The organism is Chryseobacterium tongliaonense (assembly GCF_041224435.1).
Lineage (GTDB): Bacteria > Bacteroidota > Bacteroidia > Flavobacteriales > Weeksellaceae > Chryseobacterium > Chryseobacterium tongliaoense.
Genome location: NZ_JBGFFD010000005.1, coordinates 230,686 through 327,429, shown reverse-complemented (window position 1 = coordinate 327,429; position 96,744 = coordinate 230,686). Strand labels below are relative to the sequence as shown.

Annotated in this window: 95 protein-coding genes and 1 pseudogene; 62 read left to right on the top strand and 34 right to left on the bottom strand. The window is 37.2% G+C overall.

What is annotated here, in order from left to right:
* Positions 1 to 33: 33 nt before the first annotated feature.
* Positions 34 to 330: an IS3 family transposase gene (locus AB8P06_RS13195; RefSeq protein WP_369842411.1), complete on the bottom strand. Its 297-nt coding sequence runs from the start codon at positions 328 to 330 to the stop codon at positions 34 to 36.
* Positions 324 to 590 carry a transposase gene (locus AB8P06_RS13190; RefSeq protein WP_369842409.1) on the bottom strand — a complete coding sequence of 89 codons (267 nt, stop codon included), beginning with the start codon at positions 588 to 590 and terminating at the stop codon, positions 324 to 326. The genes AB8P06_RS13195 and AB8P06_RS13190 overlap by 7 nt, the downstream gene beginning before the upstream one ends.
* A gap of 239 nt (positions 591 to 829) precedes the next feature.
* Between AB8P06_RS13190 and AB8P06_RS13185 the strand changes: the two genes are divergently transcribed.
* The 5 genes from AB8P06_RS13185 to AB8P06_RS13165 all read left to right on the top strand — a co-directional run bounded on the left by AB8P06_RS13185 (position 830) and on the right by AB8P06_RS13165 (position 7,095).
* Positions 830 to 3,847, top strand: a complete 3,018-nt coding sequence (locus tag AB8P06_RS13185) for a sensor histidine kinase (RefSeq protein WP_369842408.1) — start codon at positions 830 to 832, stop codon at positions 3,845 to 3,847.
* A complete protein-coding gene (locus tag AB8P06_RS13180; protein WP_111955917.1) occupies positions 3,822 to 4,436 on the top strand; it encodes a response regulator transcription factor in 615 nt (204 codons plus the stop codon). The genes AB8P06_RS13185 and AB8P06_RS13180 overlap by 26 nt, the downstream gene beginning before the upstream one ends.
* A gap of 414 nt (positions 4,437 to 4,850) precedes the next feature.
* Positions 4,851 to 5,597 (top strand): phage tail-like protein, encoded by a 747-nt coding sequence (locus AB8P06_RS13175; protein WP_111955919.1) that lies wholly within the window; start codon positions 4,851 to 4,853, stop codon positions 5,595 to 5,597.
* Between the two features lie 22 nt (positions 5,598 to 5,619).
* Positions 5,620 to 6,354 carry a phage tail-like protein gene (locus AB8P06_RS13170; RefSeq protein WP_502064275.1) on the top strand — a complete coding sequence of 245 codons (735 nt, stop codon included), beginning with the start codon at positions 5,620 to 5,622 and terminating at the stop codon, positions 6,352 to 6,354.
* 15 nt (positions 6,355 to 6,369) lie between these two features.
* Positions 6,370 to 7,095, top strand: a complete 726-nt coding sequence (locus tag AB8P06_RS13165) for a phage tail-like protein (protein ID WP_369842405.1) — start codon at positions 6,370 to 6,372, stop codon at positions 7,093 to 7,095.
* Positions 7,096 to 7,430: 335 nt separating this feature from the next.
* Here the strand turns inward: AB8P06_RS13165 and AB8P06_RS13160 are convergent.
* Positions 7,431 to 7,667, bottom strand: a pseudogene (locus tag AB8P06_RS13160) (IS3 family transposase); the annotation flags it as partial.
* Between the two features lie 111 nt (positions 7,668 to 7,778).
* On the opposite strand from AB8P06_RS13160, the gene AB8P06_RS13155 reads away from it, so the two are divergent.
* The 13 genes from AB8P06_RS13155 to AB8P06_RS13095 all read left to right on the top strand — a co-directional run bounded on the left by AB8P06_RS13155 (position 7,779) and on the right by AB8P06_RS13095 (position 19,056).
* Positions 7,779 to 8,705: a helix-turn-helix domain-containing protein gene (locus AB8P06_RS13155; protein ID WP_369842404.1), complete on the top strand. Its 927-nt coding sequence runs from the start codon at positions 7,779 to 7,781 to the stop codon at positions 8,703 to 8,705.
* A gap of 450 nt (positions 8,706 to 9,155) precedes the next feature.
* Positions 9,156 to 9,929 (top strand): SDR family NAD(P)-dependent oxidoreductase, encoded by a 774-nt coding sequence (locus tag AB8P06_RS13150; protein WP_369842403.1) that lies wholly within the window; start codon positions 9,156 to 9,158, stop codon positions 9,927 to 9,929.
* Positions 9,930 to 10,138: 209 nt separating this feature from the next.
* Entirely contained in the window at positions 10,139 to 10,858 is a 720-nt protein-coding gene (locus AB8P06_RS13145) for an SDR family oxidoreductase (protein ID WP_369842401.1), read from the top strand.
* A gap of 27 nt (positions 10,859 to 10,885) precedes the next feature.
* Positions 10,886 to 11,638 carry an SDR family oxidoreductase gene (locus tag AB8P06_RS13140; RefSeq protein ID WP_369842399.1) on the top strand — a complete coding sequence of 251 codons (753 nt, stop codon included), beginning with the start codon at positions 10,886 to 10,888 and terminating at the stop codon, positions 11,636 to 11,638.
* A 5-nt stretch (positions 11,639 to 11,643) separates the two neighbouring features.
* On the top strand, positions 11,644 to 12,063 hold the full coding sequence (locus AB8P06_RS13135) for a hypothetical protein (RefSeq protein WP_369842398.1): 420 nt from the start codon (positions 11,644 to 11,646) through the stop codon (positions 12,061 to 12,063).
* A gap of 53 nt (positions 12,064 to 12,116) precedes the next feature.
* Positions 12,117 to 12,839, top strand: a complete 723-nt coding sequence (locus AB8P06_RS13130; protein WP_369842396.1) for an SDR family oxidoreductase — start codon at positions 12,117 to 12,119, stop codon at positions 12,837 to 12,839.
* 160 nt (positions 12,840 to 12,999) lie between these two features.
* Positions 13,000 to 14,103: an alkene reductase gene (locus AB8P06_RS13125; RefSeq protein ID WP_369842395.1), complete on the top strand. Its 1,104-nt coding sequence runs from the start codon at positions 13,000 to 13,002 to the stop codon at positions 14,101 to 14,103.
* Between the two features lie 11 nt (positions 14,104 to 14,114).
* Positions 14,115 to 14,855, top strand: coding sequence for an SDR family NAD(P)-dependent oxidoreductase (locus tag AB8P06_RS13120; protein ID WP_369842393.1), 741 nt, complete (start codon positions 14,115 to 14,117; stop codon positions 14,853 to 14,855).
* A 119-nt stretch (positions 14,856 to 14,974) separates the two neighbouring features.
* A complete protein-coding gene (locus tag AB8P06_RS13115; protein WP_369842392.1) occupies positions 14,975 to 15,358 on the top strand; it encodes a winged helix-turn-helix transcriptional regulator in 384 nt (127 codons plus the stop codon).
* Positions 15,359 to 15,814: 456 nt separating this feature from the next.
* Positions 15,815 to 16,414, top strand: a complete 600-nt coding sequence (locus AB8P06_RS13110) for a MarR family winged helix-turn-helix transcriptional regulator (protein ID WP_369842390.1) — start codon at positions 15,815 to 15,817, stop codon at positions 16,412 to 16,414.
* 42 nt (positions 16,415 to 16,456) lie between these two features.
* Complete coding sequence (locus tag AB8P06_RS13105; protein ID WP_369842388.1) at positions 16,457 to 17,299, top strand: arylamine N-acetyltransferase family protein; 843 nt, start codon at positions 16,457 to 16,459, stop codon at positions 17,297 to 17,299.
* Between the two features lie 34 nt (positions 17,300 to 17,333).
* Positions 17,334 to 18,461 (top strand): serine hydrolase domain-containing protein, encoded by a 1,128-nt coding sequence (locus AB8P06_RS13100; RefSeq protein WP_369842387.1) that lies wholly within the window; start codon positions 17,334 to 17,336, stop codon positions 18,459 to 18,461.
* Positions 18,462 to 18,483: 22 nt separating this feature from the next.
* Positions 18,484 to 19,056, top strand: a complete 573-nt coding sequence (locus tag AB8P06_RS13095) for a Crp/Fnr family transcriptional regulator (protein ID WP_369842385.1) — start codon at positions 18,484 to 18,486, stop codon at positions 19,054 to 19,056.
* A 208-nt stretch (positions 19,057 to 19,264) separates the two neighbouring features.
* Here the strand turns inward: AB8P06_RS13095 and AB8P06_RS13090 are convergent, their stop codons facing one another.
* From AB8P06_RS13090 to AB8P06_RS13075, 4 genes are all read right to left on the bottom strand, one after another.
* Entirely contained in the window at positions 19,265 to 19,480 is a 216-nt protein-coding gene (locus AB8P06_RS13090; RefSeq protein ID WP_369842383.1) for a hypothetical protein, read from the bottom strand.
* 151 nt (positions 19,481 to 19,631) lie between these two features.
* Positions 19,632 to 19,988, bottom strand: coding sequence for a response regulator (locus AB8P06_RS13085; protein WP_369842382.1), 357 nt, complete (start codon positions 19,986 to 19,988; stop codon positions 19,632 to 19,634).
* Positions 19,989 to 20,749: 761 nt separating this feature from the next.
* Positions 20,750 to 20,860, bottom strand: coding sequence for a Wadjet anti-phage system protein JetD domain-containing protein (locus tag AB8P06_RS13080; RefSeq protein WP_369842418.1), 111 nt, complete (start codon positions 20,858 to 20,860; stop codon positions 20,750 to 20,752).
* Between the two features lie 265 nt (positions 20,861 to 21,125).
* On the bottom strand, positions 21,126 to 21,611 hold the full coding sequence (locus tag AB8P06_RS13075; RefSeq protein ID WP_369842380.1) for an RteC domain-containing protein: 486 nt from the start codon (positions 21,609 to 21,611) through the stop codon (positions 21,126 to 21,128).
* A 1-nt stretch (position 21,612) separates the two neighbouring features.
* Between AB8P06_RS13075 and AB8P06_RS13070 the strand changes: the two genes are divergently transcribed.
* On the top strand, positions 21,613 to 22,044 hold the full coding sequence (locus AB8P06_RS13070) for a hypothetical protein (protein ID WP_369842378.1): 432 nt from the start codon (positions 21,613 to 21,615) through the stop codon (positions 22,042 to 22,044).
* Positions 22,045 to 22,356: 312 nt separating this feature from the next.
* Here AB8P06_RS13070 and AB8P06_RS13065 read toward each other — a convergent pair whose 3' ends face one another.
* Positions 22,357 to 23,091 carry an SDR family NAD(P)-dependent oxidoreductase gene (locus AB8P06_RS13065; RefSeq protein WP_369842377.1) on the bottom strand — a complete coding sequence of 245 codons (735 nt, stop codon included), beginning with the start codon at positions 23,089 to 23,091 and terminating at the stop codon, positions 22,357 to 22,359.
* A gap of 163 nt (positions 23,092 to 23,254) precedes the next feature.
* On the opposite strand from AB8P06_RS13065, the gene AB8P06_RS13060 reads away from it, so the two are divergent.
* Positions 23,255 to 23,611 (top strand): winged helix-turn-helix transcriptional regulator, encoded by a 357-nt coding sequence (locus AB8P06_RS13060; protein ID WP_369842376.1) that lies wholly within the window; start codon positions 23,255 to 23,257, stop codon positions 23,609 to 23,611.
* Positions 23,612 to 23,728: 117 nt separating this feature from the next.
* Here AB8P06_RS13060 and AB8P06_RS13055 read toward each other — a convergent pair whose 3' ends face one another.
* A complete protein-coding gene (locus AB8P06_RS13055) occupies positions 23,729 to 25,333 on the bottom strand; it encodes a helix-turn-helix domain-containing protein (protein WP_369842375.1) in 1,605 nt (534 codons plus the stop codon).
* A 563-nt stretch (positions 25,334 to 25,896) separates the two neighbouring features.
* Here AB8P06_RS13055 and AB8P06_RS13050 point away from each other — a divergent pair.
* The 9 genes from AB8P06_RS13050 (at position 25,897) to AB8P06_RS13010 (ending at position 35,624) form a co-directional block, all read left to right on the top strand.
* Entirely contained in the window at positions 25,897 to 27,249 is a 1,353-nt protein-coding gene (locus tag AB8P06_RS13050; protein ID WP_369842373.1) for a phage tail-like protein, read from the top strand.
* A 124-nt stretch (positions 27,250 to 27,373) separates the two neighbouring features.
* Positions 27,374 to 28,381: an aldo/keto reductase gene (locus tag AB8P06_RS13045; RefSeq protein ID WP_369842371.1), complete on the top strand. Its 1,008-nt coding sequence runs from the start codon at positions 27,374 to 27,376 to the stop codon at positions 28,379 to 28,381.
* Between the two features lie 178 nt (positions 28,382 to 28,559).
* Positions 28,560 to 29,456, top strand: a complete 897-nt coding sequence (locus AB8P06_RS13040; RefSeq protein WP_369842370.1) for a helix-turn-helix domain-containing protein — start codon at positions 28,560 to 28,562, stop codon at positions 29,454 to 29,456.
* A 298-nt stretch (positions 29,457 to 29,754) separates the two neighbouring features.
* A complete protein-coding gene (locus AB8P06_RS13035; protein ID WP_369842368.1) occupies positions 29,755 to 30,207 on the top strand; it encodes an Hsp20/alpha crystallin family protein in 453 nt (150 codons plus the stop codon).
* A 213-nt stretch (positions 30,208 to 30,420) separates the two neighbouring features.
* The gene (locus AB8P06_RS13030) at positions 30,421 to 30,804 is read left to right on the top strand and encodes a low affinity iron permease family protein (protein WP_369842366.1); all 384 of its coding nucleotides are present in this window, start codon (positions 30,421 to 30,423) and stop codon (positions 30,802 to 30,804) included.
* Between the two features lie 156 nt (positions 30,805 to 30,960).
* The gene (locus AB8P06_RS13025) at positions 30,961 to 31,773 is read left to right on the top strand and encodes a class I SAM-dependent methyltransferase (protein ID WP_369842364.1); all 813 of its coding nucleotides are present in this window, start codon (positions 30,961 to 30,963) and stop codon (positions 31,771 to 31,773) included.
* A 28-nt stretch (positions 31,774 to 31,801) separates the two neighbouring features.
* Positions 31,802 to 33,025: a serine hydrolase domain-containing protein gene (locus tag AB8P06_RS13020; RefSeq protein ID WP_369842363.1), complete on the top strand. Its 1,224-nt coding sequence runs from the start codon at positions 31,802 to 31,804 to the stop codon at positions 33,023 to 33,025.
* A gap of 550 nt (positions 33,026 to 33,575) precedes the next feature.
* Positions 33,576 to 34,871: a hypothetical protein gene (locus AB8P06_RS13015; protein WP_369842361.1), complete on the top strand. Its 1,296-nt coding sequence runs from the start codon at positions 33,576 to 33,578 to the stop codon at positions 34,869 to 34,871.
* A gap of 567 nt (positions 34,872 to 35,438) precedes the next feature.
* The gene (locus AB8P06_RS13010; RefSeq protein WP_369842359.1) at positions 35,439 to 35,624 is read left to right on the top strand and encodes a hypothetical protein; all 186 of its coding nucleotides are present in this window, start codon (positions 35,439 to 35,441) and stop codon (positions 35,622 to 35,624) included.
* Here the strand turns inward: AB8P06_RS13010 and AB8P06_RS13005 are convergent.
* From AB8P06_RS13005 to chrA, 8 genes are all read right to left on the bottom strand, one after another.
* Positions 35,599 to 36,387, bottom strand: coding sequence for a PhzF family phenazine biosynthesis protein (locus AB8P06_RS13005; protein ID WP_369842357.1), 789 nt, complete (start codon positions 36,385 to 36,387; stop codon positions 35,599 to 35,601). The genes AB8P06_RS13010 and AB8P06_RS13005 overlap by 26 nt on opposite strands.
* Before the next feature lie 76 nt (positions 36,388 to 36,463).
* Positions 36,464 to 37,144, bottom strand: a complete 681-nt coding sequence (locus tag AB8P06_RS13000; RefSeq protein WP_369842355.1) for a DUF1826 domain-containing protein — start codon at positions 37,142 to 37,144, stop codon at positions 36,464 to 36,466.
* Between the two features lie 116 nt (positions 37,145 to 37,260).
* Positions 37,261 to 38,967: a hypothetical protein gene (locus tag AB8P06_RS12995; protein ID WP_369842354.1), complete on the bottom strand. Its 1,707-nt coding sequence runs from the start codon at positions 38,965 to 38,967 to the stop codon at positions 37,261 to 37,263.
* Between the two features lie 317 nt (positions 38,968 to 39,284).
* Positions 39,285 to 39,608, bottom strand: a complete 324-nt coding sequence (locus AB8P06_RS12990; protein ID WP_369842352.1) for a helix-turn-helix domain-containing protein — start codon at positions 39,606 to 39,608, stop codon at positions 39,285 to 39,287.
* Between the two features lie 99 nt (positions 39,609 to 39,707).
* Positions 39,708 to 40,127: a helix-turn-helix domain-containing protein gene (locus AB8P06_RS12985; protein ID WP_369842351.1), complete on the bottom strand. Its 420-nt coding sequence runs from the start codon at positions 40,125 to 40,127 to the stop codon at positions 39,708 to 39,710.
* 357 nt (positions 40,128 to 40,484) lie between these two features.
* Positions 40,485 to 42,359 carry a phage tail-like protein gene (locus tag AB8P06_RS12980; RefSeq protein ID WP_369842349.1) on the bottom strand — a complete coding sequence of 625 codons (1,875 nt, stop codon included), beginning with the start codon at positions 42,357 to 42,359 and terminating at the stop codon, positions 40,485 to 40,487.
* Between the two features lie 1,134 nt (positions 42,360 to 43,493).
* Positions 43,494 to 43,664, bottom strand: a complete 171-nt coding sequence (locus AB8P06_RS12975) for a hypothetical protein (protein ID WP_369842347.1) — start codon at positions 43,662 to 43,664, stop codon at positions 43,494 to 43,496.
* A 189-nt stretch (positions 43,665 to 43,853) separates the two neighbouring features.
* Complete coding sequence (chrA, locus tag AB8P06_RS12970; protein WP_369842345.1) at positions 43,854 to 44,978, bottom strand: chromate efflux transporter; 1,125 nt, start codon at positions 44,976 to 44,978, stop codon at positions 43,854 to 43,856.
* A gap of 109 nt (positions 44,979 to 45,087) precedes the next feature.
* Between chrA and AB8P06_RS12965 the strand changes: the two genes are divergently transcribed.
* The gene (locus tag AB8P06_RS12965; protein WP_369842343.1) at positions 45,088 to 47,961 is read left to right on the top strand and encodes a glycosyl hydrolase; all 2,874 of its coding nucleotides are present in this window, start codon (positions 45,088 to 45,090) and stop codon (positions 47,959 to 47,961) included.
* Between the two features lie 76 nt (positions 47,962 to 48,037).
* Here AB8P06_RS12965 and AB8P06_RS12960 read toward each other — a convergent pair whose 3' ends face one another.
* The 3 genes from AB8P06_RS12960 to AB8P06_RS12950 form a co-directional block, all read right to left on the bottom strand.
* A complete protein-coding gene (locus AB8P06_RS12960) occupies positions 48,038 to 49,801 on the bottom strand; it encodes a flavin monoamine oxidase family protein (RefSeq protein WP_369842342.1) in 1,764 nt (587 codons plus the stop codon).
* Positions 49,802 to 49,814: 13 nt separating this feature from the next.
* Positions 49,815 to 51,002, bottom strand: coding sequence for an FAD-dependent oxidoreductase (locus AB8P06_RS12955; RefSeq protein ID WP_369842340.1), 1,188 nt, complete (start codon positions 51,000 to 51,002; stop codon positions 49,815 to 49,817).
* A gap of 176 nt (positions 51,003 to 51,178) precedes the next feature.
* Positions 51,179 to 51,589 (bottom strand): hypothetical protein, encoded by a 411-nt coding sequence (locus AB8P06_RS12950; RefSeq protein WP_369842338.1) that lies wholly within the window; start codon positions 51,587 to 51,589, stop codon positions 51,179 to 51,181.
* A gap of 207 nt (positions 51,590 to 51,796) precedes the next feature.
* Here AB8P06_RS12950 and AB8P06_RS12945 point away from each other — a divergent pair, with 207 nt between their 5' ends.
* From AB8P06_RS12945 to AB8P06_RS12935, 3 genes are all read left to right on the top strand, one after another.
* Entirely contained in the window at positions 51,797 to 52,381 is a 585-nt protein-coding gene (locus tag AB8P06_RS12945) for a Crp/Fnr family transcriptional regulator (protein WP_369842337.1), read from the top strand.
* Between the two features lie 59 nt (positions 52,382 to 52,440).
* Complete coding sequence (locus tag AB8P06_RS12940) at positions 52,441 to 53,364, top strand: NAD-dependent epimerase/dehydratase family protein (RefSeq protein ID WP_369842336.1); 924 nt, start codon at positions 52,441 to 52,443, stop codon at positions 53,362 to 53,364.
* 132 nt (positions 53,365 to 53,496) lie between these two features.
* Positions 53,497 to 54,765, top strand: coding sequence for an aspartyl protease family protein (locus AB8P06_RS12935; RefSeq protein WP_369842334.1), 1,269 nt, complete (start codon positions 53,497 to 53,499; stop codon positions 54,763 to 54,765).
* Positions 54,766 to 54,836: 71 nt separating this feature from the next.
* Here AB8P06_RS12935 and AB8P06_RS12930 read toward each other — a convergent pair whose 3' ends face one another.
* Entirely contained in the window at positions 54,837 to 55,535 is a 699-nt protein-coding gene (locus tag AB8P06_RS12930) for a LytR/AlgR family response regulator transcription factor (protein ID WP_369842333.1), read from the bottom strand.
* Complete coding sequence (locus tag AB8P06_RS12925) at positions 55,532 to 57,199, bottom strand: histidine kinase (protein WP_369842332.1); 1,668 nt, start codon at positions 57,197 to 57,199, stop codon at positions 55,532 to 55,534. Before AB8P06_RS12925 ends, AB8P06_RS12930 begins: the two co-directional genes overlap by 4 nt.
* Positions 57,200 to 57,309: 110 nt before the next feature.
* On the opposite strand from AB8P06_RS12925, the gene AB8P06_RS12920 reads away from it, so the two are divergent.
* Positions 57,310 to 59,685: a TonB-dependent receptor gene (locus AB8P06_RS12920; protein ID WP_369842331.1), complete on the top strand. Its 2,376-nt coding sequence runs from the start codon at positions 57,310 to 57,312 to the stop codon at positions 59,683 to 59,685.
* Between the two features lie 85 nt (positions 59,686 to 59,770).
* On the opposite strand, the gene AB8P06_RS12915 is transcribed toward AB8P06_RS12920, so the two are convergent.
* Together AB8P06_RS12915 and AB8P06_RS12910 are read right to left on the bottom strand one after the other, a co-directional pair.
* On the bottom strand, positions 59,771 to 60,403 hold the full coding sequence (locus AB8P06_RS12915; protein WP_369842329.1) for a helix-turn-helix transcriptional regulator: 633 nt from the start codon (positions 60,401 to 60,403) through the stop codon (positions 59,771 to 59,773).
* A 228-nt stretch (positions 60,404 to 60,631) separates the two neighbouring features.
* Positions 60,632 to 61,237 (bottom strand): tetratricopeptide repeat protein, encoded by a 606-nt coding sequence (locus tag AB8P06_RS12910; protein ID WP_369842326.1) that lies wholly within the window; start codon positions 61,235 to 61,237, stop codon positions 60,632 to 60,634.
* Between the two features lie 504 nt (positions 61,238 to 61,741).
* Here AB8P06_RS12910 and AB8P06_RS12905 point away from each other — a divergent pair.
* The 14 genes from AB8P06_RS12905 (at position 61,742) to AB8P06_RS12840 (ending at position 72,831) form a co-directional block, all read left to right on the top strand.
* Complete coding sequence (locus AB8P06_RS12905) at positions 61,742 to 64,735, top strand: reprolysin-like metallopeptidase (RefSeq protein ID WP_369842325.1); 2,994 nt, start codon at positions 61,742 to 61,744, stop codon at positions 64,733 to 64,735.
* 202 nt (positions 64,736 to 64,937) lie between these two features.
* Positions 64,938 to 66,083 (top strand): CE1 family esterase, encoded by a 1,146-nt coding sequence (locus AB8P06_RS12900; RefSeq protein ID WP_369842323.1) that lies wholly within the window; start codon positions 64,938 to 64,940, stop codon positions 66,081 to 66,083.
* A 133-nt stretch (positions 66,084 to 66,216) separates the two neighbouring features.
* Positions 66,217 to 67,443, top strand: a complete 1,227-nt coding sequence (locus AB8P06_RS12895) for a T9SS type A sorting domain-containing protein (RefSeq protein ID WP_369842321.1) — start codon at positions 66,217 to 66,219, stop codon at positions 67,441 to 67,443.
* 545 nt (positions 67,444 to 67,988) lie between these two features.
* Positions 67,989 to 68,204, top strand: coding sequence for a RebB family R body protein (locus AB8P06_RS12890; protein ID WP_007846106.1), 216 nt, complete (start codon positions 67,989 to 67,991; stop codon positions 68,202 to 68,204).
* Between the two features lie 17 nt (positions 68,205 to 68,221).
* A complete protein-coding gene (locus AB8P06_RS12885) occupies positions 68,222 to 68,707 on the top strand; it encodes a hypothetical protein (RefSeq protein ID WP_369842319.1) in 486 nt (161 codons plus the stop codon).
* 41 nt (positions 68,708 to 68,748) lie between these two features.
* The gene (locus AB8P06_RS12880; protein WP_369842318.1) at positions 68,749 to 68,961 is read left to right on the top strand and encodes a hypothetical protein; all 213 of its coding nucleotides are present in this window, start codon (positions 68,749 to 68,751) and stop codon (positions 68,959 to 68,961) included.
* The gene (locus AB8P06_RS12875) at positions 68,939 to 69,751 is read left to right on the top strand and encodes a hypothetical protein (RefSeq protein ID WP_369842317.1); all 813 of its coding nucleotides are present in this window, start codon (positions 68,939 to 68,941) and stop codon (positions 69,749 to 69,751) included. Before AB8P06_RS12880 ends, AB8P06_RS12875 begins: the two co-directional genes overlap by 23 nt.
* A gap of 52 nt (positions 69,752 to 69,803) precedes the next feature.
* On the top strand, positions 69,804 to 70,211 hold the full coding sequence (locus tag AB8P06_RS12870; protein ID WP_369842316.1) for a hypothetical protein: 408 nt from the start codon (positions 69,804 to 69,806) through the stop codon (positions 70,209 to 70,211).
* A gap of 26 nt (positions 70,212 to 70,237) precedes the next feature.
* On the top strand, positions 70,238 to 70,483 hold the full coding sequence (locus AB8P06_RS12865) for a RebB family R body protein (RefSeq protein WP_369842315.1): 246 nt from the start codon (positions 70,238 to 70,240) through the stop codon (positions 70,481 to 70,483).
* Positions 70,484 to 70,813: 330 nt separating this feature from the next.
* A complete protein-coding gene (locus AB8P06_RS12860; RefSeq protein WP_007846097.1) occupies positions 70,814 to 71,080 on the top strand; it encodes a RebB family R body protein in 267 nt (88 codons plus the stop codon).
* Between the two features lie 100 nt (positions 71,081 to 71,180).
* Entirely contained in the window at positions 71,181 to 71,447 is a 267-nt protein-coding gene (locus AB8P06_RS12855; protein ID WP_007846095.1) for a RebB family R body protein, read from the top strand.
* A gap of 83 nt (positions 71,448 to 71,530) precedes the next feature.
* Positions 71,531 to 71,797, top strand: a complete 267-nt coding sequence (locus AB8P06_RS12850; protein WP_369842314.1) for a RebB family R body protein — start codon at positions 71,531 to 71,533, stop codon at positions 71,795 to 71,797.
* A gap of 102 nt (positions 71,798 to 71,899) precedes the next feature.
* Entirely contained in the window at positions 71,900 to 72,166 is a 267-nt protein-coding gene (locus AB8P06_RS12845) for a RebB family R body protein (RefSeq protein ID WP_369842313.1), read from the top strand.
* Between the two features lie 92 nt (positions 72,167 to 72,258).
* The gene (locus AB8P06_RS12840; RefSeq protein WP_369842312.1) at positions 72,259 to 72,831 is read left to right on the top strand and encodes a hypothetical protein; all 573 of its coding nucleotides are present in this window, start codon (positions 72,259 to 72,261) and stop codon (positions 72,829 to 72,831) included.
* A 1-nt stretch (position 72,832) separates the two neighbouring features.
* On the opposite strand, the gene AB8P06_RS12835 is transcribed toward AB8P06_RS12840, so the two are convergent.
* From AB8P06_RS12835 to AB8P06_RS12820, 4 genes are read right to left on the bottom strand one after another with little or no spacing between them, the layout of a single operon-like run.
* A complete protein-coding gene (locus AB8P06_RS12835; RefSeq protein ID WP_369842311.1) occupies positions 72,833 to 73,513 on the bottom strand; it encodes a response regulator transcription factor in 681 nt (226 codons plus the stop codon).
* Positions 73,514 to 73,521: 8 nt separating this feature from the next.
* Positions 73,522 to 74,274, bottom strand: a complete 753-nt coding sequence (locus AB8P06_RS12830) for a sensor histidine kinase (protein WP_369842309.1) — start codon at positions 74,272 to 74,274, stop codon at positions 73,522 to 73,524.
* Positions 74,244 to 74,888 carry a hypothetical protein gene (locus tag AB8P06_RS12825; RefSeq protein WP_369842308.1) on the bottom strand — a complete coding sequence of 215 codons (645 nt, stop codon included), beginning with the start codon at positions 74,886 to 74,888 and terminating at the stop codon, positions 74,244 to 74,246. Before AB8P06_RS12825 ends, AB8P06_RS12830 begins: the two co-directional genes overlap by 31 nt.
* Positions 74,875 to 75,588 (bottom strand): hypothetical protein, encoded by a 714-nt coding sequence (locus AB8P06_RS12820; protein ID WP_369842306.1) that lies wholly within the window; start codon positions 75,586 to 75,588, stop codon positions 74,875 to 74,877. The genes AB8P06_RS12825 and AB8P06_RS12820 overlap by 14 nt, the downstream gene beginning before the upstream one ends.
* A gap of 211 nt (positions 75,589 to 75,799) precedes the next feature.
* Here AB8P06_RS12820 and AB8P06_RS12815 point away from each other — a divergent pair, with 211 nt between their 5' ends.
* The 6 genes from AB8P06_RS12815 to AB8P06_RS12790 all read left to right on the top strand — a co-directional run bounded on the left by AB8P06_RS12815 (position 75,800) and on the right by AB8P06_RS12790 (position 82,286).
* Complete coding sequence (locus tag AB8P06_RS12815) at positions 75,800 to 76,666, top strand: AraC family transcriptional regulator (protein WP_369842305.1); 867 nt, start codon at positions 75,800 to 75,802, stop codon at positions 76,664 to 76,666.
* 87 nt (positions 76,667 to 76,753) lie between these two features.
* Entirely contained in the window at positions 76,754 to 77,476 is a 723-nt protein-coding gene (locus AB8P06_RS12810) for a siderophore-interacting protein (protein WP_369842304.1), read from the top strand.
* Between the two features lie 91 nt (positions 77,477 to 77,567).
* Entirely contained in the window at positions 77,568 to 77,927 is a 360-nt protein-coding gene (locus AB8P06_RS12805; protein ID WP_369842302.1) for a helix-turn-helix domain-containing protein, read from the top strand.
* 593 nt (positions 77,928 to 78,520) lie between these two features.
* Positions 78,521 to 79,516 (top strand): hypothetical protein, encoded by a 996-nt coding sequence (locus tag AB8P06_RS12800; RefSeq protein ID WP_369842300.1) that lies wholly within the window; start codon positions 78,521 to 78,523, stop codon positions 79,514 to 79,516.
* The gene (locus AB8P06_RS12795) at positions 79,492 to 80,841 is read left to right on the top strand and encodes an McrB family protein (protein ID WP_369842299.1); all 1,350 of its coding nucleotides are present in this window, start codon (positions 79,492 to 79,494) and stop codon (positions 80,839 to 80,841) included. Before AB8P06_RS12800 ends, AB8P06_RS12795 begins: the two co-directional genes overlap by 25 nt.
* The gene (locus AB8P06_RS12790) at positions 80,841 to 82,286 is read left to right on the top strand and encodes a 5-methylcytosine restriction system specificity protein McrC (RefSeq protein ID WP_369842297.1); all 1,446 of its coding nucleotides are present in this window, start codon (positions 80,841 to 80,843) and stop codon (positions 82,284 to 82,286) included. Before AB8P06_RS12795 ends, AB8P06_RS12790 begins: the two co-directional genes overlap by 1 nt.
* Before the next feature lie 7 nt (positions 82,287 to 82,293).
* On the opposite strand, the gene AB8P06_RS12785 is transcribed toward AB8P06_RS12790, so the two are convergent.
* The gene (locus AB8P06_RS12785) at positions 82,294 to 82,761 is read right to left on the bottom strand and encodes a hypothetical protein (RefSeq protein ID WP_369842295.1); all 468 of its coding nucleotides are present in this window, start codon (positions 82,759 to 82,761) and stop codon (positions 82,294 to 82,296) included.
* Between the two features lie 233 nt (positions 82,762 to 82,994).
* On the opposite strand from AB8P06_RS12785, the gene AB8P06_RS12780 reads away from it, so the two are divergent.
* Positions 82,995 to 83,201: a hypothetical protein gene (locus AB8P06_RS12780; RefSeq protein ID WP_369842294.1), complete on the top strand. Its 207-nt coding sequence runs from the start codon at positions 82,995 to 82,997 to the stop codon at positions 83,199 to 83,201.
* A gap of 53 nt (positions 83,202 to 83,254) precedes the next feature.
* Positions 83,255 to 84,040, top strand: coding sequence for a GLPGLI family protein (locus tag AB8P06_RS12775; protein WP_369842292.1), 786 nt, complete (start codon positions 83,255 to 83,257; stop codon positions 84,038 to 84,040).
* A gap of 80 nt (positions 84,041 to 84,120) precedes the next feature.
* Here the strand turns inward: AB8P06_RS12775 and AB8P06_RS12770 are convergent, their stop codons facing one another.
* Positions 84,121 to 85,293: a T9SS type A sorting domain-containing protein gene (locus AB8P06_RS12770; protein ID WP_369842290.1), complete on the bottom strand. Its 1,173-nt coding sequence runs from the start codon at positions 85,291 to 85,293 to the stop codon at positions 84,121 to 84,123.
* 363 nt (positions 85,294 to 85,656) lie between these two features.
* On the opposite strand from AB8P06_RS12770, the gene AB8P06_RS12765 reads away from it, so the two are divergent.
* The 3 genes from AB8P06_RS12765 to AB8P06_RS12755 are packed head-to-tail and all read left to right on the top strand — an operon-like array spanning position 85,657 to position 89,240.
* Positions 85,657 to 86,685 (top strand): hypothetical protein, encoded by a 1,029-nt coding sequence (locus AB8P06_RS12765; protein ID WP_369842289.1) that lies wholly within the window; start codon positions 85,657 to 85,659, stop codon positions 86,683 to 86,685.
* Between the two features lie 3 nt (positions 86,686 to 86,688).
* Complete coding sequence (locus tag AB8P06_RS12760) at positions 86,689 to 87,633, top strand: hypothetical protein (RefSeq protein ID WP_369842288.1); 945 nt, start codon at positions 86,689 to 86,691, stop codon at positions 87,631 to 87,633.
* Entirely contained in the window at positions 87,633 to 89,240 is a 1,608-nt protein-coding gene (locus AB8P06_RS12755; protein ID WP_369842286.1) for a coiled-coil domain-containing protein, read from the top strand. Before AB8P06_RS12760 ends, AB8P06_RS12755 begins: the two co-directional genes overlap by 1 nt.
* Before the next feature lie 57 nt (positions 89,241 to 89,297).
* On the opposite strand, the gene AB8P06_RS12750 is transcribed toward AB8P06_RS12755, so the two are convergent.
* The 3 genes from AB8P06_RS12750 to AB8P06_RS12740 all read right to left on the bottom strand — a co-directional run bounded on the left by AB8P06_RS12750 (position 89,298) and on the right by AB8P06_RS12740 (position 91,395).
* On the bottom strand, positions 89,298 to 89,882 hold the full coding sequence (locus AB8P06_RS12750) for a hypothetical protein (RefSeq protein ID WP_369842284.1): 585 nt from the start codon (positions 89,880 to 89,882) through the stop codon (positions 89,298 to 89,300).
* Positions 89,883 to 90,025: 143 nt separating this feature from the next.
* A complete protein-coding gene (locus tag AB8P06_RS12745; protein ID WP_369842283.1) occupies positions 90,026 to 90,793 on the bottom strand; it encodes a methyltransferase domain-containing protein in 768 nt (255 codons plus the stop codon).
* Between the two features lie 131 nt (positions 90,794 to 90,924).
* Positions 90,925 to 91,395 carry an Lrp/AsnC family transcriptional regulator gene (locus AB8P06_RS12740; protein WP_369842281.1) on the bottom strand — a complete coding sequence of 157 codons (471 nt, stop codon included), beginning with the start codon at positions 91,393 to 91,395 and terminating at the stop codon, positions 90,925 to 90,927.
* 144 nt (positions 91,396 to 91,539) lie between these two features.
* Here AB8P06_RS12740 and AB8P06_RS12735 point away from each other — a divergent pair, with 144 nt between their 5' ends.
* The 3 genes from AB8P06_RS12735 to AB8P06_RS12725 all read left to right on the top strand — a co-directional run bounded on the left by AB8P06_RS12735 (position 91,540) and on the right by AB8P06_RS12725 (position 94,230).
* A complete protein-coding gene (locus AB8P06_RS12735; RefSeq protein ID WP_369842280.1) occupies positions 91,540 to 92,934 on the top strand; it encodes an MFS transporter in 1,395 nt (464 codons plus the stop codon).
* A 357-nt stretch (positions 92,935 to 93,291) separates the two neighbouring features.
* Positions 93,292 to 93,609: a TolC family protein gene (locus AB8P06_RS12730; protein ID WP_369842279.1), complete on the top strand. Its 318-nt coding sequence runs from the start codon at positions 93,292 to 93,294 to the stop codon at positions 93,607 to 93,609.
* A 60-nt stretch (positions 93,610 to 93,669) separates the two neighbouring features.
* The gene (locus AB8P06_RS12725; protein WP_369842278.1) at positions 93,670 to 94,230 is read left to right on the top strand and encodes a DUF2652 domain-containing protein; all 561 of its coding nucleotides are present in this window, start codon (positions 93,670 to 93,672) and stop codon (positions 94,228 to 94,230) included.
* Positions 94,231 to 94,459: 229 nt separating this feature from the next.
* Here the strand turns inward: AB8P06_RS12725 and AB8P06_RS12720 are convergent, their stop codons facing one another.
* The gene (locus tag AB8P06_RS12720; RefSeq protein ID WP_369842276.1) at positions 94,460 to 96,721 is read right to left on the bottom strand and encodes a glycoside hydrolase family 3 C-terminal domain-containing protein; all 2,262 of its coding nucleotides are present in this window, start codon (positions 96,719 to 96,721) and stop codon (positions 94,460 to 94,462) included.
* Positions 96,722 to 96,744: the final 23 nt, after the last annotated feature.

Genomic DNA, 96,744 nt, shown 5'->3' with positions numbered 1-96,744 from the left:
TAATTTTTTCTGATCTTTTTCATACTCTTAAAGTTAAAGAGTATAAGAATTGTGTCCTAACAAAGGTAGCAACTCCACTCTGTGGACACGTTTATGATTCCAAATATACCCCAAGTTCCGAAGTTTATGATACAGCTTCCAAAAACCGTAACCTGGATGTTCTTGTGAAAGTTTTGTTAGAGCCTCAATTAATTCATCATCATTTTTTCTGCTTTTATAACGGTAGCTGCGCCTACTGATACCTATTGTTAAACAACTTTTCCGTTCGCTTAAATGGTATTTTTCGCGAATAAAGTTGACAATTTCACGCCGTCCAGAAGGCTTTACCACTTTTTTGACAGAACATCTTTTAAAGCTTCAATTTCTAAGCATCGTTCGGCATAGAGTTTTTTAAGCTTGGAATTTTCGGATTCCAGCTCACGCAGCTTTTGAATATCCGAACTTTCCATACCAGAATATTTACTCTTCCATCGATAAAAAGTACCTTGTGTAATGCTATGTTCACGGCAGATTTCCAACACACTTTTTCCAAGTTCCTGTTCCTTCAAAATCCCAAAAACCTGACTCTCTGAATATTTACTCTTTTTCATATTTAAATTTAAAGTTTTTTAAATCAAAAACTATATCTTTAAATGGTTACATTTTCAGGGAAGTTTACATTACCGTCCAGCTGCCTGTCATGAACCAGTTTTTGTCTTTTTACAAAGATATTTGTTGTGTAGCACTTTCCTGAAAATTTATCCTGCGACTTTGTCTTGTTGTATGTAGAACATATTCTACAAAATTGTACTGTATAATAGACTAATTTTGCAGAATTACCAATTGTACTATGAGAATATCTATATTGATTATTTTTTTGTTTCATTTTCAGCAATCATATGGTCAATATGTTTCTTCATGGTATAATACAGAGAATGGCCTTCCACAGAATAGTGTCAAAGCTATTGTAAAAGATAAGTATGGTTTTATATGGCTGTCTACAGACAATGGAATAGTGCAATATGATGGCTCGGTATTTACAATACATAATAAATTAGCAGTTACCAACTTACATTTTGAAAATTTCTATGGAAATGTGTTGAATGACAGTATTGTAATTTATAACAATAATGACGAGAATAAAATTCTTATAAGAAAAAGAAAAGTCCATTCTATTACAAAAAGCACTTTCACAAGAACATTTACTAAGGAGAAGTTTAATTTTTTAAAAAGGATATCGAAAAATTCTCCGGAATCCAAATACGGCTCTAATACCAAATACTATATAAAGACCAGCTCCGGAAAATATAGTTTTTATAATAACAGGATTATATATACCGATGAAAAAAATAGGCAGACAAAAGTTCCAATCGTTACTACCGATTTATCTACCATATTTCTTAATGAAGAAGATACTCTTTTTCTCGCCGATCCAAAAAACAGAAAAACTTACCGAGTTGATAAGGGAAAGCTAACAACTCTTACGAAGGCAACTCTTTTTAATGATCCTGAAACGAAAATATACTGGCAGCAGATTACCGGTCAGACTTTCATCATCAATAATGATAACATTTATCTTTTGCAGGGCTATAAGAATGATGAGTTGCAATTAAAATTTTTGATAACCTATAAGAATTTTGGAAATCAATTCTTTAATTCTATATTTTATGATAAAGATTTTAAAAGATTATATCTGGGAAGCGTAACCAAAGGATTAAACATTGTACAGCTGACCCAATTTTTCACAGCTCAGAAAAAAATTCATTTTGTGGATGAAGTAAGCAGTTCTTCCATACCATTTAATGAAAATACAATTATAGACCCCTATGGATATGAAGTTAATAAGCATGGGCTCGTAAAGAATCATCATTTCGGTGTTAATGACAAGCATTTTATGTTTTACGATGATTCAGGGAATATTTTGTACAAGAATGACGATTATGTGGTTAGAAGATATAAATCCACCCAATATACTACCACTCATAGCATTCATTTTCCGGGCTTAAAAGTTTTTTTTAAAAGTGCAGACCAGTTTGCCGTTTCTACAACAGATCTTACCCATTCCTATCTACATCTATTTGAAGACGAACAATTAAAGACTATAAATATTACGTTGGAGTTTACTGGATTTGTGAATTCATTTCTGCAATATAACAACGACGAATTTTTGATTGGATGTAGCGACGGTTTGTACTTAGGACGGCTAAAACAGAAAATTGCTGCCCAAGTAGCTAAAGAGATAAATGTAAAAAATATTATCAGAACCTCGGACGGACAGATATGGATAACCACCAACAAAGATGGTTTCTTCTTGTTTAGAGATAAGAAGCTTTTCAAAATGCCTTTAGACCAGAATTCATATTTAAATTCCGCACACTATATTTTGGGGGATACGCATGGATATTACTGGATATCTTCCAATAACGGGTTGTTCAGGGTTGCTAAAAAACAGCTTTTAAAATATTCTGAAAACAATAAGACTCCTGTGTTTTATTACCGTTTTACGAAAAATGATGGCTTATTAACCACTGAATTTAACGGTGGTTCTATGCCTGATGCCTATTCCTTGAAAAATGGTGAATTTGTATTTCCCTCAATGGAAGGATTTGTATTTTTTGATCCGAAGGATATCAAAGCGTATTATCCCGATAAAAAAAGAATATATGTTGAAAGAGTGAGAATTAATGATTCAGATATTACTTATTTTTCAAAGGATCTTATTTTAGAGAATAATTATAAGCATGCAGATATTTTTATTGATATTCCTTACTATTCAAATTCTTATAACTTAAGAGTTGAGGCAAAGATAGAAGGGCAGGATCCTGACTGGCAGCAAATTGAAATTAAAAACGAAAGAAAATATACGATAAGCAATCTAATCCCGGGTAATTATACTCTGCAATTAAGGGTTCAGGTTTCTCCGGAGGGCAGTTATGCATACAGAACCGTAAAAATTAAAATCAAACCACTTTTTTACCAAACTACAGCTTTTAAATTAGCAGTTACTATTTTATTTTTATTCATATTTATAGTAATCATCTACACAAGAACTAAATTTTTACAGATAAGAAATCGATTGCTCAAAAAAAAAGTATCTAATATTAAAATAGCACTTAAAGAAAGTACGCAACATCTTGAAGCCGTAAAAAATGATATGCAGAAAGAATCGGAGTATCAGAAAAAGCTGATAGAAGCTATCAGCCATGACATTAGTACTCCTGTTAAGTTTATTGCTATGATGTCTCAAAAATTAATCGATGTCCGTGAAGTTGATCTTCAGAAAGAATATTTCGACAGCATTCATCAATCTTCGGAAGAGCTGTATAATTTTACCATGCATCTTAAGGAATACAGTGATTTATTTGGAACTTACGATGTATACGAAAAGGATGAATATCCTATTAGTGAGATATTAATGGCCAAACAAAAACTATTTAATGAAGTTAGTAAATCACAAAATAGCAGAATTGAAATTATTGGAAAGGGCAACATTTATTGTCAGTTTAATAAAAGTATCCTATCGTGTATTGTCCATAATCTGGTTGATAATGCTGTAAAAAATACATCTGGGGGCATCATTTATATTATTGCTGAAGATAATCAGGAGAAGATCACTCTGAAAATAGCAGATACTGGCAAAGGGATGTCGCAGGAGCAATTAACTTATTACAATGGATTGTACCAAATGTCAATGAATGAGGATATTATAAAATTTAGAAATTACGGTCTTGGTCTACATATGGTTATTTATCTTGTAAAAAAAATGTATGCGGATATATCATTTTACAAAAATTATCCTGGTGGAACTGCTGTTGAAGTCAATATTTACAAAAATAAAATGAATGGAAAAAAGAATTTTAATAGCTGATGATCATTCTGTAGTAAGGGCCGGAACAGCCCTGATTTTAAGATCGGCATATCCCGGGCTTACAATAGATTCAGCAGAAAACTATGGACGTGTAAAAGAATTTCTCAAAACTAATCATTATGATCTTCTCCTTTTAGATATTGATATGCCGGGAACAAAATATACCGAAATGATTTCTGAGCTAAAAAATACTCAGAAAGACCTTAAGATTTTAATATTTTCCGCTTATGATCAAAATATTGCCATACAGTATATTCGCAAAGGAGCGGATGGCTATTTAAATAAGTTGGGAACAGAAGAGGATATAAAAAACGCTATAAAAACTATTTTAGAAACCGGATATTTCTACCCGTCTGAGCTTATTCCTTTTATCATAAAGAATTTTGATGGGGGGAATAGTATAAAAAAACTTTCTCCCCGTGAATATCAGGTATTTGAACTATTGGCTAAGGGAAATGGAAATTTAGAAATTTCGAACCATTTGGGTCTACGAATAAATACAATAAGCACCTTTAAAAAGAGAATTTTTCAAAAATTAAAAATTAACAATATAGCAGAACTCATAGAATTATATAAAAATTTACATTAGATGCAGCCTATTTGTGAGTTCACAACAATTTAAAACCCTTATTATCTGTCAAAATAGAATCTATAATTTATATTATAGATTTTTGTTTTTCCAGCCTGTATTGAGATACATAAAGCTCTGCCTGTTTGTAGATTTAGTTCTATAAATAAGCAGAACAAGCTGTATGTGTTATATTTCAACACGCCGTATAAATCAAATACCTTTACGATATAAAAATTGTAACCGGAATCTTTACAGTACGAAGCCTCTTTAAAAAAACAGATCTTTACAGCTTTAAAATGAAGTACTTTCTAATGATGGAGAGGGGATTTATTATGATGATTCCTATAATCTAAGATCAAATATAATTAAGAAAATAAATATTTAGACACTAAAACGAAGTAATGATAAAAGTATTAACCAATCCCATGAACGATGAAAAAAATTAAGCACTATTGTTATGTCTTTGCTCTCATAACAGGAATTGCCGCGCAGGGTCAGGTAGGAGTTGGCACAGCTACTCCTGATCCTTCTTCCTTGCTGGATTTAAATGCTTCCAACAAAGGATTGCTTTTGCCGAGGGTAGCACTAACCTCTACAGCAGATATTATAACGGTTCCTAATCCTGCAAAAGGACTGCTTGTGTATGCCACTCAAAATTCTGGAACAGGCATTACGGCAATACAGAAAGATACGCTGTATAAGTTTGACGGTACCCAATGGAAGCCTCTTACGACACGAGAGAAATTTATCTCCAATGAATTACCTAAGATTGTTGCTGTAGGAAGAAAAACAACCACAGAGCCCTGTACTGGAGTTGTCACCAGACCGTTTAGCCTCAATCAAAGAAGCAGCAACTTAACTGCCGCAGGAGGCCTCACCGCTCCTCAGAATGGATATTATATGTTTTCGGTGAGAATAGTTCAATTAATGCCGCCAGTTCCCAGCCAGCCTTTTAGTCAAAGTCCATATATCAAAGCCCCAGGTCTGGCTACCTATTCTTATTTGTATAGAGGGGCGGGACTTTCGGCCCAGCCTGCCTCCATATTGGGAGTTATTTATTTAACACAGGGAACTATCACTTCAGGCTTCGAATGGCACCTAGGAAATAATACCTGTACTGCCGATGGTAGAATTCAAGGCCAGGAAGTGACTTGGGAGTATTTGGGAAATCCTTTATAAACTTAAATTTGATACTATAAAAATGAGAAAAATATATTTTTCAGTACTTTTTTCCTTCCTTTTAACCGGACAGTTAATGAGCCAGATTGGTATAGGTACTGCTGCTCCTGCACAATCATCAATTTTGGAAATGTCCTCCGCGAAAAAGGGCTTTTTAATCACTCGGGTCCCTTTAACTTCAAAGACTGATATAACCACGATTCCCAATCCTTCAATGGGCATGTTGACCTTAGCATCGCAAAACTCCGGTACTGGTGAAAACGCAGTATATGAAGGGCGGTTATATAAGTTCAATGGAACAGGCTGGGATGAAATGGTGGAAGATGGAGAAATAGCTTCGGGTAGTTTATTTCCCGAGCTGGTAGCTGTCGGAAATAAAACTATTAATACTACAACCTGTACAGGTGCTGTTATGGGAAATTTCCAGTTGACAGCTCTAAAGAATATAAAAACAACCATTAACGCTAATGGCTCAATAGTGGCCAATAAAACGGGCTACTACATCTGGAGTGTCAGTATCAGGCAGTTCATGCTGCAATCAGCCTACAGTCCTTTTCTGCTTCCGGGGATGCTTAACTATGCATTCAGAGATGGAAACACAACAACAAGGGCGTGGCAAACAACGGTATTTACAGGATCTGTTTATCTACGCCAGGGAGACATCTCAGAACCTTTTCAATGGCATTTAGGTGGAACATGTGTAGCTGCTGATCGGATAGGAGAACAGCAGGTCGTTTGGCAATATATAGGAGAATAGATAATATAGATTACAATGAAAAAAAAGATATTTTGTTTACTAATAGGTTTGGTAACAATTACCATTAAAAGCCAAGTGGGAATAGGAACGGCCACTCCAGATCCATCTTCGATATTGGAATTATCCTCATCAGATAAGGCATTGATACTCCCAAGGGTTTTTTTGACATCTACGACAGATATTACCACAGTAACCAATCCGGTCAAAGGGTTGTTGGTATACAACCTTTCAGACTCAGGCACCGGAACGAGTAGGGTATATAAGGATTTAATTTATTTATATGATGGGGTTTTATGGCAGGCATTAATGGATTATAAATTAGCGACTAATACGATCAATTTGCCTGTATTATATTCAAGGGGCCGAAAAACGACCGTTACAACCTGTACAGGATCAAGCGGTGGAAATTTTACTCTCGATGTGAGAGATAATAATATGGGGGTGTCCGGAACAATTACTGCTGATAAAAAGGGGTTTTATAAATTTACAGCACGTATTGTTCAGTATTTTCAATTGGAATTCCTCCCACTCTTGAGTACACCTTCTGGGACATTCAGTTATAATTTTCGGGGAACCGCAGGGTATCAGGATAGAAAAGTAACGACTTCCGGAGTAGTCTATTTAGCACAAGGTGACACCAGTTCGGCCTTTTTCTGGGGATTAGGGGGATTCAATGTATGCAACGCTACCCACAGAATTAAAGAACAGGAGGTGATCTGGACCTATCTGGGAGATTTATAGTGTATATAGAAAACAGGTAGTTCCTATAGCCTACAAAAGCCTGTGGAGTTAATATTGAATAAGGTTATTGCGATTGCCAAGTTAAAATTATTACTAGTGGTAGTAAATGCAATAATAGTAATGTTGAAAGGGCATCGAGGTTCGCTATGACTCTTTCCAAATAGTTTAAGGAGACGTTTATTTATTAACGTCTCCATTTTTTTGTATTCTGTGCCTTGATTTTCTGATCCATAAAGAATGTAAAAGTTCGGGTCACAAATTTTTATGGGCATAAAAAAAGGAGACAACTATTAAATGAACTTGCAACTATTTTTGAGACAAAATTTATATACTCTTTACGCTACATTTTTAGATTGATTAGACATTAAATTTTGATACTCTTTTATGGTTAAATTTCCTAAAGCCGAATGCCTTCTATGAGTGTTGTAAAATGTTTCTATATATTCAAACACAGAGTTTTTAGCATGATCTCTAGTTTCATATTTATTTTGATAGACAAGTTCGGTTTTCAGAGTTTTGAAAAAGCTCTCAGTTACAGCATTGTCATAACAATTTCCTTTTCCGCTCATGCTTCGGGTAATGTTTTTTCCGACTATTGATGTAAATTCTGTACACGCATATGCATTCATCAATTTAAATTTCATTTTACTAAATTTGAAAATCCAAATTGAATTCTAATAAACGTGGAATCAACAGATAAAATCGAATCTAATTCTCTATTTCAGCTTTATAAAGCATTGGAACTTCCTGTGGATCTGTTCGATGTTACAGAGGGCTTCACTATATTCAATTTGAATGCAATTCCCTTCAAACTACCTTATCAATCCACTTCTTACCGCCCTAATTTTTTCTCTTTTTTATTCGTGAAGGATGGAAGCGGACGATATACTATTGATGAGCAGACTTTTGAAGTTGAACCCCATTCCATTTATTTTACCAACCCAAGTAATTACCGCACATTTAGCTGGACACAGATAGAAGATATTTTATTAATAACTTTTGACGAAACCTTTTTGAAAAAGTACATCGGAGAAGATGTTTACACCGATTTCCCATTTCTTCTTACTGAAATTGTTCGCCCAAAAGTGGTAACAGATAGCTTTTTTAATGAAGTTGGTGCTATAAATATCCAGATATTAGATGAATACAGAAAAAATACATCTAGCAAATACAAAATTATCGGTCATTTATTGGCGATACTTCTTTTCAAGATCAAAGAGCATATCTGGATAGATTATAATCCGATATATGAAGGGAATCGCAGTTCCCAGATTGTTATATCTTTTAAAAGAATTTTAGAGCATCATTATCGTGATCTAAGTTCAGGGAAAGCGGATATGGTTTTTCGTGTCCAAGATTATGCCGATGCCCTCAACCTGCATCCCAATTATCTTAGCAGTGTTATCAAAAGCAAAACAGGGAAAAATTTAACTGCCTGGATTGCCGAGAAAACACTGACAGAAGCAAAATCATTATTACAAAATGCAAATATTCCTATTAAGGAAATTACCTACAGATTAGGATTTACAGAAACTGCCCATTTCAGCAACTTTTTTAAAAAGTATGAAGGAGTATCTCCAATAGTGTATAGAAAATCTCATCATTCATAATTTTTGCATTAAGTATTTTGATAATAAGATATAGATCGATATTAAAAATAGAGCTATATATTATATTTCGAAGGTATATTAGATGCCTCACTTTCCCACATTATTGAAAACGATAATACAATTTTAATATAACTGAATAAAATTGCAATACACCTGTTTAATGGGATTTATATTCAATAATCTTTCAGTTATTATAGAAAAATCCCGGTTAAAACCATCGCATTTTTCATTCCTAATATTCATTATTCCCAGTTCTTTAAATTTTGCAATATATGCTTTAATATTCGCAACATTCGGAGGCAACACTCTTTATACCTTTGAATCAGAAAATTACGTATAAATACAAATTCGGTTGCCCATACTCACTAGATCTTTAATTAGATGGATGAAGGAAAAAGTCTCAATAGCGAAATGAGCAGCCAATTAAGCGCCAAATAAAAATTAGAAAAAATGGGACGAATATTCATTACAGGATCTTCAGACGGCCTTGGCATGATGGCCGCAAAGTTATTGATCCAACAAGGACATCAGGTAGTGCTTCATGCGAGAAATGAGGACAGAGCCGAGGAAGCACATGAAGCCAACCCCAAAGCAGAAACGGTGCTGACTGGTAATCTCGCCAGCATTTCGGAGACAATTGATCTTGCCAAAGAAGTAAACAAACTTGGAAAGTTTGATGCTATTATCCATAATGCTGCAGTTGGTTACAGAGAGCCACGAAAAATTATGACTATAGACGGCTTACCGCACGTATTTGCCATAAATAGCCTTTCGCCATACATCCTCACCGCCCTTATTGAAAAACCACAAAGACTTATTTATATGAGCAGCGGGCTTCATCGTGATGGAGATAGCAGTTTGAACGACCTTTTGTGGGAACAAAGGAACTGGAACGGCTTTCAAGCTTACGCAGATTCTAAATTGCACAATGTCCTTCTTGCTTTTGCTGTTGCCGGAAGATGGAAAGATGTCGCTTCGAATGCATTAGAACCAGGCTGGGTAGCGACTAAAATGGGTGGAGCCGGGGCTCCCGATAGCCTTGCAGATGCACCACTAACACAGGTTTGGCTTGCTTCTTCAATAGATGCTATGGCACTAAAATCAGGAGGATATTATTATCATAAAAAGCCACAAGCTGTACATCATGATGCTAGAAATACGGGAATACAGGAGATGTTCATCGATAAATGTGCCGAAATCTCGGGTATAGAACTACCTGAATAAGAGATACTCGCCTCTGTGTTGGAATTCTTTAAAATTTGCAACTCATGCTTTAATATTCGTAACAAGGCAGCGCACTGCCGATTGTACCTTTGACTTAAGGAAATAGAAATCTTACCAACAAAAAACTGGACTGCCATTAATCCTACTAAAAGGGAGCAGGAAGGTTTGATCAAACAAAAAAAAATAAAATGAAAAATTTAGCAGAAAAAGTGGCAGTAATAACTGGTTCATCAAAAGGAATCGGAGCTGCCATTGCACTAAGATTGGCACAGGAAGGTGCCAGCGTAATCGTCAATTACAGCGGCAACCAGGCCGCAGCAGATGAGACTGTATACCGCATTACTTCAAGCGGTGGGCAGGCCATTGCTATCAAAGCCGATGTGAGCCGCAAAGAAGAAGTTATACGTCTATTTGATGAAAGCATTGCGCATTTTGGAAAAGTAGATATATGGATAAACAACGCTGGGGTGATGCTCAACGCACTGATCAAGGACCTTTCAGAAGAACAGTTGGAAAAACAGCTGGATATTAATGTGAAAGGTGTCTTCTACTCTCTTCAACAGGCAGCAACCAAACTTTCTGATAATGGAAGTATAATTAACCTTTCTTCAACGGTGACCCGAACTTTATTTCCGACCTATGGAGTATATGCAGCCACTAAAGCTGCTGTAGAACAGATGAGCCGCATATTTGCTAAGGAAATTGGTGCAAGGGGTATTAATGTCAACTGCGTACTGCCCGGTCCCACAGGAACTGATTTATTCCTTAATGGAAAATCAGAAGAACAGATCAAACAGCTTGGTTCATCCAATGCATTTGGTCGTCTGGGAACCCCGGAGGATATAGCTGAGGTCGTTGCATTTCTTGCATCTGACCAGGCAAAATGGATCTCAGGACAGAACATTGGTGCAAATGGCGGAATAGCCTAAACATATGAATAAATCAAATCTAAAAAAATGAATACGTTAGAAAATAAAGTAGCCTTGATTACAGGCTCCGGAAGAGGCTTGGGTAAAGCCATTGCAGAGCGTTATGCCGCATTAGGCGCAAACATCGTACTGAATTACTCAAAAGATAAATCGTCCACTGCTCAGGTAGAAAGCAATATCAGAGCTATGGGAGTAAAAGTGATCTCGATCCAGGCTGACGTCAGTAAAGTTGCAGATATCAAACGTCTCTTTGAAGAAGCTAAAAAAGTGTTTGGTAAAATTGATATTGCGGTGGCAAATGCTGGGATAGAAATGGTGGAAACGCCTGTAACGCAATTTACGGAAGAACAGTTTGACCGTCTGTTTTCAATCAATACCAAGGGGGCTTATTTCACCATGCAGCAGGCTGCATTACATGTCGAAGATAATGGGCGTATTATCTACATTGCGTCCAGTACTACAGCGTTTCCTGTACCGGGAATGGCGGTATATGGGGGAAGTAAAACAACCCCTAGATATTTGGTTGACGTATTATCAAAAGAGATCGGACACCGCGGGGTAACTGTCAATTCGATTATACCATTCGCCGTGGACCACTCGGGTATTTTTGCAGAAGAAGGCAGTTACCCGGACCTGAGGAAATCACTACTGGACAGCTGTCCGATGGGCAGGCTTGCAGAGGTGGAAGATGTTGCCAATGCAGCAGAATTTTTTGCAGGCGGCCTATCCTCATTCGTTAACGGCCAGCACCTATTGGTCAATGGTGGAGCAAATCAATAGGGCAAATGAAAATCTTCAGGTCTTTATTGCCGTTCCTGCTGCTGTGTAGTATTAATGCATGTGGGCAGATTGGTAATCATAACCACAAAACAATCAATAAGATGGAATACAATAAGATTAACAACCAGAAAGTCCTTGCTGCCATCGAAGACTGGCAGAAAGGTGACAGTGCAAAATGGCTTTCACATTTTAGTAACAATGCCACACTTTTAGACGATGGCCATCCCAGGGATATTATTAAATTTTCAACAGAAGCAATCGGAAAAGAGCGTTTTACCTCAATAGATAAGGTTGAAAACAGTGGTATGGATATTTATGGGAAATTCCATAGTGATACCTGGGGCGATTTTAAAACCTACTTCAAATTCAGGATGGGTGCAGACGGAAAGTTTGACCAGTTGCTTATCGGACAAGCAAACTATTAGTATAGCCGGATAAATTTCCGGAGGATATAATTTTAACATAAAAAAATTTCAAGATGAAAACATTAGAAAACAAAAGGGTAATTATTCTTGGCGGCAGCTCTGGGCTTGGATTGGCAACAGCGCAGGCAGCAGCAGCTGACGGTGCTGAAGTAATCATTGTTTCAAGCAATCAGCAGCGCATCGATAAGGCACTAGCAACCTTACCCGACAACAGTAAAGGATTTGCTGTGAGTCTGGATAAAGAAGAAAATATAAAGTCTTTTTTCAACAATATCGGCAACTTTGATCACCTGGTCTACACCGCTGGAGAAAACATTTCCATGAGCATGGTGGAAGATACGGAGATAGAAAAATCCAAAGATTTCTTCACTATCCGGTTCTGGGGTGCCTTTGCAGCCATTAAATATGGTCGCCCCTATATTAATGAAGGTGGAAGTATCAATCTGATGAGCGGTAATTTCGGACAGCGTCCTGCTGCGGGATATAGCTTGGGCGCGACGATCTGCGGGGCAATGGATGCCTTTACACGGGCGATGGCCGTTGAGCTTGCTCCCATCCGAATCAACAACATTGCCGCAGGTATTATAGATACAAACCTATGGGGTAATTTGAACAAAGAGGATAAAGAAAACTTCTTCAGTCATCTGGAAAAAACCCTTTTGCTGAAAAGAGTTGGCCAGCCAACGGATATAGCAGATGCATTTGTATACCTTATGAAACAGGAATATACTACAGGACAATCAATAGTCATTGACGGAGGAGCCGTATTGGTGTAGCAAAAACAATATTATAATACCTGCATACGATAAAAAGTGTCTGAGCGGTATGTTTTTAATAACGTAAATGATAGGGACAAAAAAGACTATATAGGTTAATAAAGTCTCTTATTGCATAATGGATATATAGCATGCAATTTTGCATCTTAAAATTCATAAAATGAAAGCAATAGATTTGTTTACACCTTTGGATAAGGAAGATTTTTCTTTGGCAAACCGCATTGTAATGTCATCATTGACACGCGGTAGAACTACGAATGCACAATTGGCGCCTACAGAACTTCATGCGGAATATTATGCCCAGAGAGCTTCCGCCGGCCTGATACTTACAGAAAGTGCATGGGTAAGTCAAGATGCAATGGGCTTTATTAATATCCCCGGTATTTACACACAGGAGCAAATAGACGGATGGAAAAAGGTGACCGAAGCGGTACATTTGAACGGTGGGAAAATTTTTCTACAGTTGGCACATAGCGGATCAGTATCACATGCTGATTTCTTTGACGGAAGGCTGCCTAAGGGCCCATCTGCAATCAATCCACAGGAAAAATCCTTTACACCTCACGGATTTAAAGATACGGAAACACCTGAGGAATTATCCAAAAATAATATAGCCAGGATTATTGACAGCTATAAGATAGCAGCTGAAAACGCCTTATCAGCAGGGTTTGATGGTATCGAAATTCATGCACAACTTTTTACCCTGATCCCTCAGTTCCTCAGCAGAGCTACCAATCATAGAAATGACGAGTATGGCGGAGGTATAGAGAACCGGTCTAGGATACTGTTTGAAATTTTGGAAGCAGTGATAACCATAATGGGAGCGGACAGGGTTGGAGTAAAATTCACACCCTCTGCTTACAATCCCGGGATTATTCGCCCTGATGCCGATACACTCGAGGATTACAAGTATCTGTTGACAAGGTTGAACAGATTTGGACTTGCTTACCTTCATATTGTGGGTCCTTCAGTTGATCTTTCCGATACTCCTTTAGCAGAAATCAAGGATGATTATTTCGGATTTTTCAGACTGTACTATAATGGGACACTCATAGCGAACCTAGGCTTCAATAAATATACTGCAAACGAGATCTTGCAGACAAGAAAAGCGGACCTGGTATCATTTGGTACAGCATTCATAGCCAATCCTGATCTTGTTGGCCGTTTCAAAAATGACTGGACATTGGCCGAGGCAGATGCCGATACCTATTACACGGGAGGAGAAAAAGGTTATACGGATTACCCTTTGTATCAGTTAAAATAAAATAAGATAAGATGGAAAATAATGAAAAAATAGTCCTGGTGATCGGAGGAAGCCGTGGTATTGGAGCGGGAATAGTCTGGCGGTTAGCGGCCAAGGGGTTTGTGGTTTATTTTACCTATACAAAAGGAAAGGTGGCTGCCGAAGAACTAGAGACACTTGTTTCGGCAAACGGTAGGAAAGCCTATTCTTTACAAGCGGATGCCACAGATCAAAATGCGATGAAAGGTATTCGTGATCATCTTGTAAAGTCTTTCGGAAAGATAGATGCTATTGTCAATAATGCAGGAGTTTTCGAGACAGGAACTTTAGGTGAGCTACAGAAAGATTCCGCTGTTCTTGACAGAATGTGGGAGGTCAATGTACTTTCGATGGTCAGGAATATGGATGCTTTTACCGGTGACATATCTGAGGGTGGCCGTATCGTATTAATTGGTTCCGGCGCTGCAGATCGAGTTGGAAGTGGTGGAGTTGGAGATTATGCTGCCGGGAAAGCTGCGTTGGCTGCATATACAAGAGCATGGGCACGCGATTTGGCCAACCGCAATATAACGGTAAATATTGTTCAGCCAGGATTGATCCAAACTGATTTGGTACCAAAAGATAGGGAGGTCGTTCAAAAAATGTCTCAGCCTATTCCTTTAAAACGTTTGGGTACCCCGGATGAGATTGGCAATGTGGTGGCATTTTTGGTTAGTGAAGAAGCGTCCTATGTTACGGGTGCCATTATCAACGTAGATGGAGGATTGGGGTAATCCTGTTTGATATATACAATCATAACATTAAGCAATAAAAAAAGATTTTGAGGAATGTATGTATTAGGGATAAATTTGTCCCTATCAAGGGTTATGTGTTAATTCTTAAATTTGTGATTATGAATTACGAACGAAAAATACCTGTGCCAACAGAATGTGGATTACATCTTACCAAGGAAATCCTAGGTGGAAAATGGAAAATGTCGTTGATCTATGCAATAACTTCCAGTATAAAAAGGCCTTCGCAAATAGAAAAAGCTTTTCCGGCACTTACAAAAAGAGTTTTGAGCAGGCAGCTTAAGGAGCTGGAACTTCATGGTATTATCAAAAAGAAGATTTTTGAGCAAGTACCGCCTAAAGTAGAATATTCATTGACAGAATTGGGAGAGTCTTTACTACCCATTATTGATATGATGGATAGCTGGGGGAACGAGCACCGTCCTTTTCTTGAAAAGGTGATCAATGAAACAAATCCGGTTATCACTATTGATAATGAAGCATAGTCTGCTGATTTTAGACTACTGGAGAGAAGTAAAATAAAGCCTCACCAACAGCAAAGGAAATGTACAAAATAGGCAGATGAAATCGAACAGCATCCCTGGAAGAGTAGCTAATAAAGAGGCAGCTGGAGGAATCATTGTATAAACTGCGTCAGCCCCGGTAAATTTAGAGGTAAGGGGATCAACGTCGTTTACAGAACCGATGGCAGCAATCGCACCTAAATCTATAATGTTTTTTAATTCTCTCGGCATTGCTGTGATGAGAGTCACCTAGTGCCCGGGGCAATTAAAACAGGGTGAGCGGCTAACTAATGTGGTCTATTGAGCCTGTTAGTGTAATTTTCGTAAGTTTTATTTATATCATGTATGATGTTATATAATGAAAATTATAACAAAACAAATTTAAAATAGGCATATGTGATATAAATATTATATATTTGCATCATTAATGATGTAAATATGAATAAGGTTGTTAAATTAGTAAATGATTGGGCGAAATTCGAGGAAGTTCACCCTGATGGGGAAATGGTTGATTTTTGCCGGTATATTTTAATTAAAGACCGGGAAGGGAATAACGGTTATACGACTCAAGACAAACTGGACCCACAAGACCTTTATAGTAAATTTTCAAAACTTGTTGGGCGGATTGCAAAAATACACATGAACTTGTCTTTGGCCATACTCAAGGAATATAATATTAATAGTTTTGAAGATTTCCCCTTTCTACATTCCATAGCTATGTTGGGAAACCCAAGAAAAACTGATGTTATTACTGCTAATTATATTGAGCTCTCGTCAGGTTTGCTAATCATTGATCGTTTAAAAAAGAATGGATGGATAATCGAAAATAATAATGAAACCGATAAGCGTTCCAAAAGAATTTCATTATCTACAAAAGGGAAAAAGGTATTTAAGGAAGTACAGGTTCGGATGAGCGAATTCAATCAGCAGTGCTTCGGCGCTATCTCTGATGACGATATCAGTTTATGCATGCGTTTGATGTCTCCTATTGAAAAAACTTTATCAACTTCTTGGACCACAAGAAAAACCGAAAAATAAAGAGGTAAGTTAAATTGACTTAATTTAAAGAAAAATGGTTGTATGAACGATTTTGAAATAGAAAAGTATTTAAACAGAATAGGCCCGTCGTTAAACAAGAACATGACGACAATGGACAAGTTAAAGATGTTGCACCTGCATCATCCTTATCAGATTACATTCGAGAATATAGATTCATTTACCGATACTGTACCCTCCTTAGACTTAAATGTAATTAGTTTAAAAGTGTTGGAAAACAAAAGAGGGGGATATTGCTATGAACAAAACCTCTTATTTCTAGCGGTTTTACAAGAAATAGGAATTAAGCCCAAAATTCATTTAGCCCGAGTTTTATGGAATAATCAAAACAATCAGGAAACACCCCGTACGCATATGCTGCTGACTGCGAACGTAGAGGGAAACCCATTTTTAATTGATGTTGGTTTTGGATCGATGACATTGACCGCTCCTATGCAACTAAATATCACCGAGGCGCAACAAACACCTAACGGGATCTTTCGAATAGTACCTCTTAGGGGCTTCTATCAACTGGAGGTATTGAAGGGTGAATGGCTGCCTATTTATAGATTCTCTCTTGAAGAAGTTTATCATTCTGATCTTGAAATGGCAAATTGGTATACTGCTACATACTTGCACTCCGTTTTTAAAAGATTTTTAATCATTAGTAAAGTTGACGAGCTGGGTAGATATTCTTTATTTAACAATGAGTTTAATATCCGCTGGAATTATGGTAAAAAGGAGTCAGGCAGAATTACAAGTTTTGAACAGTTAAAAGATATTTTATCAAATATCTTTAATCTATGCAATCTATCTAATAACTCACTTGAAATGATTTATAATAAATTGAAAGAGGAACCACTAAAGCTGGTTGAAGGTAATTCTTAATTTGTATTCTGACCATAAAAAATTATACAATACAATGAAAAACATTAAAAATCTTCAGGTCATATTTCTCATCTTACTAGCAGCCTCAAATTTGTGCGCACAGGATATCCAGCAAAAAATAAAAAATATTGTTGATTCCACCTATGCTGCTAATCCAAAAGCTGTTGGTTTTGCAGTTTATGTTGAAGCGCCGGACCAAAAGTTATCTTTTGGCTATGCTGTGGGCTATGAAAACAGAGATACTAAACATAAACTCTCCACAGAACAACCTGTACTGATAGCAAGTACAACTAAGCCCTATGTGGCGGCCTCCATATTAAGACTTGTTGAAAAAGAAAAACTTGACATCAGGCAACCCATCAAAGATTATCTGAGCCAGCGATCAGAAACAGAACTTACCCAGGCAGGTTATAATACATCCCGTATAACGATAAAGAATCTACTTTCACACACTTCAGGCATCAGGGATTATGTTGATGCCGAATATTTCAAATTTATTGGTGAGCACCCAAAATACGCTTGGACAAGGAACGAACAGATCGCGAGGGCTACAAGGCTTGGAAAACCGCTTGCACAGCCGGGTGAAGGTTTTAAATATGCAGATATCAACTATGTACTTCTAACCGAAATAATTGAAAATATTACCCATCGTCCCTATTATCTTTCGATCAGAAAGCTGCTCAACTACAAAAATAATGGACTGCTGATTACACGCTTTGCCAAGTTTGAAAAAGAAACAAAAAATACTCTTGAACAAGCCCACCAATATTGGGATGAATTTGGATGGGATACTTATAATCTTGATCCATCGTGGGATTTATATGGTGGTGGTGGCATAATTACCAATGTAAGAGAAATGTCAACTTATTTTCAGCAACTGTTCAATGGAAAGATTATTAAAAATAAAGAAGTACTCGCTTTAATGACACAAGATGTTCCTCCTAATTTAGAGGTAAATTATTGCCTTGGAATCCGCAAAATCAAGTATGCGGGGCTTTTAGGGTACAACCACGGAGGAGGACTAGGAACAGACCTTGTTTATATTCCCCAATTGAATGCCTCCATATCAATCGTGTCCCTTGAGGCTGGACATCGTCCTGTTGCAGTTGAGATCAGTAAAAAGATAGTCGAGCTTTTAAAGACAATAAAAAGTCCACTTTAAATTTGTTTAAAGTAATGAAACTATGTATAAGAAAGTTTTTGATTATATTGAACGCCATAGCATAAGCAAGCTCTCCAATGAAGAAAAGTTGGAAATAGAGGGTTTAATGGTGCCGATTAAGATAAAAAAGAAACACTATTTTCTTAAAGAAGGCCAGGTCAGTGAATATGCCGGATTTGTAGTCAAGGGTGCATTGCGTATGTTCAGTATACATGAAAACGGTATTGATCGTATCCATCAGTTGTTTATTGAAGACTGGTGGGCAGTCGACATGAAGAGCTATATGAGTTTGAAACCTTCCGATTTTTTTATTGAGGCTCATGAAAATACTGAGCTCTTTGCGGTACCGAGAGATAAATTCGAGACAATCCTTGCGATTCCCGCTTTTAAGGAAATGTTCTGGCGTATTAATCAGAACCATCATATTGCCGCACAACGGCGCAGGGATCACGCGATACATCTCAGTGCACAAAAACGCTATAAAATCTTTTCACTTTTGTATCCTCAGCTTGTTGAAAGATTTCCCACTAGACAAATTGCCTCATACCTTGGCATCACTCGCGAAACATTGACCCGGGTGCGAAAAGGATTTTAATTGTGTTTTTCTTTGGTGAAAAATTTAATGCAAATTGCCAATAATTCAAATTTTAAAATATATTAAAGCCAATTTTAGGCTAAACGGCATATTATTATATTTTGCGTATTAGCAAAGAGAAGGTTTTTGTAATTGTCAACTAAATAAAAAACTGTTATTATTATGATCAATTATGCGCTGATTCAAAAGGTCTTTTGGTAAGTTGATCTCAAGTAGCTGTTTTATTACTTAAATCAAAGATTTTTTGCTTATTTTTCCAATCATCTGATATAAATGCCGATGTAAGAACTGCATACTTTCCCGAAGAAGTAAAGTTGCATTCTTTTCCGCCTTTCTTTTTCTCTTTATACAATCTTCCCATGGAAAATAATATCTCCATTACTTCACCATTTTCGGTAATTCGCACTAGCTCTGATAACTCCATTCCTGGTTTTTAAATAGCCACTATCTCTGTCTCCGATTCCAAAAACATAAGAGGAAAATGATATGCTTAAACAACTGAAAATCAACAACTTACAATAGTCAGGCAAAATCACCTAAATATAACCAGTAATCAAATTCTGTATTGATTTTTCTCAAGAATTTTTCTTAACTACATTAATCATATGATCAATATCAAACGGTTTTTCAATAAAGTCATCAGCTTTACATGCTTCGGCTGTTTTAGGCAAATCATAAGATGTAGAAGTCAAAACAGCAGATAAATCTTCGGTTTGAGGATCATCTTTTAATTCTTTAATTACTTTTGATCCCTTTTTACTGCCTTTTATGTTATCATCTATTATAACCAAATCAGGATCGATCTTGTCAATTGTTTGGATTGGTTCAGTAGTCAATGAAGGTATAACATCAAAACCCTCGTCTTCCAAAATTTCATCCATTACTTCAAGGACATGTTTATCATCTTGGATAAGCACAATTTTCTTTTTCATTTTGCAGTATTTTCACTACAAAGATATAAAAATGAATGCTTGGGAATTTACAAAAAAATATTTAAAGACATAGCAAATATTAACTTCATTAAAATACATCCTTCTCTTTTAATAGTATTTGCTAAAAAGCTCTTAAATCACAGCTACAATAAATCATATAATTTTATAAATAAAGGAAATCGTTAGTAGCCTTTCAGCAAATAATTTATTGGTTTCTACCTGAATTCTCTACTTGTAAAATGTCTAGAATTTTACAAGTAGAGTCACTATTTTTTATACAAAATAATAGATTTCGTTGCCAGGGAAGCGTCATTAATAATTAAGTTAGATTTTGATTAAAGTCTGAATAATTGTTCGACTTTTTATTATAGTTTGGGGTATTAAGGCATATTATATATTTTTATCCATTATTGTCCGATAAAACAGTGTTAAAAGATATTGATGAAACTGTAAATGGGTGCTGTAGTAAGGCTGGCTTGGAAAAATTATCAGAAAAAAGGATACTTACATACCCATCAAAAATTAGAGATACTCCATCAACTCTACTGTTATTAAGCAATACTGGCTCTAAATAAAGTTACTGATATAGTTTTATGCAACCAGTTCATGATTCGATCCTATTCTTCAAACATTTATCTACATACATCTGCGGAATTTTCTCCTGTTCCAGCCTGTTTTTTTCCAGAGTCTTTAAATACTGGAAAAGATCGTTTTCCTCTTTCCTCAAGAGGTTTAGATTTTGGGATTATTTCTTGCGCCACTTACTGCATAATTTTGAAAAGTTTCAAAAGTCTCCGGTCCATCATGACGCTTTGGGTATGCGGATGGTATGATCGTAGCTGATGCAGAACCTGAAAGCCATGTTCATCGATATCGCCCCAGAATTCCCATAAGATCTATTTCCATAACGTGTGAATTTCTATTGTTTTTTTGTAATTTGGTAAAAAATATTTAATAATTTATTGTATAGAAAATTATAGCATTAGAAAATTATTCATCAAAAGCTTCGACCTTTAATTGAAATTATTAGAGAAGCTTTCTCTATATCTGCTTCATCTTTTTGAATTTTATAAAATATAAAATTAGCTTTTATAACGAATTTAAAAATTAATTTAAAGTCATAACCATATTTATAATTTACAGATCATTGTCCATATATCTTTCAAGTGAATTTATTAAAAAATGTAAATAACGGGTCCTTGTACCAGCTCTAAACTTCATTTGATAAAAAGCATGATGTATATCTCCTAAGTTTACTTTAAAAATATCTTCAAACATATTAGATATATTACTTAATCCTGCTCTTCCGTTAGAAATACTGTTAGAAGTATGAAGTGCATAAATCAGCTCAATAAGTGCATTTTTTGACTCAGTCCATGAAATTTCCGAATCGCCATTCATTTTAAAGAAATATTCATCTTTGGGTTGTATTTTCATTTTTTTTGATGATAAATATATGTGTAGCCAGTTTAATGCGATTATTTTTGCAGTCTCATAATCATAATACGTGGAGAAGTTCCTATCAATTTCAAAAACATAACTATTTACACCTGCCATAATGTCTATTTGACCTAATCTAAAGTATTTTTCATCAAGATCTGCGACCAGAACGATATTAAACAACGTGGAAAGTTTAAGGAAAGCTTTAAAGGTAAAGTCTGGACGATACGGTATACTCGATAAACCGTATGTTATTGCAATAAATGCAGTTGATATGTTGGCTCTAGATAAGGATGATGTAATGGATTGTTTGATGGGTTCAACATGTATCGTACCTGAATTAATTACCAACCAAAATGCATTTCAGGAATTTCGGGAGCATGACGGATTTTTTACAGGTAGAAATGACAAAGGTCTGAATACGCGGGTAAGTGCAGCAATGATTACCAAAATACATCCGAGTAATTGGAGGGATTCAGATTATTGGATTTTTGAAAATGAAATGGCAATACTTCCTATAAATTTAAGGAATTCATCACTAATCACCAGATTTATTCAAGATGGTATAATTTATAGAACCAGCGGGAAATCCTTTGGTGATATCATTGTTTACTGAAATGATCTTACTGACATTGAGATCGATTTGAAATGTCTTTTCAATTATTATTGAGTTATTTTTAGAATATCACTACCTTTGTAATAAATATTATTAGTTTGTGGGATTCTGTTACCCCATTGTCCCTCAGAAAGTATAAATATCTGTTTATCAGTAATTTTTACTTTTTGTATCGGAAAGTAATAAAAATAATCCTGAATACAACATGGGAAGAATAAAAAGGTAATGCTAAAACTAGCATGCTGATTTCATTAAATTTTAGGCTATGATATACTTGACCGGTACCGCTAAGTATATCATAGCCATAAAAAATTATCTGCGAATAGTAACACCTCCATCAACCGACAGGTATGAACCTGAAATATAAGAAGCTTCGCTTGAAGCCAGGAAAACAATAGCGTTTGCTATTTCTTCGGCTTCTCCGATTCGTTGCAGAGGAACCGCTGCTGCGATAGCATTTTTAATATCTTCCGGCGTTTGTTGATTCATCGGTGTATCAGTTAATCCGGGAGCTACGGTATTTACCCGAATTTTCCTGTCTGCCAATTCTGTTGCTGCTGTGCGTGCAATTGCATCAACTGCACTTTTTGTTGCTGCATAAGCTCCCATTTGTGCATATCCGCTAATTGAAACTCCGGATGAAATAAGAATAACAGATGCTCCTTCTGCTAAATGCGGAATTAGTTTTTGTAAAGTAAAGAATAGCCCTTTCACGTTGATGTTGAACAAATCATCAAACACTTCTTCGGTTGTTTCTTCTATTAAATATTGTTTTGCAATTCCTGCGTTCAAAACAAGTACATCAACTTTTTTTCCGGTTTCTGCAACTTCTTTTTCCAATATTGCAATGTCTGCCATTTTAGAAATATCAGAAGCTAAGGTTTTTAATTTTGGGCTATTGATTTCCGCAGATGCCGTATGCAAACTATCAGTATTTCTTCCTGTTATCAAAACATCTGCTCCTTTTCCAATAAATGTTTTAGCGGTTGCAAACCCAATTCCAGCACTTCCGCCTGTAATCACTACATTTTTATTTGTGAAATTCATTTTTTAAATTTTAAATGATTGAAAATTTATTTTTAGTCCGGACTTTAAATTTATTTGTTTTTGAAATCGATTTCTTTTAACGATACAAATTTAAAACGAATAAATTTCTTTTAGTAACTTTGTAACAAAAAGAAACAGTAACTTTTGAGTAACGAAGTAACTTATGAAGGACATTAAATGCTCGGATAACGACACAAACAGAAAACAAATTATGGCTGTTCATGATGCAATGGACGTGTTGAATGGCAAATGGAAAATCTCAATAATTTCATCGGTTTGCTATTACAACAAACGGCGTTTTTCTGATATTTTGAACGATGTGAAAGGTATTTCCAATAAAATGCTCAGTAAAGAACTGAAAGAACTGGAAATGAACCAACTCATAAAACGGATAGTTATCGACACGCAACCCGTAATGGTGCAATATCAACTGACAGAATACGGTTTGACTTTAAAAAAAATCATCGATACTCTGGCTGATTGGGGAACTGAACACCGAAAAGTAATTGTTGGGAAGTGAAAAAAATAGCATTTTTAGACCTTTAAGTCCGAACAACGCTGAAGTTGGCGATTACGAAAAGCAAATTACAACCCATGCCATTATAAGACAAACAAGGTACATCCTGCAGGTAGAGTTTCATATGTTTTTTTCTTTCTTAAGGTTTTCAATAAAACCCGAAGGCGTTAAACCTGTTTCTTTTTTAAAGGCATTCAGAAAAACCCGAGGACTTGTATACCCACATATTTCCGCTAAATAGCTAATTTTATATTCTCTGTAAATAGCATTTTCGTAAAGCTTTTTCGTAATATATTTAATTCTAAGACTATTGATGTAAGAGTTGAAGTTTTGGTTTTTGTAATTTTTAATAATCTCAGAAAGGTATTTTGTATTAGTATTAAGGTGACTTGCGAGCCTGCCGATTGTAAAATCACTTTTAAGATATTTTTCTGTTTTTTCAAATTTAGATATTCTATTTAATAATTGATTGATGGTTTCTTCGGCAATTGTTTTTGGAGCTTTAATTGTCTTTTCTTCATCTTTTTCTTCTTTAGAATTTTGTATTTCAGTTTCATGTTTTATTTTCATTATGAGTTCCTGAAATTTTTGCTGCAGAATTTTATTCTTATTTTTCCAAAAATACCAAACTCCACCACCTATGAACATTATTATAATTAAGAAAATATAAAGGTAGACTTTAAGGGTACTATTTTTTTCTTCATCTTTTTCTTTTTTAATTTTGCTTGCAACTTTATTTACCGAATGTTTTTCTGCAATTTTTATACTGTCTTTTAATTTTATTAGAAGCTGACTGTATCTTTTTCCTTCTACAGTATTGTTTTGTGCTAAATATGCTTCCGTTAAAACCTCATAAAAGTTCTCTCTGCCGTAAGGAGAGGATATCTTTTTTTCTAAATTTAAGCCTTTCAAAGCATACCGGATAGCTTTATCATTATCCTTTTGATCAAAATAAAAATCTCCTGCTATTCTGTATAAATTCATTTCATTAAGAGGACTTATTTTTCTGCTTTCAGCAATCTCCAGTGATTTTAAAATGTATTTTTCTGCTTTTTTAGGATCGCTGGGCTGCATGATCCATAAATAATAAAGTGTAAGATTTGCCTGTATAGAGGTAATTAAATCATATTTTTGTTTTGATGATATTTTAGAATCTTTATCAGAAATTTTTTCAGCTTCATTTAATCCGGTTAAAAGACATAAACGAACAGAGTCGGATTGTTTTTTACTTTGATCAAAATAACTGGAATAGTTAGAATAAAATAGGCTGCTATAATAATGACGAATATCATTATTCTTAATTTTCTTCAAATATATTTTTGATGTTTGATAGGCTTTATGAGAATCTTCCAAAAAGCCAAGATCTCCAAATGAGCCAGCTCTCATCTTGTACATATTTGATACTTCTTGCGGAGGCGAACTTTCATTAATATATTTTTCTAAATCTGAAGAAACTTCAATAGCTTTTTCAGCATTATCTAATGTTGAATAAGTTCGCATTAGTTCTACACCGATTAGAAAAGCAATACCATATTTATTTTCCTTTGCCGTTTTGTAGCTTTTTTCTAACTCTTGGATAGTATTGTTTACTACACCCGTATTATCTGTTTCGCTTTGTATTCGGTGCAGTTCATTTTTCAGTTGTTCTTCAGATACTTTCTGACTTTTTCCTAAAATAAACAGATGCAGAACAAAAAATAAAAAAATAGAATTATGAGATCTCATTCGCCTTTAGTTGGAATTAAATTAGTGCTTTTTGCAGTAAATATTTTATTGCAGAAATAAGTTTCACAAATGTATGAATACCTACTTGCATCTATGCGAAAAAATTACCGGATGGATATGATTTTATTTTAATTATTTAATTATCAGTGTTTTGTAGGCGTATTTCTATCGGTATAATTCAGGAATTATACCGATGCAAATCTTGTATTCCTTTTCTTATAGTAATAATATTGCCACATTCTTCAATTAACTGATCGTATATCATGGTTGAAATTTTTCAAAAGAATTCCCTATAGATTCTGAAATACATGGATGGTGCCCAATCTTCCCTGCTTTATAATGGGAAGATTTTGGTTTTATTAATTTGACAACTTTGATATAATAAAATGCGACTGTCAGACTTGAAGAGATTCATCATAAACAGATCAAGGCAGACCGCAGTAAGAATGGTGATTTCAGGAAGAGTAGCAAGTTGAAGTATCTACACGTTTCCGGTGTTGAAACAAGGAAACCAAAAGGCAGTCTGAAAAAGAAAAAAAATTATCAATTTAAAACGAATTATTATGAAAAACTATTTATTATTTGGAGCTTTATTTAGTTCTGTAACCTTATTCTCACAAATAGGAATCAATACAGACACTCCGCGGTCTACTCTGGATGTTGTAGGAAAAGCAACTGACACAAGCTCACTGGACGGTATCACTGCTCCCAGACTTACGGGTGATCAGCTAAGGGCTAAAACCTATACCACAGCACAAACAGGTGCTTTGGTGTATGTTACCTCAGCAGATACAGCTCCTGCAGGTCAGACAATTGATGTCATCACCACAGGATATTATTACTTTAACGGGACCAGGTGGGTACCTGGTTCAGGTGTTGATACAAATATCTACAATGCCAATGGTACTCTTTTAAGTCAACGTACACTTACTCAGGCGGGTAATTCACTCACATTTACCAATACACAAAAAACGACATTCTCAAATAGTGTCGGTACTGGTATAATGCAAGATTCGGGAAGTGGGAACAGAGCTTCAATCGGACTTTCTAACAACGGATCCACACAGCTGTGGATGTATACAGATACGAATGCTGCTTCGCAAATTTTAGCTGTTGGTAATAGCACCTCACTGGTGATAGGAACCAATGCTACTACCAACCCAACACCACTTACTTTTGTTACAAGTATGGGGGCAGGGCTGGGAGGTTCTGAAAGAGCCCGTATCACGCCAACGGGAAACCTGGGTATAGCTATAGGCTCACCTACCGAAAAATTAGATAACAATGGAATTACTAGATTGAGAGTACTTCCTCTGAATGGAAGCACCAATGCCATCAATACAAACAGTTCCGGTAATCTGTCCGCTGCACAAGATCAGACTTTTACGGCTACCAGAACCGTTGTAGCAGATGGCAATGGCGTATTGGGATATGTAGCAGGTATTCCTTCAGATGCAGGAAGTTCAAAAGTGCTTGTAATTGCAAACGCATCCGGAACACAGAATGTTGGAGGTCAGTTTATTCCTAATGCTGCTATTGGTCAGTTTACAAACGAAAGTCTTGATATATATAATGCATGGACTAATAATGTTTTTACGGTACCAGCCAATATGGGAGGCATTTATATAATAGTTATGCAAAATTCTAATAGCCATGTTAGTACCGGATCGGCAACACCTACATGGCATACCATGGCATACTACGAAAAAAGTACGGATGGAGGAACAAATTGGAATACAATGATCAAGCACACCTATGCTGATCTTGCAGGTACCATCGTAGACAATGGCAATACATTATACTGGACAGGCTTTTTAAATGCAGGAGATCAAATAAGAGTTCGTTTCAGTTGTAATGCTACCACAAACAATATTGTGAATTATGGAGGGCTTTCCATAACAAAACTTGCTCAGTAGCAGGCATCAGATTATCAATTCTCAATGAAAACCTATAATCGGTAATTTGCATACGACAATCATTGTTTTGCATACATTCAATTTTTAATTTCTGCTGAATTTTGTATCAATAAAAATCAACGATATGAAATTAAATCAGGTCAAATTAGGAAGTCAGGGATTAATGGTTCCGAATATGGGTTTGGGATGTATGGGAATGACGGGTTTCGGTGATGCAGACATGTACGGGAAAACCGATGAAAAAGAAGCTATTGCGACCATTCACCGTTCTCTGGAATTGGGCGGAAATTTTCTGGACACTGCCGATTTATACGGTCCTTTTAAAAATGAACAACTGATTGCAAAAGCTATTGAAGGTAATCGCGACCAGTATATTATTGCAACAAAATTTGGTTGGGAAATTGATGACAACGAACAGGTAACCTGGAAAATCAACGGATCAAAAGATTATGTAAAAAAATCTGTCGAACGTTCTCTGAAAAATCTAAAGACAGATTACATCGACCTTTATTATATGCACCGGCTTGATAAAAATACACCTGTTGAGGAAACTGTCGGAGCAATGAGTGATCTGATAAAAGAAGGGAAAATCGGTTATATCGGCTTGTCGGAAGTGTCTTCTGAGACAGTGAAAAAAGCACATGCAGTTCATCCGATTTCTGCAGTACAAAGTGAATATTCTCTTTTTGAAAGAACGGTTGAAGAGAAAGGAGTTATCAAAACATTAAATGAACTGGGAATCGGGTTTGTAGCGTATTCACCTTTGGGAAGAGGATTTTTGTCAGGGAATATTAAAACTATTGATGATTTGCCGGAAAATGATTTCCGAAGAGGAATCCCCCGTTTTCAGGAACAGCATTTTCATAAAAACATCGAGTTAGTGGAAGCGATTGAAGCTATGGCCAAAGAAAAAAACATGACTTCATCTCAATTGGCTTTAGCATGGATTATCGGAAAAGGAATTCTTCCTATCCCGGGAACGAAACGCAGAAAATATCTTGAACAGAATATTGAAGCGGCAAGTATCCGGTTGAATGAGTCTGAAATTCAGAAACTGGAAAGTATTGTACCTTTGGGAACAGATACCGGTGCAACTTATGATGAATTCGGGATGGGACTGTTGGATTATTAATGTGTAATTTTAATTCATTGGAATAAATTCAACCTCATTGGTTTCAAAAGCCAATGAGGTTTATCTCTGAAACACAATATGTTGCAATCCGGCTTGAACGAAGCTCTTTTTGTAGGTAAAGCGGGACAAAAAAGCAGAATGCCTAGGATGCCCGAAAAAATAAAAAAATTTAAAAGTTATGAACACGATAAAATCTATTTCGGCATTTCACAAGTTGCTTTCTCTTCCCGAACCAAAGCATCCGATGGTAAGCGTGATCAATCTTTCTGAAAGTGTTTTCATTGAAGATGATATGTGGAAAGGTTTTGTGAGCAAGTATTATTGTGTCGCTCTGAAGCGTAATGCAAAAGGAAAAATAAAATACGGACAACAGCATTATGATTATGACAAGGGTGTGTTGAGCTTTACGGCTCCCAATCAGGTTCAGTATCTGGATCTGAAGACGATGGATTGTCAGAATACGGGTTATTTGCTGATTTTTCATGAAGATTTTCTTCTGAAGCATCCTTTGGCGAAAACCATTTCATCTTATGGATTTTTCTCATATGCCGTGAATGAAGCTTTGCATTTATCTGAAGACGAAGAAAATAATCTGCTTGAAATTCTGCAAAAAATAGATAAGGAGTGCCAACATATCGACCATCATACCCAGGAAATTATCTTATCACAGATTGAATTGCTGTTGAATTATTCTAAACGTTTCTATGAAAGGCAGTTCATTACCCGAAAAAGCGGCAGCCATCAGCTTTTAACGAAGTTTGAATCATTTTTAAATAATTATTTTGACAACAAACAATCTGAAAATGGCCTTTTAACCGTTCATCAAATTGCAGAAGCAATGAATCTTTCTCCCAATTATTTAAGTGATCTTTTGAGGATCCATACCGGGCAAAATACACAGCAGCATATTCATGAGAAGCTTATCAGTAAAGCAAAAGAGAAGCTTTCGACAACAGAACTTTCCATCAGCGAAATTGCATATGAACTGGGATTTGAGCATGCACAGTCTTTCAGTACGCTGTTTAAAAAGAAAACAAATATGTCGCCGTTGGAATTCAGGCACTCTTTTAATTAATCAATCATTAAAACTGCATAGAATTGTAGTAATATGATGAAATTTTTTAATGCGGTTTTAAAATCGCATCAGGCCAGGATATCACATGAATAAGAAGCATTGGATAAGTGTCTGTTTCAGTCTGTTTACATGGAACCTGAACCTAAACAATTCTCTTCACTAACCTTGAAATTTTGACAGTAATCCGGAAAAAATATCACAATATTTCAACTGGTATTTTTTTTGCTGATTTTTATGTACAGCTGGCCAGCTGACGTGTTATTAAATAATTGTTAAACTTATTTAAAAGGAGATTACTATGAATAATCTAATGAAAAGAAACGGAAACAGCAATTTGGGCTTTTCAAGCATCTTTGATGATTTTTTTGGTCGTGAACTTTTTAACTGGGGCAATAACAATTACTCATCCACCAGTACAACCGTACCATCCGTAAATATAAAGGAGAACGGAGATGCGTACGAAGTGCAGGTTGCAGCACCCGGAATGGACAAAAATGATTTTCAGATCAGGTTGGATGGTAACCTGCTGACCATTTCATCAATGAAGCAGGAAAGCAATGAGAGAAAAGACGATAATTTCACACGGAGAGAGTTCAGTTATCAGTCCTTCCAGCGGAGCTTTGAGCTTCCAAAGGATGTTGTGGACCAGGATAACATCAATGCGAAATATGAAAACGGTCTGCTCATGCTTACCATTCCCAAGAAGGAGGATGCCAAGCAGAAACCACCGAGAATGATCGAAATATCATAGAAAGAATAAATTAAAATGGCTACCCTTGGGTAGCCATTTTAAAATTACTCCCGCCGGAAAAATAAATGGCCTTGAAGTCATGATCAAGAAATAATTTGAGATCAACCCGATAGATAGACTGCTGATAAGTTGATTGAAATCATATTTTGTGTTTTTTTTATTTCCGAAATTCGATTAATAAAGATCAATTATTAACAATATGTCGGAATTACTATGAAAAAGAATTTTTTTGACAGGTTTGCAGATCAGGCTACATGCTTTGCGGGAAGTCCTGGCGCATTTATCGGAGCAAGCTTATTAGTGATTATTTGGGCAGTTACAGGACCGTTTTTCAAATTTTCGGAAGTATGGCAGATGGTAATCAACACCGGAACCACGGTTGTGACCTTTCTTATGGTTTTTCTGATCCAAAAAACTCAGAATAAAGATTCAAAGGCTATACAGATCAAGCTTAATGAGCTTATTGCTGCACATGAAAAGGCCAGCAATCGAATTGTGGATATAGAAGATTTAACGGAAGATGAGCTGGACGAACTGCACAAATTTTATGAAAAATCAAGAAAACTTTCCGAAGACGAGAAGTCATTAGAAAAATAGAGCACATTGTCATAAAATTATTGTAATTAATTGAAGTTGTGTATATTTGCTCTATTAAAATTGTTTCTTAAATATTACCGGGCGCATTCTGCGCCATTTTTGCCGGCTTGTTCAAAGACCGGTTAACTAATTGTGTATTAATTTTAATGAAACAATATGAATCTTATAGATCCTTCAATCGATAGCTTTTATACCAAAAGGCAAGAAGAAAACAGACTTTCCACTGGCTTAGGTCCATTGGAATTTGAACGGAATAAAATATTAATCAACCGTTACCTTAATCAATCTTTCCAAATTGCAGATGTTGGCGGAGGTCCCGGGCATTATGCGGAGTGGCTTGCCGGAATAGGGCATAGCGTAACATTAATTGATCCAGTAAAAAAACACATCGAACAGGCAAAAAAACGCTCAGGACGAGGTTCCCGATTCACATGTTTACAGGGGGAGGCCCGTAAATTACCTTTACCTGATTTAAGCCAGGATCTGGTTATTCTTCATGGGCCCCTCTATCATTTGCAACTGTTGGAAGAACGCCTGGCTGCACTTAAAGAAGCCAGAAGAATATTAAAAAAAGATGGCATTCTCTTAGGATTTGCCATTACACATTCAGCATCTGCAGTAGCTGTATTACAAGGTGGGCTTATCCATGATGCAGAGCTCTTCGAAATGTGCACTTCAGAACTACAGTCCGGTACTCACTTCCCACCGGAAAATTATCCATTAATGCTTCCGAAAGGATTCTGTCACCGGCCTTCTGACTTAATTGCTGAGTTTGATATCGCCGGACTTGAGCCGATCGAATTATTGCCTGTTGAGGGTATTGCATGGCTAGATGGAAAATTTTTTGAAAGTTGGGCAGAAACCACCAAAAGAAACAAGCTTCTGGAATTGATTAAACTAACTGAACAGGATCGGGAACTGCTATGTTTCAGTCCTCATATCATGATAGCAGCAAAAAATAAAAACTAATAAGTATAAATCTCTAAAATTTATGAATATGAAAAGACTTAATTTACGAAAACAACCAGCTTTTACCAAAACACTTATGGTATTGATTGGTACATTAATAGGCATAGCCGGTTTAGGACAAACCAGTACGATAAAGCGGCTTGATGGATCTACACTATCTGCTTCACAAATTGACGGTACTGTTACCCGCCTGATGTCGGCAGCAAAAGTCGAGGGCCTGCAGCTTGCCGTACTAAATAATAATCAGGTATCTTATCGAAAATCCTATGGTTTCAAAGATAAAGAGAAAAATATCCCGCTGGATACAAGCACGGTGATGTACGCTGCTTCTTTCAGTAAGGCTGTTTTCGCATATATCAACATGCGGCTGGTTCAGAAAGGCCTGATTGATCTGGATAAGCCTTTGGTACACTATTTAAAAAAGCCGCTGCATGAATACGGAAACTATGATGAACTCGAAAAAGATGCACGCTGGAAGAAGATTACCCCGAGAATGTGTCTGAGCCATACGACCGGATTACCGAATGTTTGGTGGATGAATGTTAAAACCGGGGAACGAGATACCACATTGGTTAACCGCTTATATTTTGAACCCGGAAGCCGGTATGCCTACTCCGGGGAAGGGTTCAAGCTGTTGCAGCGTATTGAAGAAGTATACCTGGGAAAAGATCTTGAAACAATGGCTCGCGAAGAATTATTTGTTCCTGCCGGAATGAACAGAACCAGTTATCTTTGGCAGCCTGAGTTTGAAGCCAATTCAGCAATTGGCTATGATGAAGCCGGGAATCCCGGTGGCAAAGTGCTTTCACGAAAGGCCGTGGGAGCCGGATCAATGCTTACCACTATCAGTGACTTTTCGCGCTTTATTTCTTATGTCCTGCGTCGCGAAGGACTAAAGCGTAAAACTTTTCAAGAGATGCTAAAGCCACAGATTCGTATTCATTCCATATATGAATTCCCAACTATGCTCGATGAAACTACAAGCCGTGATGATAAAATAAATCTGTCATATGGATTAGGCTGGGGTGTTATCAAAACGCCTTACGGAACCGCATTTTTCAAAGGCGGGCATGATGACTGCTGGCGTAATTACACCATCAGCTTTCCTGAAAAGAAAACCGCTATCGTAATTATGTGTAATAGCGGAAACGGTGAACGTATATTTAAGGAATTACTGGAAGAGTTGATCGGTGATACTTTTACACCATGGGAGTGGGACCGTTTTACTCCTTACAACACACCTAAAAAGTAAGATTAATTTTAAAGGCACCCTTTCGATGTTAAGGGTGCTTTTAATACTTCTGCAACACCGTTCGGATATCATTGAAAAATGGTAATTGATCAATTAAATTCTGGAATAATCAATTATCATCCTTTAATTTTTCTGCAAAAACTGGAAGAAATTAATTCCGTTATAATTGTATAACTCAACTTCGTGTTTTAATTACAAATTGTTGTAAAATAGATCGTTTGTCCAGTTTTGTTTTAAGAAAATTAGTAGCTTAGATGTAATTATTATCAATTACAAAGTTGTTTTTCCCTTAATATCCACTGATTGTGATAAACCATTTTTGATCAATAACGCTCATTTTTTGTGTTGGAAAGTAAGTTTTTCTGATATTTTGAAATATCTTTAAGGTTTTCATTACTAAATTTGTAAAAAATACATTTTTAATCTATTCATAACTTTCAACAATAATCTTGAAAGTACGTAAAAGTTTTGGGATATATATTAAACAATTATTTAACAAATCAGAGGCAACCGGTTTTATTGCAGACATCTAAGTAAAATATAGGCAATTATGAAAGGAATATTTACAATAATTATGTGCTTAGTCCATATTTCAATAACATTTGGACAACAACCTGAAGTCGAAAATATAGACAGTATTTCCAGTTATTTCAAAGAAGTTAAATATGCAACTAAACAAGGATTTAAATTATGGAATAAGGATTTGTATGGAGGAATTCTATTGGTAAATCCCGGAAACCGACAGCTATACAGTAATGAACCTGATATAAAGAATAGTTTAAAACTACAAAAAGATATTTATGTGGGTACATTACCCGACAGCATTAATATTGCAAATACTTCAATTCGATGGAATGATAAAACTTGGGCAATGATAATGCTTCCTCTTTCTAAAAATAGATATGACAGAATTAACTTACTCGCGCACGAACTTTTCCATACAGTGCAGACTTTTTTGGGATTTCCCCAAAAAAACAAAGAAAGTAACCATTTGGAACAAAAAGACGGAAGAATATATTTACGATTAGAATTGGAAGCTCTCAAAAAAGCAATTCTTTCTGAAACACAAAAAGAACAGGAAAAACATTTGACCAATGCTTTTATTTTTAGAAAATACAGAAACGCTGTTTTCCCGGGATCTAATGATATTGAAAACCAGCTCGAACTTAATGAAGGCCTTGCAGAATATACAGGTTTTATAATTAGTAATAGAAATAAAGAGCAGACAAAACAGCATTTCATCAATAGTGTAAATACTTTTATCAAAAATCCCACCTATGTTCGGTCTTTTGCCTATAACACAACCCCTATGTATGGTTATTTATTAAGCCGAAAGGATAAATATTGGAATCAAAAAATATCAGCTGAGAGTAATCTTACTGATTTTTTTATTGAAAATTTAAGCATTAAAATACCCACTGATTTAAAAGCCAGTGTTGAAAAAATTCTTAAAACATATAACGGAGAGTTGATTATTCAGGAAGAACAATCAAGAGAAGAAAAAATAAAAATAAAAATAGCAGAATATAAATCTAAATTTATTGAGCAACCACATTTTGAAATAGGTTTTGAAAAAATGAATATCTCTTTTGACCCGCGTAATATTCTTCCGATCGAAGATAAAGGAACTGTTTATCCCAATATGAGAGTAACCGACAATTGGGGTATTCTTGAAGTTAATAATGGCGCTTTAATGTTCCCTGACTGGAGTAAAATGTCAATCAGCATTCCTACAAAAATAAATGATCAATTAATAGAGGGGAACGGTTGGTCATTACAATTGAATAAAAATTATGCTGTTGTAAGAGATGAAAAAAATAACAATTATATTCTCATCAAAAAGTAAAAATATTACACGCAATGAAGATTGGAAATGCAGCTCTCTTTACTTTTAATTTTGAACGAAAAGAATAAAAGATCGGGTAGGCTCCCATTGCTTTCCCAGGGTACCAATCAATTTCCGGAACTTCTGAAAAAAGGTATTCGATAAAGTTATTCAGATATGAGTTTGTCGGTATCATATATTTGTAATCGGTTAAATGTTTTGTGGTATTCGCACCGTATATAAACCGATTTGCCTTTGCATAAATTACAATTTTTTACTCCAAAAAATAAAGTTTACATAATTTTAATATAAAGAGCTGTTTGAATAGTTAGGGATTTATTATTTTTGATTTTTAAGTTTAATTAAATGAAAATATTGTCTTTTTATGAATTCATACAACTGTCAGAAAATGAGCAATATAATATTGTTTTTAGCAAGGGGAAGCGAATCAGTTCTTCACTGAAGGGTGAGGTTGAGTTTACATTATACGAGTTGTTTAATTTTTATGTTGAAGTGGCATATCATTCTAAAGATAATAAAGTAATTAATCTTAATAGATATATGAAAATTCAAAATTAAAGAACGTCATTGTATCAATATCCCTTCCGTTCTGAAAAAGGTTATGAAGGAAAATATAACGTGATGGAATTTCGTCCGTTTCATGATCGGATTGTACGTCACCAGCTTATCGGAGTAAAAAGGATTGCAGAAGTAAGCAGCTTTGGAAAACATCAACTATCGTGGATTATTATTCAGTCCATAAATATCCCATAAAATAAGTTCTTGCCTTACCGGCAATTATGACTCTGTCATTTTGATTTTCGCAGTATAATTGTCCCTGTCTTTCAGAAAGCTGTATAGCAAAAAGGTCTTTTTTTCCAAGTCTTTCTGACCAGAAAGGAATTAGCGAGCAATGCGCGGAGCCTGTCACGGGATCTTCAAGAATGCTTGCCTGCGGTGTGAAAAACCTTGAAACAAAATCACTGTTAGTACCTTTTGATGTTACTATGACCCCACCTGGATCTAAATTAATAAGGTCGAATATTGATCTGTCTATTTTAATGTTTCTTATATCATCTTCCGTATCATAAACAAGAATGTAATCCCTTGATTCAAATATTTCTTTTGGCTGAATGCTTAATGACCTTGAAATAATATCCGGTAAATCTGATTTTATTGGCATTCTTGAAGGAAAATCAAGATAATAGACATCATCTTTGAGGATGACCTGAAGCTGGCCGCTTTTTGTTTCAAATATTATTTTATTGCTGCCATAATTTAGAATTGAAATCAAGCAATGGGCTGTTGCAAGAGTAGCATGGCCACATAGGTCCATTTCAAATTCGGGAGTAAACCAGCGTAAATGGACATCTTTACCATTATTGATAAAAAAGGCTGTTTCAGCAACTGCATTTTCCCGGGCTATTTTTAAAAGGATTTCATCCGGCAGCCAATTTTCTAAAGGCACAACACATGCGGGATTTCCTCTGAAAAGCTCATCTGTAAATGCATCTATTTGATATAATTCTAGCTTCATATTTTTTATAATTGATAAAGATAATTCATTTTAACGTTCATATTTTGCATTAGGAAGGATGCCATTAAAACAATCATTAGCAAATCAACAGCAGCCGATATTCACCGTCATTTTCAACAGGAGCTCTATGAACACAGGGTAAAACCTTTTGTCCGGGATGGTCCACCGCCAATCGCCAAAGATGTCCTGATTCCAGATTGACAGGTTTTGCATTGGGTTTAGGCTGATAATGCAGATCAAAGAAATAGTCTTTCAGGAAGGTTTCAAATACCGCTTCCGGACCGTCATATAATTCCTTAAGCTTTGCCCGGATTTCCGGAATCAGAATTTTTTGTTCAGCCTGATTATTGGGTAGGATCTCACTGGCAGCACCGTGATAGGTACATAAAAATGTGTCTGTCATAATAGGGGAACGATCGACATGAAACGAATATACATCTGTTGAAATAAAATCGAACTCATCATCCCGTTCGTAACTTTTGAGTAAATTGAGAGTAGGTGATGCGCCGAAATCTGTTAATGACTGTAAATCTTTTAAGATCGTTTCTCTTGCAATATTGCCTTTTTCCGATAGTTTTAGTTCTGAAAGGTCTTCAACGGATACTTCTGTAATATTCTCTTTTAATTGAAGTTTGGATACGATTTCTTTAAAATCTCCAGCCAGATTTCTCTTCCAGCATATTGCATTCATAGTTCCCTGAAAATCGGTATTTATAAGTTCAGAAAATGTAGAAACCACCCCAATTTGATTGTTCATATGTAGAAATAAAGAATTTTGTCACTTGATTCTTTGCAAAAATAAGAATATATCAGAAGTGATCTAAGATAAATTTGTTTTGTAAAGCGCAACTAATTATCAATTTAAATTAGAAACTAAATGCTGTTAAGGAAAGCTGAGAGGTCATCATCCTTAATCAATCCAAGCTTGGATTTTATTTTTGTTTTGTAAACTCTTATAGTTCCTGTGGTTGTATTTTCAAGAGCCGCAATTTCTTTAGAAGAGAGGTTCATAACAAAATAAGTACAAAGTTTTAATTCTTTATTCGTAAGACCAGTGCAACGGTTAGATAGCCTTTCAACAAATAATTTATTTTCCATAACGCTTTCGTTGAAAGAATTGTAGCTTCTTTTATCAATCAAAATGAGGTTATTTACTTTTAAAAGCAGGTCTTTTAATAATTGTTCCGTATCTGCATTTTGTTTATTTTTTGTTTTTTTCAGGCTTTCCAGTAAAATGTTTTCAGCATCAATTTTGAGGCTAAGGGTCCGATGCAGGTTTTTTATTATTTCTTTTTGTAAATTCTTATCCTGTTCCAGGATTTTCTCATTACTTTGAAACAGTTCTTTTTGTTTTTGTGTTATTTTCTTTTCGTTTTTTATTTTGATTCTTATATTGAAAATAATGATGGTCAGAATAATGATGCATAAAATAGCAAGGCTTGCTAACCACAGTTTTTGTTTTTTTTGAAACCGGATGTCATATTCGTATTTATTGTCAATATTTTTAATGATTAAGGTATTCAGATTATCAGAAATTTCCTGTATATTTTGTTTATTTTCATCATTAAATACATGGTATAATTCAGTGAGTTTTATAGAAGTAATCTTCAGCTCCCTTAAATTATTATTTCCGGTATAATAGCTTTGAAGGATTTCATATAATGAAATTTTATCAGTGATATTATGTAATTGGGGTTCAATATTGAGCAGATAATCAATAATCTTTTTCTGTTGATCATTTTGTCCCGTTTGAGCGTAAATAACAAATAATTTTCTCGCTGTTTGGATGCTCAAATGATTATATTCTTTTCTGTCTTTATAATAATCAAATTGTTGGATCAGAAATTTTTCGGCGTTTTTATCATCTTTCAGCTGATAAAAGTACCAGCCAAGATTGTCTTTCATTGAATTAAGAAATTCGGTTTCTTCTTTATTCGGATTCTTTTTACTTTCCAGAATTTTAATCCCTTTTTTAGTTTCTTCGAGGGCAAGATCCGGCTTTTTCAATTGAGCATAGGTAAGCCCGAAATTATTATGCATAGAGGCAATATATAATTTCTGATCAGGGGTGAAGTTTTTAAGGGCCTGCCGGAAATAATACATTGCTTTAGAATAATTTTTGTCATTATAATAAAACCTTCCTTTAGCATGGTATAAATGGGTGAGATAATATGTTTTATTGAGCTCCCTGTCAAATTTTATACTATTGTCAAGAAACTGCATGGCGAGTTTTGGTGACGTATTTTCAAGCTCCAGGGCGAGGTTAAAGTTGCAGATCATTGAAATAAATGTATACCTGTCATTATTAAGCTTCAGCAGCTCAAATACAACAGGAACCTGTTTAGAATCATTATGCTCTTTTAAAAAAAATTCTGCATATCTGGAACTTATCAGGTATTTTTCATCTTTGGTCGTTTTGAACTTTGCAAATTCCCTTTTTTGGATTGCCTTAATCTTACCGGGCTCTTTATAAATTGGTGAAAGCTCTTGCGTTAAATTATAGAAATATTCATTTGCATCATCTTTTTCCGCGCAGGAAACACATAAGAACAAATAAAATAGCAATAGAAAAAATTTCATAAGTTGATCATTTTCAGTTTTTAAAAATCCAGTGAATCATAATAAGAAATGCACCAATTAAAATCAGAATCCATGCGAGTAAATTATGAATAGCTTCAATCGATTCTTTGTTTGCAGATTTCTTATTAACAGAATTTTTTTGACGGATAGTCCGGTATCTATAAATAATACCCGTAAATAAAAATGAAACCCCTGTTAGAATAATGAAATTTTTCATCATCTTTTGTGTGTAAGTATATGATAGTTAATTGGATAATGTGACTGGTTGTAGGGATGGAATTACTTTATCCTGAGAATCTGATATGTAAATACAAGACCTATGTGTACAGCTTTTTCCATTTTGCAACTGTATTTCTGCTCAGCTTAAAATATTGGGCAAGCTGGGTATTAGAATAATTATTTTTTTTTTGATATTCAAGAATCTCAAAAATTGATTGTTGATCATACGAACGAAGTTGTTGATTGATCTTGGATGTTTCTTTTTTCGTATGCTCAAATATAAGAGCATTGAGTTGTATGATATCTAAGATGGAAAGTTTGCTTTTGTTTAAAATTTTTTCACAGAATTTTCTTTTTTGAGGAAATTTCTTTTCTATAATATCAATATAAATACGTTTATAATCGGGAGTTACATTTTTCATAAAAATATTTTTAAGTTTTTTATTATAAATGGCTAATAACACATTACAAAGAGTTGATGTTTTTACCTTTAATGATTATGTTTTTATTTTTACAATATTTTATTTTTTTTGTTTATGAATCCACTTGTATAAAGTAGTTTTGGGTATCTTATATTCTCGTATGATCTGTTCTTTTGTTTTTTCTCCCTTCTCTATAAGTTCCAGTATAAAGTCTATGATTTCCTTCGTATAGAGGTTTTTTCTGAATTGGGGAAGTTGCGTGTTTTTTTCAGGCTTTTTACCACTGGAAGGAGGGGAGAACAGGATAAGATGTTGACTGTAAATTCTAAAAAAATCATATTCAAGAAGCTTGCTCCACCGCAGTAATATTTTGGTAGAAAGGTTTTCCGATCTGTACATTTCCCCGATTTCCTTTTCAGTACATTTGAGGAAACTGCATATGCGATGTTCATTTACACCTAGTTCCTTTACCCGTTTACTGATTAGATCTCCAATATGGATGTGTTCAAAATTTTTCATTGATTTGTTTTAATCAATCTTTAAATAGTTGCCAGAGACCGCCTGTTTTCTGATAACATACTGAGGTATTCATATATCCTAAAATTTCACTTTCCGGAGATAAGTCTTTCTTAAAAAAACTTCAGCCGGACAATATAAAATATTTCAATTCTAATACTGTAAGGCTGAAGTAACTTAAATCACATTTTGAAAAAATTTCACAAAATTAAGTTCCGGATATTCCCAATTTTTATTATCGAAAATCCTAAATAAATTTTATATTAGTGTTCTATGATCATTTCTGATCATAAGCATAACCGTCCAATGACTTACCTGTTTGGCTGGCCAATAACTTTTTTGCATCATATTGAAGTTACCTTAAAAAACATCACATTTTTGAAAAATAAAGTATTGGGCACCTTTTGTAATCCTGCTTACTTCATAGTTGTAATATTTATTTGCAACCTGATCATAAATGCGGATAGTAGCTACCATATATGAAGTATTGCCCCAGCTGTATCCTGGAATATCACTGAAAGAATTACTTGCTGATCCACCGACACTTCCATTGGTGCTCTGACCGGCTGCTCCACCTGGCTGCCACATTAAAGTGGTTATTGTTGCATATTGCCTTGTTCCTGAGCCGGTCCACCTGATTTGAGGTTTGTGATATCCAGAAGATGTTGGGTCTGGAACAATTTTAAATTCAAAATCTCCAACATTAAAGGGTGCAGTACTTGTGCTTGCCGTAATTGTCTGGTTTAGATTTTTATAAATAGTACTTCCTGTTGTAGCTGTTGTGGCTTGAAATCCTTTCCAGACTGTACCATCAAAATAGTAATTACCTGCTTGTGTTACATTGACTGTCTGTCCGCTTGGAGCTGTATCTGCGGCAGTTGCATATACTATAGCTCCTGTTTGGGAAGCGGTGTACGTTTTTGCCCTCAGCTGACTTCCCGTGATTCTAGGTGGAATGACCCCGTCCAATACTGTGGTGTCTGTCGGTTTACCTGTCACGTCCAGAGTTGCAGCAGGGGCAGCAACGCCTACTCCCACTTTGTTATTAGTTTGATCCAGCATTAGTATTGGGGTAGTGGCTTCTGTACCTGAAGTTACAGTATTAAAGTAAAGCCCTTCTACCGCATTGGTAGTACTTCCTGTCTCATGACGTATATTCAATCCATAGCTTGCATCCGATTCCCGGAATTGCAGTACACCACCACTGCCATAGGCATTTCCGTTGCTATGAAGACGAAGGGTAGGATTAGCTGAGTTAGTTGTATTGTTACCGATCTCCAGATTAACCGCAGGCGTAGTATTGTTGATCCCCACATTACCTGTGCTGGTTACACGCATTTTTTCAGTATTGTTGGTGCGGGTTACAAAATCTACGTTATCTGTAGTACCCACAAAGTTGGTGGCTGCTGCTGTGCCGGTGTTACCGGTCAGTCCCCAGTTATTATTTGAAGTTGTTGTACCACCACCATTAGTAGCTCTCCAGCCACTGTTACTATATACGAATTCAATAGCCTGGCCCATAGGTACCTGTATGCTGTTGAGTACAGCAGGGAAACCTCCGGTTGTATTGTTATAAACGATCAGACGCTGCCCTGCATTGGGAGCTGCAGGAGCAGTAACTGCTATATTGGCAGTAGCAGCTCCGGTGAGCTGTACTTGTGAGGTATTGGCTGCAATGGTAGCAGCATTTCCTGCAACAGCTACTGCGGTTTCACGGTTGGTGATTGCACCGTTTACATCGAGTGAAGTTCCGGGTATAGAGGTTCCGATACCTGCATTACCAGCAGCAGTGATACGCATCTTTTCAGTATTGTTGGTACGGGTTACAAAATCTACGTTATCTGTAGTACCCACAAAGTTGGTGGCTGCTGCTGTGCCCGTGTTGCCGGTCAGTCCCCATCCTGCTGCTGCAGAAGAGCTACCTACCTTTTGCCAGAGGCTTCCGTCAAAATAATAGTATCCTTCACTGGTGATGTTAGCAGTTTTGGTACTTGAAGTCCCTACTGCCGCAGTAGCATATATGATGATACCTTTCTGGGCAGTACCATATTGTGCATCGGCTGCTTTGATCTGGTCTCCGGTAAGACGCGGGGCAATGAAACCTTCAGCAGTGGTTCCGTCTGTTTTTTTTGCGGTAACATCCAGGGTACCCTTTGGCGTTTGGGTATTAATGCCCACCTGGGAATAAGCAGCAACTGAAAATAAAATACCGGCTGATATGAATAATTTTTTCATTTTTTTAATTTTTCGTGTTTCTTTTAATAAATAAATTGTTAAGTTGTAGAAAAATTTTTTAATAGAGTACATAAAGCGTTATGTAGAAGTCTGTTATTAATTTTGCAAGTGCCCAATCCACCTACCCCCACTGTTTTGTGAATAGATAGGCGGAGCTTTTGTAGTGATAAAATTTTCATAAATAAATTGTGTTTTTAGAATCCTTTTATTTTTATTTGGGCGGTAAATTTCAGTTATACATCATTTAATAATAAAATCAAATTGGTATTATATTTTCATATCTCCTACGTAAATGCAGATATTCATTCAATTGTAATCAACATCTGTTTTTTTAAGATGATCATCCGCTTTATTAATATTATCCAATTCCCTTCAATTTTTTTTGAATACCAATACCTACTTATGCAAACAAAAACCAATCTAACAGGGAATTATTCATTTTTTCCGGGAAGTAATTCAAGAATAACCTCACTTAATTTAAAATAGGCATGTAATTTTATATTTTTAAATCAGTATAAAATGACTCGGTAAAACTAAATAGAACTACAAATATTTGTTGATTTTCAGGTGTTAAAAATTGTTATCATTATTGTTTTTTTAGGTTAAAAATTGTTATATTTTAAAATGTATATATTTGATTATTAGTTGTTTGTGTGTATTTTGTTGCTGTTATTGTTTTATTGCTATTTTAAGCTGTTTACTAACTAATTATTAGCTAATCTGTTATATTTTAATACAGATAAAGTAAAAATTGATGTCTTATCAAAATGTCTTTAAGTTGTTTATTAAAGTGAATTGGGAAGTAATTGAATTGTTTTATAAAATATCATTTGCATCCATTTACCGAGATTAATGATTCAATTTAATAATACATTTCCACTGCAAAAATCTCTGAGAATTAAGCTTTTGCCTTATGACCTTGTCAGAATTAAATTCTTTTCAGGTAAACATTTAACTGTCATAGTAACAGATATCACTGGGATGAATTCCATAGGTTTGAGTAGCCATCATAGACTGAAAATAAAAAAGCCTTTAAATAATGTATTTAAAGGCTTTTTTTATAGAGTTTACCAAATACTATTTATCATATAGATTTGATCACCAGTTGTGCACTAAACAGGAATCAGAAATATATTATTTTTTGTATTGTCCGGGAGCATAATGTTTTGCTGACTTGGCTCCGGTTACTTTTTTTACCTGCCCCGGAGGAAGCCCATGATTTCCATTAGGTTTCAGTCTGGGAGCACAGGAAAAAACAAATGATCCCAGAAGAACAACGAGGCCGATTTTTTTAATTGTATTCATAATACTGTTTTTCTTAATTTATTAAAATATTATGCCACAATGTAATTAATAGATATTGTTTTATAATTAGCATAGATTTATGATAAAAAATATAGTTATTTTCATGATTTTAATAAAAATGTTGGAAACTGAAAAGATCTTAGTTGCAGAAAGAATTTCTGGAAAATATTGTTAAGGTTCAGATGGGCTTCAAATGTTAAAAAGTAAATATCCCAATATCCCGCCACCCAATACAATAAATGCAGTATTAATTTTATTGAATTTAAAGACAACGAATAGACTGGTTATTGCAATCACTATGGTACGCCAGTCAACGATACTGTCTTTCGCCATCTCGTAACATACCATAACAATAATGGTTACGGAAGCTACATTTACTGCGTCTAAGAATGCAGATAGCAGTTTTGAATTACGTATTCTTTTCATCAGTGGATGAAGCAGTGCTACAAATATAAATGAAGGAAGAAAAATAGCTACAGTAGAAATAATGGCGCCTGAAATTCCATTAATCTGGTATCCGATAAAAGTAACGGAAGAAAAAACAGGCCCGGGTGTGAATTGTCCTACAGCAATGGCATCTATCAGCTGCTGTCTTGTCAGTAAACCCGTTGTTACCAGCTCGGCATCCAAAAAAGCAAACAGTACATATCCGCTGCCATAAAGTATGGCACCGATTTTCAGGAAGATCAGGAAAAGATTAAGATTCTTAGCTGAGACTATACCAAAATCTGAAATTTGCAGTAAAGCAAAAGGAATAAACGAATGCATGGTAGACCGCTTAGTCATGAGATACAGCATCATACCCAATATACCGGCCCCGAATAACAGAAAAATCTCATTGATTCCCCATATGGACATTACCAGTACAATGCCGCCGATAGCCCATAGTTGAAAGCTTTTCAATGATTTTTTTGCCAATGGATAAATTGCTGCCAATATCACAGCTATTATTGCCGGTTTTATTCCGTAAATAAAAGGTTGTACTTCAGGAAGCTGGCCGTATTGTTTATATATCCATGCAAAAAATAAGGTAATGATAACCGCAGGACATATAAAACACAGACCTGCTATAATTAATCCTTTCCAGCCGGCTCTGTCCTGCCCGATATGGATGGCCATTTCTGTGCTGTTAGGTCCAGGTATCAGGTTGGTGGCTCCTATAAGATCAAGGAAATGTTCTTCAGACATCCATTGCCGTTTTGTTACTACTTCCTGTTGCATCATGGCAATATGGGCAGCAGGTCCGCCAAAGGCTGTAAATCCTAATTTAAGGAAAACAGCGGCAAGTTCTTTCAAGTCATGCTTTTTTTCCATGTTTTTGTAAACAGAATAGCTGTATTGTATTTATTTTTCGGCAAAGCTGTAATATTGTTAGCAAATCTATTAAATTTGGTCTGAATAATTATTGCAATTCAAGCCATTCATGAAAAGAAGAGACTTTTTGAAACAGTGTTCAGCTGCGGTACCCGGTTTAATGTTAGCGAATTCGTTGCCTTCATATATGCATGGAATGCTGGCAGATGGAAATTTACCACAACATAGATCACTGTTTGAAATATTCAGTAAACCGGAAAATCACTACCGTCCGTTTGTGCGCTGGTGGTGGAATGGCAATAAAATAGAAAAAGCAGAACTCGCCCGCGAGCTCAGGATTTTAAAAGAGGCAGGCATCGGGGGTGTAGAAATTAATCCGATATCATTTCCTTTACGTACTGATGATATGAATAAGCCAAGTGTGGAATGGCTGAGTGATGAATGGATTGAATTGTTGAAGTTTACCCTTGAAGAAGCTAAATCATTAGGAATGATCTGTGATTTGCTCGTTGGTACCGGGTTTCCTATGGGGGGTGATTTTCTGGAGAAAGAAGAATGTTCACAGATTGTGGTTTTGGCTGTGAAAAAAATAAAAGGTCCGCTGACAACAGAATTCTCACTGTTTGATCTCTATAAAGAAGCTGATCCTGCCATTACCAATCCATACAGCGGAAGAACGATGGAAATGCTGGAAGTAAAACTCGTACCTGATCCGCTTAACAACCTGGACGAAGTAATCAATCTGTCGGACCAGATTAAAACAGGAATGATCAAAGTTTCCATACCCAAAGGTGACTTTGCTGTTTATGGATTGGTTAAAATAGAGCGCTTTATGAATGTTATTCAGGGTGCTCCGGGCGGAATGGGTCCGGTGTTAAACCATTATGATACTGCTGCCATAAAGAAGTACCTCAATAGGATGAGCGACACTATTCAGCAAAAAACAGGTCCGCTTGCACCTGACGTACGGTCTTTTTTCATCGATAGTCTTGAGACGGAAGGTGCCAACTGGAGTCGTGATATGATGAGCGAGTTTAAAAAAAGACGGGGATACGATTTATATCCTTATTTGCCTTTTGTCCTGTTTAAAACCGGCAGCATGGGAAATACCACAGGTGTCAATATCCTTTACCCTGTTAAAATGGGTCCGGGATTTAAAAAGATGACAGACCGGATGCGCTATGATTTTGAACTGACCAAAGCCGAAATATTCGAGGAAAGATTTGTGAATACCTTTGCAAAATGGTGTAAAGACAATAACATAAAATCAAGAGCACAGGCCTATGGACGCGGCTATTTTCCGCTGGAAGGAAGCTTTGAATTGGATATCCCCGAATGTGAAACCTGGCTGAAATACGGTATAGGAGAAGATATCAGTGAAGAAAAATTCATGCAATATCCATGGCATCAGGGCCGGGGAAATACCATGATCAACAAAATAGTTTCCTCAGCTGCCCATTTAAAAGATAAAAAGCTGATCAGTTCCGAAGAGCTCACCAATACAGATATGGTTTTTAACGAAGCACTGGAAATTCTGAAAATAGCAGGCGATCAGAGTACAATATCAGGAGTTACCCATCCCATTTTTCACGGGTTTAATTATTCTCCGCCGGAAGCAGCCTTTCCCGGCTGGATTACCTATGGTGGATATTTCAATGAGAAAAACACGATCTGGCCCTATTTTAAGCATTATGCAGATTATCGTGCAAGATTGTCTGCCGTATTGCAGCAGGCGACGATGTTTGCAGATATTGCCCTTTTAGCGCCTTTTGCAGATCAGTGGTCGGAGTATGGGGCACAGAATGAGCCTTTTCCTACTATGGTGTCGCCGGCTTACCAGGCTTTAATCTGGGAATCTATTCATCAGAATGGCAATGCGTGTGATTATATTTCTGAGCGAGTGATTAAAGATGCAGATGTAAAGAAAGGTTTCCTCACTTATGGAAAAAGAAAATATCACACCTTATTTCTGATTGAAGTGCATAGCCTGGATACAACCACAGCTGAAAAACTGTATAAATTTGTAGATAACGGCGGAAGAGTTTTTTGCATTGAAGCTGTTCCGGACTGCTCTACGGGTTGGAGCGATTATGAAAAAAGAGATAGGGAAGTGCAAGACTGGATCAGCAAAATGAAGGCTTATCCGGACCGATTTATTTTCTTAAATAAACCTGCATCTGATTTCCTGAATTGGTATAAAAATGTTCAGGAAAAATATAGCATTAAGCCTTACGTAAAAATCCGTGAGCCGAAGACGTTTATCTCACAGGTACGCTACCAAGTTGATGAAGCTGAGCTTTTTCTGTTTAATAATTCGAGCAGCAAACACAGCACACCACTTGATATTACATTTGATAAAAATGTGATCAGACACAAACAGGCCTGGTTATGGGATGCAGTAACGGGTAAACGTTTTAAACTGGAACTACATGATGAGCATTTGCATATCAATTTAGGCCCGGCAGATTCTAAACTGATTGTCTTTGATCATCATAAAAAAGGGATTGCCTGGAAAGCCAGTCCTTTAGCCGGAAAGAATTCAAAAGAACTTGACAATAAATGGGAAGTTGAATTCAGGCACTATGATGGGACGGTTAAAAAAGAGGAGCTGGATCAACTGGCTGACCTTAAAGAGTTGCCTGCATATTCCCATTTTGCCGGAACGATAATTTACCGCAATACATTTCAGCTAACAGATCATCCCACCTTAAATTACCTGAACCTGGGAAATGTGTATGGAATTTGTGAAGTACATGTTAACGGAGCAGAAGCGGGAACACAATGGTTCGGACAAAGAATTTATCCGATAAACAATTTGCTTCGTGAAGGAGTGAATGAAATCGAAATTAAAGTAGTTACAGTGATGGTCAATTATATGAAAACCCTTAAAGAAAATGTGGTTGCCCAGTATTGGACGAATCTGAAAAGAAAAGACCAGCCATTACAATCTATGGGACTGGTAGGCCCGGTGACTGTTTACTAAAAAATATACTTCTTATTATGAATAAAGCTTCAGAAAATCTGAAGCTTTATTCAATATAGTATCTTTTAGTTATGATTTACCAGCCCAAATAATAATCCGGGCTCAGCCAGATGGGACGATCCAGTCCAAAATATTCCTGGAGCATTTTTTCCGCTTCACAGAAAGCGCCTTCAACCCAGCCCTGCTGATCGGAATAGGCCTCACCGCAAATATGGATCTGCTCATCAGCTACCGGTTTTCTCATATAAGGCATCACATTTTTCACCGAGTAACCGGCTTTCCAGGCGTGGTATCCTGCACCAAAAGGATCATCGGTCCAGTCTTTGAAATAAGTTACATACGGCTCAGGTATCGTTACATCCTGGCCGTGAAGCTCCCGAAGCTGATTCATTAATTCACCTACCATCAGTTTTGTAGCCTGAACATCATCCAGCTGATGAAGTTCTTTCAGTGATGCTGATCTGGCAGCTTTTACTTCAAAAAGCAACTTGTCATCAGAAAGTGCTTTCCAGAAAGTCTCGGTTTCCATATCTCCGTAACTTCCCAGCAGCATCGAATTATCAGTCTGAGGATCTGTACCGAAATAATAGCACTGTCTCATGGGTAAATCTGTAATGGAATGTCCGGAATCAATTCCCAGTTCTTTCCACCACGGATACTCAAAGCCCATTAATATTTTAAAGGCCGGCTCCATAATAACAGAACGGATATTTTCATTCAGAACTGAATTTTCATTAGTATTGAAAAAGAAATTATTCTGGTCCAGAAGCTCAAGGGATTTTCTCGGCATGGCAAGAACCAATCGGTTTGCATATACTTTCCATTGGGTATTGGTTTTCAGATTAAGAAAGGTCAGCTGGTATTTATGAGTATGGGTTAAAGGATGTTGCTTGGTGAAGGTAAGCAGCCTATTTTCAGACCAGATGCAGGCGCCGTCGTGTTCCATATAAGAATTAGCTATTGCATACGCTATGCTGTCATAGCCTTCTTCAATGGTTTTGTAAATTGTTCCTGCAGAAAAATCGCCCACCATATAAGGAAATGCTTCTGCTGAATTCCAGTTGATTGTATTGGAATAATATCCGCCTGCATTCGCTAAAAACTCGTAGCCCTCCTGTGAAACCTGGTCCTTAATTAAATTCCAGAATCCCAGATCATTTACTTTACGCCCATCATAGGGAGAATTAGGAAAATTGTATGCCAGTTTCGGCTTTATATCATCCCAGTCTTTGCTGTTCAATTCAAAAGAATAATCATAAGGAGAAGACCCTCTGATGATTTTATTACCATAGGTTTGAGCTACCCACGGATCAGCCATTAAAACATCATAAATAATTTTGTTAAACAATTGGTCTGAGCTGAAACCATAATCATCATCATTCAGATAATACCGGGTCGGCAATTTTTTATTTTCTCCCTGGGCTACATTCCAGGTGTCCTGTTTAAAACGCTCTTTTCGAAGATACATAAGCAGTTTTGTCGGATCGCCCATAGGAAACGGAATAGGGGTCATTTTATCTTTCAGGACAGGGATACGTTTAGCGGGATCCTGTTCTTTAAGCGGATAACCTTCAATTAATGTGGTCACAATCTCCTGAGAAGTAAGGTAGCGCATACCTCCCAGTTCGCCCCAGAAATTCATTCCCGGCATAATGACTGATTCCAGCCTTCCGCCCAGTTTACTGTTCATATCAAAAATTTGTACTTCGCCCACTGTAAACTTTTTATCGGTTACAAGGCGATAAGCGGTATATAATCCGGAAGTTCCGGCACCGATAATGGCTACTTCTGTTTTTAAATCAGGATGCATTCCTGTATTCAGAGGTGTATTTTTATTCATGATTGTATTGTTTTTAAATGGCTAAAAAATATTTTCGTCCTAACTGAAAAGGACTGATATCAAAATCCGTATGCCCGTCTAAAGTAAGATCAGACATGATTTTTCCTAAGAAAGGAGTGAATTTGGCCGCCCATCCGGTAGCATATACGACAATGTTTTTATGGTTGGGCACATAGTTGGGAGCAAAATCAATCAGAAGTTCCTTATTCGGTATCGTACTTAAGGCAATAAGGCATGTAGAGGTGTATTCAGGCTCAAGACTTAATCCTGTCATATAAGTTTCTACCCATTCGGAAGTATAGCCCAGCTCCTGCGGATTAGGAATTAATGTCCTGTCATTTGGCTCTTCCAGAGGTTTTATAACGAAATCCGGTGCTACGCGGATATATTCAGGATAATCCCAGTCAACAGAAGGAAAACCATAAAACTGGTTGCCGTTTTCACCCTCTGCATTCTGAAATACAAACCAGGTTGGATACTGTATATCCGGATCGGTCTTTTTAAAATAAGCCGAAGACATATTCCAGTAAGTAGCTTCTATCTTAAAATCCAGCAAGTTGATGACACTGTTGATGTAAGGGCCGGGAATGATTGCCAGTTTTTCTGTGATATAAATTCCGTTGGGCGTAATGACTTCAAAAAGTTTACCCATCTGATTGATTTTGAGCACAGGCGAATTGTCTTCCAGGTGTACGGTTTCTTCTTTTTCGCACAGGCTTAAAAGCGTTTCAATCGTTGCTTTAAAATTGATACTGGCACCATCCGGTTGAAACAGTCCGGTATACTTTTCCGGAAGATTTTTGAAATGGTATTTTTCTTCAATTTCTTTTGCCGTCAGGGTAGTGTAAGGAACATTTAAAGCTTTCAGTGCTTTTTCCGCTTCTGCGATATTTCCTTCGGTGGAATGTACTTCCGGGTCTCCGAACCAGAGCGTGCCTACCTTATCAAGCAATGGTATTCCGGCTTCTTTTTCCAGTTCATCCCAATACGGTTGTGCATCCAGGGCCATTTGTACCATATATTCATCAGGATATGGAATTCTGAACTGGCGTGATACTCCTGCAGAACTTCCCAATTGATTGACGAAAGTAAACTGTTCCAGTACCAGGGTTTTTGCCTTTCGCTTACCCAGATGATATGCCGTAGCAAGGCCAATGGCTCCGCCGCCAATGACGATTACGTCATAATTTTCTGTATTCATGGTGATTGTTTTTAGTTTTTATAATTATTCAGGTATACATCTTCAGACCTTAGGATAGCAATTGCCGGCCCTATTTTTTGATAGGGTTTAAACACACGAATTTTAAATCATGCATTGTACATCCGTAAAAATAGAGTCGGCAGGTTAATGCTATGGCTGGTTTGCTTAAATTTATTCTATGCTGTTTTGCACATTGCATCCCATGTGGTCCAGAAATGGGCATTAATAGCACCTGGAGGCGGGTTGGTACTGTCTGCAACAATGCCTACCATTGAAGCACAGTTGGAGTTACAGCCTATTTCATTATGACTTCCCTGTTGAGGCGGTATCTGACGCCATGTGCCTGTAGAGCCGTTTAATAATTCTACCTTAATTTCAAAGATTCCCGAAAGATTGGGAGTCTGAATTTGTTTCATCGGATTCTCGCTTGAAATGGAATCGCTCCAGTTTCCCTGTGAAAATGTTACACGCCATGTTGAGATCATTTTGGCGGTATTGTTTTGCGGAGAGAGATAAACCCAGAATTGAGCACCTCCTCCCAACTGTAGCTGACCAGTTGAGTTTACGTTTGCGTTTGTTGTTTCCATGTTGAATGTTTTGGTTGATTAGTTTTTTGCTTAACGGTTTATATGATAACCTTTAATCTTCTATTCAAAGTAACAAAGAAGGAAGCACCTGTTTTAGAGTACAAACAACCAATTAACGGTTTGAGTATAAATACTTAATCCGGGTCAGACATTTTTTTAAACAGTATTTTGATAGTACATTCGGATTTTTCTTTTTAATTTTAATACATGGAATCATTTCTTAAAGCTCTCCGATCATACACACCGGTTTCTATGGAAGACGGACTGTTTTTTTATTCGTTTTTTGAACGCAGAAAGTATAAAAAGAATACCCTGCTCTTACAGGAAGGAATGGTTGCCGAGGAAGTCTTTTTTGTACTCAGCGGAGGTCTTCGTCAATTTTTTTATGACGGGAACGGAACAGAAAAAACCTGTAATTTTGTATTTGAAAATGAATTCTTTACCGATCTGGAAAGCTTTTCCCACAAGAAGAAGTGTACAACAAATATCATCACCACTGAACCGGTCGAATGCCTTGTGATAACCTGTAAAAGTCTGGTCCACTGTATGTCCGAATTGCCGGCTATCACTTTATTATTCAATGCTATCATCGAAAATGTGGCTACAGCCAATATAAAACGCATCCAATCTCTGCTTTCACAATCATATGAACAGCAGTTTGAAGAGCTGATCCGAAACAAACCGGACATTCTGCAGAGAATCCCGCAACGCTATATTGCCCAATATCTGGGAATTGCTCCGGAAAGCCTCAGCCGTATCCGTAAAAAAATGCTGGTTGCCTCAAAATCTTAACACGGGTTATCGTTTTGAACATAAAACAGGGTGTAGCTTTGGAGTATAAAAAAAATAATATGACACAGGTTATTCTTGGTGCCGGTGGTGATATCGGTACTCTATTGGCAAAAGAACTCAGACCATTTACAGATCAGATACGGCTGGTGGCCCGTTCTCCAAAGCAGGTGAACGGTGATGATGAGCTATTCTCGGCAAACCTCCTTGATGCAGAGCAGGTAGATAAGGCCATTGCAGGGTCTGCAATTGCGTATCTGGCTGTAGGATTAAAATATGAGCTGAAGATCTGGCAGAAAGACTGGCCGGTAATTATCCGGAATGTCATTGATTCCTGTTTAAAACATCAGGTGAAGCTGGTCTTTTTTGATAACATTTATATGTATGACCGGAATGCAATTCCTCATATGACAGAAGAAAGTCCGATGAATCCGCCATCAAAAAAAGGGAAAGTGAGAATGCAGATGGTACAGGAAATACAAAAAGCAATATCTCAGAAAGGATTACAGGCTTTGATTGCGAGAAGTGCCGATTTCTACGGTCCAGGATCAAAAAACGGAATTCTGAATGCCTTGGTTCTTGATCCTGTTTCAAAAGGAAAACAACCCAAATGGCAATCAAAAGCAGATAAGATACATTCCTTTACCTACACTCCTGATGCTGCAAAAGCAGTGGCAATCCTCGGAAATACAGAAGCAGCTTATGGTCAGGTGTGGCATCTGCCGACTTCCTCTGAACGATGGACCGGGAAAGATTTCATTTCTCATATAAGTTCCCTTAAAAATAAAAAAGCTTCCTACATGCTCCTGGGAAAAGTGATGTTAACCGTTGCAGGCTTGTTTGACAGCACTATTCGTGAGCTGGTCGAAATGCAGTATCAGAATGACCAGGATTATTTTTTCGACAGTTCAAAATTCTGTAAAACCTTCAATTTTACACCAACTCCTTATGAGCAGGGAATAAAAGAGGTAATGAACTCTTTATAGTTTATTATTTTCATTATTTAGATAAAACAAAAAATTGTACTGAACCTTCTGCTGATTTTAATATTTTAGCATATTAAATCATATTGTACAGTGAATATATTATTGAGAAGAAAATCTGAACATAAAAAACTGATGGAATTATTCAATAGGTTTATCCTTTTTGTAATGCTTATTTTACCATGGGCTGGCTTTGCCCAGACTGATGATCATCCAGGCTTCAATCCTATCTATGATCAGGTTGTTAAAAAAAACTTTTTCAAAGCCGGTGAACTTTTTTCACAGAATAAAAAGAACTTGTCTGAAGAATATCAATATTTTTTCGGGGCAGTACTTGACAATGCATTTAATAAACCGGAAAGTTCTAATCAGAAAATTCTGAAGCTGGCGACTTTAAAAACGGCTCTTCCGGATTCATTGATGTTTAAGATCTATCGTATAAAAGAAGACAACTGCGTGAAGTTGTACGATTATTCAGGGGCAAAAAATGCAGTCGAAAATACCTTAAAGAAATATGGAAAAACGCTTCCGGAGGATGAGAAAAAAGACTTACAGAATAATCTGAAAATCTGGTCCGCCCTTGAGAATGAGCCTAAGCAGAAGGTGATCATCAATGCTGATACCCGATTAAAAATGGTTAAGGATGCAGCGAATTTAAAGAACCTTCAAATAAAGTCAGGAGACGATGAAATGAATTTTATTTTTGATACGGGAGCCAATATTTCAACCGTTTCCAGATCGGTGGCCCAACGTTTAAAAATGAAGATTATTCCTGCCGATATTGATGTACAGGCTGTAACCGGAGCTACTGTAAAAGCAGATCTTGCCCTTTGCAAAAAAATGTCATTAGGGAATATTGTGATTGAAAATGCTGTATTCCTCGTATTTGAAGACGCAGCGCTCAGCTTTCCGCAGATAAAGTATCAGATTAATGGTATTTTGGGCTTCCCTGTCATCGAGGCATTAAAGGAAGTGCAGATCACCCGGGACGATTATTTCTTTGTTCCCAGACATGAAACAAAAATTAGTTTGCCTTCAAACCTTGCGATCAACGGACTTTCTCCCCTGATTTACATAGACGGGAAGCATTTTACATTCGATACCGGCGCGACCCAGACAATTTTATATTCCACCTTTTATACAGAGAATAAAGCTGAATTAGAAAAGCAGTACCAGCCTGTTAGTATTATGATGGGCGGTGCCGGCGGAACGGCAGAGCATGAAGGTTTTAAAATAGACCACACTTTTCATATACTTGGAAAGTCCATTTCATTAAAAGGAATCAGTGTTTTGAAGAAAAGTATCCATGATCAGACAGTCTATGGTAATATTGGCCAGGATGTGATCCGTCAATTCGGAAAAATGACCCTGAATTTTGATCGGATGTTTATTAAGTTTGATTGAAAATAATGGTTAAGCTTTGCAATGAGCAAATAAAACAATATGCTAATTATTTAAAAATCAGCGTTTAACAATCATATCATCTTGTTTTTAAGTTCCTTGTATTTTGAACGTCCTATCGGTAAGATTTCTCCGGTCTGAAGCAGCAATCCATACCGGGAACCCGGATTGATTAATATTTTTTCGGCGAGCTGAAGATTGACAAGGTAAGATTTGTGAATGCGTTCAAACCAGTCGGGAAGGAGTTGTTGTAAAAGTTCGAGTGACTTATCGTGCAATTCCTGCTGTCCGTTTTTAAGGTGTAGTTCGGTGTAAATTCCGGCACCCTTGATGTATATAACTTCTGAAATATTCACCAGCCGAATTTGTCCGGCCCTTTTTACTGCCAGGTATTTAATGGCTTCATCCTGTTTTACTGCCGGATTGATAAACCGGTTCAACGCCTGAAAAAGCCTGTCCTGGTCGAAAGGTTTTGGAACGAAATCAAGCACCCCATAAGCAAAAGCATTGATCGCTTTATCAATATTAGCAGAAACAATGATCGTATGAAAAGAAGCAGCAACCATTTGCTCCAATACCTCAAAACCGTTATCACCATTGAGATTGAGATCCAGCAGCAATAGATTTGGGGTTTGATTTGCAATTTCATCAAGTCCTTTTTGCAGAGAGTCACAAAGCGTAATGCGGGTAGGTTCATTCCCGAAAAATTCAGTGGTCATGCGCTGCAAACGCCTGGCGATGCGGGCTTCGTCTTCTATGATGAGTATATTCATGGTTTTAAAATTTGAATGGTGGATGCCCAGCCGTATTCCGTAGCTCCGGAACCAAAGGTCCAGTTCTGCCGGTAGCTTTCTGTCAGACGTGCCCTGATGTATTTAAAGCCGTTGCCTCCCGTCCGGTCTGTTAATATCTGCCGGTTTTTTGCCACCGTTTCAAAAACATACTGATGTGCCTCTTTCGATACCGAATAACGGAGGATGAATTTAACGGTATTTCCTGACATCGGTTCACTGTGGGTAATGCCATTCTCCAGCAAAGTATGAATAACGGCTGGCGGTATAAGCTGTGTTTCATCAATCCCGGTTTGTTCCCAGATATAATTGATTTCCTTTCGGAATCCCATCACGGAAAGATGTTGCCTGCAGAGCTCGAGTTCTTTGGATATAGGAATCAGGGTCTGGTCAGAGATCTCGTTCATAATATCAAATTCTGCTGCCAATGCCTGTATGAAACGTGATCCTTCTTTGGGAGATTCTTCTACCCAATCCATCATGGAAGTCAGGGTATTTCTTAAAAAATGAGGCTGGATATTTTTTTTGAGCAGCTCCAGTTGCAGCCTTGAAGAAAGTACTAATGCATTCTGATGCTCCGCTTCCATAACACTGGTACGGATGGAATGCAGGTAAAGCATACACAAGACGATCAGGGTAAAACTGATGAACAGCCCGAAGTCATAAAACATATATCTGTTGACCAAAGCGCTAATCAACAACCCGGCCAGTACGATAAAGCTTCCCTTCTCTTTTTGGATAATACTGTTCAGCACCACAATAAAAGCAGTGACCAGCATGGCAAGACTGTAAAACCGCGCGGTCAGGTCATAATGCCCATAATTGTAAAAATAAATAAACAGCAGGGTCAATAACAGGGCAGCCATGAGCCATCTCCCTTTTTTAAAGTTGAATTGAATGATAAAATACCATGGAACGAGCAATGCATTGGCAAAAGTCAGCCAGCCGATGACTTCCAGTCGTATAAAAAACAGGGAATATGGGATAACCACATGGAACTTCAGGTATTCCAGGATCAGTAAAACAAAAAAAAGCAGGCATATGGTTCCGAAAATCAGGATATCCCGTTGTTTGCGCTTGCTGTTCACATAAAGAAAAAAGTAATAGATCGCTGCAATGAGGAAGGCTCCGGCCATTAAGTTCATATAAGACATGGTAACCAATGGATGGGTCAGTAATGTAGGATAGTTTTCTATACTAAAACCAATGCTGCGCTGTACATGCGGAAGTAATGACTGGGAACTGCGCAGGGCAACCATATGAGGACCCGGCGAAATCAGATGGTCCGGGATCCTGTAATAGCTGCTCTCCGTACCCGGTATTTCAGGTTGTCCATTTTGGGGCAACTGTCCGTTTTTACCAATGAGCACCCCATCCCAGTAGACTTCAAAAGCACCAAAGGATCCTATCTGGAGGCCAAGAGGAAGGGCACTTTTTTCTACCTTGCGAAGTTCTAAATGCGTTCGCGACCAGAATATCTTATCCGAAGTATTTCCCCGGGTTTCCGACCAGTCCTTATCATTGAAATTTTTTGCTGCCCATGCCGGATTATCACCTGTTTTATAGACAGGTACTGGGTCTTCATTACTGATAACAGCTGGAACCAGGAAACCAAGAAACGTTAATAGAAATAACAGTTGATGCATAATGTAAATATACAACGGAATACCCAAAATCTGATGGCTGTTTAAAAGCTGATAGAGCCGTTCACATGTTTTTAAGCTAAATGCCTGTTTCCGCACTTTAAATTTACATTATGAAACAGATAATATTACTCTTTGTCGTACTGATTACTGCCCAATACTGCCTTGCACAGGGATCAGAAATAACGGGGACGGTGCACGAAAAACCGGCTCTGCCTATACCTTACGTAACTGTAATACTAAAAGAAAACCAGGAAAAACAAATTGCCGTTGTTATCACCGATAGTAAAGGAATGTTCCGCATGGAAAATATTCCGGCAGGAAATTATAATATCAGTTACAGCCTTATGGGTTTCAAAACCATTAATCAGCCTGTACAGGTCAGTTCCGGTGTTCCGGTAAAAGTCGGGACAATCATTTTAGAACCTGATGCAAAACTGTTGGAAGAAGTATCAATGACTTCCCAACGAGCATCTGTCAGCCTTAAACTGGACAAAAAAGTATTCGAGGTAGGCAAAGATGTTCTCTCGCAATCGGGGGCGGTTACTGATCTGCTGAATATGGTTCCTTCGGTGAGTGTAAGCCCTGTAGGTGCGGTCAGTCTTCGGGGAAATACAAATGTACTGGTATTGATAGACGGGCGACGTACCGGATTAACGCAGGGAAATGCCCTTGAGCAGGTGCCTGCCGATCAGGTGGAACGTGTGGAGGTGATTACCAATCCTTCTTCCAGATTCGATGCAGGAGGCTCGGCAGGAATTATCAATATCATCCTGAAAAAGAATAAGAAATCAGGATTTAGCGGCCAGCTCCGGGTAGTTGGCGGTATTCCCAATGAAACCCGCCTGAGTCCCAGTCTTAATTACAAATCAAATAAACTTAATTTGTTTGGAACCTATGGATTACGGTTGTCAGATTATGTAGGCTTGTACACCATGCAGCAGTCTACCGGGCTTTTGGATACGCCGGTTTATCTGAACCAGCGACAGGATGAAGACAGACACGATGATGCAAGATTACTTTACCTTGGGGCGGATTATCAAATCAACGACCATAATACACTTACTGTTGCATTTTTAAGGAATGCGACCAATGATCATGACAAGACCAGCTTAAATTACCTGTATTCAGGGAAGAATGGCTTAATCGACAGCAGTCTGGTCCGTAAAGGTGAATCATGGGAAAAACGAAGTTTTAATCAGCTGGAAGCAAATTACACCCGTACTTTTGAACGGGTTGGAAAGAAATTTACCGTTGATTTACAATATGATTTCTGGAACAGCAGTAAAGATTGGAACCTGGCAACCAGTAAGCTTTTACCGGTAGCTGTTACCTTGCCGGCCATCAGGACAAACTCAGCCGGTGGAAGTAAAGATTTTATGATTAAAACAGATATGGTGCAGCCTCTGGACAGCACTTCTGTACTGGAATTTGGTCTGAAAGCAGAGAACCGCAGCGTAACCAGTGATTTTATTGCCGAACAGCAAAATGATGCAGGATGGAAAATCATTGACCAGATTGACAATCATCTGTTGTATAAGGAACTGATTGGAAGTGCCTATGTGCAGTTTTCCGGGAAAGCAGGAGATTTCAGCTATCAGGCAGGTTTGCGAGGTGAGCTGACCCACATCGGGATCGAAGACCTCAAAGGGAGTTACACCAATGATAAAAATTACAACCGTCTTTTTCCAACATTAAATGTCAGCTACCGTTTTAATGAAGGCACAACTTTGCAGGGCAGTTACAGTAAACGGATCAACAGGCCTTCTCTATATATGATTTATCCTTTTAATGAGTTAACAGATCTGAGCACCCGCTATGTCGGTAACCCTGATCTTAATCCGTCTTATGCTGATGTATTTGAAATCGCTTTTCTTAGAAACTGGAAAACCCTCACTTTTAATCCTTCATTCTATTACCAGCGAAACAGCGGAGTAATTGAAGATTATACCTACAGGGATGCCAATGGTCTGTTTATCAGTATGCCGGTCAATATCGATAAAGAAACACGTCAGGGTTTTGAATTATCATTATTGTATAACCCTGTCAAATGGCTGCAGCTAAATACCGAGCTTAATCTGTTTCATTATGCCAAACAAGGAGCTTATCAGAATCAGAGTTTTGATTTTTCAGGCAACACGCTCACTGCCCGTTTAAGTGCCCAGCTGAAGCTGAAGAATAAACTTGCTTTCCAGACCGTTTATAATCTGCGGGGTGCCAATGCCACTGCGCAAACCCGTACCAATGCTCTTCATAGTATTGATTTTGGATGCAGCAAGACTTTTTTAAAGGATAAAGCAACGGTGACATTTGATGTAAGTAACCTGTTTGAGCTGAGAAAATCCAGCAGCGTGACTAAAGGGTCAGATTACGAAATCAATCAGACCAGTATTCCCAATGCTGCCCGTTATCGGCTGACACTGGTTTACCGGCTTAACCTGAAAGATAATCAGTCTGTCCGGCAGGCTAAAAGTGTTAATCGTGATTAATAAAATAGAGCATCCGTAAATGTTTAATGGAATCACCTGTAAACTTTTGTAATGTCATTACTTCGCCGGGATGAATAGAGTTATACTATTGCATTAAACGGTTGAACCATACATAAATATCCATATCGGTGGGAATATTTAATTTTTTTCTTAAATTATATTTTTTAGTTTGTACTGTTCTTACTGAGATATGGGTATATTCGGCAATCTCTTTTGTAGAAAAGTTTAAATATAAATAGGCACTGAATCTTATTTCAGAGCTTTGAATATCTGAATTGACGGCTAATATTTTATTTGAAAAACCGGGATACAGCTCATTGAATCTTGTCAGGAATTCAGGTTTGTTTTGCTTGGCGAGAAGCACTATTTCTTCGAATAATTCATGATAATTTGTCTGAGATACAGCCGGACTTACAGGATTGTCTTTTTTATCAAATTTTCTGCTTTTATATTTTTTATAAAAAAACAGGCTGAGAAAAATCAAAACGGAACAGAGTAGTATGATGGCAACGAGGATGTATATAAGTTTCCGGTTATTCCCGGTAAGTTCTTTTTTAATGGTATTGTTTTTATTATCGATGATTTTCTTTACAGAAATATTTTTAGCCTTGTTTTTTTCATCTATTTCAAAGATCTTTTTCGAATAATAATTAATACTGTCTGTCTCATTTGTTTTTTCGTAAAGATGCAGTAAAACTGAGTAAATATCTTTCTGCAAATTTTCGATAGGATAATATTTTTCAATGATTTTTTTGCTGATCAGGTAGTGTTCCTGTGCTTTTGCATAATCTTCTTCAGCTGAATAAATTGTCCCTGCATTAAAATGAGTCAGGTATTTGATATCCAGATCTTTTACGTTATTTAAATTTTTTAAATCTCCAAGGGCTTCCTGAATGTATAATTTCGCAGAATCGATTTTATTCAGGTTAAGATAAGCTATTGCCAGTTATGAAGTGGCTTTATAGCTGTTTCCGATTTGATTTTCTCTTTTTATAGAAAGTTTTTTTAAATTACTTTCCTCCCGGCATGTTTTAGAGAGTTTGTAAGCTTTTTTGTAATATTTTATGGCAAGATCGTTATTCTGCAAATGGCCATAAATATTTCCGTTCAGAACATTAATCCAATAATTAAAGTAGGGATAGTCATTTACCTTTTCCGGAAATTCTTTCAGTTTTTCAAGGGCAGCCGTATACTCTCCTGTAGATTGATAAATGCTGCACTGTAAGGTTTTTAAATGGAAAAACGCTTCTAAATCGGAATCTGAAGTAATCAATTGATCCTTTTCAATTTTATCCAAATAATGAATAGCCTCAACAGTATTATTATTCTTAAAAAATATATAGGCTATTTTAAGGTATCCTGATCCTTCACATTGAGTAAATCCTGATTGCCGGCAGTTTTTAATGATATTTTGGATATTCTGTATTTCCTTTTCACCGGCAGAATTTAAGGTGATATCGTTTATTTCTTTTTTCCAGTGGCTTTCTTTGTCAGTTTGAGCCTTACAAAGAGCGAATAGAAATAAAACAATAAATAAGAGATTTTTTTTCATTACAAATGCTTTTTCGGCTCATCTAATTTACCAATAACGATAAAAATAATAAAATGATATTAATAAATATAATACGTACTTGATATTTTAACATACGTATTACATACTATGTGCTGTAAATTAATCCTTTAAGTCTTTTGAATGACTGGTTTTCTGATTAGTTTTGGCAGAGATTTTTTCAATATGGTAATGGCAGGTTATAAGTCTGCATTTATCGTTATCACAGGGATTTATTTTAATATTTAAGAATCGTTTGAAAAGCCCGGTCAGTAAGACCGGGTTTTTCTTATTGTAGTTTTGATGCCAGTAAACCGCTTTATATAAACAGAGAATTTATCCGGTAAAAATCGGATTTTGATGATCCTGTTTAATTATTCCATACTTATTGCATACTGTTTATTGATGTGTTGTATTTTTTGAATAAAAACCATTTATTTAAATAATTACTTTTGAATTGTTAAAATTTTCAGCTGAAATTTAAGATAAGAACAAAATATTTAAATTATGAAGAAAAGAATTTTACTTGTTTGTGCATTAGCCGGTGGATTGGGAAGTATTCACGCACAAAGATGGGAATCGGTTTCGCAAAAAAAATCTCAAATCCGGAAAGAAGTCGAGGTTCAATATGCCTATAGGGTTGATGTAACTTCTATCAGACAAATTTTAGAAAATGCGGTAGAAACGGGAAGAGATGCTAAGGCTGTTATTATTTCACTCCCTACAGCGGAAGGGAAGATTGAAAAGTTTGCCGTATACAGCAATCCCGTTATGGAAAAGGCGATGGCTGAAAGATATCAGTTGGGATCTTATGTAGGAGTAGGGATTGATGATCCGTCTAAATATCTTAGATTCAGTACTTCACCCACTGAAATTCAGTCAATGATTGTCAAAGACGGGATATTTCAGTTCATAGAACCCATAACTGCTGATAAAAAAACGTATGGTGTCTTTTATAAAACGAAAAGAACGCAAAGCGATCATGGTTTTGAATGTGATACAAATGAGGCAGGTAAGAAAGATATTCAGCGCTTAAAGGAAAACGGCAAAAAAAAACTTTCCGGTATCGGGATTACAAGCAGGCCTTCAAGCACAAAATACAGGACCTATAGACTGGCTTTATCCACTACCGGAGAATATACCCAGTTTTTTGGGGGAGTTGCAGGAGCTGTTGCCCAGATGAATAATACGATCACCCGGGTCAACGGTGTTTTTGAAAAGGATTTTGGGATTCATTTAATAATTCAGGATCTTCCGGGGATTATTTATGCCAATCCGGTTGCAGATCCTTATTCAGATTCTGATGTGGGCGTAAGCAACGCCTTGTGGAGTCCTGAGCTGATGAATACCCTTAATACGAATGTAGGAAATGCCAATTTTGACATCGGGCATTTGTTCGGAGCTTCCGGAGGCGGAGGTAATGCCGGCTGCATCGGATGTATATGCAGTGATGATATGACGCTGAATGCAGATGGAAGCCCGGAAAATTATAAAGGGTCAGGCTTCACTTCACCAGCCAATAATATTCCTCAGGGAGACTCATTTGATATTGATTATGTTGCTCATGAGCTGGGACATCAGCTTGGCGGAAACCACACATTTTCAACCAGGACGGAAGGTTCAGGAGTAAATGTAGAACCCGGAGGCGGAACAACCATCATGGGATATGCCGGTATTACTGATGATAATGTGCAGATGAGTTCAGATGCTTATTTCCACTACTCATCCATAGACCAGATCCTGACGAATGTGGAAGGCAGACAGGGATGCGGGATTTCTCAGGATATCAACAATAATACGCCACCTGTCATTGCTGCTCTTGTTGCCCGCAACATTCCCAAAGGGACTGCTTATTATCTTGAGGCAGCAGCCAATGATCCTGAAAATGATCCTGTAAGATATACCTGGGAACAATATGACAGTGTAGACCAGTCTGCATCTGTTTCAGGTGACAGCGGTTGGGGATATAATACGCAGGGTGCTTTATCCAGATCATATTTCGGGACAGAAGTAGGGAAGAGGTATTTTCCGAAACTGCAGTCAGTGATAGATGGGAAGCTGACGGATAAGCAGGCATGGGAAACGGTATCATACATTCCAAGAACCTTACACTATGCCGTAACGGTGAGAGATCTGAATCAGGCAAGGCCAATGCTTTCCTCTTCTGAAACAACAGTAACCGTCGGAAATGACGGGCCATTCAAATTTAACGGATTAACCACATCTTCAAAACTATATAATAATGCTTCCAATGACATTGCATGGGAAGTCGCAAACACAAATAATGCTCCATATAATGTGGCGAACGTTAAAATTGACTATACTGCGGATAATGGAACGACATGGACGGATCTTGTAGCTTCTACTCCTAATACAGGAAGCTATTCAGTACAAATGCCCGCTAATTTAACCGGAACCATTAAATTGAGGATATCGGCTTTAGGAAATGTATTCTATGCTGTATCTCCTGCAATAACGGTTGGTGCTGCTCCTACATCTGCAGCCGCTGCCCCGACTGGAGTTTCCGTAAATGATGCTGAAGTATTCAGAACTTCTGCCAGAATATCATGGAATAAAGTTCCGGGAGCAACCTATTCAGTGAATTACAGAAAAACAGGTGACGTAAACTGGTTAAATGCAGTCAGCAATTCCAATTCCGTAGTATTAAACGGCCTTGAAGATGAAAGAAATTATGAAGTGCAGGTAGCGGCAGTAGTGAATACCGTAGCAGGCGGTTTTTCCGGTACTTATGCATTTAAAACTAAAGGTTTAAAAACAGGTGTCGATTATTGTATTTTAAATACCGGGATCAATTCAGTGGGGGCTATTGGAAGAGTACAGGTTTCAAATATCAATTATGTAGATGCTACTTTCAGGTCTTATAAGGATTTAAGCGAAGATGAGTCTCAGATAATCACCCTTACCAAAGGCAATTCATACCCTATTACTGTTTTCGGGCTGTATCAGCAAAATGCTCCAATGGTATACAATGTATGGATAGATTATGACAGAAGCGGTACTTTTGAAGCAGGCGAAAAGGTTTATACAAGCGGGAGTGTACTTCCTAATCAGAATGGTATTGGAACGGCAAACGGGAACTTTACAGTGCCGGCTGCAGCTTATGCAGGCGATAAACTGTTGAGAATGAGGATAGCCAGTAATTTTAATGCAGCACTTGCGAATGCATGTGGCACGCTGCCAAGCACGGCAGGAGGTATTATGGACCTGACTGTTAAAATCTCTGAAGTACTTGCTGCTAAAGATGTAAAAAATACCCAAACAGAAATAGAAATTTACCCAAATCCTGCCGAAACGTTTATAGGAATTAAAAACTTAAAAGGTAAAGCAGATTATACCATTTTCTCAGCTGACGGCAGATTGGTGCAGCAGGGAAATACAGCCAGCCAGATCATTAATATAGCAGGCTTAATAAAAGGTATCTATTTTATAACCATCAAAGAAGGAACAAAAACCTATAATTCCAAATTCATCAAAAAATAGAAATACAACACCATTTTTATATACTATATATCCAAAGAGGAAACTCTTAGAGTTCCTTTTTGGATTTTGGAATCAGATCTTTGATTTAAGGGCAGTGTTATATGTTTCAGGAGTTTGATTAATGTCAAAACATTCATTTCTGAATTTGACTTTTATCAAATTGATTCATGAACACGAATAAATATCTTTAAAAAAATTATATATGAAAACAAAATCGATCTTTTTATTATTACTGTTAACGTCTTTAAACTTTTTCTGTCAACAGTGGCAGACCGGAACCCTGCAACATACATCAGGCCTAAGGGAATATTCCATTTACATTCCTTCCAATTACAATCCGCAAAATCCGGCTTCTCTGGTATTGACTTTACATGGGTTGGGAGATAATATGACCAACTTCAGAAATATCGGATTTAATGTTTTGGCAGAAACCAATAACATCATTGTGGTTTGTCCTCAGGCACTTGCTGATCCAATGGCCGGAACTTCCTGGAACTCCGGAGCGGGCTACAGTTTTTACACCCCGAACGCCAATGTGGATGATGTAGGATTTATCAGTTCACTGATTGATAAAGTGGAACAGGATTACAGCATCAATCCTAACAGGGTTTTTGCCTGCGGATTTTCGATGGGTGGTTTTATGACGGAGCGTCTGGCTTTGGTTTTAAACAATAAAATAAAAGTATTTGCATCAGTGGCCGGTACTTTCGGAAATGCAATATTGCCTGTTGCAGCCGGGACCCCGGGACGTGCCGTTTCAATTGCCCATTTTCACGGAACAAGTGATAACACAATTGGATATGTAAATAATAATTTTGGAAATTCAGTGGATCAAATGATCAGTTACTGGAAAACCAATAATCAGTCAGTTTCCAATCCTGTTCATACTATACTTCCCGATACGGCAAATGATGGTTATACTGTTGATCATTACAGATATGTAAGCCCTAATAACAACTCAGTAATCGAACTGTTTAAAGTGAATAATGCAGACCACATCTGGCTTACCGGGCAGAATGATATTTCGTACACTCAAAAAATTTGGGAATTTTTCAATCAGAACAGTAGTGTTTTATCAGTAAAAGAAGCAGCACCTAAAGCGGAGTTTTCAATAACACCGGTTCCTGCCAGAGATTTTGTAATGATTTCATTTTCACAAAAAATATCCGATTGTGAGCTGTCGGTTTCCGATATGACGGGGAGAAAAGTATATTCCGAAAGAGTTAAGCCGGTTGGCAGTCACTATAAATTAGATTTACATGCAGCCGGAATTAAATCCGGAACCTATATCGTTTCAGTAAAAACAGACAATGGGGCCGATTTTAGTAAAAAGCTTATTGTTCTTTAAAGATAAATTTGTGTTTTTTTCTCACACAGATGTGTGTTTTTCTATCCGTTTTTACTTCTGTCTTACTTTTTGCTGTTAAATTTCATTAATCGACAGGAGAAAAACGGATATTTTAATTTTTAACCGTTTATATATGAACAAAATTTTTATTTCTTTATTTTTTATATGTGCATTTGCGGTGAAATCACAGACACAGCAGGCTTTATTCATAGGAAACAGTATGACTTATTTTAATAATATGCCGGAGCAGTTTAAAAATATAGCTTTGTCTAAAGGAAAAACAGTTGATGTTACTTCCCATACCGCAGGTGGAGCAGGCTTTGTGCATCACATTAATGATGCAGCCATGTATCAGGTCATCAGGTCAAAAGTATTTGATTTTGCCATTCTGCAGCCCGGAACCTCAGAATCTGCCGGAGCTTCTTTTCCGGTAAGCCTTACAGCTGAAAGAGGGAGAAAAATCCGTGATTCTATTAAAAAATACAGTCCGTGCGCCAAAGTTTTTCTTTATGAGATCCCTTATGGAGTTCCGTCACAAAATGATTATGCCACTTATTTTAATTTTCAGGGAATTATAAAAGATTCTATTACCAAAATGGCAAATCTTATGCAGGCGGAGATCATTCCTGCCGGAGAATCTGCACGTGCTCATTATACAGCCTCACAGGATCTGGCTTTGCATGGTTCTTTTAATGACATTCACCCGAACCTCAACGGAAGTTATCTGGTTGCTGCGTCAGTGTATGCCACCTTATATCAGGAAACCTCGCTGCCCTCCACTTATCTGGGCGGGCTTCCTCAAAATACGGCAGAATATGATCAGCAGATCTCCGGGAATACGGTGTTGACAAATCCTGCTATGTGGCTGATGAACGTCTATCACATCAATGCAGGATTTTCTGCGTCAGGAAACAATCAGCAGATTACTTTCACAAATACTTCCTCGAATTATGATACGGTATTATGGAATTTTGGCGATGGATCAACATCTGTAGCCGTCAGTCCCGGTCATCAGTATGCCACAGCTGGAAGCTATACGGTTACTTTAACGGTATATAAAAACGGATGCTCTTCCGTTATCAGCAAAATCATCAACACAAGTCAGCTTATGGTTTCCGAAACAGATTCCGTTCGCTTTAAAGTGTATCCGAATCCGGCTTCGGATTTCATTTTTTATGAGTCAGATAAATCTTTGGATAAAATTGAAATTTATGATTTGGCCGGACGAAGATTAAAAGAATTAAACCAGCTGAGTGCTAAGGGTAAAATTGATATTAATGCCTACCCGAAAGGCTCTTATGTAATCCGGGTTTATTTTGGGAATAAAGAGGTTCAGAGTGTGAAAATTTTAAAGAAATAAAATGATTATAAAAAACTGATGATGTCACTATAGAATGTGTCGTACTGCCTTCAACCAGACATGGATTTTTCTCGATATTACAATTTTCTTTTAATATTTTTATATAAATATGAAAATTAGAAGGCAGGGACACATTTCCTGAGTAAAAGGTCAGCTATTCGTAAATAATAGCTGACTTTTTTATTTTACAAAATTTTTAATTTTCTTTTTAAATACAGATTTTTTACTTATTTCTGATGAGTTGATTTTAGTGGACTCTGGTTCTGATGAGCTTCTCTGAGGGTGTTTATGTCGGTCTGGAAATCTTTTATCCGTGATCAATTTCACCTTTGGGGGAATTCCCCTGTTTTTTAAAATTCAGTTTTTTCCCTGAACGTTGATCTCTTTTTGTTTGAGAAATTTGTATCAATAAAAGTAATGAAAACAGCAGGTTACCTAAGATTCTGACTGCAATATACACAAAGTACAGGATCAGGACAGGAAAAATCTCTGAAAAATTAAGACGACCAAAAAACTAAAATTTTAATAACCATAAAACAAAGTATATGTCAGATAAAGTAAACAGCCAGACTACAGATGCGGTAACGCAAACCAATGTTACAGTGCTTGGTGAATCGCCGGCACAAGCCATGAGTATGCTCTACCAGATGGCAACTCATGCCAGCGGAATTTCCATACAGAATTCGGTGACCAACCAGCAGAATTTAAATCAGCTTAACCCTGTGATTATTGCGGATGCCATTAACATCTTAAAGGGATAATTTAAAACCTTACAAAAATGGATACCAATACAAGTACAGGCCAGGCTACAAATCCTGCAGAGAACGCAGTAGTATTTGTAAACAACGAAGTATTAACCCCGCCGGCTGCTTCTCCGATGATCGGAGCTGCGAAGATCATTATCGACCAGTCTACCGGGATGATGGTTCAGGATTTACAGTCCTTTCTGAAAGGTTTTGAGCAGCTGGGGCTGATTGCATTAAGCAGATTGGCAAACAATTTATTAACATACGGAACTCCCAGTATGCCGCCGACAGGAAACGGAGGAAGCCAGACCACAGAAAGCAATAATGCAGAAATACGTGATATGGGTAATGGAAATGAAATGATGCGGGATCTGTTTAAAATGGTGAGTGAATATGCAGAGGCTAAGACCAGGATTTCTACCACAATGTATACTACAAGCTCTGATACAGGCGATAACCGGAATATGACACCCTCAAATGCATTTTCTCATGAAGATCCTGAAAAAAAAAACATCTGACAGAAGCTGTTACTGAGGAGGTTCCAAAACCGGAGGAAGGAGTGAGGAAACATTTCCCTTCATTAGATAAAGAAGACGAAAAAATCGTGCTGAAATCTATAAAACTGACTGAGCCGCTTGTAAAACCGGACATTCAGGAAGCCGTGATTGCAGCAGAAGAAACGGAACCCGACCGGCCCATCAAAAAAAACATAACAACAAAACTAATTGACAAACTAAAAAAAATAAAAGATGAGTTATTCAAACGAACTTAAACCTGCCCAAATCTTAAACCTGCGTTCTTTACAGGAACTGAACGAGAGCTTTTATTTGCTTCGGGAAAGCGATACCGCTTATTTCAGTATGAAAAAACCTGAGAATAATATAAACAGGGCCGTATTCACTCTGGAAACCTCCAGCATCAATATTCAGCCGACAGTAAGGCTTGTAAGCTGTGTAAACAAAAATAAAAAATACGGTTCCTATCAGTCATTTGTAGTAGAGCCAAAAGATAAATCTACCGGAATTACTGTCGTTATGATGAAGCTGGATGATCCCAAAACCTTCTATTGCAATGTCAGGATACTTCCACTGAATACATTAAACGATGTTGCCGACAAAGAAGCTGATTCAAAAATTCTGACAGTAAACCTGGAAAAAGCCAACGTTATTTTAAAAACCGATATCACGATCAGCCCTTCCAATGCCGGTGAAGCCATGTACAGTACCCACGATGTGGATGTCAACGGAATTTCCGATCTGGTGACCCAAAGTGAAATAACGGAATTAAAAAGGGAGCTGGAATTTCAGGGAGCTAAATTAATTGCCCATTACTGTCAGGAAATACTCAGTGTCATCGTGAATGAAACTGCCGCAAACAGTGTTGCCATTCCTCTGCTGGCTGAAGATTATATTTTAGACCTTCCGTCGGATAAATTAAAGGAATTGCTTTCCGCCAATGTGATCGTGGGAAATTTATGCACTGAAATCGTAGGAAGCAACGTCATTAAAGACCTGAACAAAGACTGGACGGCAGCCAGCGCGTTTATCAGTTATTTGCTTTAAATACCTTCAGATGCAACCTCATCTGATCCATAACTAAATACCATTTATAATCATGATTACGAGAAAAAACCGCAGTAACGCCGCTCCGGCTGATCCGCCGAAACCGGAAGAGACTGCAGAAGAAGTCACCGCAGAAGAGATCATTCCTGAAGTTCTTGATGAGCGTGTATTACCATTTATCATTAGTCATGAAGATGAAATCATCAATTACATCAAAGAAAAAGCTACTAAGGAAACCATGAAATCGCTGGCTCCTTTACTCGCAAAACTGGAAGAAGCCGTAAAACAGCAGCAATCCGCCCAACCGGCAGTGTCAACCACAAATTCCGGTGTAATGAACTATGCTGACCAGTTAAAAAGCATGCAGGAAATTTCCAGGGAAAAAATCAAAGCCAAAGAATTGAAAGTGGCTGAAAGAATCAATAAACTACAGGCGAGAATAGCCGGAATGAATAAATAATACGTCTAACCAAAAAACTAAATTTCATGGAAAACAACAGAAACGAAGTCAATACAGAAGTGGTAGGAATGTCAGCTGCCGTTACTAGCGCAATGAATATGCAGGTAAGCGCACACTCTACAGGATTAATGTTTGAACAGTCCGTAGCCAATCAGCAAAAAGATTTTCTGGTGTCATTAAGTAATTCTGTCATGGGCTATAAAAAAGTGCTGGGGAGAAAGCTGAGATATGAAGAAGCCGCAGCACTGAGGAAAAGCCGGTTTGGTGATTAACTTTTCATACTCACCGACAAAAAAAATCATAAGATATTACGGATGCGGTTTTTCTTACCCTGTACATCTCTGCCCGATACCTCAACATAGTTTTTAGTCAACATTCATCATCGTGCAGATTTTAAAATGCTGTAAAACGTAAACAGGCAAACAGGCACTCTATCCACAAGATCACAAAATGTACAGCATGCGTACAGTGGCAGGAAACTTTTTTTCAACTGATGTTGAAAATTTGATAACCGCATCCTTTTTCAGGAATTCAAACGATACAAACAATACTCATTAAAATTTTTATTAACCGAGATCAGATCTCATCAAAAAACTACAATTATGGCACAAACAGTTAGCCCACAGATCACAGATGCAGTGACGCAATCTAATGTAAAAGTGGTAGGGGAAGCCCCGGCAGTAGCTTTAGGTAATGTTTACCAGGCAGCAGCACACTCTACAGGAATCATGTTTGAAAATGCGGTAAACTCGCAGAATCAGCAGAACATTTTAGGACAGGCAGCCACTACCCAGGGCATCATGCAGATTTACAGCGTAGATACCATAGCAGATGCTATTTCTATTGCGAAAATGCTGAATGCTTCTTAACAGAATCCCGACCTGCTAAAAAAACAAAACAAAAACAACTATTGCAGCCGGAAAATCCGGTTGTATCTAAACTAATCATCAACTCATAAACAATTAAATTATGGCAACAACGGTCAATGAACAAATCACAGACGCAGTTACCCAGTCTAATGTAAAAGTGGTAGCAGAAGCTCCGGCAGTCGCTTTAGGTAATGTATATCAGGCAGCGGCTCACTCAACAGGAATTATGTTTGAGAATGCAGTGAATTCCCAAAACCAGCAGAATATCCTGAGCCAGGCAGCCACTACGCAGGGTGTAATGCAGATCTACAGCATGGATACCATAGCAGACGCTATTTCCATCGCTAAAATGTTAGGAGCATCTTAACAGAAAAACAATATAACCAATAAACAAACCCGGCAATTGGAAAGTCCGATTGCCTTCTCATCCAATCATAAACCAATTAAATTATGGCAACAACAGTCAATGAACAAATCACAGACGCAGTTACTCAATCCAATGTAAAAGTAGTGGCAGAAGCTCCGGCAGTCGCTTTAGGTAACGTGTACCAGGCAGCAGCCCATTCAACAGGAATCATGTTTGAAAATGCAGTCAACTCGCAGAATCAGCAGAATATTCTTGGGCAGGCATCCACTACACAGGGTGTAATGCAGATTTACAGCATGGATACCATAGCAGATGCTATTTCTATTGCAACCATGCTGGGAGCATCCTAAACCCTTTTTTCTTCGCCAAAACTGGTAAATAACAGGGGATGGCAACAATAATCAATGTAACGAACAACCGGGATAGCAATATCCCACAAAAAATTAAAAATCATGTCACAAACAGTTAATCCTCAAATTACAGATGCAGTTACCCAATCGAATGTGAAGGTAGTGGGAGAAGCCCCGGCGGTGGCCTTAGGCAACGTTTATCAGGCGGCAGCACACTCTACCGGAATCATGTTTGAAAATGCAGTCAACTCGCAAAACCAGCAGAACATTTTGGGTCAGGCAGCTACTATACAGGGTATAATGCAGATCTACAGCATGGATACCGTAGCAGATGCGATCTCTATTGCAAAAATGTTAAGCGCTTCTTAATGGTGTGTTTTTAGAATTTTATCTGTCAGGGAGCGCATTTTAAGTTCTCCCTGATTTTTAATGAATATATATTATAACTTAAAATCTATACAATGGAGATCTACAGATTTATATCAGCATTACAGAATGACAATCGGGTCAACTATACTCTTCACAAATGGTTTTACAGCGATGGGCAAAGGCAGTTTCCACCTATGCGGGCTTTCCGTTTTGTGTGGAGTATCTTTGGTCTTTCTATTAATAGGCGGAAGCATCATTATGACATACTAAAAGAAGTGGGTGATGTTTCCGAAAAATTGACTGTACCTAAATTTTATAAATTTTTAACGAGCCGGATCCATTTAACAGTACCCTATTCCGTTTTAGGCGGAAATAATGAGCTGTTTGGTCCGAGAATCAATGGAGGCATTGCCACTGCAGGCGGAGGCGGAACCGTATTCACTGAAAATGATGACGAAAACTTTATCCTGACGAATACCGCCATGGAAAAGCATATTTTTGAGGGGGGAGAAGTGAAGGCTAGGGTATTTGAAAAAAATAATAAAGTGTATTTAGAAATCATTGGATCGGGAGAAAATAATTTTGCATGGATTAATGAGGCAGTGGGTAAGCAACTCTTTATAGGGTTGGCTGATTTGGCAGTCAATAAATTTAATAAAGAATAGGTTATTTATCCAACAGTACAATTTCATTCGCATCCACAATATGATTCTGAACAGCATAAATCACGAGTCCGGCCATGTTTTTTACACAGGTTTTGATCATCAGGTTGGTTTTATGGGTTTCTACTGTTTTAGGGGAAATGCACAGATTGTCTGCAATTTCTTTGGTGCTCATCTGTTGGCAGACCAGCTTCAGGACATCTATTTCCCGTTCCGTCAGATCATCTTTAGAATACGCATGAAACTCCGGAAGTTTGTTGGATAACTGTTCCCTCATTACTTTTACCTGCTCATCAGAGAAATAATGCCCGGTACGGTGCACAGCATTGATGACATTCAGTAATTCATCGAGCTCAATTTCTTTGGGCAGAAATGCATGGGCTCCCATTTTGAGCATTTGCCCCATAAAAGACCGGCGGTAAAAGCTGGAGAGAACGATGATTTTAATCTCAGATTCCTGTCGGGATAAAGCTGACATTACTTCTATTCCGTCACCGTCAGCCATTCTCAGATCCAGCAGGAGGATGTCTATAAAATCAGTATTACGTTCACTAAGGAAAAGGTTTCCGCTTTTTGAGGTATGCACCACTTTATACCGGTCATCTTTCTCAATATAATTTTTTAAAAGCTGTACAAAAAGGGAATCATCGTCTACGATTCCGATTTTAATGTTGATGTTTTCCATGTTTGTTTTTATTTAATAATGACACAAATAATAAATTTTGTTCCTTTTTCAGGTTGGGTTTTAAGCTTATAAGCCGCTTTCATCTGCTGGGCTCTTGAGTAAATATTTTTCAGGCCGATTCCGCCAAATTTATTTCCGGCAACAAAGCCACAGCCGTTATCTTCTATTGCCAGAACCAGATACTTTGCTGAGATTCTCAACGACAGATCGATATGCGTTGCATGGGCATGTTTCAGAATATTGGTGATCAGCTCCTGTACAATCCTGAAAACATTTAATTTCACAGAGCTGCTGATGTGAATATCCCTTTTTATCCGGTGATGATATGCGATCCTTATATTTTCATTCACCTGCTCAAGATAATCTGCAATGAGATCACTCAGCTCAATTTCGCCCAGATCGGGAGGAGTGAGATTGTGTGATAATTCCCGGATAAGCTGCATCGATTTCTTCAGATCAGTATTGAGCTCATTAATATCCCGGTAGCCGCTGTTGAGCCGGATAAGGTTCAGGCGCGAGATGATGTTGTCATGTAATTCCTCTGCGAGCCGTTTCCGGTCTTTTTCCTGCAGATACAGGGTGTTTTCCCAATATTCCGTCTGTGTATTGCGTACCAGCTGCATCACCTTCCTTTTATTTTTCTTAATACTATTCATATAATTTACAACCAGTACCGTTATAAATAATGTAGTCAGGGAGAGTATCCCGATACCTATCCATATCCATTCTGCTACCAAGCCCTGATTTTCCCAATTCGACATCCCAGATTAATAAAAGCAATATAAAAAGACCATAGCAATACGCCTCTGAAAAGCCAGATGGGAGCTACCCAGGTAAGGTGGTTGCTGATTAAAAAATTAAAGGTTGTTGAGATCAGGCTTTCAATCGAAAAAAATAAGAAGACCGTTATATTCACAATCAGCAGATCCCTGTCAACCCTTGATTTCCTGATCACATTCAGAAAATAAACCGCTGCAAAACTGCAGATGATGACCGTACTGATGATATTGGAATAAAAAGTAACGGATTTAATATTTTGTACATACACCAGGTTAAGAATCAGGCACATTGTTGCATAAACGTACACGACAAGCTTCACCAAACGCGGGATTCTGATAAAATAAACGTTGTAAATCTCCGTCAGCATGATTAAGCCGAAAAACTGGCTTAATGAATAATTATAAGTGTTGAAGGTGTTCAGCTTCATCAGGCGGCCGATCAGGTCAGACATTTCCAATACAGATTCACCAGAAAGAAACAGGAATAATACCGTTTTTAGTTTTATCCCGGTCTTTACAAACAAGATCAATCCTGTAAGCAGGGTTATATTGATGATAATCTGTAAATACAGGGATAAACTGTTATAGGTGAGCATCGCTTTTGAGCAGAAGTTGGTAGTCTTCAATCGTAGAGATCGAGAAAGGTGGCCGCGGCGTAGAATAATCCTGGGCATCCTTGCTGATCTCATTGATGGTAAGGTCTTTTACGGTGACGATTTCTATGTGGTAATCGGTAATCGGGCTGATTTCCTGGGTTTCATTGGTGAGCCCGAAAAAGCAGGTGCATAGCTGGTCGTCTGCAAGGTTCAGTCTTTCATAATCATCAAACGGGATGTAGATGAGCTGGAAAAAAGGCTGTGTTTTCTGTACCTTCAGCCACGGGCTGCCATACATATTCCAGGTGAAGTTCCGGTAGATGGCAGATTCGGAGGTGATGGGCGGTTGGGTCACCATAAGGTCTGTATTGGGATCGATACCTGTAATCACATCGGGTGATTTGCGGGTGAATTCTTTTACCAGGATATGACTGAAATCACTGTCTGCATCACTTTTGGAATCAATCAGGAAAAATTTCAACACGCCCTGGTCAATCCCCACATAGGCATGAATGGCCTTATCTGATTCGTTGGCAAGGTTGTTTTTCCATTCTTTGATTTCCGCTCCTGAAACACTGAAGTGTGTTCCCTGGTTCAGGTAGTTGAGAATCTCGGTTTCGCTTTCCTGATTTCCGTTCTTAAAGGCGTCTGTAAGGATCTTCCATTGCTGTATGGATTGGTAAATAGCATCAATTTCCATGAATTATATATTTGTGAATGATAATAAATTATGGTTGAAATTTACAAAAAAAATGTATTTTAAATCACGCGGTTAAGAAATAGAATACGAAATCCAAAAAGCTTTATTCAAATATGGCCTTATAAGCGGTGAGCCCGTATTCAATGATAGTTACCATAATATTTTGTGACTCATCAGTATATTCCTACATTTACCTTTTTGATTTCAAAAGATGAAGAAGACCATCCCGATGTATGATTTAAGCGGTATTTCCCAACACGGCATTGTTGTGGAAGGTATTGACAAACGTACCAAAAGTCCTGATGACAATCTTTTTGACAAGGGAATTCATAGGGACAGCCACTATATTTTTTCATTTCTAGAAAGCGGACACGTAAAAATGATGGTCGATTTTAAGATGGTAGAATCTCAGGAAGCTGTTGTTTTCTGTGTACTGCCGGGTCAGGTGCACCAGGGGCTGATCATGAAAGATGTTACCGGATGGTTTCTGGCGGTGAAAGTAGATCTGGTTCCCGATTTTGTACGCTACGTTTTTGAAGAATGCCTGGTCGAGATACATCCCCAAACGATTGATGCCGGATGTATCAGAAAGCTGAATACCTGTGCTAAAATGCTTCAGGATTCCTGTACAGAAGAGATGCTTTCTTCCAAAGAAGGTTTCTTTATCGTTCAGTCTTTGCTGAATGCCTATACCGGAATGTTTGCCCATCATTTCCTGAATGAGAACAAGCCGGAATCATCAAAAGAAACACGGGCTTTACAGCTTACCCGGCAATTCAGGGTGTTGGTTAGGAAAGAATTTAAAACCCTGAAAAGTCCATCACTATATGCCGAAGCCTTACATATCTCCCCGGGTTATTTAACCGAGGTGGTGCGGGATATCACCGGCAAATCTGCCCTGTACTGGATACAGAAGGAAATTCTGGTGGAGGCGAAGAGGCTGCTGGTATTTACAGATCTTACGGTAAAGCAGATTGCCCACGAATTGGGATATATAGATCATACTTACTTTACCCGCCTTTTTTCTAAGCTTGAAGGTCGGTCGCCATCAGACTTCCGGAATAGCAGCCAAAAATAGGGTGGTACCGCGAATTGTCCAATCAATTCCCTGAAACAGCTATCGGTCTGTTTTGCTTTTGTGGCTTCCTTTGCTATAAAATTTTATATGTCAAGTTTACCCAAATGGCTCAATGATACACTGGAAAATGTTTTATCATCCAAGTTTAAAGAATGCACCGTCACCGAAACCGAAAATATCTCAGTTCACCTTCGCCGCATCCGTTTTGCAGCAGACCTCAGCGGGATTTATTTTGCACCCACTTATGCGATAGGGATCAGGATCAATGAAAGGGAGTTTCGTAATTATTCGCCGTACAATTTTGATGTGGAGAAAGGCTGTTTTGATGTCCTGTTTCACCTGCACGACACCTCTGCGGCAGGGTGTGATTTTATCAGCAGCCTTTCTGTAGGTGATGCTGTAAAGATTTTAATCCCAAGAGGAAAAAAGTTCTTCGATCCGGAAGCCAGGATTCATTTTTCTATCGGTGACGAAACCTCATTGGGAAGCTCCCTGTCTGTAAAAGAAGCCGCTGAAAAATTAAACAGTTCATTCCTGTGCCTCCATGAGCTGGATGAGCCGGAGCCTCTCGAAAAGCTAGACCTATACGGATACTGTATTCCCAAAAACAATATCGTGGATATCATCGAAGAATTAACCGATTTTCTGATTGAGGAAAAACAGGCCATTAGCAACGATGAAGTGATCTTCTACCTCACCGGCAACGGCGAAACCATGGGGGTGATCCGGAAATTTCTGAAAGGAAAGGGAGTGGCAGCGAAGTGTATCAAGTCGCAGGCGTATTGGATAGAGGGGAAGAGGGGATTGTAGTTAATATTTAGTCCAATAAGATATCTACTAAAAATGTTCAGCCCAACCCCAAAATTTTCTCTATATTTGCGCAAAGCACATACAAATCACTATGGAAAAGCTAAGAAATCTAAGAAAGCAGCGAGGATACACTCAGGAATATATGTCTAAAATATTATCTACGGATGTTTCCAATTATTCCCGGAAGGAGAGTGGTGATGTAAAGATCTTTGATGATGAGTGGGAGAAGCTGGCGGCAGCATTAGACGTTCCGGTGGAGGAGATTAAAGAAGAAAGAATGGCTAATGTTGTAAATTTTAATGATACTTCGACTAATTCAGGTGCTTTCCTAAATAATTATTACAATGTTCCAAATCAGGTGATGGATAACCTACAAGACTACATCAAACTACTGAAAGAGCAGGTAGAATCTCTAAAACAGGAATTGGAGAAATATAAAGCTGAGAAATAGTTTGTTGCTGTTTTAAAAGCATAGTATAAAAAATAAATTAACTATATACTATTCTACATTTATTTTTTCTTATTCTTTGATCAGTTTTTATCGCAAAGAAAATGATGAATCAGACTTATTAAGATGAGCAAGTTTTAATCTATTAAAATAGATTTTAAAAGAATGCTTCATAGCAGCTTTGCTGCTTTTCTTTGCTTTTCTTAAAATATAGCAATCGGATTTAAAAGCTTTGCGTTAATAAAAAAATGATGAGTGTAAAATCGCATACAGTTGCCAAAAAAAATACTGCCTCAACCGGGGCGGTATTTTTTTGTAATAAACATTTTCATTTCCCTGCTCTGTTTTATGAATATTTTTCGTCAAAAAGAAACAAAAACAAAGATAAGTGTCTGCCGGCAGTTTGAGACCGGATACAGGGGCTTCAGAACCGGATACAGGTTCTTAGGAAAGGAGCTGAAAGGATTAGGGAAGTAAGGATAGCCACTTATTGAAGTATTTGCAGGATGTATTGTAAAAATTACGGCTTCCCGTAGCCGTGAATTGAAATAAATTCTTATCATTGTGTCTGAAAACTAATACCAGCCGCAACTTCAATGGAAACAGCCGTTAAAGATCATATCTTACACGTTTTGAAATCTGATAAATTCAAAAACATTGTTGAATCTCAGGATTTCTATTTTCAAAAAGTAAAAGACTTTTTTGAAAGATTCTTAAATTTCAGTTTTGATGAAGCTGAAAAACAATTTCTTTTGGAAAACAGGAAAAACTACGAGGTTCTAAAGGAAATTTTAGAAAACGATGAAAGATATAAAGAATTTGGAAAGATTATTTTGTCATTAATTTCTTACTGTGATTCAAACGCCTACAAAAAACAGGAACTAAACGGCTACGAAGACAAAAGAGTCCTGGCCCTTGCCTATGTAAGGATGAATCATTGGATTGAGCAGTTGATTACCTATAAATTTGGAGAAAGCATTCCCGATGGCTCCATTAAAAACGCAATCAATTATCTGGCAGACCCTGTAAATAACTTCACAATGTTGAGTGAAAATCACAGAAAAGGCCTTACGGAGAATTTGTTTAAAAAAACATATCATTCCCGGGACTTCAAAAATGATTTTAATCTTTTTTTTGATAAGCTGGATATCACAGTTACTAATCCCGATAACCACTCCCACTTATTAAGCAGGATCGTATACGAAATAAAAAATGCCTGGAAAGATACCGTCATTGGCATCATGGCTTCTGATGGTACGGGTTGGCAGGAAGATCTGATAAAAGATAAAGATACTTTAAACTACGCCATACTGTGGAATTCCAAAAGGCCTTCCGGCACGGCCGCTACCATTAAATTATTGAAAGAATGTATTGAAGAAAACGGTCATTTCAAATTATTTTATACATTTAACGGTGCTGTGCAATACGTAGCAGAGGTGATAGACTTTGTAGAAAACGAAGCGGAATACAATAAATCCGGATGGAATCGTAAATATGAAGATATCCAATGGTATAAAAATGATTATAAGGAATATAGTGATGGGAATAAAAACGCAAGTATAGTTTTTTGGCGAATAAATTTTATAAGGTAGACCCTGTTAAAATCAATCAGTTCAAATTATTTAAAGACTATTCTTATCCTACTCAGGATAATTTAAGCCCCATCGAATCCTATATCACAAATACTGAAAAATTTAAAAATGCAAAAATGGATAATCATATCAATCTTTTAAAATATAAAAAACAGATCATCCTTCAGGGCCCTCCCGGAACAGGAAAAACAAGGGAAGCCAAACTGATTGCAAAAGAGATGCTGGGGCTTCCATCGGTAGCAGACCTGCAGGATCATCCGCAGTTTAATCTGGTACAGTTCCACCCGAGCTATACCTATGAAGATTTTGTGAGGGGTATTGTGGCAAAGCCCAACGAAGAAGGCGAAGGAATTATCTATGGAGCTGAAAACAAAACATTGGGCAAGTTTGCGGAAGAAGCGAGGAAAAATTTTTTAGGCCATCACGGGAAAACAAAGAATAATATTAATTTTCAGAATAAGCTGAATATCTTGCTCGATAAGATCAACGAAAATATAGTCAGCGGTTTGGTCTATCCTTTCGGGGAGAAGATCACGGCCCAGATTGTAGCCATTAAAGAAGACGGTTTTATATACAATTTTCCGGACCGGGAAGAGATTAAATATAAAATCCTTTTCAGCGATATGGAGAAAATATACAACAACTGGAACGAGATCTCAAAACCCATCGACCTGAGAGATCAGGAAATCAGGCTCGGGCTGACTATGAGGGGCAAATATCCTTATTACTACAGGATTTTGCAACAGCTCATTGCCACCAACGCCAATAAAAACAACCCCGTTATCAAGGAAGACCTTAAAAACTATGTGCTGGTGATCGACGAGATCAACAGGGCCAATGTATCATCCGTCCTGGGTGAGCTGATCTATGCCCTTGAATACAGGAATGAAGTGGTAGAAAGCATGTACGAGGTAGACGGCAGCAAAGAGCTGATCCTACCACCCAACCTTTACATTATCGGAACGATGAATACGGCGGATAGGAGCGTAGGGCATATTGATTATGCCGTGAGAAGACGTTTTGCCTTTGTCACCCTGCCCCCGAGAAACCTGAAAGCGGAAGACGGGATGCAGAATTTTGATGAAAGCTTATACCATCAGGTTAATAAACTATTTGAAGAAAACTGCTCTTCCGAGTTTGAAAAAGAGCACATCCGGTTGGGGCATTCCTATTTTATCGATCAGTCTGCCGAAGGTAACGGTGCAGGGATGGCCATAAGGCTGGAATACGAGATCAAGCCGATTCTGTATGAATACGTCAATGACGGTATGCTGATAGGTGAAGATATTAAAGAAAAAATAGCCGGTTTACAGGCTTCATTATAATGGGAATCCGTCTCTCTGAGCATAAAAGTTTCATTGTCTCCCGGATTACGGAAGGCGAAGAAATTTTAGACAATGATAATCTCTTTCTGAAATTATCCGGAACTTCCTATGAATTATTCAAAGACGTAAAATCAAGGCCGTATAATGCAAACGGAAACAGCTATTCCGTAAAAGAAGAAGCCGGGTTTTACAGCATTAAAGCAGATTATTATGTAGGATTAGACTGGCTTGGAAATACTGGCCGTACCGTTTATGTAGAGCCTAAAATGAATATAGGCTTAACGGAATATTTTAATGACTGTCTCAAATCTGATGAAAATACTCCCGAAGAGTATAACACAGATTACAATACGAGCAGCGTTGAGGTTAATTATCTCGACCTCCTGCTTCAGATCATGTCTCTACCCCAAACGGCAAATGCTTCAAAAGACGTGATCCGGATCGATTGGGAGGCAAAATATATCCGTATAGACCGTAAAGACGACAGGCTTACACCATTCCTTATTGTACAGTTTTTGCAGGTGCTGAAAACAATTGTAAAGAAAGGCCTGAAAAAATCATATTATAAGGTCCGGGCCAATTTAAATAACAGGGTTAAAGGCAAAATACTGGTTGGCGAGCACATCAAACAGAACATTTTTAAGAGTCGGTTTACCTCTACGTTTTGCGAATTCCAGGTATTCGGAGCCGATAATATTGAAAACAGGTTTCTGAAAAAAGTTTTGGAATTTGCAGCCAGCTACATCGAAAACAATGAGCTTTTATTTTCCTCCAATATCGATTCTGTAAAGAATATTTTAAACTATTGCAGACCCGCTTTTGAACTGATCGGGGATGAGATTGAAGAGAAATATTTGAAAAACACCAAAAGGAATCCGTTTTTTAACGAATATCAGGAAGCGGTACGGATCGGGCAGTTTATTTTGAAACGTTTTTCATACAATATAACCAAAACCGCACAGCAGAAAATAGAAACACCGCCGTTCTGGATTGATATGCCGCAGCTGTTTGAGCTTTACTTTTATTATCAGCTCTTAAAAGCAAATCCTGCTGACGAAAAACATATCCATTACCAGTTCAGTACCTACGGAAACTCACTGGATATTCTCATCAGCAAGCCCGGTTTCGAAATGGTAATTGATGCAAAATACAAGCTGAAATACAATAAAAGCCACATCCACCAGGATATCCGGCAGGTCTCGGGATATGCACGCCTGAAAAAAGTGATTCATCAAATTAAAGCAGATAATCCCGGTTGGGAAGACCATAAAACCATCGACTGTCTGATCATCTACCCGGAATTAAAGATGCCTTCTGAAGAAGAAAATAAGACCACGGAAAAATTCAGCTTAGAGAATATAAAAAAACAATTCGGCGATCCTGAAAACCAGATAATGGCTTATGATAAGGTTTTTAAGCTGGGGATAAGTTTACCGGTAGTATAATTATTTCTTACTTTTGTTTAAGTCTCCAACGTATAAATTTAGCTGTTGATTCTGGATCACTTTTAAACCAAAGATCCATATCCTTTAAAAGTTCTGCGTTTTCTTTAGACATGATCACGTTATTTTTTAAAAGCTGCTGTTTGTATTCTTTTAAAGTTTCTGCTTTGGTTTCAGACGTCTTGGAATACACAAAAAAGAATACCCCAAAGCTTATAATGAGCATCGCAAAGGAAGACAGCCAGACATAAAGGCTCAGATGTGGAACTTTTAAACGCGAATTAAGACGCTTTATGTTTTCCTCGGTTTTCTGCTTGTAAAAAGAATTTAAATAACTCAAATCCGGCTCTATGCGCATTGTTTTGAGCTCTACGATTTTATATTCGAGTTGTGTTATGGCTTGCTCAATTTCGTTCGTTATTTTCTCTGCATTAAAAGATACAGTTTCCATTAATTTCTGATTAGTATTTTCTTCCATCTTAATTTATTTGTATTGTTTGATTTATAATTTATTCTCTTATATGACCCTTCTGTAAACTAAATTTAATTAAGCCTTAAAAATAGCCGCTGATTTTTAATGAGCATTTTATATATCTATGAAAAAGCTTTGTATTATAAGGGTTTAACATAAAAAAAATAATTCTCAATCAGGTTGACTTATTTTATATTTTTAAGACGAATTTAAATATTTAATCATTAAAAAAAACAATTATGAAAAAAACAATTTTATTAGGTGCAATTTTATTGGCTGGTGTGGTATCAGCGTTTCCTTTTAGGACGTCTTGTGGAACAGTAGTTCAAGTAAGCGATGCAGGTATTCAGGATATGTCTTATACACAGGTTGTAAATACATTGAAATTAATCAATGGAGTTAATTGTGGTACAACTGATGTAAATATTGTAGTTTACAATCATTAATTTTCTACGAAAAAGTAAATTTTTACATTTTGCTTTTTTTAATTAATATTACAATGAAAATATATTATACAATAATTTTAATTTTCTTTTTAATGAACATTAAAGCTCAGATTGGGTTTGATGTTGTTTATGAAGCTGATTATAAGTTAGTTTATAAATCTCTGACAGTAAATCCTGTTACTCAAGAAGATTCTTTTGCTCTACTTATAAATGAAAAAGAATCATATTTTAAAAATATGAAAAAATATATTGAGGACTCTTTAAAATATGCAAAAAAAATCAATGATAAAACTGATTTTAGAGTAGGAATGAAATATGCTACGGACTTTCCGGAATACATTGGAACCACTGCGGGAAAAATATATGTTACAGTTCCTATTTCTAACAAAGCATTTAAGTATGAGGAAATTAATAATTTGAACTGGAAGCTATCAAATGAGTTTAAAACCGTAGGAAAGTATAAATGTCAGAAAGCAACTACTCAAAAATATGGCAGAACATGGGTTGCTTGGTTCACAGAAGAAATCCCTTTTCCTTTTGGTCCTTATAAATTCAATGGCTTACCTGGATTAATAACCGAACTTTACGATACTAAAGATGACTATCATTATTTGTTATATTCATTTAGAAAAAGAAAGTATTTTGCAAAATCCACTAATATGGAAGCAAAAGCAACTCCAGTAAAAAAATCAAAAATTTTTGACTATCAAAGAAAAGAAATTGCTGATCCCAATTCCTATAATAAATTAATAACTGATCCTGAAACGCTTCGAGTTCTTATGAAAAAGGCACAGAAAAGAGCAAAAAATTACAATCCTATTGAATTAAGCATAGATTAATAATTACAACTTTAAATTAAAAACGGTCAATGAGAAAACCTCATCGACCGTTCTTTTGAAAAATAAAATATATCAAAGATTTAATCTTTTATGACCATTTTCTTGGAGTCGATTACCTTTCCGTCGGCAGTCATTTTATACAGGTAAGTTCCGGACTGAAGGTCGGAACCTGTGAGGTTGATAGCTCCATTTCCTTTTTCACGCAAAGGAAGGGTTTTTACCAGCTGGCCGGAAATGCTGTAAATTTCTATCGATGCTGTTTTAATATCTTTTGGAAGATAATATTTGATGCTTGTTTCGTGCTTTCCGGGATTGGGTACATTCTGAAATAATGCAGGCATGTCTGAAGATGAAATCAGAGTTGATGAAGTTCCTTTATTCAGAAGCAGCTGTTTCAATTCTTCTACTATGTTTTCAAGGTTTTTAACACGGTCTTCCAATTGTTGGATGGTTTCATCAGAGCTTGCCACCCTGTTTAGGGGCGTATTGGAAACCATTACATTTCCGTTCGGATCTACTACAAGAGCAAGTCCGCTTCCTGTAGGCAGGTTCTCATGTCTCACCGTTCCTACCGTATGGAAATTGGCTGTTGGAGCAGTAGTACGTACGCCGACACTTTGGTCTATAATAAGCATTGTAGGAGTAGTAGATAAACCGAACATGATCGATAACGGAATATTATTCGTCAGTTTAACACCTCCCGTTCCGGATCCGATCACGAAAGAACGGTTTCCGGTAGCAGCCAGGTCAATCCCGAATCCTCCTGAATAAACATCTTTAAGGTCAATGCCTACACCCAGTGCAAACTGATTGTGATTTCTGATGGTGTTTTTCCATCCCAGTGCTACGGATTTTCCGGCATTATTCAGGACTACATTGGCCTGTCCGCCGATAATATTGGCACCACCGCCATTGGTAAGATCATTTTCCCAACCGCTCACCAGAGAGCTGCCGGCCTGCGAACCAAGGATATTGGAAATACCGTTTACAATACTTCCTTTTACTTTTGCCACATTGGAATTGTTGACTGCATCAACGATAAATGAACCGGTTTCGTTAAGAATGGCCTGTCCGGGATTGGAAGATGCACCATTGGTTCTCAGGTAAAATGGTCTGGGATCTACAGTACCGGCGTAGTTGGCAGGAGTAATTCCGGGGTTTCCGGTAATCTGCCATTGAGCATTAACGATGCCTGCTAAAAATACCATAGCAGCTGCCAGTCCATTTTTAATGGATAATAATTGTGTTCTCATAAATTTGAATTTGATGGTTGTTAGTTATCACTAAGTTATGAAATATAATGATCCGAAAATGAGTTTAATCACTTCGATGGGATGTTTATATGTGGATGTTTATCAGGAATATAGTGTTAAGAATAGAATGTCGGGTTATTTTTAATTTCTATAGTATTTATTTATGAAATCTAATTATTTGGATTCCCTTTCATATAAAGGATTATGTCTGGTTTTAATGATTTAAAAAAAATTCCAGTTTCCGGATAAAGAAAAGATCAATTACGGCTTCCCGTAATTTTTTTTGGGTGCTTGGTTGTAGTTTCGGGCATTATAAAATTTACGGTTTTACACATTAAACCTTAAAAAATTAATTGTATCATTATGAATAAAAAAACTACACCTACAGATCTCTTTTTGGGAATTCTTGCATTATTGCTTATCAGCGTAAGCTTTTATCAAACCTGGCTGGGATTACAGCAGATTTTCGGACCGGCCTCGTTTGTCATTGCTTTGGTTTTATCTTTATTGCTTCTTTTCCTTTGCTGGATGCTCAGGTCGGCTAAACTCGAAGGCAGGCCCACCGGAAGCCTTGTCGGAATCTACATTTTTATTGCATCTTTTTGTTTTATTGCCAATTTTAATGCGCTTTACACAAGATTTATGAGAACGGATATTTATACTGATGAGCTCCGTGAAATCAACAAACATTTTGCCGACCTTGAAAATGATGTGGAATCAAAATTAAGTTACAAATACAATAAAGTAACCACTCAAAACATCGAAATCAAAAAAAAGCAGCTGATGGAACAAATTAAAGATCCCGGAAATAAAGGTATCGGAAGCCGTGCCCAGTCATTGATCAGGGATATTGAAAGACTGACGGGGCAGAAGGTTGACCTGCTGACGCCACAGGGAAATGATTATGAAGATCTGTCGGAAAGAATGGGATTGCAGATTGATAATATGATTTCCGATCTGTCTCCTGAGGAAAGAGCATTGAAAACAGATCTCAATAATGCTGTCTTAAAATGGAATAAAAACATCCAGAATGTATTGCTTTTGTCTAAAAAAGATAAAGATGACCTTTCACAGGGCATAATCGATGAATCTCTCACTGAGTACAACAAATTGGGAAGCAGGGCTCAAACTGTTTTAGGAAACGAAAAAATCCATTTTGAGCCGGCAGTTTCACAGACCCAGGAAGTAGGAAAGATCGGTTTTGCATTTGAGCATGCGATCAAACATTTCGGAATGTATCAGTTTGTGGTGTTGGCAGGATGCATTCTGCTTGATTTTGTGATTGTGATTATCATTTTATTGGTGACCGGTCCAGGGAACCACAGGAATAACAATGGCAGTGTATTTACCAATAAAAGAAGCGGAAACACTCTAATCCCTAATAACAACTAAGCCATGGAAAATAATAATGAAAGTTTAAGACCTCTCTTATTTGAAAGCGAAACGGAAGAAACTTTAAAACCACTTTCACTTGATTTACGGAAAGAGAGTGATGATTCACAAAACGATTTTATTCCTATTGCTACAACAATATCAAATGATATTAAAAATAAAGACAGCAATTTTGTTTTTTTCTTTGGAACGGCAGAATCCGGAAAATCAGTGATTTTATCAACAATGCTGTATTATCTAAGGTCTCACGCCGGAGTTTTAAGGCCTAAATTAGGAACACCCAATACAAAAGAAGCCAATGTACTTCTGTCTGATTTTTTTGAAAATATTCGTCAGGGAGTTTTACCGAGCAGAACTACAAAAGATCAGGTAACAAGGCTTGATCTGGTTTTTGAGCCTAACAATAAATCTAAAAAAGTATTGCCGATTGATCTTACATTTTTGGAAACTTCAGGAGAAAACCATAATGAAATCAGAAGAGGAGGAAGCTATCATAGCAGTATTGAAGCTTTTTTGAACGCTAAAGTTCCGATTACGTTTATTATTGTGACCAGCTATGAATCTGCCCATAAAGAAGACAGTGTAATCAATGAGTTTTTGGATGAGCTGGAAAGAAAAGGCAAGAATTTAAAATCTGTAAATGCTGTTCTGGTTATTTCCAAATGGGATAAGTCCGGAAGAATGGATGTGGAAAGTGCCGAAGAGCTCGACGGCTTCATTCATGACCGTTTGCCGATGACTTCCCAGAGAATTAATACGTATGGACTAAATAAAACGTATTACACCGTTGGAAGCGTACAAAACGCATCAGGACAGGAACGGATCAACTTACTAAATCTTTCTACAGCGGAAGTATTGGCCAAATGGCTGTACAAAAGTATTGTAGGGTATGATTTAGATTATGAAGGAACTTTTTGGGAACGTTTAAAATTCAGTTTTACAAGCTAATGGGCAGTACATATTTTTTCTCAGCGTTCGGTACTTTTGGTAATCCGAACGGTTTCCGGCAGTCTTTCTTTTTAGGCGGAAATGCTGAAATTGCAAAAAACATCCGGACATTTGATCTGAAAACCGATGCCATACAATTGTTTCCGGGAAGCAAACTGTACGGCATGCGGAAAGAAAAAATCGGTGGAAGCCAGGTGATTTCCTATTCCTTGTATACTTTCGCAAAAGAGCAAAAATCACACAGGGCAGGAACTTTTATAGGCTCAAGTTTAATGTTTATTGATAAAATTGCCGGTGAAAGTCTGGTTATTGATACATTGAACGAATTTCACGATGATCTGGAAAAGAAGAATGTAGCAGATGAAACCATTAGCATCAACCATTCAGATTATTTTTCTGTCAGCAAACCGAAAGATTTTGATAAAATAGGAATGCAGTTAAAAGAAGTTGATGACTTTAATGCCGTTCAGAATAATAACAATTATCTGGTTGTTTATAGTGAAACAAACCCACCTCAGCTGCAATCACTTTTTAAAAAAGCACTTGATCTTTTGAATGTTTATGAGGTAATTTATTTCACCCAAAGTCATGAAGTAGGCGAATTTGTACAGCAAAAAGGGATCTTTAAAATTGTTGATATGAATGGCTTTGAAGGCGAAATCAGTAAGCTGCATGAGGAAAGAACAAGAATCCTTAAAAATACGATTGATGAATTTGAAAAAGAAAAACAAATTCTAAAAGATGAACGTGAAAAATTAATTGATGAGGTAAAAAGACAGATTGAACAGAACGAAAAACGTCATCAGGAAAACGAAAAAAAGATCAGAGAATCTAAAGATGGAATTCACATAATCAATCAGGAATACGATCAATATTCAATAAAAATTGATGAATTGATTCGTGATTTGAAGTCTGACGGAAAGTTGGAAACTATAAAAAAGCTGTACAATGATAATAAGAAATCATTTAACTCAAAAATTAATCAGAATAAAAGCATAGAATCTCTCAATTCGGTTTCATCTGCAAATTGGGGAAACCAGGGAATGTCAAAAGCGGTTTCTCCGTTTGGGAATAACCCTGAAAGATTCGGTAGAAATGATAGGAGCAGAAGGGAAAAAGAACCGAAACTGAATGGATATAAAATTGCAACATTTATTTTGAGCTTTCTGATCATTGCATCCGGTGTGGTTTATTTTATCTTTTTTGATAAAGGAAATTTAATGGGACTTTTAAAAGAAGAAACATCTGTTGTTCCTGAAAGTGTGATCGACACAGTTGCCATAAATCCGGGTCCTGCAGAAACTGTACCAGCTGTGGTAGAGCCAGGTTTAAACCCTTTTCCGATTTCGGAATTAAATCCTCATGACAGGCATCTGATCAATATGAAAATAAAGCGGGAGATGAAAATGGATAGTTTAATTGATATTATTTTTAAAGAAAATCCTTCAAGCATAAATGAATATTACAAGTATCAGAAACGGGATTATGCGATCAATCTTTATAATACAAACATACGGAGTTTTACCATAAAAGATATGGATACCATTTTGACAGATTCTTTAATTGTGATTCCGAATTATACAAAACAGATGACTACACTTCCCTGAATTTCTGAAATGATTTCAGAGAAAAATTAAAAGACCATCGTACTGATGGTCTTTTTGTTAATCAAGTTTTTCAACCTTGATGTACGTTTTTCCCTGGTCATCTTTCCATGAAGGGCCTTTTACGGAAATGGTATTGCCTACCTCATAGCGTTTGTACTGGCTGCCACTTTTCTGGAGATTTACAATACTGATAGTTGCTACATATTCTTTACCCGCCGAATCCTGAATGGTGGTCATATAACCGTCTTTACCGTTTTCAATTTTGGTGATTTTTCCGGTTACTGAGATAGTATCATCTGCCTCGGTGCCTGAAAGTTCAGATGCTGTAATCTGAGTGACCCCATTATTATCCCATGAACTTCCTTTTACGGAAATTGTATCACCTACTTCATAGCGCTTAAACTCGCTGCCACTTTTTTGAAGATTGACGATGCTGATGGTTGCTACGTATTCTTTACCGGTTGCGTCTTTAAAAGTAGCCATATAGCCGTCTTTTCCGTTTTCGATATGGGTGATAGTGCCGCTTGCTGCAACTGTTTTGTTGGTGTTCATATCTGTTGAATGAGGGGTTTTATGGGCTGTACAACTTTTCATATTGAATATTCCCAGACTTAAACCTGCGATCAGGATTGTTTTTTTCATGATTGATGATCTGTTTATCGTTATTAAGAGCTTTAAAAATATGTATTCTTATCTCAAAGCCCGTACCAAAGAGCCTTTGAATCGTAAATTAAAAGCTTCGTATGTTAAATCAGAAATAAACGAAATCTTGCATGAACACCATATTATTTTTTTCTTCCGTAAAGTAAGATTCTTTTAAAGGCATAAATCGCAGGAAGTTTTGTGAAATTTGCAGCAATACGCTTTTTGAATTCCGTAATAAAAGTAATCTGCTGATCTTCATTCAATTTTTCCAGATACGGAATCAAGGCTGATCCTGAAATGAAATCAAATAAAATCTCATGATTTTCTGCGATGATAGGATAGACCTTTTGAGAAAGATTCAGGTCTTCAATACCGTTATCAAACAGGATTTGAGCATATTCATCGATGGTAAGCACAGCTGAAGGACGATTCCAGTTGTTTAACTGAGTTTTGAAAGGTTCCTCTGATGCCAGCTCAAACAGGATTTTATTCAGTGTATTTCCCGGCTGATAAGGCATTTGTATGGCTAATTGTCCGTTGGCTTTTAATTTTAAAATCAGCTTTGGAAACAGGCTTTGATGATCATCAGACCATTGCAGGGCTGCATTACTGAAAATCAGGTCCCAGTTTTCATCAGAATCAAGTATTTCTTCCGTTGTAGCTTTTCGGAAATGAAGCCGTTCATGTTCCAGTGCTTTAGATTTTTCAAGCATTTCTGAAGAAGAATCAATTCCGGTAAACTCGGCTTCCGGAAATTTTTCAGCAAGAATAGCGGTCTGTTCACCCGTACCACAACCCAGATCGATGGCTTTCATGGGAGACTCTGCAACAATAAGATCAGACAGATCATAAAAAGGTTTGAAACGGATATTTTTAAACTGATTGTAAATTTCAGGATTCCAGGGCATAATCTGTAATTTTAAATGATGACTTCAATTTAGCAATTCCTGAATAAATCAATGAATAAAGAGGGTTAAAAAACTCTTAAAAGTAAGTGATTCGGGATTCAGAATTTAAATCTGGTAATTCTGTTCCCGTTCTACAATATCTGGTTGCTTTCCTTAATACTGTTCATTACAAAAATACTTTTTGTTTGTCCGATACCTTCAATTTCTGAAAGCTTATTCACAAAAAACTCATGGAATTCATCCATATTCGGGGCAAGAATTTTTAACAGAAAATCGAAATCTCCACTGATGTTATAAAACTCAACCACTTCTTTCAGCTTGCCCACTTCTTCGATAAATCGGGTAGCGATCTTTTTATTGTGAGCATTCAGGGCGATCATACAGATCACCATCATTCCTTTATTCACTTTTTTGCGGTCGAGTATAGCTGTGTATTCCTTGATGATTCCTAATTTTTCCATACGTTTTATACGTTCATGGGTTGGTGTAGGGCTCAGGTTGATTCGTCCGGCAATATCCCGCACGCTGAGTTTTGCATCTTTCTGTAATAAGCGCAGGATGGAAAGGTCTTTTTCGTCAGGGGTATAGTTTTCTGTTGCCATTTGTTCTGTTTTTAAAAGGTGAATATTATGTTGTGAGTTTATTTGTTCTTTTTATTTTTAAATATTAGCAAATTCGTTCCAAATTTACTTTATAATTTTTAAATATGTTCTAATAAATTTAATTTTGCAGGAAATTTGAATGGTATGGGAACAAAGAGAAATCTGATATTGGTTTTGGCATCGGTAGGAACATTTGTAGAGGCGTTGGATATTGCCATTATTAATTTAACGATTCCTTCTATTCAGGAGCAGTTCAACATCGGGGCGGAAACAGTACAATGGCTGCAGACGTTGTATGTTTTATTTTTCGGAGGTTTTCTGATTATTGGCGGAAAGCTTTCAGACCAGATCGGACGCAAGAAAATTTTCTTAATCGGTGGGCTTATTTTTATGCTGACCTCTTTAGGTGCGGGGCTGTCAACAGATTTCCAGGTCCTGGCAATATTCCGTGCTTTACAGGGGTTGGGAGCCGCTTTTATAATGCCTTCGGCTCTATCAATTGTGACCAATACTTTCAGAGAAGAACAGGAAAGAAACCGTGCACTGGGTATTTTCAGTTCCTTTGCAGCCATAGGATCGGGAAGCGGATTATCAATTGGTGGGATTATCAGTACTTATTTAAGCTGGCATTGGGTGTTTCTGATTAATGTTCCTATTCTTTTGGTTACTCTTATTTTAGCCTATCGACATCTCCCTGCAGATGAAAAATCAGAAAAAGGACAAAAAACAGATGCGATTTCCGGGATATTGCTGGTTTTAGGACTGTTAAGTTTAACCTATTCTACCCATGAACTGATACAAATCCATGAAAAACCTTTTTTAATCATTGGTTCTATGGTGTTGTCGGTTTTACTTTTAGGATTTGTGTTTTATCGCCTGAAAACAGTGGCACAACCTTTAATTGACCTGCAGTTATTCAGACATCAGTCATTACTGGTTTCCAATCTTGTTTTCTTTACTCTTGGGGCATTTTTCATCGGGTTTCTATTTTTGATCTCATTGATGCTGCAGAAAGATATGAATCATAGTGCTGCTTCAGCAGGGTTAATGCTGGTTCCGTTCAGTATTCTGTCGGCATTAGTTGCAAAATTTGTTTTGCCTCACATTTCAAAAAGATTAAGTGCTGTTCAAATGGGAATTTTCGGATGGATTTTTATGCTGATGGGAGGTATTGCTTTGTTCATCTCCGTTTATACCAGACATCCGCTTGCGGTGGTCTTATTGGGGGCAGCCTGTATTTCAGGGATCGGAATGACTTTCTGCTTTACGGCCTTATCCATTTTAGGGATCAGGGATGTAGAATCTGCAAACTATGGAGTGGCATCAAGTTTAAGTACGACCAGCTATTTCCTTGGAGCGGGTATAGGATTATCCTTTATGACACTAATGAGTCAGGTTTTCCCGTCAGAACATGCTGTTGGTAATTTAAGCTTAGGGATTTTAATAAGCTATGCAGTAGCGGCAATTATCATATTGATTGGTCTTGTTTTCAAAGAAGCTAAAAAATCCCGGAAATTTATTGAGCTTTCCAAAGGATAAAATCCCCCAATCTTTAAAATCTTTGTGAGATAAAAAATTATTCAATAGAAGCGGGCTTTAGCCCGCTTAACAATTAAAGCAATCTCCAATGGCTTTAGCCCAAATCTAAAATAAATTTAACCATTAAGAAAATTGAAGGTTTTAAGATGAGTTAAGAACTATCTTGTGATATTTTAAGCTGGTTCCATGATTGAAATTATCAGGAAAAAATCAGTGAGAGAAAAAAGAAATTTATTCAATAGAAGCTGGCTTTAGCACACTAAACAATTAAAGCAATCTCCAACGGCTTTAGCCCAAACCTAAAATAAGTTTAATCATTAAGAATTGAAGGTTTTAAGATGAGTTAACGGAAAACAATTGAAAACTCAGTATGAACAGTCTGAAATTAATTTTAAACAATCTGTTTTAAAAGCCGTAGAAGAAGTTTCCGATGCCTTGGTTCAGATTCAGAAGCTGGAAGAGCAGCAGAAAATTGCGGAAGGATTGGTTGCAAAGTCAAATGAAGCCGCGAAAAAAGCTGATATTTTATTTAAATATAATTCAGCTACTTATGTGGAAGTAATTCTGGCGCAAAGCAATAAACTTCAGTCAGAGCTGGATCTTGCTTCTTTAAAAACACAACGGTTAAATGCCATTACCACACTTTATCGTGCAGTAGGTGGCGGATGGCAATAAAGTAAAATGAAACCTGTTGCGTCTTAGAAGATACAACAGGTTTTTTAAATTAATATTGATATGAAGAATACAAATATAGATCAGGGCATCATACTTATTCCGGACTTCAATGGATTTACCGAATTTGTATTCAATACGAAACTTTATACAGGCGAATATATTGTAAGACAACTACTTTCCATATTGATTGATGTGAACGATAACTATTTCGACATTTCCGAAATCGAGGGCGATGCGATCTTATTTTACCGGTACGATTCCAACCCGTCCTACCGTAAGATTTCAAAAATGCTTCTGAATATGAAGAATGCCTTTAACCGGAAAATCGAAGAGCTGAGCGAAATATTGAATACTTCGATAGATCTTTCTTTGAAATTTATTATTCATTACGGAAAGTTTTCACAATACAAAATCGGGAATTTCAGAAAGCTGTATGGTAAAACGATTGTTGAAGCCCATCAGCTGCTTAAGAATAATTTTGCCGAGCAACCTTCTTATGCGCTGTTCAGTAATTCTTTTTTTGAAAACAGCCGTGATTTTGAAAATCATTTCAGCGATCAGCTTTATCTGCCCGATGTGGGTGTCATTCAGTATTTTAAAAATATAAAACAGCATATCTAATTTTTTCCTTGTAAATTGCTATTGCTGAGCCCGGATCACTCGGGCTTTTTTATTTTATGAAATATGAACCATTAAGTGCTGTTAAGTTATTAAGAATATTAAGAAAGTTACTGATGTTATTTTCTGTAAAAAATTGTTTGAACAGAGCAAATTCCGTCACTTGATATGTAAAATTTTATACAAAAAAAGCTACCCGAGGGTAGCCTGATTTATAAATAACTTAAATGTTTTATTTCAAGGTAAATTTCACTTTCGTTTTAATAGCATCCGAAGAATTTCCGATTAATGCTTCAAAATCTCCGGGTTCTGCTACCCATGCATGTTTATCAGCATCGAAGTAGCTTAAAGCAGTTTTATCAATAGTGAATGTCACTTCTTTCTGCTCTCCCGGATTTAAAAATACTTTTTCAAAACCTTTCAATTCCTTTGCCGGACGTGGAAGGGAAGATTTCAGATCACTGATGTACAATTGGGCAACCTCAGCACCTGCTTTTTTTCCGGTATTTTTTACAGATACCGTGAAAGTAATGTTACCATCCTGGGAAACGGTTGTTTTATCAGCCGTAGCTTTTCCGAATTCAAAAGTTGTATAGCTTAATCCGTGCCCGAAGCTGAATAAAGGTTTGATCTTTTTTGTATCATGCCAACGGTATCCGACAAAAATTCCTTCATTATATGTAATATTGATCGGGTTTTTCTGATCTTTTCCTTTTCCTGCTGCAAATTCTTCTTTATTTCCCGGATATTCTCCCAGCTGATGAGCTGAATTATCTTCAAGTTTTACAGGGAAAGTAAACGGCAGCTTTCCGGATGGATTGGCATCACCGGCTAATACTGAAGCAATGGAATTTCCGGCTTCAGAACCCAGATACCATGACTGCACAATGGAAGGAACTTCTTTTACCCACGGCATGGCTACAGCATTTCCTGACACTAAAACGACTGCAAGGTTTTTATTGGCTTTAGCCAGAGCAGAGATAAGATTATCCTGATTATAAGGCAGTCCGTAGCTTTTTCTGTCATTTCCTTCACTGTCCTGGAAATCGGCTTTATTCAATCCACCGACAAAAATGACAAAATCTGATTTTTTTGCAAGTTCTACAGCTTCGTTCAGCAATTCAGCTTCAGACCGGGTATCTTTTAAATCCTGTCCGGATTTTACACCATTGTACTCACCACCGATGTCTCCCACATATCCTCTTGCATACTGTACATCAGCCTGTTTTCCGAATCTTGCCTTGATTCCGTCTAATGGTAAGGTTTCATATTTCACTTTTAATGAAGATGAACCTCCACCTACAGTCATGATTTTAATGGCATTCTCACCGATAACGGCAATTTTCTTAGTTTTATTGATGTCTATGGGAAGAATATTTCCCTGGTTTTTCAATAAAACAATTCCTTCTTCACCAATCTCTTTTGCAACCGCTTTATGCTCCTCAGAAGCAATATTTCCGAAGGGCTTATTTCTGTTCATTGTTGTTTTATAAGCCAGATTAAGCAATCGGGTTACTTTATCATCAAGCTCTTTTGTTCCTACTTTTCCGGATTTGATTAAATCCAGGTAAGGTTTAGCCAGATAATAATTGTCGTAAGCGTTTTTCGTTCCTGCTGAAAGTCCGTTGGTCCAGCTTCCGAACTCAAGATCCAGTCCGTTGTGGATGGCCTGTTCGGTATTATTTACAGCACCCCAGTCGGAAACCACAACCCCTTTATATTTCCATTCACCTTTTAAAATATCATTTAGAAGATACTGGTTCTGGCTTGCATATTGGTTTTTATACATGTCATAAGCACCCATGATCGTCCAGGAATCTCCTTCGGTAACAGCAGCTTTGAATGCCGGAAGGTAGATTTCATACAGGGTTCTGTCATCTACCGTTACATTACTTGTATGACGGAACATTTCCTGGTTGTTTAATGCAAAATGCTTTACACTGGTTGCTACCCCGTTTGACTGCACTCCCTGAATATAAGGAACGACCATTTTAGAGGTCAGGTAAGGGTCTTCACCCATGTATTCAAAATTTCTTCCGTTCAGTGGAGTTCTGTAGATATTGACACCGGGTCCCAGAAGAATATCTTTTTTTCTGTAGCGGGCTTCTTCTCCCAAAGCTTTACCGTAATTCCAGGACATTTTTTTGTTCCAGGTAGCAGATAAAGCCGTTAATGCAGGATAAGCAATAATAGAGTCGTTTGTCCAGCCTGCCTGGTTCCATTCGTCCCACATTACTTCAGGACGTACACCGTGAGGGCCGTCTGTAGTCCAGAACTCAGGGATTCCTAATCTTGGAACACCGGATGAACTGAATTTTGACTGAGCATGAAGCATTGCTATCTTTTCCTCCAGGGTCATTCTGGAGAGTGCATCCTGAACACGCTGCTCAACGGGTTTGGATTCATCCAGATAAATGGGTAGAGTATTTGTCTGAGCCATTGAAGAAATTGAAATAAGAGTGAATAAACTTACGATGGCAGTTTTCTTTAACATAAAAACCTTTTTATTGATTGGGT

Bases quoted from the DNA above. Each gene is read 5' to 3' on its own strand.
- AB8P06_RS12840 (WP_369842312.1), top strand. From the start codon at position 72,259: ATGGAGATCTACAGATTTATATCAGCATTACAGAATGACAATCGGGTC.
- AB8P06_RS12905 (WP_369842325.1), top strand. From the start codon at position 61,742: ATGAAGAAAAGAATTTTACTTGTTTGTGCATTAGCCGGTGGATTGGGA.
- AB8P06_RS12935 (WP_369842334.1), top strand. From the start codon at position 53,497: ATGGAATTATTCAATAGGTTTATCCTTTTTGTAATGCTTATTTTACCA.
- AB8P06_RS12995 (WP_369842354.1), bottom strand. From the start codon at position 38,967: ATGAAATTTTTTCTATTGCTATTTTATTTGTTCTTATGTGTTTCCTGC.
- AB8P06_RS12980 (WP_369842349.1), bottom strand. From the start codon at position 42,359: ATGAAAAAATTATTCATATCAGCCGGTATTTTATTTTCAGTTGCTGCT.
- AB8P06_RS12815 (WP_369842305.1), top strand. From the start codon at position 75,800: ATGAAGAAGACCATCCCGATGTATGATTTAAGCGGTATTTCCCAACAC.
- AB8P06_RS13045 (WP_369842371.1), top strand. From the start codon at position 27,374: ATGAAATTAAATCAGGTCAAATTAGGAAGTCAGGGATTAATGGTTCCG.
- AB8P06_RS12900 (WP_369842323.1), top strand. From the start codon at position 64,938: ATGAAAACAAAATCGATCTTTTTATTATTACTGTTAACGTCTTTAAAC.
- AB8P06_RS12810 (WP_369842304.1), top strand. From the start codon at position 76,754: ATGTCAAGTTTACCCAAATGGCTCAATGATACACTGGAAAATGTTTTA.
- AB8P06_RS12800 (WP_369842300.1), top strand. From the start codon at position 78,521: ATGGAAACAGCCGTTAAAGATCATATCTTACACGTTTTGAAATCTGAT.
- AB8P06_RS13035 (WP_369842368.1), top strand. From the start codon at position 29,755: ATGAATAATCTAATGAAAAGAAACGGAAACAGCAATTTGGGCTTTTCA.
- AB8P06_RS12940 (WP_369842336.1), top strand. From the start codon at position 52,441: ATGACACAGGTTATTCTTGGTGCCGGTGGTGATATCGGTACTCTATTG.
- AB8P06_RS12965 (WP_369842343.1), top strand. From the start codon at position 45,088: ATGAAAAGAAGAGACTTTTTGAAACAGTGTTCAGCTGCGGTACCCGGT.
- AB8P06_RS12835 (WP_369842311.1), bottom strand. From the start codon at position 73,513: ATGGAAAACATCAACATTAAAATCGGAATCGTAGACGATGATTCCCTT.
- AB8P06_RS12790 (WP_369842297.1), top strand. From the start codon at position 80,841: ATGGGAATCCGTCTCTCTGAGCATAAAAGTTTCATTGTCTCCCGGATT.
- AB8P06_RS12785 (WP_369842295.1), bottom strand. From the start codon at position 82,761: ATGGAAGAAAATACTAATCAGAAATTAATGGAAACTGTATCTTTTAAT.
- AB8P06_RS12775 (WP_369842292.1), top strand. From the start codon at position 83,255: ATGAAAATATATTATACAATAATTTTAATTTTCTTTTTAATGAACATT.
- AB8P06_RS13000 (WP_369842355.1), bottom strand. From the start codon at position 37,144: ATGAACAATCAAATTGGGGTGGTTTCTACATTTTCTGAACTTATAAAT.
- AB8P06_RS13150 (WP_369842403.1), top strand. From the start codon at position 9,156: ATGGGACGAATATTCATTACAGGATCTTCAGACGGCCTTGGCATGATG.
- AB8P06_RS13170 (WP_502064275.1), top strand. From the start codon at position 5,620: ATGAGAAAAATATATTTTTCAGTACTTTTTTCCTTCCTTTTAACCGGA.
- AB8P06_RS13025 (WP_369842364.1), top strand. From the start codon at position 30,961: ATGAATCTTATAGATCCTTCAATCGATAGCTTTTATACCAAAAGGCAA.
- AB8P06_RS13120 (WP_369842393.1), top strand. From the start codon at position 14,115: ATGGAAAATAATGAAAAAATAGTCCTGGTGATCGGAGGAAGCCGTGGT.
- AB8P06_RS12740 (WP_369842281.1), bottom strand. From the start codon at position 91,395: ATGGCAACAGAAAACTATACCCCTGACGAAAAAGACCTTTCCATCCTG.
- AB8P06_RS12765 (WP_369842289.1), top strand. From the start codon at position 85,657: ATGAATAAAAAAACTACACCTACAGATCTCTTTTTGGGAATTCTTGCA.
- AB8P06_RS12975 (WP_369842347.1), bottom strand. From the start codon at position 43,664: ATGAATACAATTAAAAAAATCGGCCTCGTTGTTCTTCTGGGATCATTT.
- AB8P06_RS13105 (WP_369842388.1), top strand. From the start codon at position 16,457: ATGAACGATTTTGAAATAGAAAAGTATTTAAACAGAATAGGCCCGTCG.
- chrA (WP_369842345.1), bottom strand. From the start codon at position 44,978: ATGGAAAAAAAGCATGACTTGAAAGAACTTGCCGCTGTTTTCCTTAAA.
- AB8P06_RS12735 (WP_369842280.1), top strand. From the start codon at position 91,540: ATGGGAACAAAGAGAAATCTGATATTGGTTTTGGCATCGGTAGGAACA.
- AB8P06_RS13095 (WP_369842385.1), top strand. From the start codon at position 18,484: ATGTATAAGAAAGTTTTTGATTATATTGAACGCCATAGCATAAGCAAG.
- AB8P06_RS12780 (WP_369842294.1), top strand. From the start codon at position 82,995: ATGAAAAAAACAATTTTATTAGGTGCAATTTTATTGGCTGGTGTGGTA.
- AB8P06_RS13030 (WP_369842366.1), top strand. From the start codon at position 30,421: ATGAAAAAGAATTTTTTTGACAGGTTTGCAGATCAGGCTACATGCTTT.
- AB8P06_RS13055 (WP_369842375.1), bottom strand. From the start codon at position 25,333: ATGAGATCTCATAATTCTATTTTTTTATTTTTTGTTCTGCATCTGTTT.
- AB8P06_RS12920 (WP_369842331.1), top strand. From the start codon at position 57,310: ATGAAACAGATAATATTACTCTTTGTCGTACTGATTACTGCCCAATAC.
- AB8P06_RS13015 (WP_369842361.1), top strand. From the start codon at position 33,576: ATGAAAGGAATATTTACAATAATTATGTGCTTAGTCCATATTTCAATA.
- AB8P06_RS13110 (WP_369842390.1), top strand. From the start codon at position 15,815: ATGAATAAGGTTGTTAAATTAGTAAATGATTGGGCGAAATTCGAGGAA.
- AB8P06_RS12930 (WP_369842333.1), bottom strand. From the start codon at position 55,535: ATGAATATACTCATCATAGAAGACGAAGCCCGCATCGCCAGGCGTTTG.
- AB8P06_RS13140 (WP_369842399.1), top strand. From the start codon at position 10,886: ATGAATACGTTAGAAAATAAAGTAGCCTTGATTACAGGCTCCGGAAGA.
- AB8P06_RS12990 (WP_369842352.1), bottom strand. From the start codon at position 39,608: ATGAAAAATGTAACTCCCGATTATAAACGTATTTATATTGATATTATA.
- AB8P06_RS12945 (WP_369842337.1), top strand. From the start codon at position 51,797: ATGGAATCATTTCTTAAAGCTCTCCGATCATACACACCGGTTTCTATG.
- AB8P06_RS12865 (WP_369842315.1), top strand. From the start codon at position 70,238: ATGGAAAACAACAGAAACGAAGTCAATACAGAAGTGGTAGGAATGTCA.
- AB8P06_RS12950 (WP_369842338.1), bottom strand. From the start codon at position 51,589: ATGGAAACAACAAACGCAAACGTAAACTCAACTGGTCAGCTACAGTTG.
- AB8P06_RS13135 (WP_369842398.1), top strand. From the start codon at position 11,644: ATGAAAATCTTCAGGTCTTTATTGCCGTTCCTGCTGCTGTGTAGTATT.
- AB8P06_RS12855 (WP_007846095.1), top strand. From the start codon at position 71,181: ATGGCAACAACGGTCAATGAACAAATCACAGACGCAGTTACCCAGTCT.
- AB8P06_RS12845 (WP_369842313.1), top strand. From the start codon at position 71,900: ATGTCACAAACAGTTAATCCTCAAATTACAGATGCAGTTACCCAATCG.
- AB8P06_RS13090 (WP_369842383.1), bottom strand. From the start codon at position 19,480: ATGGAGTTATCAGAGCTAGTGCGAATTACCGAAAATGGTGAAGTAATG.
- AB8P06_RS12725 (WP_369842278.1), top strand. From the start codon at position 93,670: ATGAAGAATACAAATATAGATCAGGGCATCATACTTATTCCGGACTTC.
- AB8P06_RS13190 (WP_369842409.1), bottom strand. From the start codon at position 590: ATGAAAAAGAGTAAATATTCAGAGAGTCAGGTTTTTGGGATTTTGAAG.
- AB8P06_RS12885 (WP_369842319.1), top strand. From the start codon at position 68,222: ATGGATACCAATACAAGTACAGGCCAGGCTACAAATCCTGCAGAGAAC.
- AB8P06_RS13005 (WP_369842357.1), bottom strand. From the start codon at position 36,387: ATGAAGCTAGAATTATATCAAATAGATGCATTTACAGATGAGCTTTTC.
- AB8P06_RS13115 (WP_369842392.1), top strand. From the start codon at position 14,975: ATGAATTACGAACGAAAAATACCTGTGCCAACAGAATGTGGATTACAT.
- AB8P06_RS13125 (WP_369842395.1), top strand. From the start codon at position 13,000: ATGAAAGCAATAGATTTGTTTACACCTTTGGATAAGGAAGATTTTTCT.
- AB8P06_RS13100 (WP_369842387.1), top strand. From the start codon at position 17,334: ATGAAAAACATTAAAAATCTTCAGGTCATATTTCTCATCTTACTAGCA.
- AB8P06_RS12985 (WP_369842351.1), bottom strand. From the start codon at position 40,127: ATGAAAAATTTTGAACACATCCATATTGGAGATCTAATCAGTAAACGG.
- AB8P06_RS12860 (WP_007846097.1), top strand. From the start codon at position 70,814: ATGGCACAAACAGTTAGCCCACAGATCACAGATGCAGTGACGCAATCT.
- AB8P06_RS13050 (WP_369842373.1), top strand. From the start codon at position 25,897: ATGAAAAACTATTTATTATTTGGAGCTTTATTTAGTTCTGTAACCTTA.
- AB8P06_RS12910 (WP_369842326.1), bottom strand. From the start codon at position 61,237: ATGAAAAAAAATCTCTTATTTATTGTTTTATTTCTATTCGCTCTTTGT.
- AB8P06_RS12760 (WP_369842288.1), top strand. From the start codon at position 86,689: ATGGAAAATAATAATGAAAGTTTAAGACCTCTCTTATTTGAAAGCGAA.
- AB8P06_RS12890 (WP_007846106.1), top strand. From the start codon at position 67,989: ATGTCAGATAAAGTAAACAGCCAGACTACAGATGCGGTAACGCAAACC.
- AB8P06_RS12820 (WP_369842306.1), bottom strand. From the start codon at position 75,588: ATGGAAATTGATGCTATTTACCAATCCATACAGCAATGGAAGATCCTT.
- AB8P06_RS12750 (WP_369842284.1), bottom strand. From the start codon at position 89,882: ATGAAAAAAACAATCCTGATCGCAGGTTTAAGTCTGGGAATATTCAAT.
- AB8P06_RS13085 (WP_369842382.1), bottom strand. From the start codon at position 19,988: ATGAAAAAGAAAATTGTGCTTATCCAAGATGATAAACATGTCCTTGAA.
- AB8P06_RS13185 (WP_369842408.1), top strand. From the start codon at position 830: ATGAGAATATCTATATTGATTATTTTTTTGTTTCATTTTCAGCAATCA.
- AB8P06_RS13130 (WP_369842396.1), top strand. From the start codon at position 12,117: ATGAAAACATTAGAAAACAAAAGGGTAATTATTCTTGGCGGCAGCTCT.
- AB8P06_RS12875 (WP_369842317.1), top strand. From the start codon at position 68,939: ATGAGTTATTCAAACGAACTTAAACCTGCCCAAATCTTAAACCTGCGT.
- AB8P06_RS13065 (WP_369842377.1), bottom strand. From the start codon at position 23,091: ATGAATTTCACAAATAAAAATGTAGTGATTACAGGCGGAAGTGCTGGA.
- AB8P06_RS12850 (WP_369842314.1), top strand. From the start codon at position 71,531: ATGGCAACAACAGTCAATGAACAAATCACAGACGCAGTTACTCAATCC.
- AB8P06_RS13180 (WP_111955917.1), top strand. From the start codon at position 3,822: ATGGAAAAAAGAATTTTAATAGCTGATGATCATTCTGTAGTAAGGGCC.
- AB8P06_RS12960 (WP_369842342.1), bottom strand. From the start codon at position 49,801: ATGAATAAAAATACACCTCTGAATACAGGAATGCATCCTGATTTAAAA.
- AB8P06_RS13165 (WP_369842405.1), top strand. From the start codon at position 6,370: ATGAAAAAAAAGATATTTTGTTTACTAATAGGTTTGGTAACAATTACC.
- AB8P06_RS12830 (WP_369842309.1), bottom strand. From the start codon at position 74,274: ATGTCGAATTGGGAAAATCAGGGCTTGGTAGCAGAATGGATATGGATA.
- AB8P06_RS13020 (WP_369842363.1), top strand. From the start codon at position 31,802: ATGAAAAGACTTAATTTACGAAAACAACCAGCTTTTACCAAAACACTT.
- AB8P06_RS13040 (WP_369842370.1), top strand. From the start codon at position 28,560: ATGAACACGATAAAATCTATTTCGGCATTTCACAAGTTGCTTTCTCTT.
- AB8P06_RS12805 (WP_369842302.1), top strand. From the start codon at position 77,568: ATGGAAAAGCTAAGAAATCTAAGAAAGCAGCGAGGATACACTCAGGAA.
- AB8P06_RS13060 (WP_369842376.1), top strand. From the start codon at position 23,255: ATGAAGGACATTAAATGCTCGGATAACGACACAAACAGAAAACAAATT.
- AB8P06_RS12870 (WP_369842316.1), top strand. From the start codon at position 69,804: ATGATTACGAGAAAAAACCGCAGTAACGCCGCTCCGGCTGATCCGCCG.
- AB8P06_RS12755 (WP_369842286.1), top strand. From the start codon at position 87,633: ATGGGCAGTACATATTTTTTCTCAGCGTTCGGTACTTTTGGTAATCCG.
- AB8P06_RS12745 (WP_369842283.1), bottom strand. From the start codon at position 90,793: ATGCCCTGGAATCCTGAAATTTACAATCAGTTTAAAAATATCCGTTTC.
- AB8P06_RS12770 (WP_369842290.1), bottom strand. From the start codon at position 85,293: ATGAGAACACAATTATTATCCATTAAAAATGGACTGGCAGCTGCTATG.
- AB8P06_RS12895 (WP_369842321.1), top strand. From the start codon at position 66,217: ATGAACAAAATTTTTATTTCTTTATTTTTTATATGTGCATTTGCGGTG.
- AB8P06_RS12955 (WP_369842340.1), bottom strand. From the start codon at position 51,002: ATGAATACAGAAAATTATGACGTAATCGTCATTGGCGGCGGAGCCATT.
- AB8P06_RS12925 (WP_369842332.1), bottom strand. From the start codon at position 57,199: ATGCATCAACTGTTATTTCTATTAACGTTTCTTGGTTTCCTGGTTCCA.
- AB8P06_RS12720 (WP_369842276.1), bottom strand. From the start codon at position 96,721: ATGTTAAAGAAAACTGCCATCGTAAGTTTATTCACTCTTATTTCAATT.
- AB8P06_RS12825 (WP_369842308.1), bottom strand. From the start codon at position 74,888: ATGCTCACCTATAACAGTTTATCCCTGTATTTACAGATTATCATCAAT.
- AB8P06_RS13175 (WP_111955919.1), top strand. From the start codon at position 4,851: ATGAAAAAAATTAAGCACTATTGTTATGTCTTTGCTCTCATAACAGGA.